This window comes from Labilibaculum antarcticum (genome assembly GCF_002356295.1).
GTDB lineage: Bacteria > Bacteroidota > Bacteroidia > Bacteroidales > Marinifilaceae > Labilibaculum > Labilibaculum antarcticum.
Genome location: NZ_AP018042.1, coordinates 2,768,230 through 2,883,572, shown reverse-complemented (window position 1 = coordinate 2,883,572; position 115,343 = coordinate 2,768,230). Strand labels below are relative to the sequence as shown.

Below are 115,343 nucleotides of genomic sequence, written 5' to 3'. Positions count from 1 at the left end.
ATTGTCTCCTCACACACTTTAAACTTATCAGCCCAAAAACCTTCAGTCCATTGGCAATCACCTATATTGATACTCTTAAAATTTACATTCGGACTTGTTGAATTATTTATGATTCCATGATCCTGTGAAAAGGAAGAATTCATTAATAAAACACCTATTACCAATAACATTAATCTTTTCATCTGATATTAATTTATTGAAATTTATTAATTGCATCCTAAAATAAAAAAATCAGCATCCCACGTCATAGTTTCCTATTTGCATGAGACGCTGATTCATTCTAGCCTGTTTTGATTGAAACTATTCTATTGCTTTCAACCATAAGGGTTAAACGCAATATGATTATTAAATTTTTACTATTTCCAGATTATTGGCATAAACACGGTCATCTCACCTTGTCCTCGATTACTCCAAGCGTAATTAGGAATTAACTGAGCTTTGATTGTTTCAAACTCAGGTTTTTTAACTGCCTTATACATGCTCTCCTCGTTGTTATTTTTACGAATAAGCAGTTCTGTTTGAATGGTTGTTACTCCACCCAAAAGATCGTTTTTAAATTCGGCCTTATAAGGAGCTTTATTATTAAGATATACGTCAACAATTTTAGTGCCTGCAGGTAAATCGGCAGACTCAACACAATATACAATTGGACCACGCTTAATAGCTACCTGATTACGAACTTCTTCAATGCGAGTATGACCTTCAACAAATGTTATTTCCATCGGCATATTTAAAGTAATTACATCGCCTTTTTTCCATTTACGATTTACGACTGCAAATTTTCCAACTTTAGCATCAACACCAGTTGCTTCTCCATTTACCATTATTGTTGAACCTTTTGCCCAATTAGGAATTCGAAGCATTACATCAAAAGCATCTTTTTTACACTTCTCGATGGTAATATTCACAAGTCCTTCCCATGGATATTGAGTTACTTGAGACAATTCAATTTTTGAACCGTCTAATAAGCTTGTAGATAATTTGTTTCCACCGAATAGATTAACTGCAATTCCGTTTTCCGATTTACTATAAGCCCATCCTGATAATTTACAAACAGTACGAACCAAGTTTGGAGGACAACAAAAACACTCCAAATAAGGCTGGCGCTCAGGATATTCCGTATTCATTTTCTCATAATCTCTTGCTCCATCAATAACTCGTAGAGGATTTGCATAGTAATAATCTTTACCTTCAATGCTAATTCCTGAAAGACCACTATTAAACTCAACCAATTCCATTATATCGGCATATTTTGATTCTCCATGAATACCCAACATGCGGTAACTGAACATGGCATTACAAATATTTGCACAAGTTTCGTTGTATGCAGTCATGTTTGGCATCATATAAGAATCGATAAAGCCTTCTTCAATCATTTGACGATTTGTAGATGCACCATAGTGAGTTTGACCAACAGCACCAGTTACGTACATTTTTTGATCTGTAACATTTTCCCACAAACGATCCAAAGCATCAACTAAAGCAGTTTCCCCTGTTTCAGAATAAACATCGGCAGCACCAGCATAGTAATACAAAGCAAGTACAGCATGTCCTACAGCCTCATCAGCCTCGCGTAAAGGAATAAATTCCTGTACCATATCTCCAATTGGATAACCTTCGGTTGCGGGTGTTTCTTCCACCTTATATTTACCGCGATTGTTAATAAACTTCTCGGCTAATTTAAGATACTTCTTATCCCCAACGGTACGGTATAATTCAACCAATCCCATAATTTGAGTCTGGTTAAAACCAAAACGACCATATTTTTTATCCTCAGGCATAAATATAGTATACAACAAATCAGCATGCTTAATAGCTATATCTAAAAAGTTTCTTTGGCCAGTAATTCTATAATGAATACAAGCACTGGTTAATAAGTGACCTGTATTATACATTTCATGATATTTACGATTCTCATAACGATCCACCTTAGGATTTAATTGAATCTGAGTTTGTAAGTAACCATCCTCTTGCTGAGCTTCACCAATAATTTTAATGTAAGCATCTAACTCCTTTAGGTATTTTTCATCTTTCGTTTGAGAATACACATAGGAAACCGCCTCCATATACTTATAGAAGTCTCCATCGTGCCAGCGCATTCCTTTATGCTCACCATGCTTATGACCAGCAGTAATTTTAAAGTTATTTAATGCATGACCCGTATCTCCACACAATACTTCTCCCATATATGGAACCATACTTTCTTTAGCAACATTAAACTTTTCAGCCCAAAAACCATCGGTCCAAATACAATCTCCCATGTCAACACTTTTCAGTTTTACATACGGGCTTTTCGCATTATTAATAATTCCGTGTTCCTGTGCGTTGCTTGAAAATAAAAACGTTACACCACAAGCGATTAATAGTAGTCTCTTTATCATGATTATTTAACTTTTCTATATTTATCCATTCTGTCAATATCTACATTTTCGAATTTACGATCCAACAACCAACGAGGGCGCTCTAAAGTAGATTCCCACTCGAATATCATCTTATACATTTCACGTACTTTGTCAGGATATTTTGCGGCCAAATCGTTTTGCTCCGACTCATCTTTAATGATATTATATAACTCTGCAGGACGGTCAGGAAATCTCAATAATTTCCAATCTCCCAAACGTACAGAAGCTCGGCAATCTTTTTTCCAAAATAAAACATTATGAGGTCTACTTGTGTTTTCATTCTGAATAAAAGGCAGTAAATCAACTCCATCAACATTTTCCAATGCTTTAGAATCGCCTCCTGCAGCAGCTACAAAAGTAGGCAACAGATCCATCGTACTCACAGGATAATCATATTCCGTATTTTCTTTAATTTTTCCTGGCCATCGCATTATATAAGGAACTCTCACACCACCTTCTAGGTGATTCGATTTTGTTCCTGCTAAGGGAAGATTAATTGAAGCATTTTTATCGGTTGGTCCCCCATTATCGTTTGTAAAAACCACAATTGTGTTTTCATCCAAGCCAAGTTCTTTTAATTTATCAAGAATCAATCCGCAAGCACGATCCAATGCCAAAGTCATACCAGCAACCTGCTGTCTTTTTCCAGATAATTGTGGAAACTTTGCCATATCCTTTTCCTCAGCTTCCATAGGAGTGTGTACCGCATTAAACGACACAAAAGCAAAAAATGGTTTATCTTGATTCCTTTCAATAAAATCAACTGCTTCTTCACCAAGTCTATCGGTTAAATATCTTTCTGGCTCGGCATACTCTTCAAAATTACGTTCCAAGCGATTTTCACGTGGCACATTCAGAACATTTGGATATTCATAGTAGCTACGTGCTCCACCACGAAATCCATAAAACTCATCAAATCCACGTTTGCTTGGGTGGTAACAATCAGCACCTCCCAAATGCCATTTTCCAAAAATTGCTGTAGTATAACCCAACGCCTTTAAATGATCTCCAATAGTTACCTGATCGAGTGGCAAACCCATATTCTCTCCATCTAAAGCAGAATTACTACTCATGAATGTAGGTACATTGTTCTCTTCAAAACCAAAACTTTCTTGATAGCGCCCAGTCATAAGTCCTGCTCGCGAAGGACCACAAACTGATGCAGACACATATCCTTGTGTAAATTTCACACCTTCACTGGCTAATTTATCCAGATTTGGCGTGTGCATTACCTTACTTCCCTGAAATCCAAAATCAGCATAACCCGCATCATCAGAAAAAAGAAGCACTATATTGGGTTTCTTTTGTGCGAATACAAGTTGCTGAAAAAGCAGAACTGTAATAAGTAGTACTTTATATTTCATCTCAATTATAGTATAAGTTTCAACATATGAGAATTCGTCTTTTCTGTTCAAACAAAAATTCTTTCCCTTTTACAATTTATTCTTACTAACAAAGAAAATCAAATTAGAATGAACTAGCTTGGTGAAATTTACCTCGTGATTACATTATTTTACCCCTTGGTAATATTTTATGACTTGAACTCTCTTTTACCGATTTCATCATCTAATTTCTAGATTCGAAAATAGATGAACCAAAAAAAATACCGGAAGTTTCCTTCCGGTATTCACACTAATCTCACTATAACTAATCTAATACTAACTTAAATTTTATTGTATTAATATCCATCATTTTGCAATAATGCAGGAGCCTTTTCAATTTCTGTAGAAGGAATTGGTAAATAGTACTCTCTTTCGAACCAAGGTCTTGTAACAACAGTGTTTTCCGTGAAAGATAAAGATCCATCAGTTGCCATTGTCCAAGTCAATCCTTTTATATCAAAACCCAAATGAGCTTCATTCATCCATCTTCTCTCATCAAAGAAATTATGACCTTCAAAACAAAGTTCAACACGTCTTTCTCTTTTGATTGCTTCCAAAAGATCTTCTCCTGTAGCAGTAATAGCTGGCTGAAGTGCTCTTGATGAAATTTTAGAAACAAAATCTCTGGCAACACTCTCTGCACCCAAGTGATATTGAGCTTCAGCGTAATTCAAATAAACTTCAGATAATCGATACAAAATATAAGGACGTTGAGAAGAAATATCGGTTAACCCTCCCAGACTTTCATCCTGAAATTTTCTGATATTATAACCCGTTTTGGAAGAATGTCCAGTATTTCCTAATCCTTCAGGAGAATCCAACCCATTTGGTGTTTCTACACTAGGTGTTTCAGCAAGATAATATTGAACATCTCTACCTCGAAACATTGCACCATTGAAGTTTAAATCTGCATAATATCTCATCTCTCTACCTGTATTTGGATTCGCGGGATCAAAAGTTACTTCATCCGTTGTGGTTCCATCCGCCATATTAAATTGCAATGTGAAATTATGTGTTGGTGAAGATAATGCCCAACCCCCGTAACCACTTGGAGACATAGTCTGATCAGGTAGCGAGTTCACATCCGTTCCGAAATCATAATAAACAGAACCGTAAGGTCTTGCAAACAAAATATCCTCATTAGGAGACAAAAATAATTCCTGATAAGCTTTTGCATCGGCTACAGAAATAAGATCTCTCGCTCCCACTAAATCAATAACTGCTTTTGCAGCATCAGAAGCATCTTGCCATTTTGATGCTTTAGTATAATCATATAAGGGTCCGTTTGGAACAGTAGCAGGATCGTGAAGCTTACTTGCCGCATACAATAATGTACGCGATTTAACAGCTAAAGCCGCTAATTTAGTTACTCTACCAAATTCACTATCAGGACGTGTTAATGGAAGAATTGCAGCCGCCTCATCTAACTCTTTTACAATGAAGTCAACACATTCCTCGTAAGAATTTCTTTCCAAATTAAAATTATCCTCAAGACCAAGTGCTCCCTCCATAATTGGAACACCCCCATAAAAGCGGATCAATTTAGAATATAAATTGGCTCTTAAAAATTTCATCTCAGCCTTAAGTATATTCACCTTATCCGGATCAACTTTCATCGCTTCACTATCATCAACACGATCCAAAAATTCATTGGTTAAACGCACGTAATCCCAATATTGCGACCATTTCTGAGCAAAAACGCCAACATTATTAGCTATCCAACCAGCTCTTGCTCTGAATAAATCAAGATCTTTGAAGTTAAATTTTGCCTCAAAAGAAGCTCCCTCAATATTAAATCGACGTGACCACCATTGATCTCGATTCAAGCCCCACCCTTCAGTGCTATTGTATGATGTAAAAACCAATTTTTCCAATTGACTCGGATCGCTGTAAATTAAATCCTCAGCGAAAGCATCTTTTGCTTCGGTATCCAACACATCTTCACAACCAAATGTTGCAAAAAGTGCAAATACAATAAGTATATATTTAAAATTTTTCATCTCTCTATTTTTTATATTGAATATATCATCCTCTAATTAAACGGAGTATTTTTTAACTTTTAATTAAAAATTAAGATTAAACCCGAAAGTATAAGACTTTAGAGATGGATAAGTACTTCCTCTAAAATTATTGTAACCACTAGCCTCAGGATCTAAACCTAAATCATAAACATCAGAGAACATTGTTAATAAATTAAATCCTCGAGCAAATACCTTTAGAGTTCCAAACTTAATTTGGCCTTTTGAGAAAGTATATCCTAATTCAACTTCTTTTAATCTTACGAAAGAAGCATCGTGCAACCACAAGTCAGCTCCTTCAAAATTAGCAGCATTACCACTTTGATTTCCACTAAATGAATCGTCCTGCTTAAAAGCTCTTGGATATCTTGAATCACGATTATCCGGAGTCCATCTTTGATTAAACACATAGTCTGGTTTGGAACCTGATTGGTCAAAGAATACTAACATTTTAGCTTTAGCTTGTCCTTGAAATAAAAAGCTTGCATCAAAGTTTTTGTAGCTTACTCCTCCATGAATACCAAATTGAATTTCCGGAACATTAGAGTCATAAGAACGAACTCTATCCTTTGAATCAATTTTCCCGTCTTCGTTTGTATCTAAATAGATTGGATCACCTTCACCTGAACCTGCTTTTTTCACTGCCGTTGCATCAACTTGAGCTTGATCCCTGAAGATCCCTGAAGTAGGATAAATTACATATGAATCCATTGAGTGTCCTTCTCTCTTCATATAATCTTCGACATCAGCAGCCTCATCCATATAAACTACTTCGTTTTTAGCTTGAGTAAAGTTGAAACCAAAATTATAATCTACCTCTCCTATTTTATCTTTCCAGTTCAATTCAAATTCCCATCCGAAGTTATCTACTTTACCTAAATTCTCCTGTGGCAAAGTTAGACCGGCAACATCAGGAATTGAAGCATTTCGTGTAATTAAGATATCTTCTCTTTTCTGATAGAAATAGTTAACATCTCCCGATAATTTATAATCAAATAAACTGAAACTTAAGCCAATATTTTTCATATCAGCCTTTTCCCATGTAATATCGGGATTAGGAACATTACTACTGTTGTAAGAGTTGTACTGTACTCCGGGTGTTCCGAAAATATAAGAATTTGGTTGAGCCCAGTTAGTTCCTCCATAATCGTATTTTGTCAAGTATTGGAATCCTGCGATACGGTCGTTACCCATTTGCGCCCAAGAACTTCTCAATTTTAAGGCATTTAACCATGAAATATCCTCCATGAATGACTCCTTATCTAGTGCCCATGCTACAGCAAGTCCGGGGAAAGTACCAAATTTTTTCTCTCCAAAATTACTTGAACCGTCGTGACGAAGCGTAAAGTCAACAAAGTATTTTTTCTGATAATCGTAAGAAAAAGATCCAAAATAATTTACTCTTCCCCATTCTTGTGAATTACCCGAAGCTTGTTGTCCTGCATCACTACCTGCAAATAATTCAGGATGATCCTTGCTTGGAAAATCTTTTTTCTCAGCCCAAAACGAACGTTGCTGTGATGAAAAATATTCATAACCTGCGAAGGCACTAATGTTATGATCTTCGCCTAAAGTTTTAGAATAGTGAATCGTTGAATTCAACATCAACTCATCATATTTCCAAAAACTCTCGCGCAAAATAATCTTATTGCCACTTTGAGAGAATCCAGCTGTCTCTACATACTCATTTGTTCCTTCCTGAAACTGATAAACAGACCAAGGAGTATACCATGATTTTATATCATTACTCTGTTTTCTGTAGCCTGCAAAACCTTTAATTTTCAGACCAGGAGTTAGCATATCCAACTTCCAGTCAAAAGATAATTTACCGCGTAAATCATTATCCTGTTGCTTAACAAAACCAGACTCAGCACTTGACATTACATAAGGATTGGCACCATTCTCACCACCCCATCCAGGAAGACCATTAGGATAAATCCCAACTTCAGTTGGTTCATTTGTGTAAATGTGCTTATAAATAAAACCATCATCTACACCAGGTTCTTTTCTATTACCAAATTGTCCAGATAAATCAAGACCCAAAGTAAAAGTCTCATGTAGTTTCATGTCGATGTTTGAACGAACTTGATATTGCTTAAATTTCAAAGATCCCGATTCAAACATTCCTTTTTGATCCATATAATCACCACTAACAAAGTAATTAACCTTATCACTACCCCCAGAAATTGAAAGAGAGGTTCTTGTTTCCGGTGCAGAATCTGCAAAAGTTAAATCTCCCCAATCTGTACTTGGATAGTTAGGATCATTACCAGCAGCATACTTATCAATCTGTTCCTGAGTATAAGGAAGTGCAGTTCCTTCTCTTGTTGCTATTTCATTATTATAAATAGCATATTGCTCTGAAGACATTAAGTCTGGCTTCGCAGAAAAGGAAGAAAAGTTAATCGAACTAGATAAACTAATTTTTGCTTTACCTGCTTTTCCTCTTTTAGTTGTAATTAAAATTACCCCATTAGCCGCACGTGCACCGTAAATAGCAGCCGCTCCATCCTTCAAAACATTTAATGACTCAATATCCTGAGGAGCCAAATTTGAAAAACTACTGGCAGTAATACCATCAATTAAAATTAATGGTGAATTATTCCCTAAAGTTGATTTACCTCTAATTAAAAGAGTCATATCACTATCTCCAGGATATCCTCCTCTATCGGAAACAATTAAACCAGTAACCTTACCTGCTAAAGATTTAGCTAAATCCTTATTGGAAGTTTTAGATAGTTCCTCAGCTTCGATAGTACTAATAGAACCAGTAAGTTCACCTTTTTTTCTTGTGGTATAACCAATTGCAACTACTTCGTCCAAACCAATTGTATCTTCTTCCAATACAATTTCCAAAGTAGTTTGGTTAGCAAACACAATTTCTTGCGTTTTCATACCCACAAAAGAGATTACCAAAACATCCCCTTCGGTAACGCCTAACAATTCAAAAAAGCCATCAATATTTGTAATTGTACCATTGGTGGTACCTTTCACAAAAACACTAACACCAGGCAAAGTAAATCCAGTATTGTCTTTAATAATACCACTAACACTTCCTTGATCTGTAACATTTTCTATAGCTTCATCATCCAATTCGGTTGACATAGCCGTATTTAGAGAATTTGAATTTACAGCCACAACTTGCATTGCACTAAGCAAGAAGCTAAATACTGTAAACGCCATAATCCTAAAAATTTGCTGTAAATTTTTCGGTTTTTTCATAAGTTTTTCATCTTGAGGTGAATAAAAACGATTAGTTGATTTTTGACATTAGATATCACCAAGACAGCTGAAAGCCTTTCTTGACGCATAATTTATTACTAGAGTTATATATTATCATAAATTCGAAATGCGATTAAATTTTATATCGTTTGCATTGGATGCATATGCCAATAGAATTTCTGATCAGATTCCTTAAAAAATATTTATTGATTTAACTGAATTAATTAACACTATGTACCTCCATATCGACATCAGTAGGAGTTACCAAATCATATATCAATAATCTATTTCAACATGTAATTTCAAATAGATCTAAACAGAATAATATTTATATCCTATTTTATCACGTACTCTATAAGGATAATATCCTACTAGTTCCAAAAGGTGGATACAAACACCCAGAATACCTAAGTAACTACACCTTACTTATTTATTGTAAATAAACTGAAAAAAAAGGAGGTCTGACTGGTTAAAATTACCCTGTTTTTGCATTATTTTACCCCGCTTTTTATTTGAGGGTAAATAAGGGTAAGAGAGGGGTAAAAAAGAGCTGAACCAGAAGTGAATGTTAAATAGCGTTACGGTAACTATTAGGAGTATTGCCCATTATCTCTTTAAACTGGCGGTTAAAATTGGTAATTGAATTATAACCTACCATATAACAAACTTCGGATACCGATATATCTTCCTGTACTAAAATACGTGAAGCATTACGAATACGAATTTCATTTAGAAATTGGGTGAAAGATTTATTGGTCATCTTTTTAAAAAACCTACAAAACGAATTTGTAGTCATACAAGCAATGTCTGCAACATCATTCAAACTGATATCACTGGCGTAATTATCAGAAACGAATTTTATAACGGTATCCAAACGATCCGAACTATCTGTAGTATATTGACGCATATCTGAAGATGACAAAATCTTTTTATCATCGGTATTCGATAAACGACACAATATGTCTAAAAGTTTAATTAATTGTTGAGCAGGTGACAAGTCTATAATCTGAATCAATTCGTTGTGCAGAGCTTTACTAATCTTATTTCCAAAACTCACTCCAAATTTCGACTGTTCAAATAAATTATTTATATCAGTAAATTCGGCCAGATTAAAAGTTCCCTCACCAATAAAATCTTTCGAAAATTTAATAATAATAGTCTTCACCTTATTAGTGTCGTCCTCCTTATAGTAAGAGGCATCATTTCGCCATAAGTGTGGCAAATAGGGGCTAACTAATACTAATTCACCAGGGTGGAATTGGGAAACACTATCGCCAACAAAACGAATACCATTACTTTTTGATATATACAATAACTCATACTGATCATGATAATGCCAAGATGAATCCAGACATGGAATTTCCTTTTTAGTAATGATTACTCTATCATTTAAGGAACTGTCAGTATTTTTTAATATCAACTTCATGAAATCAATAATCTATAAAATAGACACATATTAGTTCTGACTATCAAAATACTATTGGCTTAGTATTTATTAACACAATATAGCTAAAATTCCCATAACCGGATTATAATTTCAGCTTGTAAATCATCAATAATACATAAAATAGAACAGTCCAATGGCTTATTTAAACCTATGGACTGCTCAAAACTGAAATGAAATATCAACGGTATTACTCTTTTATTTCCATGAATTCGATAGGGGATCCATTATGCACAATAAATGCAACTCGTACCCCTTCTCCCGGAGAAAAAGTGTCAACTAAAACCTCTTTACCTTTCAATGCATCTTCAATATTATCAACCAAATAAGCCACATGTGCTACATTTTGGAACATTGCAGGCATCGGACTATCAGCATCACATTTTACCCATTCAACACCAAACTCATCTTTACTAAAATCTGTAAAATGGATTTTACCTGCTTCGTAAAAGCCATCCCAATTTTTCTCTTCTGTAGTTGGTATTCCTATGTGACTAAATTTATATTTCATAGTGCTATTTTGTATTATTTTTAGATTTAATTATTTAAAGGTGCGATTGTAAACTCGAAGCTGTATTTACCTGATTTAAGAATATATTGAGGTAATGTTTGAGATAATGTTCCCCCCAAACCAGCTTGAGCAAAATCAATATTTAATGTATAAAACCCTTGAGACTTTAAATCATAAGGATGTTTTGCATCACCAAGATTTTGGCTAGAATAAGGCCAAACCGAAAATCCGAAATGTGGTTTACCTACAATCTTAATTCCTGATTTCTTATTTTCAGTCATCAATTTCACCCATCGAGTTTCTGTTCTGTTCCCATTTTCCTGAGGCTTTTCATATGAATAAAACAGATCATCGGTTTTAAGGCTATACTCATCGACTTCCGCACTCTGCTTTCGATCACTGTAATTTTCAAAAGGTCCATTCCCATAGTACGTGGTATTGTTAAAAGTACCCGAAACGCCCATTGTCATCCCAAATCTTATCATATTTGGAAGATTTTCATCAGCATCCATTTCCAATTTCACATCAATTTTCCCGTCATTAAAAATTGTGTAGCTAGTTACCAATTCGATTTTATCTTCGAAACTTTGTTTCACTGTCAGTTTTACCATTTTACTATCCGTAGAAGTAACAGTCACTCCATTTGTTTTCAAGTTTTCAACTAAGTCTTTCCATGGTTTCATTGATCTATGGAATTCCTTACTGCTTGCGCCTCTGGTATCATTATCGATAGCCGGACGCCAAAAGTTTGGTTGTAAAGCAGATTTCAATTGCTCAAGCCCATTTATATTGTAGGAAATTAATTGTCCGTTTACTTTCGAAACAGCAACAGAAAAATCTTTACCCTTTATTGTAATTTCGGTATCAGACTCATTCGCTGTAATTTTTTCCTTAGACTGTGAAGCTGAAACTTGAAAAGGCTCTCTTTTTTTAAGAAGCATTTGGCCTTTGGCCACTTCAAAACCTTTCTCACACCACAAACGGTCGGTTTTTTCATGCAAGCTTAAACGCAACCAATAATCTGAATCTTTAGTAAAGGCCACTTTCTTAAATGGAACAGTTACCATAGCCGAATTTCCAGCAGCAATATCTTGATTTAGTAAGATTCCTGCTTGCAATTGTTTCCCATTTTCAGACAATATCCAACGCACCTCATATTTGTTAAGATTCGTAAAGGCAAAACGATTGATAATTCTTACTTGCGTATTCTCCAAATTGGCAGCCTCGAAAACAACGGGTTGAAAAATATACTTACATTCCCAAGCGTGTGGATTTGGGGTTCGATCTGATGCAAAAACTCCATTCAAACAAAAGTTTTCATCGTTAGGAATATCTCCAAAATCACCACCATAGGCGTAAAATTTCTGTCCGCTTTCGTTCGTTTTTTCCAATCCCTGATCGATCATATCCCAAATAAAACCCCCAATAAGGTTAGGACGAGCACGTATCTCATCCCAATAATCAACTAATCCGCCAATAGAGTTACCCATTGCATGAAGATACTCGCACATAATAATTGGTCGTGTAATATGAGCACTGTTTGACATATTCACTAACTGACTCAAATCTGGATACATACGGCTAACAACGTCGACATAATCGGGATCATCCGGATTAGACTTCGTTGGACCTCCTAATGCTTTACTGCCTGCATCTCCCTCTTGATAGTGAGAATCTGTTGGATCACCCTGAGCTCCTTCATAATGAATAAATCGTGATGGATCGTAATCTTTAACCCAAGTCGATGAGGCTGCAAATGCGGGTCCGGTACCGGCCTCATTTCCCAGCGACCATGAAATAATACACGCCTCGTTTTTATCGCGTTCTACCATCCTTATAGTTCGACTTAAAATAGCAGCAGGCCAAGTTGGACTTTGAGGTATAAAACTGCCCAAATGATGACATTCGATATTTGCTTCAGCCATTACATACAATCCATACTCATTACAAAGCTCTAAAAAGTAAGGGTCATTTGGATAATGCGATGTACGTACAGCATTAAAATTAAACTGTTTCAACAATTCAACATCTTTTCTAATTTCTTCGCGAGTTAATGCTTTTCCGTTAAGCGGACTATGATCGTGTCGGTTAACTCCCATTATTTCAATAGACCTTCCGTTTATTAAAAGTTCATTCTTTTTACTGAATTCAACTTTTCGGAAACCAACGCTCTGACTACGAGCTTCAACCAATTCTCCTTTAGGATTTACGACACTAAAAACCAGCTTGTATAAATAAGGGGTTTCCGCTGTCCATTTTTGAGGGCATCGAATATTTGCCTCCATCATTGCCCATTTGGTGATGTCTCTTTGTGGCCATCTTTCATTATATATTGCTTTTACAGATGTAGAAAGAGCTTCACTTAAAACCACATTATTTTCTGCATCAAAAAGCTGAGCTGTAATTTTCCAACCTTCTAGATTCGATTCATTCTCTTTTACCCAAACACGTGGGCGAATTTCCAATTTGGCATCCTGCAGATTTGCATCAAATTTTGTTCTAACGTAAAAGTCGTTCAATGCAATTTTAGGTTGCGCCATTAGCAATACTTCACGATGAATACCGCTTAAACGCCACATGTCCTGATCTTCCAAATAACTTCCATCGCTCCAGCGAAATACTTGTAATGCTATTCGGTTTTTACCTGCTTGAATATATTTTGTAATATCGAACTCGGCAGCTAAACGACTTCCTTGACTGTATCCAACTTTTTCTCCATTAACCCATAAATAAAAAGCCGACGATACTCCACCAAAGTGCAGAATTATCGATTGATCTTTCCAATCGGAAGGCACTTCGAAATCTCTAAAGTAGCTACCTACCGGATTGTCTCTGTAAATTTTAGGTGGTCGGGGTGGTTGTGGTCCTTTCCAATCATAAGTTAAAGTTGTGTCTAAAATATTAGGCGTAAAAGGATAAATAATATTTGAATAGATGGGTTGACCATAGCCTTTTAATTCCCAATTAGATGGAACATCAATATCATTCCAATTATTACCTGCAAAATCCTTAGCCATAAAATCCATTGGTCGATCTTCTGATTTCCCAACAAAATTAAATTTCCAAATTCCATTTAAGGATTTTATTCTGGCATTTCCTCTATCCCCAAGCAATGCATCTTCCGCACTTTTAAATGAATAACTAGGAACACGAGCATTCATTTTATTTTTCTCAAACATCATCTCGTTTTCCCAATCGTTTTGGGCGGATGCTATTTGAACGCTAGCAAATAATGCTAAACCAAGAATTGAAAGTATCTTTTTCATTTATATCTTTTTTAGAATCCCTTATTCAAAAATAAATTTACTCAACAGCAAATGTTTCATTAAATCTAGGCATTTTATTCTCTTTCCAATCTATACCTGTCTGCTCATCATGCCACCAACGAGGTTGAATATGAGTTTGACTCCACTTTTCCGCTTCCGAAATTAATTCCTTAAGTATTTCTGGATGTTCAGCACTTTTATCAAATTTTTCTGCCATGTCCTTATCAACATCATATAATTTCCAAGGCTCATTATTAAGTCGTAAAGCTTTCCATTGATCACGACGAGCTCCAACATCAGTAAAACCAGTTCGATGTCGCAAGCAGTAAATCATATCCCCTTTATGAGCATCTTTTCCTGAAATAAAATCGCTCCAGATATTTTTACCATCCAGAATTTTCCCTTCAGGCATTTTAGCACCTCCTAATTGTGTGAAAGTTGGGTAAAAATCAAGCGCTGAAACCGGATGATTAAAATGTTCCCCTGCAGGAACTTTATTTGGCCAATGAAAAAACATGGGTACACGATAACCGCCTTCACAAGCACTGCCTTTGCCTTCTCGTAATGGATAATTCGTTGCTCCTTTACTTAATTTACCTCCGTTATCACTTAAGAAAACAATTAGAGTATTATCAAATTGACCATTAGCTTTCAAACTTTCTATTATTTCTTCAACACCACGATCAACAGCATAAACCATAGCAGCATAGGTTCTTCTATGTTCATCTTTAATCTGTGAAAACTTCTCTAAATCTTCTTTTTTAGCCTGAAGAGGTACATGAGGAGCATTATAGGCAAGGTAAAGGAAAAATGGCTTCTCTTTTTTCGATGCATCATCTACAAACCTAACAGCTTCCCGCGAAAAGGCATCTGTTAAATATTCTGTTTCTCTAACTGATTTTCCATTGTGTTCCAAAGGAAGCAGGTATTCAAATATCACTTTTTTCCCAGCTTTTTTCTGTTTTTCGTATTTCTCACGATATTCATCAGGAAAATATTCATGTCCTCCACCTAAAAAGCCAAAAAACTCATCAAATCCTCGTTTATTAGGATGATATTTTGGCACAGAACCTAAATGCCACTTCCCAATTGCTCCGGTATAATATCCTGATTCCTGTAATGTTTTACTAATAAAAGTTTCTTCAACAGGAACACCCTTTCCGATCGTTTCGCTGTTAGGAGGCAGGTTAAATTGTACTCCCATTGTGTGTGGATAACGCCCAGTCATGATACTTGCACGGCTCGGGCCACAAAAAGGGTGAGTTACGTAACCAGCAGAAAAAATGGTTCCACTTTCCGCCAAACCATCTAAAGCAGGAGTTGGGATATCTTTAGCTCCATTAAATCCAACATCAGAATAACCCAGATCATCACACAGTATAACAAGGATATTAGGACGTGAATCTTTTGCTTTCTTCTCTGCTGTTCCAGCGCAACTTACTGAAACGAACAAAAGACCTAAAAAGGCCATTTTACTGATGTTCAATAACGAAATCATATTTTTCATATACTTTAAAGGAAAAATCATCTTTACAAACGATTGAATTTACAAAGAGACAAATAGTTAGTATTCTCTATTGAAAACATCCATAAATGGCTAAAATAAGACACCTAATTTATGGAGTATATAGTCATTTGGGAAATGGAAGGTTTCCCAAATGGCTATTAATGAACTTTTTAAACCTTCCGGTTTAAATTGGTTGTTATTATCTTACAACTCTTCCTGAGCCAGAACCTCCCATTAAGGATTCGACTTCTGATCGGGATGAATAATTAAAATCTCCATTAATTGAGTGACACAAACATGATGCTGCAACAGCAAATCGTATTGTTTTTTCAGGATCAGATAAATCCGGAGTATTTAAAGCATAAACCAAAGATGCACCAAAAGAATCACCACCTCCTACACGATCAATAATAGACTTAATTTCATAAGGAGTATACTTCCCATCAGTAAGCGGTGCAAAATATGATTTCATAGTAGCTGCATCGTATAACATAGCTCCCCAATTATTGTGTGTAGCCGAAATACTTTCCCGTAAAGTAATTGCAACTTTCTTCACATTTGGGAATTGTCTTACAATCTCTTTTGCTACATCTGTATATTTTTCTACATCCAGCTTACCTCCTTCGATATCTGTATTTCCTGCAGAAATCCCCAACACATCATGAGCATCTTCTTCATTTGCAATCACAACATCAACAAACGGAAGTATTGCACGCATGGTTTTTTGAGCAAGATCAGAAGCTGAAGTTCCAGATTGCCATTGCCAAAGTTTCTTTCTGAAGTTTAAATCACAAGAAACAGACAAACCTTTTTCCTTCGCTGTGCGAACAGCAATTTCAGTAGCATTTGCAGCGATTTCGGATAAGGATGGAGTAATACCGGTTGTATGCAGCCATTGAGCATCTGCAAATAATCTACGCCAATCATATTCTTCACCATGTGTTAATGATATCGCCGAATAATCTCTGTCATACATTACCCGACTTGGTCTTTGATTGGCTCCACGCTCAACAAAATACAAACCAAATCGCCCCTGATTCACTCTCTTAATTCCCGAAACATCTACATCAATCCCTTTCAAAACAGATAAACATGCATCAGTCATTTCATTATCAGGCAGTGCTGTTACAAATTTCACTTTCCCTCCCAACATAGCAATCGATGCAGCAACATTAGCTTCTGCACCGGCAAAAGTCATGTCAAGTTTCCCTGGCATACTTTGTTGAAAACGTTGGAAATTTTCCGGGCAAATTCGCCCCATTATCTCACCGAATGTTATAATTGTTTTCATCTTTATTATATTTGACTCACAACTTTACGGTTCTATTAGTAATAGAACAAAGCCTGAAATATTCTTACTATTTTCTAATCTTGGTAATCAACGCTCTAATTTCTCTTGCATTGGCTGTAATTGTATCCCAATCCTCAGCTTGAATTAGAGGGCGTTTAGCTACCCAAGAACCTCCAATTGCAGTAATTAACGAAGACTCCAAATAAGAAGGAGCATTATGAATATTGCATCCTCCTAAAGGAATAAATGTTAAACCTAAGTATTGGTAAGGTGCAACCATATTGGTCAAATGCTCCATTCCTCCTGATGTTTCAGCAGGAAAATACTTAAGCACTCTACAGCCCTGTTCCACTGCTATCTCAATATCCGATGGGGTCATAATTCCAGGAGCAAATGATAAGCCTTGCTTATAAGCCTCTGCAATAACTTTCGGATTACAACCTGGGGCCACTGCAAAATCAGCACCCAAATCAGCTACAGCCTTTACTTGATCTACAGTTAACACGGTACCAAATCCTAAATTAATTTCAGGAACCTCCTTTTTTATGAGGCGAGCAGCTTCCATAGCAACTGGAGTACGAAGCGTCAATTCGATTGCATCAATTCCTCCTTTAAGAAGAGCTTGAGCTACAGGAACAGCATGTTTCAACTCATCTATAACCAGAACGGCAATAATACCGCAATCGTCTATCTTTCTAATTATATCAGGCGACATAGCCCGTTGTGCAATAGGTTGCATATTTTATTTTTAAATTTTATTCGAAGAAACTTACAATGCAATTGTTATTCTTTTCTTCACTAAATAGTCATTCAAAGCGAGGTATGAACAGTCATGTCCGATACCACTTTCTTTAATTCCTCCATGAGGTAAATAAATTGCATATTTCACACCATTTACCTGCACTTCACCAAAATCAAGTTCTTCAGAAAAACGTCTGATTTCCTTTTCGTTATTAGAGAACACATAAGAAACCAAACCGTACACAGTATCGTTACCCAATTCGATTGCTTCTTCATTTGTTGAGAATTTCATGATTGCAGCAACTGGCCCAAAAATCTCTTCTTTAAAACAACGCATTTCTGTTGTGAGTCCAGTTATGATAGTCGGCTCGATAAAGTTTCCTACTTTTTTATCTTTCGGAATTCCACCACCCAACACAAGAGTAGCTCCACTCGCCACATCATCTTCAACCATTTTGAGAATTCGCTCTCTGTCTTTCAGAGTAACCAAAGGTCCCATATCTGGTTTTTCATCAAAGCCAAAACCAACTTTTACCTTTTTTGCTTTAGCGATAAACATTTCAAGAAATTCATCATATACCTTTTCATGAATTAAGAATCGGTTAACGGCTACACAAATCTGTCCACAATTACCATATTTCAATGCAATCCCGATATTAGTTGCAGTCTCTAAGTCTGCATCTTCACAAACAATAAAAGGAGCATTCCCTCCCAATTCCATACTAACATGCTTTACAGATGTAGCAGAATCAGCCATAACTTGTCGACCAGATTCAGAAGAACCAATCATAGTTAACACTTTTGGAATTTTACTTGTAGTCATTGTGTAGGCAACTTCACTAACAGGACCGCTGATAAAATTAATTACACCAGCAGGGAAATTCATATTGTAAAGAATCTCTCCTAACACATAAGATGATAATGAAGTTAAGCCAGAAGGCTTAATAATTATAGAACATCCCGCAGCCAAGGCTGGACCAATTTTGAATCCAACATTTAAAAGAGGAAAATTCCAAGCAAGATAAGCTACTGCTACACCTGCAGGTCGATTAACTATCTTATGACGATGTGTATTCTCAAGATCAGGAATAATTTCATCATGCATATTACGCATTGCACCTGGATAAAATTCAAGAGCATTCACTATAGACTCAATATCTTCCCAAGCTGCGTCGTAGGATTTTCCCATTTCCATTACAACGGCTTTGCGCAAAAGATCATCATTCTTCAATACTTCCTCACGCAATTTCATCATCCATACCGTTCTCTCCTTAAGAGACAGCTTCGACCAGTATTTAAACCCTTTCTGAGCCTCATCCAATGCCAATTCAGCATCTTCTTTCCCAGCCCAGGCAAGAGTTCCAACCACTTCTTCTGTTGCAGGACAAATTACATCCTTTTTAGCTCCGGAAATTGAGTCACGAAGCTCACCACCTATGTATAGTTTCTTATATCCAAAGTTCATATCTAATTTTTTAAAGTATATTTATGCACCGCATCTTCATTCAATTCAAAACCTAATCCAGGCTTGTCACTAATTACAATCTTACCGTCTTTCATTACCATGTCAGTACTAGTAAGCTCTTCTCTTAAAGCATTCTCGGTTCTGTCATATTCCAACAAACAATTTGGCGTTCTAAGCCGTCCTGGCAACACATCCAAATTACTTACAAAATGTAAAGCCGCTGATATGGCTATACCAGTTCCCCAAGTGTGTGGAATCAGTTCTACACCATAAACAGATGCGAGCACAGCAATTCTTTTAGCCTCGGTCAATCCTCCTGATGCACAAATATCCGGTTGCACAATGTCTACACAATTTGATTTCAATAAAGTCTGAAAACCAAAACGAAGATATTCACACTCGCCACCTGAAATTGGAATAGTAGTTTTTGTTCTCAATTCAGCATATTGAGCATAATTTTCTGGAGATATTGGTTCTTCAAACCATGATATATCATATTTCTCCACAGCATTTGCCAACTGAATTGCTTCTCTTAAGTTGTAAGCATGATTAGAGTCAATTGCGAGCTTAATATTTGGGCCAATAGCTTCACGAACTCTTCTAACATACTCAATATCCTCTTCTATGCTAAGACCAACTTTCATTTTCATGATTTTAAATCCCATGTCGACATATTGTTTGGCCTCATTAACAAGCTTATCGCCTAAATTATCGCAATGCGTATAATACATACCCGTTGCATAAGGCGTAATAAAATCCCTTTTTTTTCCACCCAATAATAAGTGAACAGGCAGTTCCATTATCTTACCTTTTAAGTCCCACAAAGCCACATCAATAGCACTAATGGAAGCAACCAGAACACCTCTTCTTGCAAAATCTAATGTTCGGCGATACATTGTACTCCAGATGGTTTCTGTCTCCAAAGGATTTTGCCCAATTAAAAACGGTGTTAGGAGTTCTATTCCAGCCTTGATAACACCGGCAGGTCCATAACCTTCACCCCAACCAACATGACCTGTATCACTTGTAACTTTCACTATACAAATACGCCTTTCAGCATACTCCCACTGCGAAAAGTAAAAACTTTCATCTAATTTATCCGAAAGTACAAAACTCTCTATTGACTTTATTTTCATACCCAAATCTTTATCAAGAATAACAACTTACTTCCTTTACACAACACCATTGGAATACCCTAAAACTACGGTAGCAACGATAAGGACAAACAAACCTCCAAGTAATATTGCAAAAGGCTTTTTCGCCCCATCCCACTCTTTATTTAGATAAGCCCAAACATTACTCACAACAAGTGAAACTCCCAGCAAGATTGGCCATCCAATTATAGGTCCCATTTCGCCCATCAATGTCGCTCCTTGTCCGTAAACACCCAATGCTCCGAACCACAACAAGCCAGCTCCAATTGCCCAAGCATAAGCTTTTCCGGAATTTGGAACAGAGAAAGAATCCCATGTTTTATTTTTGAAAAGTAGAAATAGCGCATATCCTGCATTCATCACATACGCACCAAGAAGAACAACAACCCAAATAGCCAAACTACTATTTCTTGCAATTGCGCCTGCTGCCTCAGCAACCTTACCAACCGGCTGAGCATTAACAAAACCGACATTCAGCAAAGCTGATAAAACACCACTAACGAGAGCAATAATTAATCCCACCTTTAGGTTTACGGCACCTCCATTTTCTTTTTGAGCTACATTATCGCGCTTTATTCCCGCAAATGCGGTAATAGCAACACCAACTAACATTAATGCAACACCTGCCATAACATATGGAAATGCAGGCAAATCAACAGCTCCATCTAATTGAAAGAATGGTATTAAACTACCAACAGCCGAGCAAACACCCATTACAATCCCGTACGTTAGTGAGATTCCAATATATGGAATACTCTTCCCAAACATTATTCCTCCAATTCCCCACAAAAATCCAAACAACATGCCGATCCAAATAGCTTCAGAAGGAGCGTCTGCAATAACCCCAAACAAGTCGGGCACTACTAATAAAGCCCAGGCAATTGGGATAATTAACATTGCTACTGTAGCATGAACTAGCCACCACGCTTCCCATTTTAAAGGAGCCATGAATTTCATGCCAAGGCCAAATGATCCCTGAAAGAGACTGGCGAATAATACCAAAACGAAGGGTATAAATACGAATTCCATAATATATACTTTTTATTTATAACAAAGAAAGAGAAATGTACTGGGATGATATTCTTGAAATTTACCATGTGCTTACATTATTTTACCCCGTTTAAATTTTGGAGAATCATTTGTAACACTCCTACTATACCCAACTAGGTAAAGGGTAGATACTATCAACAAGAAAACAAGCAAGAGTCAATTCTCCCTAAATTACAATAATCATCAAACTATATTAGAGGATAACTTATCGTATCCTCCTCATATTCTTCCTCGACCTGTATCGCACAGATAACAGAATCATATTTTTCAGAAACAGTAATCATACTAATCCGGTATTTCAAGCTCCACTACACTTATTGCAAGGGAAAATAAGGCACAAAAAAAAGGAGTCCAAATGGACTCCTTTTTAATATGTATAAACTTGGAATATTATTCCGCTGTTTCACGTGTAGAATAGTTCAGTTTTAACGAACTAGCTTTTCTAAGCTCCTGCTTAATATCGATAATAATACCCATTTTGGTATATTGATCAACCTTAAGAGAGGTAGTCAACTTGTTTCGCAATTCCTCTTTTCTCGCTTCTCTTTCCGTAGAAATGAAAGCTTGAATTTCATCAACCGAAGCAAACTGATCGTTCAATTGAATTTGAGGCTCTGTACCCATAGTTTTTGCAAACTGTCTCATTGGAACACCTACATAGATATTACTTACAAGATCCTTTTTTTCCAATTTAACAATTTCTTTTGCCGTTGGAACCATAACATCAACATTCAGCTCCACTTCACGCATAGTTGTACTAACCATGAAGAAAAATAAAAGCATGAATACGATATCAGGAAGAGATGCTGTCGAAATTTCTGGAAGTTCCTTAGAACCTCCTTTTTTAAATTTTCCCATTACTTGTTCCCTCCTATATTTTTAGGTTCAGCTTCAGAAATCTGCATAGGAACGTAATCTCTCACAGCATCCTGCTGCTCTTGGTCCAAATCTGCATATTTCATGTTCCACTTTTGCATTGCCTTCTCATCTTTTAATTCACGAGAAGCAGCAGCAAGTTCGTCCTGTACTTTAATGTACATTTCGTAACTAGTTCCGCGATCATTTTGCAGTGAAACTAATCCTTTAGAAACCAATACATCTCCAAAAAATGGAATTACAGTAACTTTTTTCTCTGGTAAATTTTTATTATTTAATGGGTTCAAGATAAATTCTTTAGTTTTCTCACGCAATTGTGAAATGTCAAGAATCTCTCCATTAACCAATAAGTCATCGTTGCGGTTAACCAAAATAGCTAAAACATTACGTTGTTTAACTTTTGGTGCTTCATCTGGTAACTGTTCTGGAATTGGAGGTAACTTTTTATAGATACCTGTATCAATGTCCATTGTAGTTGAAACCAGAAAGAAAATTAACAACAAGAATGCAATATCGGCCATCGAACTCGAATTAATTGCTGGTGTTTTTTTCCTTGCCATAATAAAGTTATTACGATCTGAACAAAGTTCAGATCAAATTCTTAACGTACTGTTCTTAAAACTTCAGTTACCACAATCGAAAGAACTGTTCCTACACCTAAAATATACATGGTGTACAATACAGTATCTGCAAATTGTAATGCTCCAGGAGTGTTATCATCACCAGTATAACCAGGAAGATCTAACAAAGTTCCGTCTGATAATGAATAAGCAAGAAGGACAATTAAACCCAATCCAACTAATCCAGCCAAACCTTTAACAGCTCCTTTTGGGTTAGATACTAACTGAATAATAGGGAAAAGAAGTGACAATCCAGCACAAACATATAACAAAGCATTCGCCCAATATATTAAAACATCAGTATAAACTGGGGTATCATATGCCTGATCTGGCACATCTCCGCCTAAGTAAAACATGGCAACAAAAATAGCTGTTAGACCAATCATTACATAGGTAAGAATATTTAAATATTTACTCAATGTATTTGACATAGTCTACAATTATTTTTTTAAGTTGTATTTCACTAGGATATCAAGAAGAGTGATAGAAGCATCTTCCATATTATTTACAATACTATCAATTTTTGCAGTACAGTAGTTATAAAATACCTGAAGGATCATAGCAACGATCAAACCAGATACAGTTGTAATCAAAGCAACTTTAATACCACCCGCTACAGCTGCTGGAGAAATAGTACCCATAGACTGGATAGAATCGAAAGCATCGATCATACCAATTACAGTTCCCATAAATCCTAACATAGGAGCAAGACCAATCATCAAACCAATCCAAGAAAGACCTTTTTCTAAAAGACCCATTTGAACAGATCCGTAAGAAATAACTGATTTCTCAACTACTTCAATACCTTCATCGATACGATCAAGCCCTTGGTAGAAAATACTGGCAATTGGACCACGAGTATTTCGACAAACTTCTTTTGCTGCCTCAACACCACCGTTATTCAACGCATCCTCAAGATTTTCGAATAATTTCTTAGTATTAGTTGTAGACATATTTAAGTAAATGATTCTTTCAATAGAAAGAGCCAAACCTAAAATAAGTGCTAACAATACAAAACTCATAAACATTGCACCACCTTGGATGAACTGCTTTTTTACAACTTTATGGAAAGAAGTACTTTCAATTACTTCCTCTTCCATTACTGGAGTTGCCTCTGTTACAACTTCTTCAGCAACCTCTTCTGCAACTTGCGTTGTATCTACGGTAGCTTGTTCTGCGGTCTCATCCTGAGCAAATACGTTTGTTGACGCTCCTAAGCTTAGCATCCCGATAACTGCTATAAATGCAAATAACTTTTTCATAGTCTGTTTTTCAAATTTTAATTAACGAAATTATTTTTACAAAATTAAACGATTGCGATCTCTAAATCAACTAATTACTTAGTTAAATATTATTTTCAATAAATAAAGTCTTTCCACACCTGTTTTCCATGTTGATCATGAATTAAATCTTATGTAATGCAGAAGGCACTAAACAGTGCACCAAATTACAAAAAAAATGTGAAAAACAAATAAACTATTGGCTTAATTCGCCTTTCAAAGATTTATTTAAAAGGAATTTGATTTGTTCTGTATTTAGGTTTTTCCCCAGCACATACATAAGTTTGGTAACTGCGGCCTCTGTAGTCATATCCCTTCCACTAACTACGCCAGCTCGTAATAACTCAATACTAGTTTCATACAAACCCATTTCAACACTGCCTGCAGCGCATTGGGTAATATTATATACTATTATTCCTTTTTCAATAGCCGCTTTTATAGAATCAATGAACCACTTCTCTGTTGGTGCATTTCCTGCACCGTAGGTTTCCATTATTACTGCTTTCAATCCTTTGCTATTTAAAATAGAATCAATCACAGTTTTATTAATACCAGGAAATATCTTTAAAATAGCAATATTATAATCCAAAGATGTTGATATCTCTAATTCTGCAGGTTGACTGGGGTAATGAATTGCTGAATAATTATAATTGATATGAATACCAATCTTCGCCAAATCAGGATAATTATATGAATAGAATGCATTAAAATGCTCCGCATTGTGCTTTGTGGTTCTATTTCCACGGAAAAGCCTATTCTCGAATACAACACAAACCTCAGGCACCATCGCTTGTCCGTTTTGATAAGCTGCCGCAATTTCAATAGCTGTAATCAGATTCTCTTTACCATCGGTTCGTAATGTACCAATTGGCAATTGAGATCCGGTGAGAATAACAGGCTTTTGTAAATTATCCAACATGAAGCTCAAAGCTGAAGCTGTGTAAGACATGGTATCTGTACCATGCAATACAACAAAACCATCAAATTTTTTATAATTATCCTTAATTATCTCAACGATTTTTATCCAAACTTCAGGGTTCAAATTTGAAGAGTCAATCAGCGGATCAAAAGCTATCGATTCCAAATTGAATCCAAACTCCTTCAATTCAGGAACTTGTTTTAGGATATGAGCAAAATCAAATGGTTTTAACGAACCAGTTTCAGGATCGTTCACCATACCAATTGTTCCTCCGGTATATATAATCAAAATAGAAGTTTGCTTCTTTCCCATTTCAGATCCTCTCAATTAAATGTTGAATAATTTTTCAGCGTTAGCGGTTGTTTTTTTGGCGACTTCACTAAGACTTACTTGGTAAATTTCCGCTAATTTATTGGCTATATGAATTAAATAAGAACTCTCGTTTCTTTTTCCCCTCTTTGGTACCGGTGCTAAATAAGGTGCATCAGTTTCCAAAACCAATTTATCCAAGCTTATCGTTTCGATTGTTTTATCAAGTCCGGCATTCTTAAATGTCACAATCCCATTAATGCCTAAAAGAAATCCTAAATCAATTGCTTTATTAGCTTGCTCTACATTTCCTGTAAAGCTATGAAATACACCTTTCAGATTACGACTTCGATAGGCTTCCAGAATTTCAAAAATTTCATTAAAAGAATCTCTGGCATGAATTACAATTGGAAGTTCTTTTTCAAGAGCCCAATTAATTTGAGTATCAAAAACAATTTGCTGTTCCTTAATAAATGTTTTGTCCCAATACAAATCAATTCCAATCTCTCCAACAGCACAATACTTGTTTTTTGCAAGCCATTCTTTACAATTCTCCAATTCCTCCTGATAGTTTTCCTTAACTGAAGTTGGATGAAGTCCCATCATTGGCACACACATCTCAGGAAAAGCTTGAACTAAACGATTCATTTTTGGAATAGATTCCGAATCAATGTTTGGAAGAAGAATTTTTTGAATATTTACATTCTTACAATTTGAGATAATTTCTTCAATATCATCTTTAAATTCATCTGAATATATATGGGAATGAGTATCAATCAATTTCATAATTCTCTACTTTTCTGCAAACATATATAAACAGTGAACACCTGCCAAAATAATAGTGAGTAAATATCAATTAAAAAAAGCCGGCTTAGCCGGCTTTTTATATATCAGGCAATGTGATTTTTATACGCAACCTTGTGCGAGCATTGCTTCGGCAATTTTTACAAAACCACCAATATTAGCACCTTTAATGTAGTTGATGTGTCCATTTTCAGTACCGAATTTAACACAAGTGTCATGAATATCTTTCATGATACGCCCTAACTTCTCATCGACCTCTTCGGTAGACCAATTAAAACGCATAGAGTTTTGTGACATTTCTAATCCAGAAACAGCAACTCCACCTGCATTCGCAGCTTTACCAGGAGCGAACACTGCATTAACTACAAGGTAGTTGCAAGCATCAGCAGTACAGCCCATGTTTGATGTTTCAACAACATACTTACATCCGTTGCTAATCAACAACTCAGCATCTTCCAAATTCAATTCATTTTGAATTGCACAAGGGAATGCAAGATCCACTTTTGCTTCCCAAGGTTTCTTACCTGGGAAAAATACTGCACCAAATTTATCTGCATAAGGAGCAACAACATCGTTGTTCGAAGCACGAAGATCCAACAAGTAATCGATCTTCTCTGCATTTAATCCTTCTTTATCGTACACATATCCATCAGGACCAGAGATAGTAACAACTTTAGCACCTAACTCTACTAATTTAAGAGCAGCACCCCAAGTTACATTACCGAATCCAGAAAGAGCAACAGTTTTTCCTTTAAGGCTTTCGTTGTTTTCAGCCAACATATGTTGAGCGAAATAAACAGCACCAAAACCAGTTGCTTCAGGACGAATTAATGATCCACCAAACTCAAGACCTTTACCAGTCAATACACCAACAAATTCATTACGAATTCTCTTGTACTGTCCGAATAAATATCCAATCTCGCGACCACCCACTCCGATATCACCAGCTGGGACATCAGTATTAGGACCAATGTGTCTACAAAGCTCAGTCATGAAACTTTGACAGAAACGCATAATTTCATTGTCAGATCTTCCTTTAGCGTTGAAATCGGAACCTCCTTTACCACCACCCATTGGCAATGTGGTTAACGAGTTTTTGAAAGTTTGTTCAAATCCTAAAAATTTCAATGCACTTAGAGTAACCGACGGGTGAAAACGTAATCCACCTTTATAGGGTCCAATTGCACTATTGAATTCAACACGGTATCCGCGATTGATTTCAACTTCACCATTATCATTGATCCATGGTACGCGAAACATAATTGTACGTTCCGGCTCACACATTTTATCAAGAATCTTAGCAGCTTTGTACTTAGGATTTGCATCATAAGTATCCCAAACTGTTTCGACTACTTCTTGAACTGCCTGATGAAATTCTACTTCTCCAGGAGTTTTGGCCTTAAGGCCTTCCATGAATTCATTAATCTTTGCTTCCATGCCAAACTATGTTATGAAATTAAATTAGATTGTGTTGTTTAAATATATTAGTTCTTGGTTCAAAAGTATATATTTTTTCATAATCACAAATTAAATTCGTAATTTTTCTTACAACGTTTTCGTAAATCACTAAACACTGAATACCAATACATTGCGGACGTTTAATTTCTGCTTTACAACATTAATTATAAAATAGTGACAAAATTCATGTATTCAAACTGTATATTTTACCCGGAAGTGATTTTATTACGCCATTAAATTCCAGTTTCAGGAGTAAACTTGACACTTTACTCATCGGAAATGAAGTTTTAAAACTAATCCTATCAATGGCCACACTCCCTGCCTCTTTAAGTATCTGAACCAATGCCTCCTCGTCGGGCGAAAGCTCTACAAATAATTTTGTCTGTACATTTTTCGGCTTCTCACTCTGATTTTCCCATCCTAATATATATTCCAAATCGGAAATACTCTCGATAAGATGAGCTTGATTGGTTTTTATTAATTTATTACAGCCGATAGAACTTTTATCCGAGGTCCGTCCTGGAAATGCAAACACATCTCTATTGTACGAATTCGCAATATCGGCAGTCACCAAAGAACCACCTTTTGCCGCCGACTCAATAACAATAGTAGCATCTGCCATCCCGGCAATGATTCTATTTCTACGAACAAAATTTTTAGGATCAAATTTACTTTTGGATGTAAATTCACTGATTAATGCACCCTGATTTATTATCTCCTCAGCATATCTTTTATGTTGTGAGGGGTACATCGTATGCAAACCATGACCGATTGCTGCAACAGTTTTCAATTGGTTACGCAAAGCTGCTTTGTGTGCACAGATATCAACACCATATGCAAGGCCACTTATAATTAAAGGCTTACTTTCTTTTTCGGATAGATCTTGAATCAACTTATTACAAATCTCCCGGCCGTAATCACTGGCATTTCGAGTCCCTACAATACTAATCGCACGTTCTACATTAAAATCAGTATTCCCTTTATAATAAAGTGTGCATGGTGAATCGGCACAATTCAATAGTCTTTGCGGATAATCTTTCTCCAAATAAAAACTAACTTTAATATGATTATCAGATATAAACTTCAGCTCTTCCTCAGCCAATTGAATCGATGACTCTCTATCCAATTTATCGATAAAAGATTTTCCAATTCCAGGTATTTTAAGCAAATTTTGCTTTTTTTCTTTAAACAGCCCCTCAACACTGCCAGTATAAGCAATTACTTTTTTAGTATTAACCGGGCCTATCCCATCTAAAAAACTTATTGCAATTTTATAAATATCCTCCATACATTCATCCAATTAAATAAACAGAGTCTAATTTACAAAATATTTATAAGGCAAAGGTCGTTCCTATCGTAAAAAACCCTGCATTTCCCCAACCTAGTTCTGCAAAAATTCCAAATTGATTTGAAAAATGATAGCGGGTTCCCAATACTACACCTAAATCAAACAATAGCCTATTTCTGGTATCATTACTGATATATTGAATATTACCGGCGTCCAGCTGAGAAAACGAACTCGTTCTATTTTCCAAAGAGAGCCCTGTTTTTAGGCTCGCATACATTTCAATACCATTATCGGTAGCAATATTCATTTCGGAAAGCCAAGCATTCAATTCATAAGTTAGTACCGTTCCAAATCGATAGTAGTTATATTTCACCTCATCCAAATTAAACTCATGTTTTTGTCCTGCATAGCCAACATAGGCACCGATGCTTAAATCAGGCTTCCAATTTTTCTCCAGCTGAATAATAAAGGAAGGAGAAATGGACTCATTTGTTCCTGTAAAGTTATGATCAAACTTCCCATATGTTCCTAAAGGGATTCCAACATTAAGTCTTAGATCATTTTCCTGAGCCAATAAAGTAGTTGGTAATACAAGCACCATAAGCAATAGCGCTAACTGAGTTTTAATTTTTCTAATCATGTTTTATATAATATTCAATAAAGGATTTATACCTGTTCATTTTTGAAACAATCTCTGGACATACAATTAATTGCATTCACGCCCACTTATTTACCGAAACATCTCCAATCCATTGCAATTTCAAAATGATATTACAGAAAAGATAACGCCCCGCTGGATATTTTAGTGCATTTCTGTGAGTGTAAATTTTATTATTTGTTAGTGGTGCTTTTTTGCAGAGAATTAATCATTTTAGCCCGACTTGATTTTGAAAGAGAAGAAATGCTCACCGATGGATATTTCGCTAATCCTCTATCTGTTTGCTGGTACAGCGTAAGCTCTGGCCTTAATCCAAACAACTTTTGATTCAAATCGAAATGTGATAACGATTTTTTAGGAATTTCAATAGATTTGAATTTATGATGAAAAGGATGTAATGGATAATATCTCAAAATTATTTTCTCTTCCGATTCCTGGTAGATGATATAATTTAAGTTGAGTAACAAGCTTATTGCAATGATGGAAAAAACGAAAACACTGATTGCCCCAAAAATTGGATAAATCGGTTCTACCTTCAAATAAATTAAAATAATGCTTACCGCCAGATATAAAAATATTAGGACATAATAGAAAAGCTTAATCCAGGCTGCGCGATTTTGATTGTTTATTGTCATTTTTCCTATCAAATTGAGTTTTATCAAAGGTAAAAACTAAAGTGGAGCTTAACAATGAAAATTCCTTGATCTCAAAAATACTTTCCTCTTTCAAATGATAATTATAGTTTTTGCTAATATATAATGAATATTTACTCAGACTTTTTTATTTTTACCCGGAATTATCCCACACTATATCAAGTTAGTAATTGTAGAATAATTAAGTGAGGAGGGGGTGAATGGTCCATTTCTTCTGGGTTTTAGCGTCTAAAAGACTCAAGAACAGAATGAAACTGGTTGTTTTCGTACTCCTGGTTTGGAAAAAAAAGATAAAATGGAAGTAAGACTTCAAGAAGCAAAAGATTCGATAAGAGACGTAATTGATTTCCCAAAAAAAGGAATCGTATTTAAGGATATCACAACAATGTTGAAAGATGCCAAGCATTTAGAAACTTTAGTTGACACTCTTTACAATCAATATAAAGACAAAGGAATTACCAAAGTAGTAGGCTTGGAAAGTCGCGGGTTTATTTTAGGTACCGTATTGGCTTATCGTTTAGGTGTTGGATTTGTTCCGGTAAGAAAACCAGGTAAATTACCATCGCCAACATATTCAGAGAAATACTCTTTGGAGTATGGAGAAGATGAAATTTTCATTCACCAAGATGCCTTAGATTCTGATGATGTAGTTTTACTGCACGATGATTTATTGGCAACAGGAGGAACAGCGAAAGCATCTATCGATTTATTGAATCGATTTAATTTGAAAAATGTTTTTGTGAACTTTTTAATAGAACTTGACTTTTTAAAAGGTCGCGACAAATTGGCTACTCAATACGAGGTTGATTCTGTTTTCCACTTTTAAATAAAGCATAAAATTATCATTCAGGTCATCTTACCCCAAATGGTTTTGATGACCTGATTTGCGCTATCCCGGTATTTTTCACAGACAAAACTGAGTTCGATGCAATACTCCATTTCGAAAAAAAATAATTTACTGGAAGGAAGAATTGTTCTTCCCGCCTCTAAAAGCATTTCAAACAGAGTTCAAATTATTAATGCTTTGAGCTACAATTTTGAACCCATTAAAAATCTTTCGGATTGCGATGATTCAATGGCAATGCATAGCATTCTTAATTCCAATACCAATAATTTTGATGTTGGACATGCTGGAACTACCATGCGCTTTTTAACTGCATACCTCTCTAAAATTGTTGGTGAATGGATAGTAACCGGTTCGCCCAGAATGCAGGAAAGACCCATTGGTGTTTTGGTTGATGCGCTAAACTCAATTGGAGCTCAAATTACCTATTTGGAAAAAGATGGTTATCCTCCGCTTAAAATTTTTGGATCGAACCTTACCGGCGAAGAAGTTGAACTAAAAGGCAACACCAGCTCTCAGTACATTACCGCTTTGCTTTTAATTGCACCTACTCTTGAAAAAGGATTACGAATTAAGCTTACCGGAAAAATTGTTTCGCGTTCCTATATCGAAATGACTCTTAATATTATGGAGGAGTTCGGTATTAAATCGGAATTTAAAGGACAAGAAATTTTTGTGGACAATCAGGCTTATCAACGAATTCCTTATATGGTTGAGGGCGATTGGTCGGGCGCATCGTATTGGTTTTCTTTTATGGCTTTGGCCGATGAAGGAAAACTGTACTTAGATGGTGTGAAAAGACACAGTTTTCAGGGAGATTCCGGTTTGATTCCGGTTTTTGAGAAATTAGGTGTGAAAACACAATTCTCGAAACGAGGAATGTTCATTGAGAAAATGGCAACCAACTGCACAAAACTGAAATTTGATTTTAATCAGATGCCCGATTTGGCTCAAACATTTGCCGTTTGTGCCTGTTTAAAAGACATTCCTTTCCATTTTACAGGTTTAGAGACTTTGAAAATTAAGGAAACCGACCGTATTTTTGCTCTGATTACCGAATTGGGAAAATTAGGTTATGTACTAAACGAACCAGCCGAGGGAGAATTAGCTTGGGAAGGTGAGCGAAAAGCCGAAGAGGAAAACATTGTAATTGATACTTACCACGATCATAGAATGGCCTTAGCATTTGCGCCAATCGCATTAGCACGACCCAATGTTGTAATCGATTCGCCTGATGTGGTGAAAAAATCGTATCCTAATTTTTGGGAACAGCTAAAAGAATTGGGTTTTGACGTGAAGGAATAAATCCAAAGTGATAATATTAAAAAACCCGTTAGAGTCAAATCTAGCGGGTTTTCTTTTTTTTTTATAAACTCCAGTCTTTTAAATTGATCTTAGTACTTTCACAAAACACATTGAGAGCATCACTTAAAGTGAGACCCTCAAAATTCATTTCGTCCACCCGCATTCAAACAAATCTGTCTAACAGGAGGATCACAGATCCTCAACCCGAAACCTGTAGATTACAAATCTACAGGAGCCTCAAGTTACAGTCAGAACAACAAACATGTAATTTTGAGCAGGACAAACAACAGGAACTTGGTGCTCTCACTTGCAGTGAGGGTACCAATTATAAAACACATTGAGAGCCTCACTTAAAGTGAGACCCTCAAAATTCATTTAGTACCCCGATAAGGGATTTTAAATCGCCTACATTCAAACAAATCCGGCTAACAGGAGGATCACAGATCCTCAACCCAATACCTACATATTACAAATCTACAGGAGCCTCAAGTTACAGTCAGAACAACAAACATGTAATTTTGAGCAGAACAAACAACAGGAACCTGGTGCTCTCACTTGCAGTGAGGGTACCAATTATAAAACACAAATTGAGCTTGCTGCTCTCACAAAACACATTGAGAGCCTCACCCAAAGTGAGCCCCTTAAATTTAGGCATGCGTGAAGGATTGCAGTGGAAACCCCGCAGTTAGGGTTGGTTTTGTGCGTTGGCACGAGGAGTTGGAACGAAAAGCCTGACCCGAAGAACTGAGGGACACGCCCTAAAATAAGTAAGAATGGGAAATGCGCAATTACTAATTGAGCTCCTGCTTTTGAACCACGCAAGTAGAAAATAAAGAAGGAGAAACTCCCCAAAGCTTCTCCCTTACTTAACTTACAATAAAATGTATCTGATCTAAAATTATTGTCTTATTGCTGTCTCCAAACCAATTTTAATCATGGTATGCAGAGTTGTTTGGCGCTCTTCGGCACTTGTTGCTTCGCCGGTTAGGATATGATCGCTAACGGTAAGAATAGCCAAAGCTTTTGCTTTGTTTCGAGCTGCGATTGTGTACAAAGCAGTTGCTTCCATCTCAACAGCCAAAACGCCATAATCGGCCCAAATTTTAAATGGCTCTGGATTATTTTCTAAATCGTGGTAAAAAATATCGGAAGACAATGTACTGCCCACTCTAATATTTACGCCTTGCTCGGTGGCCGCCTTGTGGGCATCGCTTAACATTCCAAAATCGGCACATGGAGAATAATCCATGCCTCGAAACAAATTTTTATTGATTCCGGAATCGGTACAGGATGTCATCGCCAAAATTACGTCGCGAACGTGTACATCTTCATTAAAAGAACCACATGTTCCGATACGAATCAGGTTTTTCACACCATATTGTGTAATCAACTCATGAGCATAAATTGAAATTGATGGTATGCCCATTCCTGTTCCTTGCACCGAAATGCGCTTGCCTTTATAGGTTCCGGTGAAACCAAGCATGTTTCTTACTTTATTGTAACAAACAACATCTTCTAAAAAATTATCAGCAATGTATTTTGCTCTTAATGGATCTCCAGGTAAAAGGATAGTTTCAGCAATATCGCCCATTTTGGCTTCATTGTGTGCACTCATGATATATAGATTTAAGATTTACAAAGACAAGATAATAGATTTCTGCTAAGGATGGTAAAAACCTCGCACAGAAATAGCATTAAATACTATTTACACTTAAAAAAGAAGATGGATTACAAATTGGTTGGATGGTAATTAGCGAGTTATAGTGGTATAAAGTAGAATTATTGCAACAATACTTTAGAAATCACTTTGCGCTTACAGTTGCCAAAACTACTAATTTTATCTGATATTAAACCTATTCATGATTATTTTCAACAAAATTGCTGCATCTGAAACCATCATGTACTGTATGCTAATTCATTAACAGCCACTCATACATAACTAAACTCCGTTAATTATGTACTTTATTTTTATAGAGACATTCTTTTACGAGCGAAAAAATCGCGAATTAAACCGGCACTTTCCTCCTCCATAAGACCCGAAACCACTTCCGTTTTAGGATGCAACAGACTTGGTGAAAATCGGGTATAACCTCTTTTATCATCGCTGGCACCGTACACAATTTTTGAGATTTGCGACCAAGCCAATGCTCCTGCACACATATTACAGGGTTCTAGGGTTACATATAAGGTACAATCTATTAAATACTTTCCTCCCAGGAAATTGGCAGCAGCTGTAATGGCCTGCATTTCGGCATGTGCAGTCACATCATTCAATCGTTCGGTAAGATTATGCGATCGTGCAATTATTCGATTATTGCACACGACAATGGCTCCCACCGGAATCTCATCAGCCTCAAAAGCTTTGTGCGCTTCCTCCATTGCCTGCTTCATAAAATATTCGTCGGAAAATGGAGATGTAATTGACTCTTCGTTCATATTAGTTAAGTATATGAGATGTGAGATTTTAGATGTGAGAAAGAATACTTTATCCGTAACTACTGCAGACGGTTCATATTGTAATTGTTCACAAAAGCATAATTGCTAAGTAGTTGTTTACATGCAACTTAAAACGCAATGTGATTTCTTACAGCTAAAATCTAACAATCTATTAATAAAAGCGTATTCAATTTCGCAAATTGTTAGTAATTTCGCAAAGTTAACAAAACCAATAACAAAGAACGATGTTGATATCAGAAAGCCGTTGGTGATTCGCCTTCGCGATTGATATTAATAATTGTTCGGCAATAAAATTAGAATCTAACGAAACAAACCTAAATAATAGGGATCAGCTAATGGCTAATAACTAATAGCTTGTTAAATAATTAAATGGTATAAGATGTACAGGACTCATACTTGTGGAGAATTAAGAATTCAGAACGTAAACGATACAGTAACGCTTAGTGGTTGGGTGCAAAAAGCTCGTAACCTTGGGGGAATGACCTTTGTTGATCTTCGTGATCGATATGGTATTACTCAGTTTGTTTTCGACATGGAAAGCAATGCAGAACTTTGCGAAATGGCTAGAAAGCTTGGTCGTGAGTTCGTTGTAGCAATTACTGGAAAAGTAGCTGAAAGACAAAGTAAAAACGATAAAATACCTACAGGTGAGGTTGAAATTATCGCTGATAATGTAAATATCCTTAGTAAATCAGCAATTCCTCCATTTACCATTGAAGACAAAACCGATGGTGGTGATGAATTGAGAATGAAGTATCGTTACCTTGATTTACGTCGTGCTTGTGTTCGTGAGAATTTAGTATTGCGTCACAAAATGGGTATGGAGGTTCGAAACTATTTGGATCAGTTGAATTTTATTGAAACAGAAACTCCTGTTTTAATTAAATCGACTCCAGAAGGTGCTCGTGATTTTATTGTTCCTTCGAGAATGAATCAGGGTGAGTTTTATGCATTGCCTCAATCGCCACAGGTATTCAAACAATTGTTGATGATTGCGGGATTTGACCGTTACTATCAGATTGTAAAATGTTTTCGTGATGAAGATTTACGTGCCGATCGTCAGCCTGAATTTACTCAGATTGATTGCGAAATGTCATTTGTTGAGCAAGATGATATTCTAGATACTTTTGAAGGATTGACCAAGCATTTATTCAAGAAATTGAAAAATGCGGATATGGATTTTCAATTCCCAAGATTGGATTATGCTGATGCCATGGAATTTTATGGTAACGATAAACCGGATATCCGTTTTGATATGAAGATTGTTGACCTAAGCGTAGTTGCTAAGGGAAGTGACTTTAAAGTTTTTGATGAAGCTGAATACATCGGAGCCATTTGTGCTACCGGATGTGCTACCTATACTCGTAAACAACTGGATGCTCTTACTGATTTTGTGAAGAAAGCACAAATTGGAGCCAAAGGCATGGTTTACTTGAGATACAACGAAGATGGTTCTTTTAAATCATCGGTTGATAAGTTTTACGGTGCGGAACAATTACAGAAGTGGGCGGAAGCTTGTAAGGCTAAACCAGGCGATTTAATTTTGATTTTGGTTGGCGAAAAAGCCAAAACCTTACCTCAATTGAGCGAATTACGTTTAGAGATGGGTAATCAGCTAGGCTTGCGCGATAAGACTGTTTACGCTCCTCTTTGGGTTGTTGACTTCCCTCTTTTAGAGTGGGATGAAGATTCAAAACGTTTCCATGCCATGCACCATCCATTTACTTCACCTAAACAAGAAGATTTCCACCTATTGGAAACTGATCCGGGTAAAGTTCGTGCCAATGCTTACGATTTGGTAATTAATGGTGTTGAAATTGGCGGAGGTTCTATTCGTATTCACGATACCGATCTTCAAGCTCAAATGTTCAAGCATCTTGGTTTTACCGATGAAGAAGCACAAGCGCAGTTTGGTTTCTTAATGAATGCATTTAAATATGGTGCACCACCACACGGCGGAATCGCTTTTGGATTTGACCGTTTGGCATCTATGTTTGCAGGTATCGAATCGATTAGAGACGTTATTGCATTCCCGAAAAACAATTCGGGTCGTGATGTGATGATTGATTCTCCATCGCCAATTGCCGAAGCACAAATGATTGAATTGGGTCTTGACTACAGAAAGAAGTCGAAGTAAAGATCTTTAAAATATTAGTACGAACCCCGATCAAATGATCGGGGTTTTTTTGTGTCTTTTTCTCTTTTCCAACAATTGAATTCAACTTTCCATGATTGCTTGCCGCAATTTTTAAAACTAAAACTCCAATCATTCAAGTACATTCACTCACTTTACAGAACAAAAAAAGCTGTCCGAAATAATCGAACAGCTTTATATATCTATTACTCTAACAAGAACTTCGTTCTCGGTCAGGTGATCTTAATCAAGTTTCAAAACTGCAAGGAAAGCTTTTTGAGGAACTTCCACGTTACCGATTTGCTTCATCTTTTTCTTTCCCTTCTTTTGCTTCTCTAAAAGCTTACGCTTACGCGAGATATCACCACCATAACACTTCGCGGTAACATCTTTACGAACAGCTTTAACTGTTTCACGGGAAATAATTTTGGCTCCAATTGCTCCCTGAATGGCAATATCAAATTGCTGACGGGGAATTAATTCCTTCAATTTCTCACACATGCGTCGGCCAAATGTCTGGGCATTATCTGCGTGAATTAAAGTAGACAAAGCATCAACTCCATCTCCATTTAAAAGAATATCCAACTTCACCAAGTTGGCAGGTCTAACATCAATTAAAAAATAATCGAAAGAAGCATATCCTTTTGAAATACTTTTAAGTTTATCGTAAAAATCGAATACAATCTCTCCCAATGGCATCTCGTAAGTTAATTCTACACGATCACTGGTTAGGTATTGCTGATTGGTCATCATTCCTCGTTTGCTCATGCAAAGATTCATGATTGACCCGGTATATTCCGACTTGGTAATAATTTGTGCTCTAATAAATGGCTCCTCGATAAAATCCAAAGAATTCGGATCTGGCATTTCCGAAGGATTGTGCATTTCGAATTTGTCGCCTTTCTTGGTGTGAGCAATGTACGAAACGTTGGGAACCGTAGTAATTACATTCATATCGAACTCACGATCCAAACGCTCCTGAATAATTTCCATGTGCAGCAGGCCCAAAAATCCGCAACGGAAACCAAAACCAAGTGCCATTGATGATTCCGGCTCAAAAGTAAGAGAAGCATCATTCAACTTCAACTTTTCCATTGATGCACGCAAATCTTCGAAATCTTCCGATTCAATCGGATAAACCCCTGCAAACACCATCGGTTTCACTTCAGCAAAACCAACAATTCCCTTGGCACACGGATTATCTCTGTGTGTTACCGTATCTCCCACTTTTACTTCGGTTGAAGTTTTAATCCCGGAAATAATATAGCCTACATCTCCTGTACTAAGAGATTTCCTTGGTTCTTGAGTTAATCTCAGCACACCAATTTCATCTGCCTGATATTCCTTGCCAGTATTTACGAACTTAACCGCATCTCCTTTTTTTATTTCCCCATTCATCACACGGATATAGGCAACAATACCTCTAAAAGAATTAAATTCTGAATCGAAGATAAGAGCTTGCAAAGGAGCTTTAGGATCACCGGTAGGTGCAGGCACACGTGCCACAATGGCCTCCAAAATTTCAGGGACTCCCTCGCCGGTTTTTCCACTTGCCGAAAGAATATCATCAATATCACAACCTATCAAATCCACAATCTGATCTTTTACATCTTCAGGATTTGCATTGGGCAAATCTATTTTATTTAGAATCGGAATGATCTCCAAATCGTTCTCAATGGCCAAATACAAATTGGAAATGGTTTGAGCCTGAATTCCCTGAGTTGCATCAACAATCAACAGAGCACCTTCGCAGGCGGCAATCGAGCGTGAAACTTCGTACGAAAAATCAACATGACCGGGAGTATCAATTAAATTCAATACGTATTTCTCACCATCCTGCTCATAATCCATCTGTATGGCATGACTCTTAATGGTGATACCACGTTCGCGTTCCAAATCCATACTATCCAAAATCTGAGCTTGTTTCTCACGATCGGTAATGGTGTTGGTCACATCCAGTAAACGGTCGGCCAAAGTACTTTTCCCATGGTCGATATGAGCTATGATACAAAAATTACGTATGTTCTTCATCAGTTAACTTCTTTTGTTATTTATGAGTTATAAACCAGAAATTATGAGTCAGAATCGAAATTTTATAAGAATTCAGACCTCTTAACTAATAATTCATAATTCGGTTCTGCAAAAGTCTTCCCTGTTTAATCCATTGAAAAACCGTTGTATTTCAATTTATTCACACGACCAAACAGGCCCTTTCGCATCAACTGACAAAGATATTCAAATCCTTGGAATAAATAAGAATTTGGGTTTAAAGAAAGAAGTCTTATTTTTCCTTTATCGAACCGCACAAATAAGACAAGATTTTCCTTGTCTTTTATATAGCAGAAATATGGGGGGAATACATTTTTAACTTTCGATACCTTGCAGTCGATACCGATTCACTTTATCGTTCAAAACTAAAGTCAATTTGTTGTGAAACGGGACCTATTTTTGATTATTACCTTTATGCCCCTGCTAGCGCGAGCTTGCAACTCGTGTTCTACGAAGTAGTTAAAACTCTACAATATTTCAACCGAAATCAGTCCTACTTCTCCTGCATAATTTTTTGCACTACTCTATTTGTAATGATGCAACTCAGAATAACTTTGCAAGTAAGAGAACCGAATGTAATAAGAATTTGTATAACTGAGATTATTATGTCTTGCTAATTGCCACAAGTTGCAGACTTGGGGGAGGTGAGGCGTTACTTGTAAGCACTCCTTTTTGTTCCTCCCCCCACTTTTTCTCTTGTTATTCCCGGTTTATCAGTTTTCGACATCAGTTTTGGGATTACCGGTGCCGCACAATTGCAAACTTTCGCCGGAAAACCTCAGACTTGTGGCGGAACACTTCAGACTTATGCCGGAAAACCTCAGACTTGTGGCGGAACACTTCAGACTTGTGCCGGAAAACCTCAGACTTGTACCAACAAAATATAGGCTTGTTTGGGAACAATTCAAATTTAAAAACAGATTATAGAATACTGAATTTTCATCTTGATAAGCACCACAAATCACAGACTTGCGGGAGCGGGGGGAAAGAGAATTTCCTTTTTTAACCTACCCCTGCTAGCGCGAGCTTGTAGCTCGTGTTCTGCGAAGTAGTTAAAACGCTACAATATTTCAACCGAAATCTGTCCTACTTCTCCTGCATCATTTTCTGCACTACTATATTTCCAGTGATGTGCCTCTTCTACAAAACCAGCTTCTACAGGATTATTATGAATGTAATCTAATTTTTGAGAGATTACTTTATTGCTGCACAATTCAATTGGCTTGTTGTATTGTTGCCAAAATTGTCGATTTTTCACATTACTATTCATTTTCCCTGCACGTTCCATCATCCAAAGCATCCATCCTTTTCTGCTTTCTTGTGGATTTTCTTCAATCAAGCTTTGAATTTGTTTTGATGAATAGGTTTTAAACTCTTTTATAATTTTACCCGGATCGGAATTTTGATCATTAAATATCAAATGTATATGACTAGGCATAATGCAGTAAGCATATATAAGCATTCCTTTGTTCGTGCAACAATACTCTAAACTCTTAGCAACAGCAGCAAAATATTTCTCACGAACAAAAACGTCAATCCAATATACTGTTACAAAGCTAATGAAGTACAGACCTTCCTTATTCTGAATTGAAAATCGACGAAGTCAAACTTATATTTTCGGCTCAAAATATTGTAATTAACACCATTTGACAAACAGATTTATACACTGATATAATACCCATTCAAATTAAGCAATATTCAATAAAATTTCTAGTTGATTATTATGCCATTGCAAAAAATACTCATATTGCCATAGGTAGGCTATAATTCTACTTTCGTAGAACACGAGCTACAAGCTCGCGCTAGCGGGGGAAACTGCACCATAGAGCTTATATTTGAGATTAAAGAGCAAACCTGATTCCTACTTTCAGATAAAAATCATCAGTATCGAAACTGGTTAAGTAGTTACGCATGCTTTAAGGAAATATTTTAAAAACTCTATCACGAAACTAATCTTTATTAAGATCATAACTTTCTAATTACAATTAAATTAAGTAGGAAAAAACTACGATATCCATTAATATTTAGAGGTGGAAATCGAAAGCCGATATTATCAGCAGTAATAAAATCAGATTTAAATATTTAACTAAATATCAACACATTAAAAATAAATCATTTTTCCGGTAGGGTGATTTTCCAGTTTGTCGGTTCAGAAGTAAGCGAGCTCATAAAACTTAAATGTAAAATCATAAAAAAATTAGAATCATGAAAAAGTTTTCTTTTTTACTAGTAGTAAGTTTAGCAGTTGTATTTTTCTCTTGTGATAAAAGCGAGGATGTAATTGATGTATTGAACGAAGATCAGGTTGAATTGAACAACACGGTTAAGACTGTTGTTGCTTCTGAAGAATTAACCGAAGATGTTATGCTATCGGTTGATTATGAAACTGATTTATTCTCATTTGCACAAGCTGACTTTGACGAAGCTACAACATCTACAAAATGTGCAGTCACTGAGCGTTACTGTCAATTCCTGAACCTTTGGAAGCGATACAAAACCGACCAATTGCCTGATGTATCCATCGAATTTGGTGAAGTAAGTCGTTTCCCAATGACAATTACTATTAATTATGGCGATTCTACTGTTCTTAACAACGGTCGTGTTATTAGTGGTACTATTATTATTGAGCTAACTGCAGCTCCCTGTGCAGATGGTGCCGTTCGTGAAATTACTCTCGACTTAGTAATTGATGGTATTGCTATTGATGGATGGAAACGTATTGAATATACCGGTGAAAAAGGGGTATCAAAAATGTTTGCAAGCACAAGTGAATTAACCTTCACCTTTCCTGATGAAACTACTCTTTTCCGTTCGGAAGATAGAACCAAAGAATGGGTATCAGGATTGGATACAAAGTGGGATGTTAGCGATGATATGATCGAAATTAGAGGTTCTGTTACTTGCGTAGATTCAGAGCAAAATGAATATTCGAAAACAATTGATGCAGAGAATCCATTGGTGAGAATTGGTACTTGCAGAGTAATTGTAAGTGGATTGGTCATCTTTACTCAAAACCAAATTGAATTTGCAAGACTTGATTATGGTGACGGAGAATGTGATAACATTGCAACTTACACATACGTTAATGATGCCGGCGAAACGGTAACAGAAGAAATAGAAATTGGAATACACCTAAGACTTAGGGACAAATAGTAGATTTGAATCAACAAAAATTGAAACTGGTGCAGAGTATTGCTTGAATCCTCTGCACCAAATTCACCGAAAAAGTTTATTTTTACTCTAAACCAATCCCCTAGCCTTGACACAGGAAGAATTTAAACTATTGTTTGACAACCATTTCGATTCAATCAGGAACTATATTTACTATCGTTCCCGTGATGAAGAACTGGCCACTGATATTGCACAAGATAGTTTCATGAAATTGTGGGAGAAAAATTTAGATTTCGACGAGAAACCTTTACGATCATTACTCTACAAAATTGCAGGCGATCTTTTTATCAGCAAATACAGAAGAGAAAAAGTAGCCCAAAAATACTTAGTGAAATTAGAACCTGCTGTTGACAATCACACACCTGAAGATCAACTAGCTTACAAAGAACTAAAAACAAAATATGAAACGGCCCTGGAAGAACTCTCAGAAAAACAAAGAACTGTTTTTTTAATGAGCAGAATGGAAGGCTTAAAATACCAGGAAATTGCCGATCGATTAGAACTCAGCGTAAAAGCTGTTGAAAAAAGAATGTCATACGCACTTTCATATTTAAGAAATGCATTAGGAAGATAAATGAACAACAACAACCAACATAACGACCTCAACCCGGATATGGATTTTCTAAATTCACTTCCGAAAATCGAAGTCACTTATTCAAAATCCAAAGAGGATGTATGGAAAGAGCTTTCGAAGAAAACCTCTGCTCCAACTGCTCCTACTAAAGTGGTGAGATTGCAATGGGTAAAATATGCAGCAGCTGCCTGCATTCTAATTCTGTTGGGATTCACTGGTTTTATAAATCTTTACACAAAAACTATTCATTGTCCAAAAGGGGAACATGTAAGCATCAACTTACCTGATCAATCAATAGTTGATTTAAACGCAAACTCAAGCATATCTTATAAACCATACTGGTGGAAATTTTCGAGAAAAGTGAAATTTGAAGGAGAAGCATTCTTTAAAATTACAAAAGGGAGCAAATTCGAAATAAGCTCGAACTACGGCAAGACCTGTGTTTTAGGGACTAGTTTTAATATTTATGCAAGAGGAAATCAGTACAAGGTAACCTGTTACACCGGTAAAGTGAAGGTTGTTTCGACCCTAACTTCAGACAAAATTCTTTTACTGCCTAACGATCATGCTTTTGTTACCAAGAATGGAAAAATAGAGCTCAAGAAATGTGAAAATACTGAGGACAAAATATCTTGGCGTAATAATTTATTTCTGTTTACTAAAACACCTTTACCACTTGTTTTTGAGGAAATTGAACTACAATACAATATTAATATTGTAGAAAAGGGTAAATTTGATTTAATTTATACTGGGAAGTTTCATAAAGAGAAATCTGTAGAGATGACATTGCATACTGTTTGCATGCCACTCGGATTAAAATTTGTAAAAGGTCCCAATAACAATTACATCATAACCCCTAATGCCCAATAAGTGAAACGACTCATCATCTTACTACTGTTAGGATTGGTTTTTTCAAATATTTCTGCTCAAAAAATTAAAGTTCTTGCACAAAAAAAGGCTTTGAGCGAAGTATTGATTGATCTAAGGGATAAGTATGATTTTCAACTTTCTTTTAACAATGATCTACTTGCCAACTATACGGTAAGTATAGACAAGTCTTTTTCTTCAAAAGATAAAACAATAGACTTTCTTCTGCGAAAGCTTCCTCTTAATTATCAAAAATCGAATGAGGTATTTTTAATTTACCCTGAAGAGAAAATTACTCAATATCGTATTTTCGGACAAATTCTCGATATAGAAAGCTTGGAGCCTCTTCCTTTTTCTCATCTAACCATTAACGATTCACCCATGGCTACCGATGAACGGGGAAATTTTTCATTTACTTCGGAAACAGACAGTACATTTCGAATTTTAGCTTCCTATTTAGGGTACTTTATTCACGACACACTTGTGAATCAAGGTCCAAACCAAAACATTTTACTTACCGCAGCGAGTACCGATTTACCCGAAATTACAGTTACAGATAAAATTGTTCAGACATTTATTAAAATGGGCAATCAGGCAGGAAACTTAAAATTAAACCATAAAATAGCAGGTTTTCTTCCAACCAATAACGACAATTCTGTTTTTGAATTGCTTCGATTACAACCAGGAATTCTAGCTGCGGGAGAACAAAAAAACGACCTGATTATTTGGGGATCGTACGAAGGCGAAAGTCAGGTATTATTCGATAACATAACCCTTTGGGGACTAAAAAATGTTTATGAAGATATTGGTGCGGTTAATCCTTTGGTTGTAAAAAATATTGAGGTTTTAAAAGGTGGTTTCGATGCACGCTACGGCGATCGGGTTGGTGGAATTGTGCACATTACCGGCAAAAACGGCAGCCGCCTTAAACCTACTCTAAATCTAACCTTAAATAATATCACGGCAAGTGGTTCCTACGAACAACCTATCGGAAAACGGTCATCTGTACTGTTGGCTTTTCGGCAAACCTATTACAACCTTTTTAAAGATGAACGGATAAAGTATGCTGCATCAAACGCAAATCTTCAGGGACAAGGCTTAGGACAAGCCTTACTATCGGGAAATAATGCTTCCTCTTTCGGTGATTTAGATGTAGCTCCGGATTATAAATTTCATGATATCAACTTTAAATTTACAAGCAATTGGGAGAACGGAGATAATTTGTCACTAAGCCTGATGACCGGAGAAGATCGGTATTCGTACGATATCACAACAGAATCGTATACAAATGCGAAAAAACACAAATTTGAAGGCAATAATCAATTTGGAGGTTCCATTAACTACGGAAAAGTATGGAGAAATGGAAATACCAGCTCGCTATCTGTTTCCCGATCTGAGTTAGATACCAAAACCAGCGATGTGGTGTCTATAACCAGAATTAATACCAACGAAGAATTTTTCAGAAGAGATGACAAATCCAAAAACAGCATTTTAGAATACAGAGCAACACTTAAAAATTCATTTGTTTTTGCTGAAGATCAAAATTTCGAGACCGGAATTAATTACATCAACAATGAAGTCAATTTAATGGAAGACTCACTAGATATCAATATCCTGCATATAAAATCAAGAGCAGACAGAATTGGCGGCTATTTTCAAAACAATTTAAATATCAGTAATGGCATTTCCATAAAAGCCGGATTCCTTGCCAATTATCCAATCAATATCAATAAAGTTTACTGGGAACCACGAATTTCTCTTAGTCTGAAACTTTCTGAAAACATTAACATAAATGGCGCATGGGGTTTGTACAAACAATTTATAACCAAAAGTTCCGTGATAAGTGAAAATGGTGATTTTCGATACATCTGGGTGGGTGCCGATGAAAAAGACATTCCGGTATTGGAATCGGTTCATCATGTTGCAGGAGGATCCTACAACAACAATGGATTCACGTTTAGTGTTGAAGGCTATTACAAAAAAACCGACGGGCATACACGATATTACAAATATCGAAACGAAGGAAATATATCTTTGGGAAAAAGTAAAAGTTATGGCTTAGATATTTTTGCAAAAAAAGACATTGGTGATCATACCTTATGGGTTTCATACACACTCAGCAAAACTCTCGAGAATTTTGATTATTTCAATACTAACGAATATAGAAGAGCGTTGCACGATCAGCGTCATGAAATAAAAACAGCGGGATTATTATCTCTTACCCCATTTTATATCTCTGCTAGTTATATATATGGTTCAGGCTTTCCAATTTATTCCAGCCAAAATAAAATTGTAGCAGAACCAGATTATACAAGACTCGATGCAGCACTTATTTACAAGTTCAATCCTAAAAAGACAAAATGTGAAGTTGGTGTGTTATTTCATAATATTCTTGACCGTAACAACATCACTTACGAATCTTACGAGAAAATACCTTTAGATCAAATCAATTCAATCAGTATCTATACCGAAACAGTACCAACTTCGATCCGTTTGTATTTTAAAATCACAATTTAGAAGGACACAATTTCTCAATACATCCCATAAAAAAACCGGAGAGGAAGAATCCTGTCCGGTTATCACAACTAAATATTAAAACATAATCAAAAAGATGGTCTAAATAATAACAAGAAGAATCTAAGAGATCCGATTAAGTATGAAATGTTTCTCAAAAAAAGTATAATCACACCTAACTTACTTTTAAACTACTAATTCTAACGGATTGGATCATTCGTAAATATTTACTAACAAGCCAAAAAGAAATCGTTCATTTCCTTACAAAACCATCACAACTTAGTATTCTTCATGTTTGGTTAATAGTTAGATCATTAATAACACAAGGGGGATAGTGTCACTAACTCTCTAAAAAATTGCAATTGAATTAACAACTACAAATGGTTTTTCAAAGTACGTTGTCACCAGAAACTTCCTCAAAACTACTTTTCAAGGTCGTTAAACGTTTCTGATAAATTGGAGCTTTTGTTGCACTCATTGCAACAGAGTTTAACTTACCGGATATTTCATTTTTAAATGCTTCCAATTCTTCAACCGAAACCATTTCTTTAATAGATTCAACCAATTTAGTCAAATTCATTACACCTGCAAATTTATCAACAATCACATTTCCAATTTCAATAGCCTGATTTCGGCTAAGATCTTTGTTAATTTGATCGACTCCAATACATTCAAGAGCTTGATTTAATCCGATAACTGTTTCTAGTTTCTCAGATTTTGTTAATTTTGATAACAGATTTGTTGTATTCATATTCCGTTTCAAGATTATTTTATTGAATCATTCTCCTGATTTGATGATTCAAATGTAACTCATAAATTGAGTTTACGAAAATCGTTTTTTGACACAAACTACGAAGTTCAAGCAAAATGAAAACTAAAACCGATACTGTTTACCAAGTAGTTAACTCACACATCCTGTACAATGCCTAAGCAACAAATAGACCCTCTGTTTCAATTGATTAAATCGATTTCGAAATCTGAAAAGCGAAATTTTAAGTTGTATGCGAATAGAATTAGCAGCGAAAAGGAAACTAAATTCTTACAACTCTTCGATGTTTTGGACAAAATGGATGAATACCATGAGGCCATTATTTTAAAAAAAGCAAAAGATATTAAACAATCTCAGCTTCCGAATTTAAAAGCCCACTTGTACAAGCAATTACTTACAAGTTTAAGATTAACTCAGATCAATCATGATATCAGCATCAGTATTCGTGAGCAAATTGATCATGCGAAAGTCCTGTATAACAAAGGATTGTATCAGCAAAGCTTAAGAATACTTGATAAAACAAAAGCATTGGCTTGGAAAAACAAGAAGAATATTCTGATATTTGAAATCGTACAATTCGAGAAGTTAATAGAATCACAATACGTTACTAAAAGTATTGAAAACAGAGCTGAGGAAATTACCAAGGAAGCAACCGAAATAAGTAAGATAATGGATGGGGTGGTATTTTTCTCGAACATGTCGATTCGACTTTATGGTTTATATCTTAAAGTAGGATATGTGCGAAATGAGAAAGATCTATTGATGGTGAAAGAATTTTTCAACACCAATCTGTATCCATATGATATTCAAACTTTAAGTTTCTTCGAAAAATTGTACCTGTTTCAATCCTACGTTTGGTACTATTTGATCGTTCAGGATTTCTTAATGTGCTACAAGTATGCACAAAAATGGGTTGACCTCTTCCAAACCAATCCAGAAATGATTCACATCCATACTGATTTGTATCTGAAAGGACTTAACAACGTATTGGTAGCTCTGTTCTATACGAATCATGTAACTAAATTTAAAACGAATCTGCACTTATTGCGAAAATTGGAGAATGAAGAGCAATTCAATCACAATTCGAATTTAAATATACTTTTACATATGTTTCTGTACATGCATAGAATAAACAGGCATTTTATGGATGGAACATTTAATAAAGGAATACATTTAATTCCAAAGATTGAAAGTTTTCTTGAAGAGAATAAATTTGGAATGGACAATCACCGCGCTTTGGTTTTCTACTATAAAATTGCTTGTTTGTACTTCGGCAATGGTCAATACAAGGAGGCAATTAAATATTTGAATCGGATTTCCGACGTAAGAGACACCACGCTTCGTGGTGACATTCACTGCTTTGGCAGAATACTAAATCTGATTAGCCACTACGAGTTGGAGAATACAGAACTCTTGGAATACCAAATTCGGTCGACCTATCGCTTTCTGGCTAAAATGGAAGATTTACAGGAAGTGCAAAAATACATCCTCCGTTTCCTAAGAAAACTAAGCTCGATTAGTCCGGATCAATTAAAAGATGAATTGAAAAAATCGAGAGTTGATTTGCAAAAATGGGTTAATGATCCATTTGAAAAGAGAGCATTTCTATATCTGGATATTATTTCATGGCTGGATTCAAAAATTGAAAATCGACCAGTACAAGAAGTCATTATGGAAAAAATTGAAAAGAGTAAAAGATAAGTAGATCATACGATCCCCTTTTTTCTATTTTTTTTTAAAACGGATAACTCTTGTTGAAAAAAATCCCTCGGATCAACAAGCTTCCCGTCTCTTTTAAGCTCAAAAGGTAAATGAGGACCGGTAGCCCTCCCTAATGCCTCTATCGTTCCGGCAAGATCTCTTTTCAATATCTTCTTACCTTCTTTCTCTAAGTAAGAATCAGTTTCTAAATACTAAAATTGTAAAAATTAAAAAAGGCGGCCACTTGGCCGCCTTTTTAAAAATATGATATGATTATTTTACATCATTCCAGGCATTCCTCCGCCCATTCCGCCACCCATTGGCATAGCAGGAGCTTCTTCCTTAATATCAATTAAAACACATTCGGTAGTTAAGAACATTCCAGCAATTGAAGCTGCATTTTCAAGAGCTACACGAGCAACTTTAGCAGGATCAATTACACCTGTTTCGAATAAATTCTGATATTCTCCAACACGAGCATTGTAACCGAAATCGCCTTTGCCGGCTCTCACCTTATCAACCACTACAGCACCTTCGCCACCAGCATTAAGAACAATCTGACGCAATGGCTCTTCAATGGCACGCTTTATAATTTCGATACCTGTTGTTTCGTCTTCGTTATCACCTTTAAGGTTTTCCAAAGCAGAAATTGCTCGAATGTACGCTACACCACCTCCAGGAACAATTCCTTCTTCAACAGCCGCACGAGTAGCACTCAATGCATCGTCTACACGATCTTTTTTCTCTTTCATCTCAACTTCAGAAGCAGCACCAACATAAAGTACAGCTACACCACCAGCCAATTTGGCTAATCTTTCCTGAAGTTTTTCTTTGTCGTAATCAGAAGTTGAATTCTCGATTAAAGTTTTGATTTGAGAAACACGGCCAAGGATACCCTCTTTTTCTCCATTACCATTTACAATAGTTGTAGTTTCTTTATCAATGGTAATTTTTTCTGATTGACCAAGCATCTCTATAGTTACTTGATCCAATTTCATTCCCTTTTCTTCAGAAATAACAACCCCGCCAGTAAGAATCGCAATATCTTCCAACATTTCTTTTCTTCTGTCACCAAAGCCCGGAGCTTTAACAGCCGCAACTTTTAATGAACCTCTTAAACGATTCACAACCAAAGTAGCTAATGCTTCGCCATCTATGTCTTCAGCAATAATCATCAGCGGACGACCTGTCTGAGCAACTGGTTCAAGAACCGGCATCAAATCTTTCATTGTAGAAATTTTCTTATCGTACAATAAGATATATGGATTCTCAAGATCAGCTTCCATTTTTTCAGGATCAGTAATGAAATACGGAGAGATGTATCCTCTGTCAAACTGCATCCCTTCAACCACTTTCACGTAAGTTTCTGTTCCTTTTGCTTCTTCGACCGTAATAACACCTTCTTTTTTCACTTTTTCCATCGCCTGAGCAATCAGTGCACCAATAGTCTCATCATTATTTGCAGCGATTTTAGCAACTTGCTTAATCTTATCGAAGTTATCCCCAACAGCCTGAGCTTGCTCTCTAATGTTAGCAACAACAGCGGCAACAGCAATATCAATACCGCGTTTTAAATCCATTGGATTAGCACCTGCAGTTACATTTTTCAATCCAACATTTACGATAGATTGTGCTAAAACAGTAGCAGTGGTAGTTCCGTCACCAGCATCATCACCAGTTTTCGAAGCCACTTCCTTAACCATCTGAGCTCCCATATTTGCTCCGGAATCAGCCAATTCGATTTCCTTTGCAACAGTAACACCATCTTTAGTAATCTGAGGAGCACCAAACTTGCGATCAATAACAACATTTCTACCACTAGGTCCTAAAGTTACTTTTACTGCATTTGCCAACTCATCAACACCTTTTTTTAAAAGGTCACGAGCTTCTATATTAAATTTTATTTCTTTAGCCATATCTTACTTAATTTTGAAATTTCGTGTAGTTAATTATGCAATATACAAAACATCTAACTGAGACATTAAAAGATAATCATCCCCATCAATCACCAATTCTGTTCCTGAATATTTGCCATAAAAAACCGTATCACCGATTTTTAATTCCATGGGCTCATCTTTTTTATCAGAACCCACCAATACAACTTTACCTTGCATTGGTTTCTCTTTTGCAGCATCCGGAATAATGATACCACTTGCAGTTTTTTCTTCAGCTTCTATAGCTTCAACCAAAATTTTACCAGCAAGAATTCTACCTTTTAAGTCTGCCATTTTCAAAATATTTAAAGTTATTAATTTACAAAGTACCATTTCTTATCTTCACAATCCATGCCAAAGGGAATTCATTGACATTATTTCCGAGATCCGACTCAATTTTCAAATTATCAATAAAAAATGAATAACACAGTTGGCAATATCTCATTAAAGACTACATAAATACACTAACGAATAGATAGATGACCACATACAAAAAAATGTCAGTATGATATGACATACTGACATTTTTTTTATATCAAAGATATTTTTCTTTTCTTATTTTGCTGTATCCTTTTCTGTAGAAGGAGCTTCTGTTGGGAAAGCAGGAACCTCAGGAGCCGTTTCAGTTTCCTGCAACTGCTGCTCAATTTGTGATTTCTGACCTTCTACTTCACCACGATTAATAGTCCCTGCTGCTGCAAGACATAGAAATAATAAACTTCCTGCTAAAAACCAAGTTGCTTTCTCAAGAAAATCAGTTGTTTTCTTAACTCCCATGATTTGGTTCGAGGATGAAAAATTAGACGCTAATCCACCTCCTTTTGAGTTCTGCACTAATACAATTAACACTAAAAGCGCACAAACAATAAGGGTCAATACAATTACAAAGGTATACATACTTATCTATTTACTGTTTTTTAATTTTTTTATTCTTTCAATCTGACCCGCAAAGTAAAGGTTTTTTTCGGGATTTTTCAACACTAATTTGTCATAAACCGCAATCGCTTTATCAAATAGTTTCTGTTTCACGTATATAGTGGCCAAAGTTTCACTAATAAAGCCATCTTTATCCTCTAAACTCCCCAATGAAATATCTTCTTGTTTCTCAACAACTTTAATACTTCTATTGATTCTTGGTTCATTTTGAATGAAATTATCAATAAGATTATTTCCTTTTTTCACTTTTCCCTTTTCAGGATTCAAATTATCATCTATTTCCTCAGACTTAGTATTCGTATCAACTACAGTCATCCAATCAGTAAAAGTATGATTTTCCCTTTTGTCTGATAACTCTTCCTCTTTTTTAGGTTCATCTGTCAAAGTGTACAAATTGCCTCCAAAACCTATATGATAAACTTCCGTTGCTGCTACCAACAATTCTGAGTCGCTCAATGCCTCTTTAATTTCCTCTTGCTCTGCAGACTCCTCTTTCTTATCTTCAGCATCTGCAAACTCTAGTATTTCATCATTCGCGGCTTGTACAACCTCAAGTTTATCAGTACTTCTATCTTCCTGAGAAAAATCCGAATTTACAAGTTCTGACTCATCAAATAAATCAATCAATTCATCTGATTCTGCATGTGCTATTTCAGACACAAGCTGTTTTTCCTCTGCAGGAAGGTCAGTAATTTTCTCTACTTCTTTTACTTGAACATCATCTAGTTTCTCCTGTAAAACCGACTCTGGCTTTTCCGATACAGCAACTATCTTTTCTGAGCTTTCCGATCTGGATTGAATCTTAATCTGATCTTGTATCAATAAAAATAAATGACGCCGATCTGGAATGTACAAAGCCGAATTTCTCAATTCTTCCTTAAACCGAATACTCTGATTATCATGCAAGTTTTTTAACAAGAGCAAATGAGCTGTCTGGAAATAAGGATATTGGTCAATCAGGCTTTTTAATTCCCGATGACTGTCTCGATCCATTTTACCAGAATTTCTTATCCAATCTTGTAATAAACTTCCATCCATTTTTTACCAGTTTACAACGGCTGCGTTATATATATCATCAATAATGTCTTCTAAAATTTCTTCCACCAAACCTTCTTCCACATCACTCAACTGCTGGGTACTATCAAAATCTCTAAAAGCTGTAAAACTCTTGTCAAAATCATTATCCGGTTCTAATTCATTTATAAACCGTACTTTTATTGTTACTGTTAAGCGATTGGTTGCAGATATATCATTTGCAGTAACATCCAAAGCTTGGGTTCTATATCCGGTTATTTCACCCTCAAAGTTCAAATGACCTTCTCCATCCACTATCTCATCCAAGGCAGTTTGCCCACGAAATTTCTCTTTTAGTGCTTCTGTAAACTGATTACTCAAATTGGGATTAACCAAAAGTGCCCTATTAGGGAAAAATTGAACGGAAAAAGTTTTCACATCATCTGAAAGTGTTCCTCCTGTAAATGAATAGGAAACCTTACATGCCGTTACCACAAAGGTTACGCAAAAACTTAAAAACAAGACTTTAATTAAATTCATATATTGAGAATAAAAATAACAATAAATTGTGAATATTAGTTGATATCGTATTCTTTGATTTTACGATACAAAGTACGCTCGGATATTCCTAAATCCTGTGCTGCATACTTACGCTTTCCATTGTGCTTATCCAAGGCCTTCCGGATCAATTCAACCTCCTTATCTTCAAGTGATAAAGATTCTTCTACAAATTCCTCAGTATCTTGAATTTTCGAATCTTTAGGAGAAGAAACATTGGGAGTTGCTTGCGGTGAAGCTTGATGGTGAAAAACATCCATTTCCTGATCCTCATATAATTTCCGAATCAGCTTCGCATTATCCTTTTGTAAAGAAGATGAGTCACCACTGGTTTGCATGAGCTCAAACACCAATTTTTTCAAATCAGTCATGTCCCGTTTCATATCAAAAAGAACCTTATATAGAATTTCCCGTTCCGATGAAAATGCCTGATCCTTTTTAGAGGTATCTGTATAAATAGCTGGCAGCATCTGCTCATCATTCAGAGGAAGATATCCCTTAAGTATATCAGCTCCAATTTGCCTTTCTTTTTCAATAATGGAAACCTGCTCTGTTATATTTTTTAACTGTCGAATATTCCCTGGCCAACGGTAAGATCTAAGGAGCTGTTGAGCACCAGAATCAAGTCGTAAAGGTGGCATTCTATATTTCTCAGCAAAATCCTGTGCAAATTTTCTAAAGAGCAAATAAATATCCTCTTGTCGTTCCCGTAAAGGAGGCATGGTAATGGGTACAGTATTCAAACGGTAATACAAATCCTCACGAAACCTACCTTCTTTTACCGCTTTTGGTATTTTTATATTTGTTGCCGCAACGACTCTAACATCCGATTTTAAAACCTTTGATGAACCAACCTTAATAAATTCTCCGGTTTCTAAAACACGTAACAATCTAACTTGCGTTGATAAGGGGAGTTCTCCTACCTCGTCCAAAAAAATAGTTCCGTTATTAGCAACCTCAAAATATCCTTTTCGATCGGACAAAGCTCCTGTGAATGCACCTTTTTCGTGCCCAAATAATTCCGAATCAATTGTTCCTTCAGGAATAGCACCGCAATTCACAGCAATATAAGGAGAATGTTTTCTTGAACTAAACTGGTGTATTATTTGGGGAAAGACTTCTTTTCCTGTCCCACTCTCTCCAGATATTAAAACCGATAAATCAGTAGGAGCGACTTGAATAGCAATATCAAGTGATCTATTTAAAGAATATGTATTCCCGATAATCGAAAAACGATGCTTTACTGTTTGTATATCCATCAAAAAAAAATCTAATTTGCTTGTTACCTAAGTGCAAAACATGAAATTTTATCATGCTACCTGACAAAATTACTACTTTTTAGATTTAGTAGGCTATTCTGCCTAATTATTATCATTAAAGATTGTTAATTTTAAGTATCCTTTCAATAAAAATTCCGTAAAAACCCAAGTAAGTGTACAGTTTTAAAACATAAAGACCGATGTCAATCAATCTCAAAAACCTCAAAGAATCAAATGAATTCTTAAATATTTTATTCGATAATATTACATCAGCCTTATTTATTTTGGATAAGAATGCGCGTGTTGAGAATATGAATGAATCTTTTTCACTGCTCTTTCAAAAACGGGAAGAAACCATTATTGGAAATTTATGCGGCAATGCTTTAGGTTGTAAGTTCGCCGTTGAAGAAAATGCATTGTGCGGAGAAACTTCTCATTGCCTAAATTGCATCCTCAAAAAAGACATTTTACAAACCATGTCTGAAAAAGTCCCTACTAACAAAAGAAAACTATCCAGAGATTTCTATTCTGACATACAAAAACAAACCAAACATTTTTTGTATTCAACAAGGTATATTCAATACTATGGCAAAGAGTACATTTTAGTAATTGTTGATGATCATACTGAATTGGAATCACATAAGAAAAAGCTTGAAGAGCAAAACAATACACTACAGATTCTTAACGAACAAAAATCAAAATTTTTAGGAATTGCGGCTCACGATCTTAGAAATCCGATTGGAGCTATTCAGTCCTTTTCTACTTTAATTCTAGATTCTTATAATGATTTCTCTGATGACGATAAAATTGAATTTCTACAATTAATTAAAGATAGTAGTCAATTTTCATTAAATCTAATTAATGAATTATTAGATATTTCAAAAATTGAATTGGGAAAACTTGAATTGGATAAACAGGAGCAAGACATTAAAACCCTTGTAATAAATACAATAAAAATCAACCAGATATTCGCGAAGAAAAAGAATATTAAAATCAATTTCCGTTCAAATGATGCTATAGGTTTAATTTCCATTGATAAAAATAAGATAGAGCAAGTTTTGCACAATCTATTAAGCAACGCAATTAAATATTCCAATCCTCAAACGACAGTTTCTGTAAGCATTATTAAAAATATGTCCACTATAAAAATTTCGGTGAGTGATGAAGGCGTAGGCATTCCGGAAGAAGAAGTGAAAAAATTATTTACAGAATTTGGAACAACCAGTGCTAAAACAACAGCAAACGAAACCAGTACTGGTTTAGGATTAGCCATAGCTAAGAAAATTGTGACTTGTCATGGTGGTGAAATAATCGCGACTAGCAAATTGGGAGAAGGTTCTGAATTTTTGTTTACTTTGCCTTTAAATTAATAAGCGCAAAAGAAAACAAAAATGAAATTCTTAGGAGTTATACCAGCACGATACGCATCCACAAGGTTCCCAGGTAAACCTTTAGCCGATATTAACGGCAAACCAATGATTCAAAAAGTATACGAACAAGCTCTTAAAGCGCTTGAGCATGTTTATGTAGCCACCGATGATAAAAGGATTGAAGAAGCTGTAAAAAGCTTCGGAGGAAAGGTAATCATGACCTCTCCAAATCATCAAAGTGGTACCGATCGTATTGCTGAAGCTGCTAAATTGATCACTCAAAAATTAACGATTGATTTCGATGTGGTGATTAATATTCAAGGTGATGAGCCTTTTATTCAACCAGAACAAATTAATTCATTAAAATCGTGTTTTAACAATCCATCTACAGAAATTGCCACATTAATAAAGAAAATTACCAATTCTGATGAGATTTTTGATCCCAATAAAGTAAAGGTAGTAACCGCTAAAGATAATCGCGCCTTGTATTTCAGCCGGTCACCAATTCCTTTTGTACGAGCTGAAAATCAGGAGAAGTGGATAAATAAAAACTCATTCTTTAAACATATTGGAATGTATGCCTATCGATTCGATACTTTAATGAGGATCACTCAACTAGAGCAAGGTGATTTAGAATTATCAGAATCTTTAGAACAATTGCGTTGGCTCGAGAATGGGTACTGGATACAAACCGAAATAACAGAACATGAATCAATAGGTATAGACACTCCTGAAGATTTAATGAGAGTAAAGGAAATGGGACTTTTATAGTCCTTTTTTATGCTTTAACTTTTCCTTAAGACTTATTAAGGAGACATTAACTAACTACAAACCTTGCTCTTTGTATATTTGAATTGTATCTTCAGATAGCAATAGAAACAATTCAGTGAGCAGAAAAATAATCACCAGTTTAATAATCCGAATGTCAATTTCATTGATTGGAATTATTGGCGTTCAAATTCTATGGATTAAAAACGCTATTCAAATTAAGAAGCAGTCTTTCGACTCAAATTTCAATAAAGTCTTACACAAGATTGTTACGAATCTTGAAAAAGAAGAGTCTGTTTTTCTAATCGATGAAGGTCTTTATTCAATTGATAGTACAAAATTAGGGAATATTGAAATTCATGAGATCAAGGAATTTATTGATAAAAAAATCATCATATTCAAATTAAGACCACCAAAAAACTAACTGGAAATCAACATTCTGTAATTAATTCAGATACACAAGTTATTGTATCTGGTACTAACGCAAAAACTCAAAGAATTAAATTTTGGCATCCCCAAAACAAGCTTGACTCTTCAATTAATGTTGACATACAGGTTACTACCAACGATACAATAATCAGATCCCGAAAAAAATAAAAACAAATTGAAGATGTTTTTGAAAAGGTTACCTATGAATTCAAAAGATATAACCATCATGGATCGTATTAATGAGAAGGACTTGCCCAACGAAATTAATACAGATTTCAACTATGCCATCGTGGATGATAAAAACGAATAAAGCTGTCATATCATCGGACTCCAACTTAAATTTCCAATTAATACTCTTTCACACGCTTGCTAAATATACACCCATTAAATATTACAAGATCTTAATGCACGACTCACTCATTATTAAGAATTGCGTCATTATCCTAAGACACTTTAGTGCACAAAAAAAGAGTCTTACTCCTAGTTGGAATAAGACTCTTTAAAAGTTGGCGTCGACCTACTCTCCCACCAGTCGGCAGTACCATCGGCGCAATCGGGCTTAACTTCTCTGTTCGGAATGGGAAGAGGTGGAACCCCGATGCAATAGACACCTAAAATCATTAATCTATATTGGACCATAGCCCTCAAGATAATATCATAGACATATCGAAAAATTAAAGCAAAAATAACATTGAAAAGATTCAATGATGAACCCCGCACTCAGAAGTATTAGGGTAATTAGTATTGCTCGGCTTTGGTGTCACCACCTTTACACCTGCAACCTATCAACGTCGTAGTCTCCAACGACCCTTAAAGGAAATCTCATCTTGAGGTAGGCTTCGTGCTTAGATGCTTTCAGCACTTATCCCTTCCGAACGTAGCTACTCTGCAATGCAGCTGGCGCCACAACAGATGCACTAGAGGTTCGTCCAACCCGGTCCTCTCGTACTAGAGTCAGATCCTCTCAAATTTCCAACGCCCACAACAGATAGGGACCGAACTGTCTCACGACGTTCTGAACCCAGCTCGCGTGCCACTTTAATGGGCGAACAGCCCAACCCTTGGGACCTTCTCCAGCCCCAGGATGTGACGAGCCGACATCGAGGTGCCAAACCGCTCCGTCGATATGAGCTCTTGGGAGCGATCAGCCTGTTATCCCCGGCGTACCTTTTATCCTTTGAGCGATGGCCCTTCCATACGGAACCACCGGATCACTATGCTCTACTTTCGTACCTGATCGACTTGTCTGTCTCACAGTCAAGCACCCTTGTGCCATTGCACTCTACACACGATTACCAAACGTGTTGAGGGTACCTTTAGAAGCCTCCGTTACTCTTTTGGAGGCGACCACCCCAGTCAAACTACCCACCACACACTGTCCGTCGTTAGACGTTAGACTCCAGATAAGCAAAGGGACGTATTTCAAGGTTGACTCCACAACCCCTAGCGAGGCCGCTTCGTAGTCTCCGTCCTATCCTACACATTACTTACCCAAAATCAATGTGAAGCTGCAGTAAAGGTGCACGGGGTCTTTCCGTCCCGTTGCGGGTAATCGGCATCTTCACCGATACTACAATTTCACCGAGCTCATGGCTGAGACAGTGCCCAGATCGTTACACCATTCGTGCAGGTCGGAACTTACCCGACAAGGAATTTCGCTACCTTAGGACCGTTATAGTTACGGCCGCCGTTTACTGGGGCTTCATTTCAATGCTTCGCCGAAACTAACATCTCCACTTAACCTTCCAGCACCGGGCAGGTGTCAGGCCTTATACTTCAACTTTCGTTTTTGCAAAGCCATGTGTTTTTGATAAACAGTCGCCTGGGCCATTTCACTGCGGCTCTCATCGCTGAGAGCGTCCTTTCTCCCGAAGTTACAGGACTATTTTGCCGAGTTCCTTAGCCATGAATCACTCGAGCGCCTTAGTATACTCTACTTGACTACCTGTGTCGGTTTGAGGTACGAGCAGCACCAACCTGAAGCTTAGAGGTTTTTCTTGGAAGTAAAATTAGGCACACTATCTGCGCTGCCGTAGCATTGCAGTACTATCGACTTTCAGCTCAAGATGCGGATTTGCCTACATCTCTCATCACGTACGGTCTTCAACGAACTATTCCGTCAGTTCGCGGTGCTTTCATCTCTTCGTCACCCCATCGCAGTTGGCGCCGGTACAGGAATATTAACCTGTTGTCCATCGAGTTCGCCCTTCGGCTACCCCTTAGGTCCCGACTAACCCTGATCCGATTAGCGTTGATCAGGAAACCTTAGTCTATTGGCGTGCGGGTTTCTCACCCGCATTATCGTTACTTATGCCTACATTTGCTTTTCTAGAAGCTCCACAATGCATTACCACACTGCTTCTGCGCCGCTAGAATGCTCCCCTACCAGTTAGAATAAATTCTAAATCCATAGCTTCGGTAGTATGTTTTATGCCCGATTATCATCCATGCAAGATCGCTCGACTAGTGAGCTGTTACGCACTCTTTAAATGAATGGCTGCTTCCAAGCCAACATCCTAGCTGTCAATGCAATCTCACCTCGTTAGTTCAACTTAACATACATTTGGGGACCTTAGCTGATGGTCTGGGTTCTTTCCCTCTCGTCCATGGACCTTAGCACCCATGGGCTCACTGCCAGATATAAGTTATAGCATTCGGAGTTTGTCTGGATTTGATAGGCGGTGAAGCCCTCGCATCCAATCAGTAGCTCTACCTCTATAACTCTCGACTCTGACGCTGCACCTAAATGCATTTCGGGGAGTACGAGCTATTTCTCAGTTTGATTGGCCTTTCACCCCTACCCACAGTTCATCCCAAGACTTTTCAACGTCAACGGGTTGGGCCCTCCACTCTGGATTAACAGAGCTTCAGCCTGACCATGGGTAGATCACCAAGTTTCGCGTCTACCCCCACTAACTTTACGCCCTATTCAGACTCGCTTTCGCTTCGACTACGCACCTGAAGTGCTTAATCTCGCTAGTGAGGAGTAACTCGTAGGCTCATTATGCAAAAGGCACGCCGTCACACCCTAAAGTGCTCCGACCGCTTGTAAGCGTATGGTTTCAGGTACTATTTCACTCCTCTATTCGAGGTGCTTTTCACCTTTCCCTCACGGTACTTGTTCACTATCGGTCTCTCAGGAGTATTTAGCCTTACCGGATGGTCCCGGCAGATTCACACAGAATTTCTCGTGTTCCGCGCTACTCAGGATACTGCTAGATTCATTTTGCTTTCGTGTACGGGATTATCACCCTCTGTGATTTGTCTTTCCAAACAATTCCACTTCACGCCACTTCTCATATCGCAGTCCTACAACCCCTACATTGCCGAAACAATATAGGTTTGGGCTGATCCCCGTTCGATCGCCACTACTAGGGGAATCACTTTTGTTTTCTTCTCCTCCGGGTACTTAGATGTTTCAGTTCTCCGGGTTTGCTTCCCTTGCGGGATATCTATAAATAGATGGGTTGCCCCATTCGGAAATTCACGGGTCAAAGGTTATTTGCACCTCTCCATGACTTATCGCAGCTTATCACGTCCTTCATCGCCTCTGAGAGCCAAGGCATCCGCCATACGCTCTTAATTACTTCTTATTGTGTTAACAAAAATAAATCTCGTTACCGAAATTCATCTATGTCTCTTTACTTGTTACTTCTACTTTAATTTTGTTTCAATATGTCAAAGAACTTTAAATACACCATAGTATTTGTGTGGAGAATATCGGAGTCGAACCGATGACCTCCTGCGTGCAAGGCAGGCGCTCTAGCCAACTGAGCTAATCCCCCATATCGTTTCACTTCAATTAATAATGAATAATTAACAATTAATAATAAAATATTACCAATTATTAATTTATAATTACCAATTAAATAGTAGTCCTGCGCAGATTTGAACTGCGGACCCCTACATTATCAGTGTAGTGCTCTAACCAACTGAGCTACAGGACTAAATACCTATCAGCTTAGCGGTGAAAACACCCTAACGCTATGGGTTATGGTATAAATAAATTAATGAAAACAGTCAGTTAGGAAATACAGATAAAACCATTATCTGAATTACAATATCTATATACAATACTTCCAATCTCTAGAAAGGAGGTGTTCCAGCCACACCTTCCGGTACGGCTACCTTGTTACGACTTAGCCCCAGTTACCAATTTTACCCTAGGACGCTCCTTGCGGTTACGTACTTCAGGTCCCCTCGGCTTCCATGGCTTGACGGGCGGTGTGTACAAGGCCCGGGAACGTATTCACCGTAGCGTTGCTGATCTACGATTACTAGCGAATCCAACTTCACGGAGTCGAGTTGCAGACTCCGATCCGAACTGAGACCAGCTTTAGAGATTAGCATCCAGTCACCTGGTAGCAGCCCTTTGTACTGGCCATTGTAACACGTGTGTAGCCCTGGACGTAAGGGCCGTGCTGATTTGACGTCATCCCCACCTTCCTCTCACCTTACGGTGGCAGTCTCGCTAGAGTCCTCAGCTTAACCTGTTAGCAACTAACGATAGGGGTTGCGCTCGTTATGGGACTTAACCCGACACCTCACGGCACGAGCTGACGACAACCATGCAGCACCTTGTAAATTGCTCCGAAGAGAAGACCTATTTCTAAGCCGGTCAATCTACATTTAAGTCCAGGTAAGGTTCCTCGCGTATCATCGAATTAAACCACATGTTCCTCCGCTTGTGCGGGCCCCCGTCAATTCCTTTGAGTTTCATTCTTGCGAACGTACTCCCCAGGTGGATTACTTAATGCTTTCGCTCAGTCACGCACGGTGTATTGTGCACAACGAGTAATCATCGTTTACGGCGTGGACTACCAGGGTATCTAATCCTGTTCGCTCCCCACGCTTTCGTCCATCAGCGTCAATGTTAGTTTAGTGAGCTGCCTTCGCAATCGGTGTTCTACGTTATATCTATGCATTTCACCGCTACATAACGTATTCCGCCCACCTCAACTAAATTCAAGACTTTCAGTATCAATGGCAGTTCCAGAGTTGAGCTCTGGGATTTCACCACTGACTTAAAAGCCCGCCTACGGACCCTTTAAACCCAATAAATCCGGATAACGCTTGGATCCTCCGTATTACCGCGGCTGCTGGCACGGAGTTAGCCGATCCTTATTCTTACAGTACCTTCAGTTCACTACACGTAGCAAAGTTTATTCCTGTAAAAAAGCAGTTTACAACCCATAGGGCCGTCATCCTGCACGCGACATGGCTGGTTCAGGCTTGCGCCCATTGACCAATATTCCTCACTGCTGCCTCCCGTAGGAGTCTGGTCCGTGTCTCAGTACCAGTGTGGGGGACTATCCTCTCAGACCCCCTAAGCATCATAGTCTTGGTGAGCCGTTACCTCACCAACAAACTAATGCTACGCATGCCCATCTTTTACCTCCGAAGATTTAATATTTAAACCATGCGATTCAAATATATTATGCGGTATTAATCCAAATTTCTTTGGGCTATTCCCCAGTAAAAGGTAGGTTGCATACGCGTTACTCACCCGTGCGCCGGTCTCTAAGTAGCAAGCTACTTATACCCCTCGACTTGCATGTGTTAGGCCTGTCGCTAGCGTTCATCCTGAGCCAGGATCAAACTCTTCGTTGTAAAAAAACTTTTATTATAATTCTGCTCATGGATGTATTGAAGTTATCGTAATTTTTATTGACAAGGTTTTATTCTTGTATTTACCTAACTTGTTGTTTTCAATATTTTCAAAGAACTTGGGCGATCACTTTCTGCCGAAACATAGGCGATCTGTTCTAAATAATCTTCTTATAAAAGACAGTCGTTACTGTCTCCAAAAGCGAGTGCAAATATAGACAATTAAATTCTACAACTGCAAATCTTTTTTTACTTTTATTTTCAAGCTAATTTCACTCTCAAACCCTTTGTTTCCTAGTGGCTCAGTGAGTTCGTTAACTCTTAAAGCGGGTGCAAAGATAATCGATTTAAATCAACATATCCTAATCCCAAAGCAAAAAAATTTCAAAAAAAATAAAATTGGAAGTTTAGTAGGTGTATACAATCATAAAAAGATTCCTACGACCACCCTACCACTGCCTATAAAATACTACTAAACAACCATTTTATAAATCCACTCTCCGTTGAAAGTGGATGCAAATATACTAGAAGAACGTCCACACTTCCAAACGTTTTGTAAAAAAAAATAAAACAAAAAGTCAAAACGCTGATTTACAGCAATAAAAAAAATCACAACAAGCTTATGATTTCATTTTATAATATCAGCAATGCAAAAATACTCTTATATACCCTTTATTAATAGTTGCTTTAAATTGAAAACTTGCTCCTTATTTCCAAGAACAAATAGATGAAAACATTTATCTAGAACTATTTCAGGAGATGGATTATACACATACGACCCACCTTCATCTTTCAAGCCTATTATATTAGCCCCTGATTTATCTCTTACATTTAACTCACGAATGGATTTACCAACAAAGCAATTCGCTAGGCTTTTACAACTAACTTCTTCTAATTTGACTCCCTTTGTAGATTGGAGTAAAATATTATCCAAAAATTCAACAATATCCGGTTGCGCAACTAGTTTTGCCATTTGCTGACCTCCTAACCGATCGGGCATAATTACATTATTAGCCCCTGCTCTTTTTAATTTATTATCGGATTGACTCATCTCTGATCGAGAAATAATCTTAATTGTCGAATTCATTTCTCGAGCAGTAAGCACAACATATACATTCTCCGCATCATTTGGGATAGCAGTTATCAATGCTTTTGCAGAGGATATATTCGCCATATTCAACACGTCCTCTTGAGTCGCATCACCCTGTACAAACAAAAGTTCAGGAATCAAACGAATTCTATCGATAGAGCTTTCTACAGAATCAACAACAACAACTTTCTCTCCATGTGCAATTAATTCAATGCACGCCTGCTTCCCATTTCTTCCAAAACCACAGACAATAACGTGTCCACTTAACTTTTCTATACTTCTCACAATCCTATAGTCTTTTAAATTTCTACGAAAAACTCCATCTAATATAAATCGCGTTACTGCGGAAGCTAAATAACCAAATATTCCAAAACTGACAAAAATTAGAAATATCGTAAAAAGCTTCCCGGCATCTGTCATTGGATGCACTTCGGTAAATCCGACCGTTGTGATTGTAATCACAGTCATATACAAGGCATCAATAAAAGAGTAGGCATTATTCAAAAACATGTAGCCAACTGTACCAAGCATGATTGCCAATATAAGAAATGACATTGCGATACTTAATGTACGCATGTTTTCCTCCCAAATTTTCTGTTTATTCATTCCTGCAATATTAAAATCTAATATAATCATTAAAGCCTTACATACACGAAGGAGCCATCATATTTTCACAAAGATAAATCAGCACTAACACTACGTATAATTCTATTTCCAAATTCACACTTCAAACAATTAGACGAATCGCAATAATTTGATTTTAACTGAAGTAAAGCTTGAGAATGATAAGCTGATTTCACATCAACACCACACTCTTTCCATTTTTTGGTTATTGAATTTTTCTCAGCCGGTAATTCCTCCAGCATATCACATGCCCGATCCTTCCATTTCTGAGAATCATTCATTCTTCCATAAAGAAACAGAACAGGCACCACACAGTTAATAATCAAACCGTCAATACTACTTTGCCCAAAAACTTTTAACTTTTCATTCGTTTCCAATCCAAATTGATAATGAGTTGTCCAATAGTCAGACGCCTGACAATTCAATAAATTCGTAACTTCCGCAATTGAATCAGCACTAAGAATTTGTGAAAATAAAGACTGAGAATTATGCACCAAGGAGGCAAATTGCGCAATTCGTATTGTTGGAAAATTTGATGGCCGTAAGCGCAACCACTTCCATCGTCCAGGAGTCAATGGTTTCAATTGATATTTATTAGCCAAGAATTCATATTCAAGTTTCAACCCGTCGAGATACTCATCCTCACAATTAAACTTTTCAAATAATCCGGACTGACCAAACAACAATGCTTCCAACTGATGAAGAGAATTCTTTTGTCGGGCCAAAAACTTCATCGGAATGGATCTGGCTAATTGTTGAAAGGGATCTGCATTCACTTTCATTCCAAAATATCGTGCTAACACCTGATAAAATGTTTCCTCCCAAGAATTGTTGTTTTGCTCTAAAATATCTTTTATTTCATTCGACTTTCGTTCCAAACGTTCTAAAAGCATCCTGTCTAACCAATTTCGGACGAAAAAACTTTGGATTGTGCTAATTTCATCAAAGCAGGGAATCCACTTTACGGATGACATCAGGTTCCTATAATTATCGAGTAAGCCAGGAGTGAAGCTCATTTCTAAACAAGGAATCGCCCGTTCATTTTCCAAGACAACAGATGAATCGTCCTCCAAAACAACATGCAATATTACATTATCATACGCTGAATCCTCATCATGAGAATGAGAATACCAGAGTGAAGATTTCAGATGAATTTCAACATTTCCTGCCCAGAGCACATTATCAATCTTAATTCTTGCATCAAAAAAATCGGGTCCGGCATCGAAATTTTGCTTTCCAACATCAAGAATATCAATTGCATTTCCTTTTGTAGAGAAAAGGTTTGCTTTAGAAAACAGATTCTGTTTCCAGATGAACTGCAAGAAATCTTCATTCATAGAATCAATTTTATATCATCAGAAATCGAATTTAGTAAATAATCCTATGTTTATCAATAAAAAAAGGCGGTAAATCATTGATTACCGCCATCTACAATATTCATTTTGAATCTATATCAAAGATTTCTCTTTTAATAGTTGTTCCATTTCTTCTTGCAATTTTTTAGATTCCTCCTTAGCTACCTCTGCAAATTTTTCAGAAGAATCAGCAAATATAATTCCTCGCGAAGAATTAACTAATAGTCCGCAAGCACTATTCATTCCATATTTTGCAACCTCTTGCAAGCTTCCGCCCTGAGCACCGACACCTGGCACCAATAAGAAATGATCTGGAGCAATTTTTCGAATATCTCCTAACATTTCAGCTTTAGTCGCTCCAACCACATACATCATATTTTCTTTTGTACCCCATTCCTGAGATTTTTCAAGAACCCTTTCAAACAATCTCTGATTGTTCTGCTCGAAAAACTGCAAATCGAAAGCTCCTTTATTAGATGTTAATGCCAAAAGAATTACCCATTTATTATCGTACTCGAGAAATGGAGTAACTGAATCTTCGCCCATATAAGGAGCCACCGTAATTGAGTCGAAAGGCATATTTTCCAGAAAAGCACTTGCATACATCTTAGAAGTATTCCCAATATCACCTCTTTTTGCATCAGCAATCAAAAATACCTCGGGATATTTCTCTTTGATATAATTCGCTGTCTTCTCAAGACTAATCCATCCTTTAGCCCCCAAACATTCATAAAATGCAATATTGGGCTTGTAAGCTACCGTAAATTCTGCGGTAGCATCAACAATTGCTTTATTAAATTCAAAAACAGGATCTTCAGTTTTCAAAAGATGAGAAGGGATTTTCTTCACATCACTATCCAAACCCACACAAAGGAAACTCTTCTTTTTCTTAATTTGCTCGAATAATGCTTGATAGTTCATTTTAGGTTGTTTACCGGTTATTACAAAAATGGCAGTGGAGAAACCACTGCCAAAATATTATTACAAACCACTTTCTTTAAGTCGTTCTGAATTTTCTTCAATTTGAAGTTTGTCAATTACTTCCTGAATATCGCCATCCATAGTCGCAGACAGATTATACATGGTGAAATTAATACGATGATCAGTCACCCTTCCTTGCGGAAAATTGTATGTGCGAATTTTTGCTGATCTATCTCCGGTCGAAACCATTGTTTTACGCTTGGATGAAATCACATCCAAATATTTCTGATGTTCCAATGCATAAATACGAGAACGTAATTCGATCATTGCTTTGGCTAAATTTTTAATCTGCGATTTCTGATCCTGACATGTAACGACAATACCTGTTGGATTGTGAGTTAAACGAATAGCAGAATAGGTTGTATTCACCGACTGTCCTCCAGGACCCGACGAACAATAGGTATCTTTACGAATATCACTATCCTTCACATCGATATCAAACTCTTCCGCTTCAGGAAGAACAGCAACCGAAGCGGCACTGGTATGAACACGACCTTGTGTTTCTGTTTGTGGAACCCTTTGCACACGATGCACGCCCGATTCATATTTTAAAATCCCGTAAACACCGTTTCCTGTTACGTTCATTACAATCTCCTTATATCCACCCGAAGTACCTTCGCTAAAACTTGAAATTGAAACCTTCCAACCTTTAGTCTCGCAAAACTTCGTGTACATTCTGGCTAATTCGCCAGCAAAAATACTAGCTTCATCACCACCGGCACCGGCGCGAACTTCAAGAATTGCATTTTTAGAATCTTCCGGATCAGCAGGTATCAGAAGTAATTTTATTTCTTCTTCCAACTCTGGAATTCTTATTTCTAATTCTTCCAATTCCATTTTTGCCATCTCGCGTAACTCCTCATCCGACTCGTTACTTAAAATTTCCTTCGATTCAGCAATTGTATCTAATGCACTTCGGAATTCCTTAGCCGCTTCAGAAACAGCTTCTAATTCCTTATATTCTTTACTAAGCTTTATGTACCTTTTCATATCGCCCATCACCTCTGGATCGGTAATCAATTGACCAACCTCCTTGAAACGGATTAAGACACCTTCTAATTTATCAAGTAACAAATTACTGCTCATGTTCTTTATTCTAAATTTTGGACAAAATTAGAAAAATAAAACCATTTTAAATAAGGCTTTCTCTATTTAGATCCTAAAATTAAAAAAAACTCCTAATTAAAGCCATTCCATGGACTTCAACCCAATATTTTCACTCAATACATTACACCTTCTACTCTTTTTAAATTTTTATTTAATAAAATAAATTTTAAATTTAGGATTATAGAATCTCTATTGCGGTAAAAAAACAAATTCAATTCATTCGTAATTATCACAGCCTAAACCCAACAAACTATGAATTATTTAAAGACAATCACCTTCACACTCCTCCTTTTTATTTTAACAACCAGTAACTCCCGGGCAGAAAACAAAAAAATAAAATTTGGAAAAGTGTCTAAGGAAGAACTGGAAATGAAAGTTTACGACCAAGACACCAGTGCTGTTGCAGTTATACTATATGACAGTGGAGCATCTTTTTTCGAAACAGAATACATAAACGATAACAGTAATTTTATTTGCAAGTTTGAACGTCATGTGAGAATAAAAATACTAAAACCTGAAGGTTTTGATTTTGCAACATTTAAAATCCCATTGTACCATGACAGTGATGGAGAAGAAAAGATAGGCGCACTAAAAGCAAAAACGTACAATTTAGATGGAAAAATCGTTACAGATAAGCTGGAGAAGAATTCTATTTTCGATGAAGAGACCTCTCCCAATTGGAAAAGAGTAAAATTCACTATGCCAAATTTAAAAATAGGTTCTGTAATAGAAATTAAGTATCAAATTTCATCACCATTCTATCACAATTTTAGAGCTTGGCAATTTCAATACAGCATTCCTGTTATCTATTCGGAATACCGCACACAAATCCCAAGTTATTTCAACTATCAAAAAACAACAAAAGGATATTACCCAATAACAAGAAGAGACGATGGAGGCAGAAGAGAAAATTTTCTTATAAAGTACCGGGAAATGGATCAACAATCGGGAAGTGCAAAAATGATTGAACATCAATATACACTGACACCAACTTCACAGGTCTATATTTACTTAGCCGAAAACATCCCATCTTTTAAAACAGAATCCCATATGCTGGCTAAGGAAAATTACCTTACCATGATTGAATTTGAATTACAATCGTATCAATTTGATGGAGGAGCATTCCACAGTTACACCTCCGAATGGAAGGATGTTAAGAAAAAACTAAATGAATCATACGATTTCGGTTCCGCCTTAAAAAAAGATGGATTTATTAAGGATATTCTACCCGATATAATTAAAGATGTAAAAAGTGAGGAAGAAAAAACAGCTTTAATTTTTCAGGCAGTACAGAATAACATCAAATGGAATGAAAAAAAACGCCTGTTTTGCGACAAAAGTTTAAAAAATGTATGGAAAGAAAAATCTGGGAATACAGCTGAAGTAAATTTATTACTAGTAGCCATATTGCGAAATGCTGGAATCGAGGCAAACCCTGTTGTGTTAAGTACCAGACAAAATGGAATTATCCATCCATCACATCCTACCATAACACAAATGAACTATGTTATTGCTTGTGCACAAATTGAAGGCCAAAATTATTTAATGGATGCAACAGATCCTTATTGTCCAATTGGTATTCTGCCATTTTGCTGTTTGAATAACAAGGGTCGATTAATCACCGAGACTAACTCCGAATGGATAGACCTTGATCCTGGCAAAGGATCAAAAATTTCTATTATGTCGAACCTTTGTTTAACTGAAGGAGGTACACTTAAAGGAAAAGTAACCGAAGCTTTTTATGACTATGAAGGAATAGACATCAGAAAAAAGATTTCAAATAACACAGAAGGGTATACCGAAAAACTTGAATCTGATTATGAGGATTGGAATATTTCGGAAATAGAATACAAAAATCTGGATGATAGAAATAAACCATTGCAAATAAAGTACTCAACAGAAATTGAAAATATTGCCAATATGGAAGGTGAAAGAATCTATTTTAATCCAATTTTAAAATACAAAACATCCGAGAACCCTTTTAAATTGGAACAAAGAGAATATCCTGTTAATTTTGGACACCCTATACAGGAAAATTACATACTGATTCTTGAACTTCCAACCAACTACACTCTTGAAGAACAACCAAAATCTGAACTTATTAAACTCCCGGAAAATGGTGGAACATACACTTACAGGGTTAGCAAAACAGCTAACAAGATAATGATCCAGTACAAATTAAATATTAGTAAATCACAATATCTACCTTCAGAATATGAATATTTGAAAGAATTCTACAACCAAATTATTACCAAGGAAAACCAAGTTTTGGTGTTTAAAAAAATCGAACCGACTGCAATAAAATAAATCCAAATAAATTCCAACACAAAAGATTGCTTAAAGTACTAAGCAATCTTTTTTTATTGTCAATCACTTTTATATACAGGATTGATTTAAAATAAGAAATAACTCTAAACTTTATCGATATTGAATGTAAAAATTGATAAATTAGCTTAGCTCTTAAATATTCAAATCGATTACAAGGTGATTTTTAAAAAGATTTGGATAGTGGAAGGTTTTAATAGCCAAGTAATAGATTTTGTTTTTTTTAATTAAGCTAATCGCTAAAAAAATCAGCGTATGGTGAAAGTAAGAATTCCTCGAAATGAAGACCGATTATTAGGTCTGTTGGTAAAAATTAACGAAAGACATGAAACTCAAAAAAAGAAGAGTTTATTAAATGGTGCTGTAAACATGGATCGGCTAGTCTTGAAACTTAACAACATTCAATCTCTCAAGGAGATCAAACTAAACGGAGATCCCCCTTTACCTGACACGAAGCAAGAAAAAGCAAGTGATTTGAAATTCATATCGAATGAAATTCGATCTATTCGGAATTTATTAGTAAGAATTTATCCGGATGAGCCAAACATCCTGAAAGAATGGGGATTTGAACCAAAAGATTAAAAAACAAAGAAGGCCAACTTTCATAATCAGTTGGCCTTCTTTGTTTTTGTTTTGATCTCTTAATACTCAAACTCTCCAAATTCACTTTTTATTGTCAATTTTTTACCTTCGTTTGGCTCACAACGGCCAATTATTTGAGCATCTACATTAAATTCTTTTGAGATAGAAATAATTTCTTCAGCAATTTCCTGCGGAACATACAATTCAAATCGGTGCCCCATATTAAACACCTTGTACATTTCATCCCAAGATGTTCCACTTTGTTCTTTTATCAGTTTAAACAAAGGAGGAACTGAAAACATATTGTCTTTTACGATATGAATATTGTCAACGAAGTTAAGCACTTTCGTCTGAGCTCCACCCGAACAATGAATCATTCCATGAATTTGAGATCTGAATTGATCCAAGATCTTTTTAATAATCGGAGCGTAGGTTCTTGTTGGTGAAAGTACCAATTTACCAGCGTCAATATCAACACCTTCAACTTTATCTGTTAATTTACAATTACCCGAATAAACTAATTCCTCAGGGACTGCACTGTCAAAGCTTTCCGGATATTTTCCGGCTAGATATTTTGAAAAAACGTCGTGACGGGCAGAAGTTAATCCATTCGATCCCATTCCTCCGTTGTATTCAGTTTCGTAAGTAGCAATTCCTGATGAAGACAAACCAACGATTACATCGCCAGCCTGAATTTTCTCATTAGTAATTACATCTTCCCGCTTCATGCGACAAGCAACTGTTGAATCAACAATAATGGTTCTAACTAAATCTCCCACATCAGCAGTTTCACCACCAGTAGAATGAATATTAACTCCCATTTTACTGTACTCAGCTAGTAATTCTTCAGTTCCATTTATAATTTGAGAAAGAACTTCACCTGGAATCAGGTTCTTATTTCTTCCAATAGTTGATGACAAAAGAATATTATCGACCGCTCCTACACAAAGTAAATCATCCAAATTCATGATTAATGCGTCCTGAGCAATTCCTTTCCATACAGATATATCACCCGTTTCTTTCCAATACATATAGGCAAGAGATGATTTTGTACCCGCCCCATCGGCATGCATAATATTGCAATAGTCGGCATCACCTGTTAGGTAATCTGGTACGACTTTACAAAATGCATTTGGATACAATCCTTTATCCAAATTTTTAATTGCACTATGCACATCCTCCTTCGATGCTGACACTCCTCTTAGATTATATCTTTCGTCTTTCCTCATGGTTGTTTAGATAAAAGGTAAAAGCAACAAGCTAAAAGAACAAAGCATTTAAATTTTAAGATTCAAATATCAAGAACTTAAAACACATCTACTTCCTCCTTACTTACTCATTTACTTCTTCAATTTTTTTGCTTCGGCAAAGGTAATCTTTTTCCCTTTATTGTATGCGATCACAAATGCATTAATTCCAGTTTTACCAATCTTACTTGCCTCAGCCCTTGCTGCCTCTAGGTCATCGAATATTCCTGTAGTGTATCTTACTGTTGAGGAATCTACATTTCCTCTGAAAACAACTTTGTATTTTTGAAGTATTGGCGGAATCGTATTTTTATTAAATGCTCCTATCTGAATGGTATAAAAAACACCTTTAATTTCTGATAAATCTTTTATTAGTGTACTTCCAATCTGACTAAAATCGGAACCTGGCTTTACTTTGGAATTTGGTCCAGGCTCATAATCTGTTGATAAAACTCTAAAATCGGTTCTTCGATTCAATTGATTAGCCTCTTCCTTCTCTTTTTCTCTCAGTTTACTGATAAAAGATTCGCTTACCACATCGCCCTCAGTTAAAAATCCGTACTCTTTAGCTTTATCTGCATTAGCAGTCAATGGTTTAGATTCACCGTAACCATGAGCTATTAATCGATCCCAATATATTCCTTTTTCGATCAGGTAATCAACAACCGACTGAGCTCTTTTCTGAGAAATATCACGGTTTGTAGACTCGCTTCCAACATAATCGGTATGCGATCCCAGTTCAATAGTAATTTTTGGATTATCATTTAATGTCTCCACCAGAACATCCAATGCCGTTTTTGACTCATCTCTCAATTCCCAAGATCCAAAATCATAAAGTATATTTGGTAATTCAATTGGCTTTTCGATTGGTTTTAATCCAATTGTCGATTTAAAATTGCGACTAAGATCTATCCCGACAGTACTTAACAGCTCTTTCCCGTTTAAATATCCTTCCGCCGAAACCATTACAATATATTCCAGTTCTGGATCAAGATCTATATTAAATTGTCCTTCCACATTAGACCTACTATCTGTTTGCTCACCATTCGAAGAAACAATATGAATTTCTGCTTTAGAGACAACTTCATTCGTTTCAGAATTCACTACTTTCCCTGATAATGAAAATTGTAACGGCACATACTTGAACCCATAAATATCATCGTTCCCTCTCTTTCTCGAAGAGGTGAACATTCCTTTTTCCTCATCTGATCTAAAAACAAGTGCAAAATCATCTGCTGTAGAATTAATCGGGTATTTCATGTTTTCAACCCGCCATACACCCGTTTCTTCCCGCTTAGCGCGATAAATATCCAAACCACCCATTCCTTCTTTACGATCGGATGCAAAATACAAATCGCCATTACTTTTAATAAATGGAAACAATTCATCATCAGGGGTATTAATTGGGCGACCTAAATTTTGTGGTTCGCTCCAACTACTTCCACTTTTCTTAGCCATCCAAATATCATTTCCACCATAACCTCCTGGCATATCCGACACAAAATACAAGATGGTACCATCGGCTGAAATGGATGGATGCCCAACCGATAAACTATCCGGAACCAAGTCAAGTTGGGCAACACGTCCCCAACCATCTTCTTGTCTTTGCACAACAAATATCTTCGTTCCCTGATTTTCTTTGGTTACTTTTCGGGAAGAAGTAAAATACAACACATCTGCTTCGGGAGAAAAACATGCAGCACCTTCGTTCCAATCAGTATTAATGGTATCTCCAACTCCACGTGCCTTACTCCACTGATAAGTATCTACAGTTACTTTTCGTGATGTTGCTTTTCTTCCTTTCCTCTTTCTACTTTTCCGAATCACTTCATTGGAATAATGAGATTCAAAAATATTAGAGTGAAAATCTCCGGTAACACCATCTTTTTTAGGCTTATCATTCAATTTTCTAGTTGATGAAAAAAAGACAACATTCGTATCCTTCCCCATGTAAATCGGGCAAAAATCGCTACTCGAAGAATTAAAATCACTTAATATCTCAACTTTATATCTTCCAGGATATTCTTCCCATTCACTAATTCTTTTTAGAATTTCAGAAGGATCATTATCTGCCTTTGCTTCTGGCTTAAGATCCAGATACTCCCAGAAATTTTCCTCCGCATCTTCTATTTTTCCATTTTTCACTTCGGCATATGCCAGATTCAAAACGGCATTTGAAAATGTATCCCGATTTAAGATGGCTTTACGATACCATGACGAAGCTCTACGTGCCTCATTTACCTGATCGTAACAAGAAGCTGCCTTGAAGGCAATATCAGCCTTAGCTTCTCTATCCTTGGACTTTTTATAAGCCTTTTCGTACAAGCCTTGCGCATTGTAGTAGCGTCCGGACTTCACCATTTTATCGCCACGATTAATATAGGATTGTGCAGAACAGGAAACAAATATGCTAAGAATAATTAAGATACAGATATTAGAAAAGAGCTTCATCAGTTGAGTTTAAAATTCATTTTTTGAACTAACAAGGTATAAAAATAATTATTTTATTCTAGAGGTCCATAGATTGTTATGAGAGATAATTTATTCTTATATCAAACAGAAAAGGATGTTCAAATAAATGAACATCCTTTTACAATTTTTATTGTTGTCTCGATTAGTTATTAAATAACAATTCGCGATATTTTGGCAAAGGCCACATTTCATTATCAACGACCAACTCCAACTTATCGATGTGCTGACGAATATCGTCAAGATATGGACGAACTTTTTCATCGTAAGCCTTAGCCATTTCAATTCCTTCTTCCAACACATTACAAGCCTTACGTGCTTCAATCATTGCTTTTACTTTCGCTTTAATTGAACTAATATGACCAGAAATTTCTTTAATCAACTCAAGACGTGCAGAAGATAATTCTTCATACTCGCTGTTGGAGAATAGATTTTTTAATCCCTGAACATTCTGAATCAGCTTAGTTTGATAAGCAACAGCCGTTGGTACAATGTGGTTAATCGCTAGATCTCCAAGAACACGAGCTTCAATCTGAATTTTCTTAGTAAATTTCTCCAATTCTACTTCAACACGAGCTTCCAATTCTACTTCTGTCATCACTCCAGTTCCAACTAAAGATTTTTTAGAAGTAGGAGCAAGGTACTGAGATAAAGACTCAGGAACACTCATTATATTTGAAAGACCTCTCTTTTTAGCCTCTTCTACCCATTCCTGCGAATAACCATCACCATTAAAACGGATAGCCTTACACTCAATGATCATCTTCTTAAGAACTTGGAAAATCGCCTCATCCTTCTTGATGTCCTGTTCAATCAAAGTATCAACAGCTATTTTAAATTCTTTTAACTCAACAGCAACTGAGGCACTTAAAGCAGTCATTGCGGCAGCGTTATTCACTGAAGATCCAACAGCACGGAACTCAAAACGATTACCGGTAAATGCAAATGGAGAAGTACGGTTACGATCGGTATTATCTAATATAATCTCAGGAATTCTACCAATACCTAATTTTAATGCAGTCTTTTCATCTGGCGTCATTTTCCTTTCGCCAACTTCTTCAACAATTCTATCTAACATTCTTGAAACTTCATCGCCAAGAAAAACAGAAATGATTGAAGGAGGCGCCTCGTTTGCACCTAAACGGTGACTGTTCGAAGCTGTAAGAATTGATGCACGCAACAAATCCTGATTCTTAAATACAGCCATCAATGTATTTACCACAAAGGTAAGGAATTGGATATTGGCTTTAGGATTTTTACCTGGAGCCAGAAGAACGACACCTGTATCTGTTCCTAGAGACCAGTTATTGTGTTTCCCTGATCCATTAATTCCAGCGAAAGGTTTTTCGTGAAAAAGAACATGGAATTTATGACGACGCGCAACTCTTTTCATCACATCCATCAACAATTGATTGTGATCATTTGCAAGGTTAGCCTCTTCGTAAATAGGAGCTAATTCGAACTGACTTGGAGCCACCTCGTTGTGACGAGTTTTCGCAGGAATTCCTAATTTATGACATTCAACTTCCAATTCCATCATGAAAGCAGTAACACGATCAGGAATAGATCCAAAATAGTGATCGTCCAATTGCTGATCTTTAGAAGATGAGTGTCCCATTAAGGTACGACCCGTTAGCACAAGATCTGGACGAGCTTGATACAAAGCTTCATCAATAAGGAAATACTCTTGTTCCCATCCTAGGTTAGTATGAACCTTAGTTACATTTTTATCGAAATACTGACAAACACCAACAGCAGCTTCATCAACAGCAGTCAGGGCTTTTAACAAGGGAGCCTTGTAATCAAGAGCTTCTCCTGTGTAAGCAATAAATATAGTAGGAATACAAAGTGTTGTACCAACAATAAAGGCCGGAGACGATACATCCCAAGCGGTATAACCACGAGCTTCAAATGTTTGACGAATTCCCCCTGAAGGAAATGAAGACGCATCTGGCTCTTGCTGAGCCAATAATTTACCTGAAAAATTTTCAATAATATGACCGCCATCACCATAATCGATAAAACCATCATGTTTTTCTGCAGTACCATCTGTTAATGGCTGAAACCAGTGAGTATAATGAGTTGCACCTTTTTCCATCGACCAAGCTTTCATCCCAGCAGCAATATTATCAGCCATTTTTGGATCTACAGACAAACCTTTCTTATTAGCAGTCGTTACAGCACGAAAAGCATCTTTAGAAAGGTACTTTCTCATGGACTCTGCATTAAACACTAGATCACCGTAATAATCAGTCACCTTATTTGAAGGGAAAACAACAGGAATAGCTTCCCTTTTAAGTAACTCCCCTAACGCTTTAAATCTAATCGTGGCCATAAAAACAAAAATTTTAGTTATTGATATCTTAATCCGTATTGAAAAAAGGGGTACTCAGCAAAAAATGTATTCAATTTTCACTCAATACCCCCTTTAGCAATAGTACAAATGTGAATAAAAAAAATCACTTTAGCAATTCCACAAGTGAAAATAAACACACCAAGCTAAATAAAAAACGATAAAAACAGGACGACAGCCCCTTGTTTTTATCGTTTGCGCTTAAAATTTTAGCTTTTTCAAAAAAAATCCAATTTTTTATATCTTTGATGGAATTTTTGGCGATTTTTTCAGAATAACATCTCTAATATCCTTTTTTGAGCTTATCAATTCATAAAAATCTAGTACATATTCAGTTAAACCAGTTTTATTCTCCTCATTTAGATATTCGCATTGGGAAATCAATTTCAGAAATGATTCCTTTAATTCATTAAAAGCAGAAAAAGCAGTTTCCAACTCCTCATCTCTCCACTTGTATCCTTTATATTTTCGTTTGTACTTTGCATCAGGTGCTATTTGAGGATCCAAGGTGAAATAAGCTTGATTGATAATTCCTGACCAATCAAAATCGAAAGGAACTGCAACCGGAATACTATGTTCATCCATCGATAAAATATCAATATTGTGCAGTCGACTAACATCCCAGTCGGAATTTCCAATCATCAACTGAAACAAAGACAGCATTACCATATTTTTTCGAAGCATATTGTATTGCTTCAAATTTTTATAATGCAGTATTACTTTTCCGTTTCGGGAAGCAAGGTCATTTTTATCCTCAAGAAAGAAACCAAATTTCTTAAGAGAATCGTTTGTGAGCGCATCAATAAATAAAACACGAGACAAACGAACTCTGAAACTATGGTCATCTATCAAATTATACATCTTGTAAATAAGATATTCCTTTATTGTATTCTGTTCAAATCCATCATCCCTGGATTGACAATGACTCACGTACTTTAATTTGCTTTGTCCCTCGAACTCGGTTCCGGTTACTTCTTCGGTAGGAATCTTAAAACGCAATGGAGGAAAATCACAGTTTTGTTTTCGTCTTCGAAAATTCCCCCGGGTCATTACTTCGACATCCAGATTACTTTCGGATTCCTTATTATTTCCAAGAAGACGAAACTGACATTTATGATACTTCCGATCCTCTCCAATATCATTTAATAAATTGGATAAATTAGTTTTTAATTCAATTTCAAGGAGTTTATCATTTTTGAACAACGGTAAGCGCAACAAGCTATCTCTCTCTTTTCTTGATATTGCAACAACAGAAACAGATTGAACAAGAAGGAATGAGATTAAAAAGACTCTAATAACAAAGTCCATTTTAAAATTATTCTCGTACACAAACAAGTTCGATATATTCATTGTATTGTTTATAATGGACCATTATTCAATTAACTCTTTACTTCCATCGATAAAACAGCGGTAAAATCTCCCCTCCTCAACTAATAATACCTGTGGTTTAATTTCGGAATATCCCATGGGAACATTTATAGCACCCACTTTGCCTTCATGCAAAAAACGTATGGACTCCACCTCTGTATGCCCGAAAAAAATTCGGTTTGTATTGTAGTAAGACAACACCTTATTCAATTCCTCCGTATTTATGATTGAATAACTTCTTGATTTCATTAAATAACCTCGATACCACAACGGATTTTCAGGAAAGTATACGGCTTTCATCAACTCCTCATGTGTCATCTCATTGTCTTTATTTAAGCTTTTTCTTATGTCATCATTTATCTGTTCAATACTAAGTCCCCGATCAACTAAATCCGGAGACAAACCACCGTGAACAAATAGCATATCGTTAATTTTCACGACAGAATTCAATGATCTCAACCATTTACCCAATTCCGTGTTTTCGGCAAAAAACCTAGGGTAATTCATCATTAATCTTTGACACATGTTCTTATACTTAGGGGCAATGTATCGAGAATCGTTCATCAAAACCATTACTTCATGATTCCCTAGCAATAAATGCAGTTTCCCTTTATTTTCATTGGCCTGCCGCTGTAATTTCTTTATTAAATACAGACTTTCAGTCACCTTATCACCTCGATCAAAAATATCCCCTATAAAAACCAGATGTCCATCGCCCCATTTCCAATCCAAATTTTCATCAATAACCCCTGAATTTTGAAGCAATTCAACCAGAACATCGTATTCTCCATGTACATCACCAATCGCTAACAGCTTATTTACACCTGAGTATTCAGCACTTTGCACTGGATATTTCCCTTTTCGAAGCCAATATCGATTTGAATCTCCTTTTTGCCCCTTAACCAAAACAGAATCTCCCTTAACCTTTATTTTCTTTTCCCGAATATCAATTGTATTCCCTTCTTTTTCATGATTAATATACCATGACTTTACGATTGTAGAATCGAGCCAAAAAAAATGCGGACCATCAGCATAATCATCTAAATTTATCTCCTTTACATTCCCATTAAATACCTTATCGTATGATGAAAAAGCCCCGGAACCTAATTCCTCCTTCTTTTCTTGCGCACTTGCATTCAAAGACCATAAGTTAATTGCGGCTAAGAAGATTATAATTTTATAATTCCGAATTGGTTGATACATATCATTAGGAGTTTTGTGTTCAAATTAAATACCAAAATCACTATCTCTCTTAAATTCAAAAACTAAACCAAAACTCTCAAAAAGAAAAAGATTTTATTGTTCGTTATTAATACAGAGAGTGTTCGATTGTGAACTATGATGGTTTTAGATGAAGATAGTAAAAAAAAAACATAGCTTTTACCCTATAAAAAAACAGGGATTCCGAAGAACCCCTGTTGCGCGGCTACTTCATAGTACCTGAATTAATATCCTGGATTTTAGCAGGCAATGGCCAATTTCGCTGGTGCTATTCGAAACAATCTACCATTTTGCCCAAAATCAAACAGAGCATTTTTTATTTTGTTCTGACACCATCTCAGATCGCTAATGGGAGGGTAATTGTTGCCGGAGAATTCAAAGAAAATAAAATTTCAACCAGATGTTTTGAAGAAAAATTTCGTTCTCATTCAAGCTAACCAAGCCTCTGTACCCATGGTTTATTCATTTGTACCCGCCGTTTGTCCATTTGTACCCACTGTTTGATCACTTGTACCCACTGAACGATCATTTGTACCCACCGTTTGATCACTTGTACCCACTGAACGATCATTTGTACCCGCCGTTCCTCGTTCTTTGAGAACTGATCGGCGTAAATATAAATCCAGTTCGGTTCCGCTTAATAAAAAATATACTCTTATTAAATAGTTCTTTCAAATTTATAATCAAGTTATAGCCTGACATGGTGGATTTGTTTTGAAGTAGAGTAAGAGTATGACCAGTCTGAGATTTTAAGCAGGCTTTTGATCGTAAATTGTATAAGTATTTATCCAGAAAACAAATGTGATCCGGAGACAGTAAAAAAATGACATAGCTTTTACTCATAAAAAAAACAGGGATTCCGAAGAACCCCTGTTACACTACTACTACATAGTACCTGAATTAATATCCAGGATTTTGCTCGATTTCACCTGTGGTTCTATCAATTTCAGCCTGCGGCACAGGCCAATATTTATGCGCTTCCGAATAAAACGGCAAGATATTAGCCCTATTCGTGCGAAGTAATTCGTGGTAACGATCATTTTCCCCTGCCAATTCGAGACGACGCTCGGCATAAATTGCATCTAGTAATGCAGTTCCTGAAGTTGTAAGAGCTGTCAAACCTGCGCGATCCCGAACAAGATTCAATGCTATCCGTGCATTACCTTCGTCGGTAGTTCTGTAACATGCTTCAGAGTAAGTCAAAAGAACTTCAGCATATCTCATAATACGAGTATTATTTGCATTATTACGAATCTCAGGAGATCGATCAGCTGGTCCTACATAAATTTTCTGCTGATAATAACCCGTTCTGTTGAAGGTCAACTTAGCCTTCCATTGATCTAAAGAATCATTAGCGACTTGAGAATCGGTTTGTAAATTATACCAATCCCAAACACCTTGAGAAATTTCATTGGCATAAACCTCATCCGTTGTAAGTAGGGTGGCCGCCTTACGAATAACATCCCCAGCAGCATCATAAGCATCAGCCAAATCCTGTGTAGGCTGGTTAATCCCGTAACCGTAAGTAATATTCCTTGGAATTTGGAACAAAGTTTGGAAGTTCCCATTATTTGTAGTTGCTCCGGCCTCTGTTAACGATTCAATAAAATCAATTTCAAATAAAGATTCAATTCCATTTTCTCCATCAAAAGAAAAAACATGAGCATAATCAGGATCCAGCTGATATTCATTAGAATCCATCACTTTCTTAGCCCAAATTTTTGCATCCGCAAAATTTTCAGCATAAAGATTAACCTTAGCTAAAAATCCTTGTGCAAAACCTTTGGTTACCCGTCCTAAATCACTAGCACTATATGCACTTTTAACAGGCAAATTTGGTTCTGCAGCTTCCAATTCGGAAATAATAAATGCATAGACATCCGCGGTCTCGGATTGTCCAATTTTCTCTCCCGCAGTTTTAATCAAATGGTCTAATATTGGAATTCGTCCAAAAGCACGAACCAATTCGAAATGATAAAAAGCTCTTAAAACCTTCGCTTCTGAAATTAAACGATTTTTGAAAGCCACTGATTCAAACAATTCATCAGCCATTCCCTCAATCCCTACGATTGCCTGGCTCGATTTATTAATTCCACGGTAACATAAATCCCATTTATATCGAACCTGAAACATGTCGGCAGTTCCATTAAACGTTTTTAATGGTTCAAACCCAGCATTGTCACCATCGCTTCCGCTGTAGATTGCATTGTCACTCATGGTTTCACCAAAAGCCCAAAAAAACCATCCAAAACGATAATCTTTTATATCGGAATAAGCAGCAGTCAATGAAGACACTGCTTTGTCCTGACTATTAAAATATACGTCAGAGGTTTCCTGTCCCAATTTATCTTGATCAAGAAAATCATCGCTACAATTGGTCAAGACTAAACTTGCAGTCAAAACCAAAAGCAATTTGCTAATTGATTTAATATATATTTTCATTCTTTTCATGTTTTAGTAGATTTAGAATCCAAGTTTTACACCCACAACATAAGTTTTCGCCTGAGGGTAAGTTCCAATATCAACACCACGGCTTAAATAATTAGTAGAAGATACCTGCCCTATCTCAGGATCAGCACCAGAATAGTCAGTAACAGTCCATAAGTTTTGACCAGAGAAATACAATTTAGCCGAATTTAACTTTAACCTATTCAACATACGTTTTGGGAAATTGTATGCCACCATAAGATTTTTCAAGCGCATGTATGATCCATCCTCCACAAAACGATCAGAAGTACGATTTGTGTCATTCCTGTCGTAACCAGTAAGCCTTGGCATATTGGTATTTGTATTCGTTGGAGTCCAGGAATTCAACATATCCTTATGCTTGTTTGTTTCATCAAACTTATAAAGGTGAGTTTTCATCGCATTGAAAATCTCATTTCCTTTAGATCCTTGAATGAAAGCACTAATTTCCCAATTTTTATACTGAGCTCCTAAATTAATACCGTAAGTATAATCAGGATCAGGACTTCCAAGTTTGGTTCTATCATCGCCGTCCACAACACCATCACCAGTTACATCTACAAACTTCATATCACCAGGCTGAAGACCTGAGTTGTCGGAACCTTGTTGAATTGCGTACTCATCAATTTCAGATTGTAACTGGAACACGCCATCGGTTTTATATCCATAGAAGTATCCAATAGATTCCCCTTCCTCGGTTCTTGTAGCACTTCCCAAGTAGTAATTTCCTCCGGTAATTGGCTGTCCGGAACCAAGACTTTTCATCTCATTTTTATAAGTTGATACATTTAATCCGATGTTGTAACTGAAATCTTTTCCAACCTGATCTCTCCAACTTAAGGAAACTTCAATTCCTTTATTATTTGCCTCTCCAACATTAACAACTGGTCCTGATTCATATCCATAATAGTAAGGAATTGGTACAGAAAGCAACATGTCTTTTGTATCCTTATTAAACCAATCAAAGGAAACTTCCATTCGAGCATCAAACAAAGCTGCATCAACACCAAGATTTAAAGATTCAACAGTTTCCCATTGAATATTGCGATCTTTCATCGATGTTACAACGTAACCCTGATTTACAGCCTCATCATTGCCCAAAATATAACGATACTGAGCACTACCATTCATGGTTGTTTGGTACGGGTAAGTTCCAATATTCTGGTTTCCAATCTGTCCCCAACCTCCGCGAAGTTTTAAGATAGAAAGCCAATCAATTTCTTTCATGAAATTTTCTTCGGAAAGCTTCCATCCCAAGGCTACTGAAGGAAAATATCCCCAACGATTACCATCAGCAAACCTGGAAGATCCATCGGAGCGGAAGTTAACAGTCATCAGATATTTGTTGTCGTAAGAATAGTTAATACGCCCCAAATAAGACATTAATGTGTACTCCGAAGCAGAACCAGCTGCAAGATCTCCATCAGCTGCTCCATCCAAAAACCAAAGTGTTTCATCTTCATTAGGAACATTAGTTTTGCTACCCGACATCCATTCGTCACGGCTTTTCTCCTTGGTAAAACCTACCAAAGCACCAATACTATGTTTCCCTATCGTTTTGTTGTAGGCTAAAGTATTTTCCCAAGTCTGATACACAGAACGCTTATAACCTCTATAAACCTTACTTATTCCATTACTTTGATTTGTATTCACACTGTAAACCGGATCAAAATCATAAGTGTCAGTTACACTTCTGTTCAAACCATAACTGGTTTTAAATTTTAAATCTTTAATGATTTCCAACTCAGCAAAAACATTCCCTAATAAACGGAATTGTTCAGTTCTGTAATTATCGTATTCAATTTGAGCAACAGGATTTGGATAATCCGTAAATTTAGAATAATCATATTTTCCATCAGCCTTATTAATCCATACTGGAATAACAGGCTCTAATTTGATAGCTGTATTAATAACACCTGTATGGTAACTACCTTCTAAAATTGAACTCCTCTTATTACTTTGAATATTGATATTGGTTCCAATTTTCAAATATTCTTTGGCTTGATATTCTGTTTTCAATCGAGTATTAATTCTTTCGTAATCAGAACCTATTACAGTACCTTCTTCGTCATAATACCCAACACCCACGATATAGGTTAATTTATCAGAACCTCCGGAAACATTAATATTATAATCCTGAACCGTAGCCGAACGAGTAATTTCATCAAACCAATCAGTATTTACACTTTTATCAACCTGAGATAAATCAAGTGGAGAAGTTCTGGTTTTATTCATTTCCTCCTGAATGGAATACCATTCAGAACCTGAAGTTGTTTCCCAATTGTTAAGAACCTCTTTTACGCCGTAGTAAGCATCAACCGAAATTCTTGGGGCCGAATTCACTTTTCCGCTTTTTGTACTCACCAAAACAACTCCGTTTGCCCCACGAGAACCATAAATAGCAGATGAAGAAGCATCCTTCAAAACTTCAATAGATGCAATATCATTCGGATTAAGAAAATCAATATCTGATGTTGGTATTCCATCAACAACATATAATGGCTCTGCATTATTTACAGATCCAATACCACGAACACGGATAGAAGTTGATCCCCCTGGAGATCCACTGTTTGAAATTACCTGTACCCCGGCAATTCTACCCTTTAATGCATCACTCACCGTATTAATAGGCTGAGACTCTAGATCTTCGAAATCTACAGATGCTACTGCACCCGTTATATCACTTTTTCTCTGAACACCGTAACCCACAACCACAATTTCGTCCATTGCGAAATTATCAGATTCCAGTGCCACATTTAATTCTGTTTGAGCACCAACTGTGGCCTCAAATGATTTCATTCCAATGTAAGAAAATACCAAAATGGTATTCGTTCCAATTTTAATTTCGTATTTCCCATCAAAATCGGTAGTTGTTCCGTTGGTTGTACCTTTTACGACAACCGAAACTCCCGGGATAGTCAACCCGTCTTCTGCACCGGTAACCACACCTTTAACCAGCAAATCCTGTGCCCAGGATACCTGCCAGCCAAGAAGCATGATTAGCGTAAAGCATGCAATTTTTCTCATAGTGTTAAATTTAGATTAGCAAAAAATAATTAAAAATTACTTATATTTTCGTGACTCCAATTCCCGGACGGTCGGGCAAAATTACTTTCCCGTCGAGAACCTGAATTCCTTTAAAAGGATCATTTGATATTAATAAATTCCCATCCAAATCAGCCCAATCCACCATAGGCGACAGTTGGGCTGCCGCACTAACACCGCAAGACGTTTCCGTCATGCATCCTATCATCACTTTCATGTCCAATGAACGGGCTACATTCATCATTTTATGAGCTTCGCGCATTCCTGTGCACTTCATCAATTTAATATTGATACCAGAATATACACCCTGCAATTTTGCTACATCATCCAATCGCTGAATAGCTTCATCTGCAATTGTTGGCAAAGGGCTGTGCTGTGTCAACCATGCCATATCATCCAGATTGTGTTTATCCATTGGCTGCTCAACAAAAACGACTCCCTGTTCTTTTAACCAATGAATTTTATCTAAGGCCTCATGCTTGTCTTTCCATCCTTGATTCACATCAACACACAAAGGCACATCTGTAATTTTGCGAATTGTATTAATCATCTCCTCATCGGTACCTCTCCCAATTTTCACTTTTAACATTTTATAAGGAGAAGCTTCCTTCACTTTTTCAATTACCACATCAGGTTTATCCATTCCTATGGTAAAGGTTGTTACCGGAGTATCCTCCTTATTGTAACCCCATATTTTAAACCAGGGCTTCTCCAATAATTTCCCGATTAAATCGTGCAATGCAATATCAATTGAGGCCTTTGCCGCACAATTTCCATCAGCAACAGCATCCACATAGCTTAGTATTTCACTCAAGCGGAACGGATCGGAGAACTGTTTTAAATTCAAACTGTTTAAAAATTTAGTCGCAGTTTGGTGTGATTCGCCCAAATAAGGAGGCATTGAAGCTTCACCATAACCAACAACTCCTTCCCACTCAATTTTCGTAAGCATAACCGGAGTGGTTGTTCTGGAAAAAGATGCAATGGTAAACACGTGCTTCAGCTGCAACTCATATGGCTCAAAGCTAAGTTTTAGCCCTTTGCCAAAATAACTTGATTTTCCAGTTCCAGTTCCAGTTCCGCCACAAGAATTCATGGCTGGAAGCAAAAATGCAGCTCCAGCTAATAAACCGGTGTTTCCTAAAAATTTTCTTCTGTCTATTGTCATTTTTTTTGCTCTCTTAATACCATGGGTGCTCAGAAACCCGCACAATACCGGACTCTCCTATTCTACTTAAAACCCGTCGGCCACCCAACCAGGTGATCGACCTGTAATTATTATAATTTTCAGCTTCAGGATCAAAACTATTTATTCTAACTCTGCCTGAAGAATGAATATATTCTCCATGATTCATATACATTCCTACATGAGTAACTTTCATTGGCTTCTCATCTGTCTTTGCTCTTCCGAAAAAAACCAAATCTCCCTCTGCTAATTCCGAAAACCCATGCCCGGGAGAAATGGTATCTCCATGAAGAAACTGTAATGATGCATCACGGGCTAAAATAATCCCGTTTATAAAGTAAACTGATTTAACAAATCCACTGCAATCAACCCCTTTAACAGAAGTTCCGCCCCACAAATAAGGCCGTCCGATAAATTGCTTTGCCGTTTTGGTTAAAAGAGCAATATCTTCTAACTCCCGATTTTTCCAATCAGAAAACACTTCACAGTTTGATTTTTCAACTTGTATTCTTCTTCCATCGGGCAATGCCAAATCATAGCTGTCTTTATTCTCTTTCTCAACCTCAAGGATTGAACCAGCGACCAAATCGGTCACCACCTCATTTTGTCCCGGATCTTTTACTACTTCGAAATCAGGAATAAAAATTATTCTTTTTGAATTCCTCCACTGCTCCATCTCGCCTTCTGTTTTTTGAGCGATTGCAGCTCTATCAACCCAAGCAATATATCGATCAGGAGTTTGTATTTGATACCAACCATCCTCTTCCTTTAATAACCTGACCGGTGTTCCCATTATTGATTGAGAAACAAGCTCTGCCGAATGCTTTGGATAGGCTCTTAAGTTCACAACACTTAAATTGATTACCCCCCAATTCTTATCCCCTAATTTTTTCTCGGGAAGTAAAACCAAGCTATCTACCAAATGAACTTTCAAAACTTCCAAAGCTGAGAACAAGGCTAACTTTGCCTCCGACAGAGATGTCTCACCACTAACTACTAATCCGTTGTCCTTACTAATAGAAAAAGCAGGATCAAAAATTGCCTCTCTACCATCCGGTGCAATCTGCAACTTTACAGTTTGAGAAATTTGGCTTGCTTGTTGCAACAAGTCTGAGTTGTTACTACAAGCAAAACCAATAAAAATAATAACTAACCAAATTTTATTTCTCATCTCAACACTAATTGGTATTACATCTTACATGATTCCAAATTTAAACACATCCATTGATTTCCTGTAACGGCTCAATATGTTTAAAAGCACATACTTATCATACAAGTGAATATATTTTAATTCAATGAATAGCCATCTATTTATTTGCCCGCTTTTATCCAATTGCTGGCGGCACTTTCAAAATGACCTCTATCAACTGATTTAACTAAGTAAAACATCATTTTTCCTTGTATTGGCATTTCTAATTCCAAAGAAGTTGTAATACAAAATACTTTATCGTTTTTAAATGATTTTCCAGACGACTGATATACTACATAGTAAATAGCTCCTTCAACAGCATTCCAAGTCAGTGCATCTTCCTTTATTTGCAATTCTACTGCTTCCAACCTGGCTTTTTGATAGTTACTGTTCTCCAAATTAAGAGCAGGAATCTGATACACCTCTGTTTGTAAGGCTTCATTAATTCCTAATCGGTTTTCGGTGAAATTCTTCGAACAAAAAAACATGCTCCCATTTAATCCATTCAAACGACGATTCATTTTTATTTGTCGGATGATTTGATCTGTACTTTGCCAAGCCTTACTTTTAGAAGCAGAGTCCAAGCGGTAAGCTCCATGCCCTATATAACACGGCTTACCAAAAGAATTTTTTCGCCACCACTTGGCAAGAATTCGATAATTCGCCACCTTTTTTCCAATGTGCCAATAAATTTGAGGTGTCACATAATCAATCCAGTCGTTTTTTAACCACAACAAAACATCAGCATACAAGTCGTCATAATTCGTTTGACCAGCCTTGGTTCTAGATCCGGATTTATCCATATCCTTATTGCGCCAAACTCCAAAAGGAGATATTCCAAAAGGCATCCATGGCTTAATTGATTTAATTGTATCGTTAATTTGTCTGATCACCTGATTCACATTATCTCTTCGCCAATCATCAATTCGATCCGGATAAAAGTCACCTCCATTTTGCACAAAACTTAACGAATCAGGAAATGGCTTTCCTGCAATTTTGTAGGGGTAGAAATAATCGTCGAAGTGAATTGCATCCACATCGTATCGTCGAACTACATCTCCTACAATTTTAGATACGTAAGCTCTGGTTTCGGGCAAGCCGGGATTAAAATACTTGTGTTTCCCGTATTTTAGAAACCAATCAGGATGTTGATTTGTTATGTGTTCAGGATCTGTTTTTGCATTCTCATACAGAAATACCGCCCGGTAAGGATTCATCCAGGCATGAAGTTCCATCGCTCTTTTATGGCATTCCTCGATTACGAATTTCAGTGGATCGTAAAATGGATCTGGAGCAATTCCCTGCTCACCACTCAACCATTGTGACCAAGGCTCGTAGAGTGATTGATAAAAAGCATCGGTAGCTGGTCGAATCTGAAATACAATGGTATTCATTCCGTTCTTTTTGTGCTGATCCAAAAGAGTGATCATTTCTTTCTTTTGCTCATCAACAGAAAGTCCTGTTTTCGATGGCCAATCAATATTAGCAACTGTAGCTACCCAAACCGCACGCATCTCTCTTTTCGGCGATTTGTTTTTAGCCATTGCACCAAAGGCAATCAACAACAATAACAATCCTATAAATCCTTTTTTACTCATTTCTAATTGTATGTTACTCTCATTTTATAAGTCCAATCACCAAAATAAATGTTCCCAGCTTTCCACTCCAATTCACCTCTTTTAAAATTGACAGGTTCATCTCTTTCGGATACAGCATCCAAAAGCTTCTCCTCAATAAATTGACTGGCGATAGTAATTTCACCCATCTCAATTAAAAAGGCTAAATTTGCTGCGCTTACATCAGACAGCTTGCAACCTATGAAAAGAAAGCAAAAAATAATGACTAGAACATTTCATCATTTAAAAATATTCTTTAAGTTGTCATACATGTTACAAAAATATAAAATTTATTAGTTTTGCAATGGAATAAACAAGAAAACAAGAGTCTAAATTGCAAAAACTTAAAAAATAGTCATCATGATTAATAACAATGCATTACGTATTCCTTTGAGAGCAGTCTATTTCCTTCTATTAGTTTGCTTGCAAGTATTATTTTTACAAAAACCAATTCTTGCTCAAAAAGTAGATACAGGCATAGATGTACTACAAAAAACCAACTATGCAATTCTTAAAGGAAAAAAGATTGGAATCATCACCAATCCTACGGGAGTAAACAAGGATCTAGAGTCGACTATTGATCTGCTTCACTCTTGCAACGAAATAGAGGTGAAAGTTCTTTTCAGCCCTGAACATGGAATACGGGGAGATCATGCCGCCGGGGAGAAAGTAGCAAGCTACACCGACAAGAAAACAGGTATTCTAGTCTATTCTTTGTATGGCAAGCAACAAAAACCAAATGCCAAAATGCTAAAAGGTTTGGATGCTATTATTTATGACATTCAGGATATTGGTGTACGATCCTATACCTACATCAGCAGCATGGGATTGCTAATGGAAGCTTGCGCCGAAAATGATGTCGAATTTATCGTACTCGACCGACCAAATCCTTTTGGAGGAAATAAGATAGAAGGCTGTTTAGTTGAGCCGAAGCAAATATCTTTTGTGAGTCAGTTTCCGATACCCTATGTATACGGACTAACTTGTGGCGAACTGGCTAAATACTTGAATGAAGAAGGCTTATTAAAGGAAAGCAAGAAATGTAAATTGCAAGTAATCGCAATGGATGGATGGAATCGAAGCATGACTTTTCGGGAAACTGGATTGGCTTGGGTGCCAACTTCTCCGCACATTCCTAATTCGATGAGTGCAATTTACTATGCGGCATCGGGCATACTTGGCGAATTGTATACTATTTCGATTGGTGTTGGTTACACTCAGCCATTCGAATTATTTGGTGCCGAATGGATCGATGCTGATGATTTAGCAGAAAATTTAAATGATTTGGACATTCCTGGCGTTCTATTTAGACCTGTACACTACAAACCCTACTATTCCGTTGGCAAAGACATTATGCTGCATGGAGTTCAATTGCATTTTACGGCCATTCAAAAAGCACCTGTTTCCCTCATTCAATTCTATGTAATGCAGGAATGTCACAAATTGTATCCTGATAAAAATCCATTTGAGATGTGTGAAGCCTCACGACTAAGCATGTTTGATAAAGTATGCGGAAGCAAGGAAATCAGAATGAGATTTACAGAAGATTTTCTGGTAAATGACATTGAGGAACTTTGGTCTTCGCAGACAGAATCATTTAAAGAAAAATCAAAAAAACACTACTTGTATAAGTAAAAAGTATGAACTATAAATTCAAATCATAATTTCCCCGCCACTTCCGAAGTTAAAATTCTTAAAATGATTACATTTGCAACGTAAATTCCTTGAATCTTAAAATCAATATAAACTTCAAAATAGAAGCTCTCTTTTAAATATCTATACTACTTAACTACAAAACACATTTACCTGCAGTTAAACATATAGTAACAGATTACTATCAGGCAGATCAACAGAAACAGGAATTCGGAGTACTCAATTATCAAATTAGAATCATTTTAAAACAAATATTATGGTTTTATCCGAAAAAGATAAGATTAATGAGCTGTGTGAAATCCTGCTCGAAGTTGGAGCCTTACTTATGGAGACCGGAGCAAATACATTTAGAATTCGGGTTACTGTAATGCGAATAGCCTCGGCCTATGGATACCATGCCGAATTATTAATTACCCATCGTGCATTAATGTTGACCATAAACAACGAAGAGTCGAATCAATTCTTTAGCCGACTGATGCAAACATCGACTCATCGTGTCAATTTCAAAATTGTGAGCGGACTCAGCAGAATGAGCTGGCACATTATAGAGGAAAAATGGGATTTGGAAATGGTTCGTAATGAAATAGACCGACTGAAGTCTGTATCTCATTATCCCCGAATCGTAACACTACTGATGGTAGCTTTGGCAGGCGCCTCCTTTTGTCGCCTTTTTGGTGGTGAAGCCATCGAAATGATCGTTGCATTTGTGGCAAGCTTTATTGGCTTATATGTAAGACAGGAAGCCGTAAAAAGAGAGTTCAATCCCTATTTATGCATTTTCTCAGCCGCGTTTGTGTCATCTCTTATTTCGGGAGCTACAGTTTACCTGCATATTGGCAACAACCCCGAATATGCTTTTGCCACCTCTGTTTTATATTTAATTCCTGGAATTCCATTAATTAATTCTCTACTGGATCTTCTGGACGGAAATATTTTAAACGGTGTGGTGAGAGGAATAAATGGATTAACCATTGCCCTATCGATTGCCTTAGGCTTATTGGGAGCAATACTAATTTATAACATTTAAAATATGGAGTGGATTCATTTATATGAAACCTGGATTTGGCTGGGCTTTGCAGCTACTGGTTTCGCAGTACTCTTTAATGTTCCTCCCCGAACATTATGGGTGATATTTATTATGGGTGCTCTGGGTGGAACACTAAAGCTAATCTGTTTAAAGTTGGGAATAAACATCATTCTTAGCTCTTTTATGGGCGCCATACTCATTGGATTTTTAAGCGTTGTAGCAGCTCACCTTAGACATTCGCCTCCCTTCATTTTTGCAATTCCTGCAGTTATCCCAATGGTCCCCGGTGCATTTACGTACCGCATGATGTTGGTAATTATCCGTTTAACGGGAGAAAATGATCACACCATTTTTCTTCAATTGCTACAGGAAACATTTGATAACGGATTAAAAGCCTTTTTTGTTTTAACAGCACTTTCGCTGGGTGTTGCTGCCCCCATGTTACTTAGCCGTAACAAATCAACAAAAGAAATTAAACCGAGTAAATTTCTAACTAAAATATTTGGATCAAAAAAAGCTTCGGATTAAATCCGAAGCTTTTCTTTTATATTTTAATAAAAATCTTCCGTCGGTAGAGAAATAGCACGATAAGCCAATAGACCATTATATGAGCCAGAGCAAAAAATAACGACCCGTTCATATCTCCTGCCCAGGATGCAAATGCATTTTTATACAACCAGGCGTATCCGGTCATTGAATTTCCAGCCTGATCTGAAAAGTGAACCAAATAAATAATCACTCTTACCCAAACTCCTGAAAGAACATAAATGAATAGAGGATTCATTCCGAAAACCAGAAAAGGATGAGCCCATTTCTTGTACTCCAAAATATCGATCAGGTAAATCATTACAGCTAAAACCAAAAGGGCTAAACCTGCGGTGTAAACCACATAAGAACTAGACCAGATTGGTTTATTAATAGGAAATCCCAAATTCCAAATCAAGCCAACAATCACACCTAAAGAACCAAACATCAATAACTTTAGAACCAACTTCTTTCGCTCGGTGGACGCGATTAAAAATCCAGAAAGATATCCAAGAATCACCGTTGCAATTGCAGGAAGAGTACTAAACAATCCTTCCGGATCAAAAGTTACTCCAAAGCCCTTGTACATATGACTTGCACCAAGAATCATGGCATCGAAGGCCATTGTCGGATTTCCTTCTAAACTATATGGATCATCACCGCCAAGGAAAAAAACCAATCCCCAATATGCCAAAAGGATTACGGCTGAGGCATACACCAATCGAATTTTACTCAGCGACAAACAAAGCAAACTTCCTATTCCATAAGCCAAGGCAATTCGCTGCAAAACGCCCATTATCCGAAAATCTTCCAATTTAATCTGAACAAATGGAAACGCATTTAACAACAAACCAATCCCGAAAATGATTACGGTTCGCTTCAGAATCTTCTTTCCTGCCTCGGGGCTTAATTTATGATCGAATTTTCCGAAAGCAAACCACATGGCAACGCCAACAGCAAATAGAAAGAAAGGAAACACCAGATCGGTCGGCGTACAACCATGCCACTTGGAATGGAGCAATGGAGCGTAAACATGCCCCCAACTACCCGGAGTATTCACAGTAATCATGGCAGCAATCGTCAATCCCCGAAAGGCATCCAAAGCCATTAAACGTTCTGTTTTTTTCATTATCTAGATTTTAGATCAACATTGTCCTATTTATTTTTTGTATTGGGCTATCCGCCCAAACCCGACTTCATTTTTTGTCTTAATACAAAAAACGGAAGCAAAAAAAATCAAGGCTACATTTAAAAAAGCTTTCTTATTTACCTCAAGCTTAAGTGCGGCCGGGTGATCTTCGAACAACCCCGATAGCTATCGGGGCTCAGCTTCCCGGTCTTACTAAATCTTAGAGGCAAAACAAAAACTCTTTAAAATAGATGCCAATCAACATGTAATTTAAATAATCCCCTTTAAAGAAATCACGCACATAATACCATCTAAATGAATAAAGTAAAAGCTATTCCACAAAACGTTTAGGACGCAATTGATTTTAGATGAGATTTTGAGACTGCAGGCAATTCTGCCATATTCTATAACCAGCTTCATTTAAATGCAAACCGTCGTTCGTATAATCATGTATCAGTTGGTTGGTATAGGTTGAAAAAGCCGTATACAAATCCACGAAAGTGATCTTCTCTTTCTCACACAAATCTCTCAGATGATAGTTAAGCTCAAAAATTTTAGTTCCATTAAAATTGGCACTTTCAAGCATCGTATCATTAATAGGCAAAAGACTTTGAACAATCAATTCAATGTCCTTATGCTCCTTCATTATTGAAAATAATTTTTGATGATTTTTAAGGACCTTCTCATAACCCAAGCCCTCGCCCAGATCGTTAATGCCCATCATCAGAAAAATCTTTTTAGGTTCCCAAAACAGAACCTCATCCAATCGAAAAAGGATTTCATCAGACCGCTCTCCGGATATTCCGAAATTGGCCGTTTCGTAAGCAGGGAAAAATTCATCCCAACTTCCTCCCTCGGTTAAGCTATCTCCCAAAAATGCAATTCTATTTTTCATCTGCTTATAATTTTTATTCAGTTGCCAGATGGAACTTACCACCCGCAAATAATCATCCCTGTTTGTGAGTTAATAATTATTTACTCGTGGACGTTTCATTGATTCCTTTTTTAATACCAAATTTAGGATCTACATGAATCAATTTCACCATAATAAAACTTGGGATGGTACATATTATTACCCAAACGAAGAAGTGCTGATAGCCCAATAATTCTTGCAACCAACCGGAAATCATTCCTGGCAACATCATTCCCAAAGCCATTAACCCCGTACAGAATGCAAAATGAGCCGTTTTGTGTTTTCCTTCGGAGACATAAATCTGATAAAGCATATAGGCCGTGAAACCGAAACCATAGCCAAATTGCTCTACTGCCACCGAGGCACAAATTAAAAAGAAAGATTCGGGCAATGCATAGGAAAGGTATACATATACCAGATTTGGTAAGTTAATGGCGATAACCATCGGCCACAGCCAATGTTTCAATCCGTTTTTAGAAGCTAAAAATCCACCCAACAAACCTCCTAAGGTCAGAAAAAGAATTCCTATGGTTCCATAAACTAATCCAACATCGCTTGTAGTTAGTCCTAATCCACCAACCTCTTTAGGATCGAGAAGAAAAGGAGATGCCATTTTCACCAATTGAGATTCGCCCAAACGATACACCAAAAGCAATCCTACTATTTTCCAAATATCCTTTTTCATGAAAAAAGTAAGAAAGGTTTCTCCAAAATCAGCAAACACTCCGGAAAAACTTTTCACTTCGCGATCTTCGTCTTCTTGAGGATATGGAAGAGCAAATTTGTGATAAACGCCAAACAGCAAAAACCCTGCTGCCAAAATATAAAATGTTAGCGACCATGCCAATGGAATGTTATTTTCGGTATTCCCGAACAGCTTAGTCGTCTCGAAATATCCTGCCAGGATAATCAAAAGTCCTTGCCCGGTAATCATGGCTAATCGATAGAAAGTACTCCTGATTCCAATAAAGTATGCCTGCTTATTTGTATCTAAGCCATACATATAAAATCCATCAGCAGCTATATCGTGAGTTGCCGAACTAAAAGCCAGCAACCACAAAAAAGCCAATGTAGATTGAAAAAAGAATGTTGTAGGAACAGTAAATGCAACACCCGCCAAACCAGCACCAATCAACAATTGCATACTAACAATCCACCAGCGTTTACTTTTTACGATGTCCACAATCGGACTCCAAAAAGGCTTAATCACCCAAGGCAAATACAACCAGGAAGTATACAAAGCAATATCTGTATTCGAAATACCGAGCTTTTTGTACATGATCACGGCAACGGTCATCACCACAACGTAAGGAATCCCTTCAGCAAAATAAAGTGATGGAATCCATGCCCATGGTGAGCGAGTTTTTGTTTTTGACATTCTTTTTCAGTTTAGATTATAGATATGAGAATTGAGATATTAGACTATTTACAGCTTTCAAATCTCTCTTCTTGCATCTCAGATCTGTCGTTAATATCTTTTTTCCAATTCTGCTCCACGGAAATAATGCAGTAAAATTTCATCGTATTTATATCCTTTTGCGCCCATTACTGCTGCACCAATTTGGCAAAGTCCAACACCATGTCCCCAGCCGGCACCTATCAGAATAAATTTAGCCGGAATACCATTTTCTTCACCTACTCTTTCAACAACAAATTCGGAGCTATATAAATGTGATTCAGAAAGTACTTTACGGATTTCCAGTTCTTTTCCAATCACCAAACTGCGTTTTTTACCCACAATTTTCAATTTGATTAAACGACCAGACTCTCCTCTTTCAACAGGAATTAAATTCAGAATTTGCCCAAATTCTTTTCCTGTTTTTCGTTCTATCAATTCTGAAATCTCTCCTTGTGTATAAGATACTTCCCAACGGTAAAAATCCATGGTCTCCTGATCGTAATCATTCAAAACTTGTGAGAGAATTTCTTTATCGGTGGTATTGCAAAATGCTTCAGGTGAAGTACGGATCCATTTTTCGGCCACGTCCTCATCTTTCAGATTTAGATCATATCCTGCCGGTGCTTTGGGATTATCGATAACCGCCTGCAGGTATTTGTGATTTTCGGGTTCCCATACATTTTCGAAGGTCTCGGCAACTCCGCCGCAACACTTCGAGAAACGGGCATCGCAAACTTTGCCTTCGCTTGTTAGCACCAATCCGCGAGTGGCATCAATTGCATCGACTACCAGTTTGGTCGATTGTTTGGTAATGCCTTGATAACGCTGACAATGATCATCGGCACAAACATCAAAATTTACATGATCTTCGCGATCGTACCAACGAATATATTGCTCATCGGTTTCAACAATACTCTGATAATTGGATTCTGATTTTTGCAATTCAGCCCCTTTTATCACCTGCGCGATTAGCCAGGAACGGGAAATAATTGCATGAGCTTTCAACAGTTCCATGCTGCTGGTGGCACTCATTTCAGATGATATCACACTGATCAAATAATCTTCCAAAGAAAGAACATTCATCGCAGTCAATTTTTCATCTTCGCAAATAAAGTGCAGAGCACCTTTGAAGCGCTGATCTTCTTTTCGTTCCCAATGAAATTTGATACCAATGGTTACATCGAAAAGATCGAAAGATCCTTCTTCGTAGAATTTAGGATAGAAAACCAGTTCTTCATTTACAAGACCGTCAAAAGCTATCTTATCATTGACATAGCTGGCGCTTTGCTTTCCTGTATATTCTTTTCCATTTTGCTGGAGTATGTAAATTCCATTTAGTGTAAATGAAATTTTAGGCTCGTACATGATACCTACCCGTAATTGTGGTTCGTTCATTTTATAATTTTTAGATGTGAGACATGAGATTTTCTCAAAACATCATCCCTCTAATCTTATTTTTTCTAATTTTAGTAAGCCAGCTTCTTCTCATATCTCCAGAATACTCTTTCGACAACTGCTCCTGCATGGTGAGAATAAAAATCGATTGGTCCTACCCATGGAATTATTGCTGTTTTGTAGCCCAGATTTTTCAAATCTTCCAGACAGCGATACAACAACACTTTTCCCATTCCTTTCCCGCGCAAATCGGGATGTGTTCCCATAGGACCAAACCATGGCAATCCTTTATTATTTGCGCTATGTGCCGAGAATGCTTTTATTTTTCCATTCAACTTAGCAACATGAATCGCAACAGGATTCAATTTGTAGGCCATTTTCAATTCAAATTGCCACAATTTCCATTCCTCAGCCACAAAATCCATCAATTCATCCTTGTCTTCTATTGTTGCACGACAAACTTCAATATCATCCGATTTTAAAGCCATTATTTTCTTTTCATCAATCCATTCCCGAACCAATAAATTGACTACAAGATTGGACGTATCCATAAATCGATTGAATCCCATTCGCATGGCAAAACAAAGTGCCGGGGTGTATCTTGGATCAATTCCCGGCATAAAATAATTCATTGGAACATCACCTAAACGCATCACATCTACCTTTTGAGAGCGCAATTCTTTTTCGAGCAACTCATACATGCTCTTGGCAATTCCTTTTCTTCGATGAGATTCTTCTACGGCCATCAGTTTTACGTAGCCATAGTTTACTCCCCGAATATCCATTCGGATGGTTCCCATCAAAAATCCCACAATAGCAGTTCCTTCCACGGCAACCCAAATAATATCAGGATCGAAAAAAGGATCTTCGTAGATTTTCTCATGGAGTAGCTCTTTGGTAAGAGAATCGAACTTGTAAGTGTTTTGACACAAAGCCAAAACTTCATCAAAATCCTTGTCGTGATATTGTCGTATGGTATTGGTCATGTTTCTTTTAATTACTTAGAGTTTGATTTGAAAAAGAGCTATTTACAATTGTAGTCCCTCACCTTACCTTCCTATTCCCTTGAATTACATTTGCAATCCCTCGACTTACATTCGTGCTCCCTTCTACTACATTAACAGCCCCTCAGCTTACATTCCTGCTCCCTTCTGTTACATTAACAGTCCCTCGCCTTACATTTCAATTCCCCGTTCGAAAAAGCAACGTTTCAGATTACATTATCTTTAACCGAAGCACATAGTTTCTTAAAAAACTCATCGTCAACACTTACTTGCTTGAAAATATCAATAATATCCTCGGATGTAATTTTCTCAAAATCCTCGCGACGAGGAGTGATAAACACACCTCCAAAATCGACTGATGCAGGACTTATCAGCAATTGATCATCGCCTTCGGCAAAATATTGCGATGGACGATGCAGTTTTCGTGGAAACAAATGCATGATATACTTTCCCTCTACAAAAGAGCAAATGGCATTCAGCATAGGTTCCTTTTCCTCGGGCTGCATATTTGCAAAAATCTTATAGAAAACAGAAACGGCTTTCTCCATTTCTTTTTCACTTGCTGACTCTATGGAAATCATTTTCCTAAGATAATTTGGGAAAGATCTCATCTCAAATTGATCTGAATTGCTTAAAAGTTCCGATTGCAAATTTTTCAAAACGGCATATTCCGTTTCTACAGGCATAAAATCTTTGTTGCCTGCCTGAAAATGCATGTGATCGGGAGCTGATGCGCCACACTTTGGTCCGTTATAAAATAAAGTATATCCTTGCATGTTTTTAGCCAAAGACAACATTCCTGACACATTCTCCACAAAGCTCTGATCGACATGATCGATTTTTGGAATGGTAAAATGTTGTGGAATGATTGGAAACGGATTTACCAAAATCACAAAATCATTGCCTTGAGCGATACCACCTTGTTCTTTAGGAAGTTTATCGAGACACAAAAAGCAAGCCCGATTTTCGATGCTCTTTTGATCTACTTTCGCTGCAGATGATCTGATTCTTTCAGGATTAAACTGAACTTTGATCTTGAAATTACCGAATTGAAATTCTTTCTCTTCCACTTTTTCCAATCCCTTGTAATTTCCTGTTGCCAAAGGCCAATTTTTAAGCTGATCGTTCAGAAAATCACCTAATATCTGTGTGGAAGATTTCTCCTCCAATAAATTCTCTAATTTATTTATGCTGTTTACATTCATTCTTTTCCAATATCAAACAAAAAAATCTTTACTCCTTTTCTAATTCTACCAATACTAACGCTGACAGGTCTTCGACTCTGTCAGGTTATTTTAATCGGGCAACCATGATGCCTGATTGAAATTTGTTATTCAAAAGCATATCAGCCAAAGGAATATCTGAAATCATCACTTTTTTAGCCTTGCTTGAAGCATTCATCAAGTGCAATCTGTCGTTCACATGAATTGCAATACCAACATGAGATATGTCCAATCCTTCTATTTTGGTAGTAATGGCTATTAAATCCCCATTTTGAATTTGATCCTCAAGCTGTTGGATTTTTGTTTCCGGGATATAGAACAATTCTCTTTTATTGATTTCATTTTCGGTATTCCGGATCTCTTTTACCAATGAAGTATCCGCTTTTAAAGCAGGATAGGAATCGACATGCGTACTCATAAAATTGATTGCTTTGTTGTACTTTTCGCCACCAATTTCGGCTGTCATATTTTTTACAATTCCCTTCTTTTCATTTTCATAAATCCAATCGGAAAAATAATGCAATCGCGAAGAATAATCAGTCAATTTGCCATTTCGGTACCGCAGATTTTCAAGTTCATTCAAAAAATCATCAGTCGTAAGCGAATCGTTGGATAGTGCTTTTGATAAAGCGACTACATTCTCCAAATAAGTAGTACAATCCAACTCCCGAAAATTAACAACCAGCTGTTCTTTCTCATTCCCATCCAAAGTGCCACCAACATAGGCTGTTTGCATAAACATTTTTGCCACTTCAACTACCCGATCGTCCAATGACAATGAATCGATGGACATCGATCCTGCAATTTCCCGAATGGAATTAAAGATTGCCTGATCTGTAGAATCTAAAAGTTGAACAGATTCCTTCACCTCTTGTTGGGATTTCTTTCCCTGGCAAGAGCTTAACGAAATCAGCAACACCACTAAAATTTGAAAAACTTGCTTCATATGATTATTTTTCATCAATTTTCTCACAAAAATAACGCTTGTATTCCTTTTTTTTCTCTGTGAATCTCTGTGCTCCCGGTGGTTAAACTATTTTTTACCACGGAGATCACAGAGTCTAAATCATGTGCTTTAATCTACTTTTTGCACAACAATTTTCTAGCTTTCAATTCGATGGTACGAATACGATCTTTGTAGGTATTGTGCGTATTCATCTTTTCAATATCCAAAGAAGCATCAGAATTATCATCCCAACGACGACACATATAAATTGAATCGTAAATTCTGCCAATCTGGTAATTACGCGAAATGGCTAATCCCAAAGCGTAATCTTCACCGTAATTTACATTAGGAATCGGATTCTTGCGCAATACCGGAGTATAGAATGCACGAGGAGCTCCCAATCCATTAATACGAAGCGCATTATTTCTTCCGTTTTCCGGTGTCCACTCTTTGTGATCGATGATTCCAGGAGGAATTTCTTCCAATGCGAAGTTCACCATCTGATAAGTTCCCACAACCATAGCACAGTTCTGACTGTAAAATGCATCAACTACTTTCTGCACAGTGCTTTCACCGGCATACAAGTCATCGCTATCCAACTGAATGGCAAATTTACCGCAAGACTCATGAGCTACCGCCTCATTCCAACAGCCACCAATTCCCAAATCTTTTCGTTCCGGAATAATGTGAATGATACGATTGTCTATAGCTGCATATTTCTGAATAATTTCAGTCGTTCCATCCGTAGAGTAATTATCCACGATAATTAAATTGAAATCAACATCTGCTTTTTGAGCCAAGACAGATTTAATTGCATCCTCGATAGTTTTTACACGATCACGAACCGGAATTATGACAGAAGCTTCCACTTTAAAATCACCCTCATCAAATGCAACATTGTCAAAATTTGGTGCTAAAAAAGCTCCAATTCTCTTCAAATGTTCGGTGCAGGCAATCTCCATTTCAATTTGTACTGCGCGATTCTTAGGATCAACGTAATCGAAAATTTTATCTCCAGATTTTCTTGTATCCAATTCTTCTTCGGTGTACAATACTTCCGGAATTCTCATGAATTCAGAACGGGCAGATACTGCCAAACGCAATTCATACAATCCTGCATGACGAAAAGAAGTATCGACATCCTTCACGGCTTCTTTTAACACTTTGGCATCATAAAAAAGAACCGATCCAAAATTAAAATCATCCCTCAAACTTCCTTCCTGATAATCGATTACCGGGCAATTTTCAACCACGCCATCTTTTATCGCACGATAATTTGAATACACCAAACCACTATTCGTATCCTTGGCTACCTTCAGAAACCGATCCAAAGCCAATTGTCCCAAAGTTAAGGCACTTGTTTTTGTGTAGATAAAAACATATTCAGAATCTGTTTTCTCAGCAATTGCATGAATCGTTTTTCCGTGCGTTAGTGATTCCAATGTTAAAACATTAATACCTTCAGCCTCTAATTCTTCATCGCCACCTACCACATAAATCGCAGCTACCAAATCTGATTTTATCAGCTCATTAATTGTTATTTCGGTCTCTTCCTTTGTTCCAAAAGGAATAAAACATGTCACCTTTTCGTTCATAGTAATTATTGTATTTTTATTATTTTTCTTACTGATTAAAAAATTGGAGCATCTGTTTCATCAATTCATTTCGATGCTCTTTCGTTTCCAGTGTTTCAAATGGGAATCCTAAAATTACAGATTGATAGTTTCCATCATACAATACACCGGCACTTTTATTATTTCCTGAATAACGAAGAAGAACTTTCGCGTCTTCCCCTTTAGGTTCAATCGCGTCGGGTGCTTCTACCTTATATATATCAGGTGAATATCCTGTTTCAAATTGATATTCTCCTGTAAAATTATTTCTCACATCGTTTGTATGCGATACCCTCCCCAATTTGCTTGCATGATTGGTTCTGAACTGATAATGCAATTCATCCTCGGCAAAAGATTTTGCCAAAGTATCGCCACACAATTCCAAATCTGTACCCACATAAGCTCCCGTCACTATCAAATTTGCATTTTCGCAGCTAATGTATTTTCTGATTGCCTCTCTCATTTGGGGCGTGAAGATTGTAAAATCTTTATTCTCTTTGCCGTAAATTCTCTTTGTCGTTTTTTCCTCTCCAAAAATCAAATCCAACACAGAATAATCCTGCGCCTTCCAATTCAATTCTTCGAAAGCCTCATCACTCATCGACACAAATCCAAAACCATTATCGCGCACCGCCTGTCCGTGTACAAAAGGATAATCGAAACTATTGCCCGGAATTATTCTTTCTTCCTGATCGGCATATGAGCTTCCATGACCCGAAGCGTCATCATCCAACCATTTCGACTTTCGATCGAAATCGTACTGATCACCCACATAGGCAATGTTTCTTTTGTAAGCTACACCCTCATCTTCCGAACTTACAAAACCGGCCAATTTGCCATCATCAAAACCCTGAGGAGCCGATACGCGATCAAATCCATTTACAATTAAAACAGGTTTTTTTCCATTTTCAGATTTGCAATAGGCTAGAATTTCTGAATCGAAACTTTCTCCGCCTTTATTCAAAGCCGTTACTTTAAAACTGTAAATCACACCCGGTTTGCAATTCGCAATATTATATTCCGAATTAGTAACAATCGTTCCCTCATCAAATCCTTCCTCTTCAATTCTTGTGTACACTTTATAAAAATCAGGCATTGCAGTAGGCTCCAATTGATCTGCTACTGGTTTCCATGAAAGAACAATTCCTTTTTCGGTTTCCCTGATTTGAATGTGATCAACAGGCAAAGGCTGAACCACATAATCTCGTCCATCCTGCGATGATAAGAATTTTAGAATTCCTTTGTAATAGGCTCTGCTGATATCGAATTTAAACTTCGGATCCATTCCCTGATACATATCGGCAAAATTATGATGCGATAACAATTCAGACAGCATGGTAGGTACTTTGGTACGATAAGCCTCAGAATATTGCTTGTTCCACATTCCTCTTCGTGTCCATTTTGGCTCATACTTTTTACGAATGTCTCCCACAACCTGCGACTGAATAATATCCGTTAAATCGCGGCTTGCCCATTTCGACTGTCCGTTTGGAAAATAATCCTCATCTCTGGTGGTGGAATAAATTGCCAAACTTCCAATGATAGAATCATTCGGTGTAAATCCGGCATCGGTATGAAATGCCAAGGCCATATCAATTGGAATACCCAAACCCTCTGCATCAACATTTTTAGTTGGTCCTGCGGGTGCTCCTATCAAATAGTCTACCCACTCTCCGCGACTCATGTAATCATCTTTGTAATCCGTTTTGCCAATTTCTTTTTTCCGAAACTTAGCCGCCTCTTTTCCGCGATTGCTATAATCTGCCTCGTAATCTTTATTAATGCTGTACACCAATGAATCTGGCATACCTGCATACTGAAGATAGTAACGTGCGGCCTCCTGATATCTTGGTCGATTACTTGTATATTTTTGCCAAACACAAGAGTCCATTTTAAAACCGAACTCTGTTCTTTGCTTCTTCAACACCTCCAATTCTTCCGGATTCCCTCGGGCAATATTCCCCATTCCTCCGCCAAACCGAATGGCATCCGCCGAAATCCACTTTCCAGTCTCATTACTCTGGTTAGTCAATTCAACCATTCCCTTCTCGGGATTTTTCCCTTTATCAAAAAGAAAAGTTCCCAAATAAATCCAGGTTTTACCTCCCATGCTCTGATTCACTAAAAACTCAGCTTTTCCTCCTGCATGATATACGGTGTAGTGTGCATCATTCACATTATCATCATCAACCGAATAGGAAACAGATACTGCATATTCTCCCTTTTCAGGAAAACAGGGAAGGTATTCCACTTTCGAAGATTCGGTAACACTAGCCTCTGTCTGATAACTCCTTCCCAAATCAAATGGATTTTCGCCTTCAATATAAAAAGGGTATTTATTTGCAAAGCCTAATTGAGAATTCAATTCCCAAACAGAATCATTTACAAGACATTCCGATCCTTCCGAAGACCATTCGGCATCTACAATCACCTCATTTTTCTGCACATCTCTTTCACGTGGGAACAATACATTAGCACCAGCATTTTCGAGCATTGGCGCAATATATGGAACTACAAATTCCATGGTCCACAGATCTTCCACCGTTGTGTAAACTCTTGCCCGTTGCCATTCCCATCTGTCCAGTGTATTTTCATAATACCAGCCATGAGAGTGCCAAAGGGCAATGTGTTTGTTTTTTAATCCCTGTATTGGGTCATTCCCATTATTAATTCTTTGTACCAATGGATGGGTGACTTCCGAGTTCTTATTCAAACGATTTGAATCCAAAACAATACTTCCATTTCGATAGAAATTAGGAATCAAATCACTAATTTCCTGTCCCATACTTTCCATTCGAATGGAATAATCCCGAAATCTCCGCCCCAATTCTTCCTTAAAATTTTTCTTATACCTCAGCACAGATTCCGGACGAAACGGGATATATGAAAACACCGGATTCATATACAATGTAATTTCTTCTTGCCCTGAATCTATTTGCAAACTATCGTAGCGAAATGTGTAAACAAAGTCCTTTGAAGCTTGCTCAACAAAAATTTGTGCTGCCTTGTCGGCTTTTCGCTTTAATCTGTCTGATTTATTAGCGGCTATCAAATTAAAATTTGAGAACAACAATACAGAGATTACAAAAAGTGCTCTAAAAAAACGGATATGTAGAAAAAATCCAGACATGGAAATTATTGTTTTTACAGTTAAAATGAACCAGTTAAAGAGAAGTCCGAATTCAAGCTTTTGAATTCGGAATTCCCAGATAAATCTAAACAATAAACCTGACAAAAGCTTCAATTGCCTCGTATTCCGCCAAGCCTAATTTGTTAAATAAATCGGCTGTAGCCCTATTCCTTTCTTCTGATCTTTGCCAGAATAATCTCGAATCATTCCCCAAAAATGGAGCACTCTCCATTTGCGATTGATGACGCAGTATTGCATTTCGTTTGTGTTGCAATTCCTCAGGGCTAACAGGCACCGCCATTTGAATTTCATCCAAGTCCCATTCCTGCCATGCACCACGATACAACCACACATAGCAATCTTTCATCCATTCCTCATCCTTCACAATTTTCAGCGCCTGATAAATCCCTTCCCAACATACGCGATGCGTTCCATGAGGGTCGGACCAATCACCTGCAGCAAATATCTGATGTGGTTGTATTTTTCGAAGCAAATTCACAAGAATCCGAACATCTTCTTCACCCAGTGGATTTTTCTTAACAGCACCCGTTTCATAAAAAGGGAGGTCCAAAAAGTGAAGGTTCTTTGATCGAACGCCAACAAATCGACAAGCGGCTTTTGCCTCTCCTCTTCTGATTAAGGCTTTCATATTGCGTACTTCAACTGTATCTATTCCACCCGGTTTTTTATTTTCCAACAAAAACTTTTGAATATCGTCGATTACACATTGAAGATTTCCCTCGTTGGTATCATGAGTTCGTGAAAAACTTTTCACAAAAGAAAGATATCTCACCGCCTCATCATCAGCAACTGCAATATTTCCTGATGTTTGATAGCCGATATGAACTTCATGATTCTGATCCACCAATCGTTTCAAAGTTCCCCCCATGGAAATCACATCATCATCAGGGTGAGGACTAAAAACCAAAACTTTTTTAATGGCAGGCTCTGCCCTTTCAGGACGATGAGAATCATCAGCATTAGGCTTACCGCCCGGCCAACCAGTAATGGTATGTTGCAAATCATTAAATACCTTAATATTAACCTCGTAAGCAGAACCATACAAAGCAAGCAATTCGCTTAAGCCATTGTCATTATAATCGCGGTTGGTCAGCTTCAATATTGGTTTTTGCAATTTATTACACAACCAAACAGCAGCTTTTCGAATCCAATAACGATCCCACTCAACACTGCCAACCAACCAAGGATTCTTCACTCTGGACAATTCGCTTGAAGCCGGTACATCCAAAACGAACTTCACATTGGGATGTCGTTGTAAATAGCTAGCTGGCACCGCATCGCATTGACTTTCTTCCAATGCCTTTTTAACAATGGTTGCTTTTCCATCACCCCAAGCCATCAAAATAACCCGTCTGGCTTTAAATATGGTTCCAACACCCATTGTTATGGCCGCTTTAGGCACATTACCTAATCCATTAAAATCTTTGGCTGCATCTCGTCTGGTCAATGAATCGAGCATAATCAACCGGGTTATTGAATCTAATTGTGAACCAGGTTCATTAAACCCAATATGACCCGTACGACCAATTCCAAGTATTTGAAAATCCAATCCCCCAAAAGAATCAATCAGCTTTTCATATTCTTTGCAGTATCCGGTAATTGTAACCTTGCTCACCTCACCATCAGGTACATATATTTGATTTTTAGGAATATCAATATGATTAAAGAGAACATCGTTCATGTAATGATTGTAGCTTTGTGCGCTCAATTTCAACATGGGATAATACTCATCCAAATTAAAAGTAATCACATTTCGGAATGATAAATCTTCCTCCTTATGCAGACGAATCAATTCGGAATACACCCCCAACGGAGTTGCACCAGTAGCCAATCCTAAAACACACTTTTCGCCAAGCTTTTGTTTTTGCTTAATTTCATTTGCAATTTCACCAGCGACCCACTTGGCCGCTTTTTCTGCAGTCGAAAAAATATCTGCCCGCATTTTCTCATACCGGGTTTTCACAGTTCTGTCGAACTCATCTGAAGGTTGGTAATACAACTTGGCTTCATCAAGTTCTTCTCTAAATTGTAGTATCTGATTCTCCATTTTGCTATCTCCTGATTTAAATTACTTTCGGATCAAAAATAGAACAGAAAATCATACTTTCCAAAAATTGGTCATACATGTTGCGTAATACTTTTCACAAATGTTTAATTTTTATATATTTGTAGCGTGAAATTAAATTCACCTATACAATAAGGATGTTAGGGAATACAGCAGGAATGAAAATGAAAGATTACAAATTCGATATTAATTAAATTATTTGTAAATTCATTCTAAATTAACACTCATCATACATGTTATAAAAAGAGAACTATGATATTAATTGCAGAAAGCGGTTCAACCAAAACTGATTGGGTTCTGCTTGGAAGTAAAGGCGTAACTAAACATCAGCAGACTTTAGGCATCAATCCATACCATCAAAATACGAGTTCAATAATTAATATCATTAGCTCACTTGATGACTTTGGCTCGGTTACTAAAATCTTTTTTTATGGTGCCGGCTGTGCTGTTGATGAAAAAAAGCAGATCATTAAAGATTCCTTACTTAAAATATTCCCAGATGCCGATTGTGAAATAAACAGCGACGTTTTAGCTGCCGCCCGATCGGTTTGCGGAAGAGAAAAAGGTATTGCATGTATTATTGGGACAGGATCTAACTCTTGTTTATACGATGGAGAAAACATTGAACACAATGTTCCGCCATTGGGATATATTTTAGGAGACGAAGGAAGCGGAGCCGTATTGGGTAAAAAATTAATAGCTGATATACTGAAAGATCTTGCTCCCAAGGAAATAAAAAGTGCATTCTATGAAAAATACAAGTTGGAATACGCTGATATTATAAACAAAGTATACAAAGAGGAAGCTCCAAGTCGCTTTCTTGCTCAGTTTACAGTTTTTCTTTCTGAGAATATTCACTCTCCATATGTATCACAACTTGTAAAAAAGAGTTTTAGTGAATTTTTTGAACGCAATATAAAACAATACGATAATCACATCAGCCTGCCAATTCATTTTATAGGAAGTATTGCATTTTACTTTAAAAATGAATTGCAAATGGTTGCAAAAGAGACAGGCTTAAGCTTGGGTAAAATCCAGCAAAGCCCATTAGAAGGATTGATCCAATACCATCTTGGTGAATAAAAATAAAAAAATGAACAAAGAAAGTAATCAGAAAACTTCAATCAACATAACAGAATCCTCTTCTAACTTTTCCAATTTGGAAAAGATGTCGGTTACAGAACTATTAAGCGGAATTAATCAGGAAGATGGACAAGTACATTTAGCAGTAAATCGTGCTATTCCTGAAATTGAGAAATTCGTAAGCTTACTTATTGATCGCGTTAAAGCCGGAGGCAGATTATTTTATATTGGTGCTGGTACAAGTGGACGACTTGGAGTATTGGATGCTTCGGAATTACCTCCAACTTTTGGAGTTCCCGGAAATATTGTAATTGGATTGATTGCCGGAGGAGAAAAAGCCTTGAGAAACGCAGTTGAATCGGCCGAAGATGACTGGGATAAAGCATGGGAAGAAATACAGGAACATGGCTTTAATCAAAATGATACAGTATTAGGAATTGCTGCTTCAGGCACAACTCCTTATGTAATAGGCGGTGTGAAAAAAGCTCGTGAAAATGGTCTGCTTACAGCATGTATTACTTGTAATCCTGAGGCACCAGTTTCCAAAGAAGCTGAAATTGTAATGGAAGCAATTGTTGGGCCCGAGTTTGTTACGGGAAGCACCAGACTAAAAGCTGGAACTGCTCAGAAAATGATTCTCAACATGATCACCACCAGCTTAATGATTAAATTGGGGCGAGTAAAAGGGAACAAAATGGTGAACATGCAATTAACCAACAAAAAATTGATTGAACGTGGAACCCAAATGATTATGGAAGAGTTGAACCTGGACAAGGAGACAGCAAAAAACTTACTTATAAAACATGGCTCAGTAAAAAAAGCCATTGAAGCTTACAAATAGGTATTAATTTTAGAACAATAAAAAACGGAGATTGAATCATCAATCTCCGTTTTTTATTGAAAAAAAGCGCTTATTTTTTCAAATACTGCTTATAAATCTCAAGAGTCCTATTTATTTGCTCAACCATTGCTTTAAAAGCCAAATCAGCATCCTTGTCTCGGATTGCTTCAAAAATGGTGCGATGAGCTTTGATCGTAAAAGCTTTCTCTCCATCCACATTCGCATAAATCAAATTACGCATACGAGGTAACAGAGAATAGACTGGTTCCATGGTGATAATAACAATAGGATTACCAGTAGCTTTAGCTACATTCAAATGAAATTTATTAATGATATCTGCTTCCAATTGCGTATTGTCAGGATCGCAATCCTCCAAATCTGTGATGCTCTTTTTAAGTAGTTCCAAATCCTTATCAGTTCGGTTATTCGCTGCCATACGAGCTATTTCTGGCTCGAAAACACGTCTCACTTCAATAATTTGAGGAATTAAATTGCTATCAAAACTTAGATCATAATACAGATTTAAGGAATCAATGGCATCTTTTATTTTCAATTCACTAACGAACATGCCACTTCCCTTTTTGATTTCAACCAAACCCCGGGCACTTAATCTACGCAAAGCTTCACGCAAAGCAGTTCGACTTACGGCAAACATCTCGCACAATTCCCGCTCCGATGGAAGTTTTGCTCCAACCAACAATTTCTTCTGGCGAATGGCCTCTTCTATTCGGCGCTCAATCTTCTGACTAAGAGTTTGAGCCGATCCTATTTTTCCAAAAATCTCATCCATGACAATAATTTTACTCAACTTGTATGATCTATTCCGATTTATCCGGCAATAAGCTTGATTCCCGTCAGAAATCCACACAATTGAACCTAAGTACAAACATAATCAGAAAATTGCCGAATTTCAAGGTTTCGTCTTTATTTTAAACGATTCCGAAGTATCAATGAAATAAAATAATAATTATAGAATTGAAAAATCGTCAATTGTAGAAAAACTCAAGTAAAATTCAAAGTGATCATACCAAAATATATTTGAGCCTAAAAAAAAGGATATTCCTAGCCAGAATACCCTTTTCATTATATTTGAATTGTAAATTATTACTTCTTCAATTCGGCAAAATATTTATAGAACAATGGAATTGTATTGATTCCATTAAATAACTGTTCCAATGGAAAATTCTCATTTGGAGAGTGAATCGCATCACTTTCCAATCCGAATCCCATTAATACAGATTTAGTTCCCAAAATTTCTTCAAAATCTGAAATGATTGGAATACTTCCACCACTACGAACAGGTACAGGAGCTTTTCCATAAACCTCAGTATACGCTTTCTCAGCGGCAACATAAGCAGGGAAATCAATCGGACAAACATATCCTTGACCACCATGCAATGGAGTAACCACTACTTTTACACAGTCAGGAGCAATTGCTTCGAAATGTTCTTTGAATAAAACTGAAATCTTTTCCCAGTTTTGATTTGGAACCAAACGAGTAGAAATTTTAGCGGTTGCTTTTGAAGGAAGAACTGTTTTAGCACCTTCGCCAATGTATCCACCCCAAATTCCACAAACATCGAAAGAAGGACGAATTCCTGTGTGCTCAGAAGGAGTATATCCTTTTTCGCCAGCTAATTCTTTTACATCAATCGCTTTTTTGTATTCCTCAACATTGAATGGAGCTTTAGCCATCATTGCTCTTTCTTCCTTGGTTACCTCAATTACATCATCGTAAAATCCAGGAATGGTAATATGACCATTATCATCAACCATTTGAGTAATCATTTTAGCCAACACATTGATTGGATTTGCCACAGCTCCACCAAATAATCCTGAATGAAGATCACGATTAGGGCCAGTCACTTCAACTTCCCAATACATCAATCCACGTAATCCGGTAGTAATAGACGGTATGTCCGGAGCAATCATTCCGGTATCAGAAACCAAAATCACATCCGCTTGCAACATTTCTTTGTGTTCTTCACAAAATTTTGGAAGATTAGGCGATCCAACTTCTTCTTCACCTTCAATCATGAACTTCACATTACACGGAAGACAATCATTCTTCACCATATATTCGAAAGCCTTAGCATGCATAAATGACTGACCTTTATCATCATCAGCACCACGAGCCCAAATCTTACCATCTTTAATTACTGGCTCAAAAGGATCTGTATCCCAAAGAGCAACAGGATCAACCGGCATTACATCCATATGACCGTAAACCATTACTGTTGGCAATTTTGGATCGATAATTTTCTCTCCGTAGGTAACCGGATTTCCTTCTGTTTCCAGAATTACGGCTTTATCAACACCAGCATTCAACATCAACTGCTTCCAGTATTCTGCAGCTTTGTACATTTCTGGTTTATTTGCTTCAATCGAGCTAATTGATGGAATACGAATTAGACCAAACAATTCCTCTAAAAATCTCTCTTTGTTCTCTTCAATATATGCTTTAATGTTATTCATGATAATGTGTTTATAAGAATTAAGTATTTTGAAAGGTAAATATACAATAGATGATGAGACTTTAATTAGTAGAATCGAGAATTATTTCCAAATGTCGCACAAGTAGATCACAAAAAAAAGCAGCAACTCTTATGAGCCGCTGCTTGTATATTTTAATTCCAGGAATAGTACCTATCTATCTTTTCTTCATAATTTCATCAATATGCTCTGCTGCATACGTCAACTCCTCGTACCAATCCTTACCGTATTTTCTAATTAACGGCTCTTTTAGGAAAACATAAACAGGGGTTCCATTTTTAAATCCTAACTCTCTTGCTGCTTTACAAATATCCCACTTGTTATAATTCACGGCATCAAATTCAGCAAACTTATCAATTCGGATAGGATATAAAGAGCATGAAATTGGTTTGTGATACTTTATTTTACCATCCAAATAAGCCTTTTCGATACCACACAAAGCCAATCCGTTTTCAAAAACCGTATAAACACATTCTTTATCATTGATGATAGGAGTTACCAAATCGCCATCAGAATCAATCATCGAAGTACCTTGTTTCTCAATCTCCTCTATCCCTTTTTCTGTAAGATATTCCTTAATAACCGGATAAATCTCTTCGAGAATAGCTTTTTCATCATCATCTAAAGGTGCACCGGAATCTCCCTCAATACAACACGCCCCTTTGCATTTGCCAAAATCACAAATGAATTTCTTCTCAATCACATCGAGGCTTACTATGGCTTTTCCTATTTGTAACACTATACTTAACTTTTTAAATTTTTACTTTCGTGGATTTTAGAAAAAAAAATCCGTACTATCGGCAAAGATAGTACGGAAACTTATATTTTCAGTTACAATCTTTTATTTTATCAAAGATTTACCGGTCATGTCTTCTGGTTTCTCAATTCCCATGATATCCAATAAAGTTGGAGATACATCAGCTAAAATACCATTTTCAATTCCTTTAGAACTATCAGTTACCCAAATGCATGGAACCGGGTTCAAAGAGTGAGCAGTATTTGGAGAACCATCTGCATTTACAGCAAAATCAGCATTTCCGTGATCCGCAATAATGATTACATCATAACCATTAGCTTTTGCAGCTTCAACAACCTGCTCGGCACATTTATCAACAGCCTGAACTGCTTTCGAAATTGCTTCATAAACTCCAGTATGTCCTACCATATCGCCATTAGCGAAATTCAAACAAACAAAATCTGCCGATTGAGCATTTAGCTCAGCAGTAATCATATCAGCTACAGCAGGAGCAGACATTTCTGGTTGTAAATCGTAAGTAGCTACCTTTGGAGATGGAACCATCAACCTTCTTTCACCTTCGAATTCAGCTTCTCTACCACCCGAGAAAAAGAAAGTTACGTGAGCATACTTTTCAGTTTCAGCAATACGAATTTGCTTTCTCCCTGCTTTAGCAACAACCTCACCCATTGTGTTTTTAACATTATCCTTATTGTAGATTATGTTCACACCTTTAAAGTTCGCATTGTAGCAAGTCATGGTGTACCATTCTACATCAATAGTATGCATTCCGAACTCCCTCTTGTCTTCCTGTGTAAACACAGTTGTCAATTGACGCAAACGGTCGGTACGAAAGTTGAAACAGATAACCACATCACCTTTTTCAATTGTAGCAAGAGGAGCTCCTGCCTCATCAACCATTACGATTGGCTTGATAAATTCATCAGTTACACCTGCTGCATACGATTCTTCCATTGCAGTAACAGCACTAGTCGCAGATACACCTTCACCTTTTGTATATAAATCGTAAGCAAGTTTAACGCGCTCCCAATTGCTATCTCTGTCCATACCATAGTAACGGCCAATAAGAGATGCAAATTTCGCAGAACCCGTAGTTTCAATTGCTTCAACAAATTCTTTAACGAATCCTAATCCTGATTTTGGATCTGTATCACGTCCATCGGTTAATCCATGTACAAATACATCTTTCAATCCAAAAGCTTGCGCAGCATCACAAAGAGCGATTGCATGAGCACTTAATGCATGAACACCACCATTACCAATCAAACCAATCAAGTGAACTTTTTTACCATTCTCTTTGGCATGAGTAAAAGCTTTAACTACCTGCTCATTTGCTTTAATTGTACCTTCTTCAACAGCAATATTGATTTTCACCAAATCCTGGTAAACAACACGACCAGCACCAATATTTAAATGACCTACTTCTGAGTTACCCATTTGTCCATCAGGCAAACCAACAAACCTACCTGCAGCCTGCAACTGAGAATTAGGATATTTTGCCAATAAGCTATCCATGTACGGAGTCGCTACTGAAGAAATTACATCTGATTTTGATTTATCACCGATCCCCCATCCGTCAAGGATCATCAACAAAGCTTTTTTATTATTTGTCATTTTGAAGTATTTTATATCTTAAATTCTTTATTACTCGTCTAAGTCTTGCAAAAATATCGTATTAATTCAAATAAAAAAATTAGTTAGAGACTTGAATTTCTTTATTTTAGAGCGAAAACGTTTGTTTTTTGCAATTTATTCAAACTTTAACGTTTAGAATGGATTCCTAGATTCATAAGCACAAAAAAAGCCGATCACATGATCGGCTTTTTCGTGGTACCACCTGGCCCCGAAAGCTTTCGGGGCGAACACAGGGAATTACTTGTATTTCTCTAACAAACGAAAAGAAATATCTTCGTAAAGTGTTAGATTTCCGACATACTTCTTACTTTTCATTTGCTTGATATGTTTCTCAATTCTCCTAGCTTGAGCTATAGATTCGCATTCTAAACGATAAAATAATGTCCAATCTTTATAATTTGAAGTGAAAGAATTTTCAAACACACCTTCCTCATGAAGAGTCAAGCGATTTGTTAAATCTTTTGTGTAGCCTATATAATAGCAGTTTGCGGATATACTGTGCAATATGTAGATTTCAATTTTCATAAAATAAAAAGTCTTAACATCCGCCTCTATTTTTGTAATACTGCCCGGCCACATAGCTTTCGGGACAAACCAGATACTTTTCCTTAAATTCAATATAAACAAAAAAGAGAGAAAAACATTACATACTTCTCTCTTTAGGTGGTACGCCCCTAAAGCTTTCAGGGCAAACTTGTGACAAAATCTGGTATAAATTTTTAGCACAAAAAAAGCCGATCGTATGATCGGCTTTTTCGTGGTACCACCTGGCGCCGAAAGCTTTCGGGGCGAACCAGGGCACTACCCATATTTCTCTAACAAACCAATAGAAATATCTTCGCAAATAAGTAGATTTTCAACGTACTTCTTACTCTTCATTTGCTTAATATGCTTCTCAATGCTCCTTGCTTGAGCTATAGATTCACATTCTAAACGATAAAACAATTTCCAATCTTTATAATTTGAAGTGAAAGAATTTTCAAACACACCTTCCTCATGAAGAGTCAAGCGATTTGTTAAATCTTTTGTGTAGCCTATATAATAGCAGTTTGCGGATACACTGTGCAATATGTAGATTTCAATTTTCACAAAATAAAAAGTCTTAACATCCGCCTCTATTTTTGTAATACTGCCCCGGCCACATAGCTTTTGGGACAAACCAGATACTTTTCCTTAAATTCAATATAAACAAAAAAGAGAGAAAAACATTACGTATTTCTCTCTTTAGGTGGTACCACCTAGCCCCTAAAGCTTTCGGGGCAAACATGTAACAAACTCTGGTATTAATTTTTAGCACAAAAAAAGCCGATCGTATGATCGGCTTTTTCGTGGTACCACCTGGAATCGAACCAGGGACACATGGATTTTCAGTCCATTGCTCTACCAACTGAGCTATGGTACCCTTTATTTGGTGCTACAAATGTAAAGAAAATTTGTACTTCACAAAACAAACTCAGCCACAAGTAGTATAAATAGTAAATATAGAACATCAATACAATTCAGTATCAATTTTTTCGCGACACTATTTAGATTGATTCCATCTGTCGTTTTGATGAAAATTGAACAATAGATGCAAGTTTTACTCGTTAAAATGACAAACAGGTATGATTTTTGTTAATTCAAAAATGTCTTTTTTAGAATGAACCATAACATCAAACTCATTAAATCTCACTAAATGAAATTTTCAAT

Annotated in this window: 85 protein-coding genes, 3 tRNA genes and 3 rRNA genes (2 of these 91 only partly in view); 19 read left to right on the top strand and 72 right to left on the bottom strand. The window is 36.8% G+C overall.

Annotated elements, in window-relative coordinates:
- The 24 genes from ALGA_RS11370 to ALGA_RS11255 form a co-directional block, all read right to left on the bottom strand.
- Window positions 1-182 carry the beginning of a glycoside hydrolase family 127 protein gene (locus ALGA_RS11370; protein WP_096429412.1) on the bottom strand. It extends 1,834 nt beyond the left edge of the window, so only the first 182 of its 2,016 coding nucleotides appear in the window; its start codon is at window positions 180-182; its stop codon lies off the left edge, out of view.
- Window positions 183-356: 174 nt separating this feature from the next.
- A complete protein-coding gene (locus ALGA_RS11365) occupies window positions 357-2,381 on the bottom strand; it encodes a glycoside hydrolase family 127 protein (RefSeq protein WP_096429411.1) in 2,025 nt (674 codons plus the stop codon).
- Between the two features lie 2 nt (window positions 2,382-2,383).
- On the bottom strand, window positions 2,384-3,766 hold the full coding sequence (locus tag ALGA_RS11360) for a sulfatase (RefSeq protein WP_096429410.1): 1,383 nt from the start codon (window positions 3,764-3,766) through the stop codon (window positions 2,384-2,386).
- Between the two features lie 314 nt (window positions 3,767-4,080).
- Window positions 4,081-5,784, bottom strand: coding sequence for a RagB/SusD family nutrient uptake outer membrane protein (locus tag ALGA_RS11355; protein ID WP_096429409.1), 1,704 nt, complete (start codon window positions 5,782-5,784; stop codon window positions 4,081-4,083).
- Between the two features lie 63 nt (window positions 5,785-5,847).
- Window positions 5,848-8,985 (bottom strand): SusC/RagA family TonB-linked outer membrane protein, encoded by a 3,138-nt coding sequence (locus ALGA_RS11350; protein ID WP_096433594.1) that lies wholly within the window; start codon window positions 8,983-8,985, stop codon window positions 5,848-5,850.
- Window positions 8,986-9,592: 607 nt separating this feature from the next.
- The gene (locus ALGA_RS11345) at window positions 9,593-10,450 is read right to left on the bottom strand and encodes an AraC family transcriptional regulator (RefSeq protein WP_096429408.1); all 858 of its coding nucleotides are present in this window, start codon (window positions 10,448-10,450) and stop codon (window positions 9,593-9,595) included.
- 208 nt (window positions 10,451-10,658) lie between these two features.
- On the bottom strand, window positions 10,659-10,979 hold the full coding sequence (locus tag ALGA_RS11340) for a VOC family protein (protein WP_096429407.1): 321 nt from the start codon (window positions 10,977-10,979) through the stop codon (window positions 10,659-10,661).
- A gap of 26 nt (window positions 10,980-11,005) precedes the next feature.
- Window positions 11,006-14,245 carry a glycoside hydrolase family 2 TIM barrel-domain containing protein gene (locus tag ALGA_RS11335; RefSeq protein WP_096429406.1) on the bottom strand — a complete coding sequence of 1,080 codons (3,240 nt, stop codon included), beginning with the start codon at window positions 14,243-14,245 and terminating at the stop codon, window positions 11,006-11,008.
- Between the two features lie 37 nt (window positions 14,246-14,282).
- Window positions 14,283-15,752, bottom strand: a complete 1,470-nt coding sequence (locus tag ALGA_RS11330) for a sulfatase family protein (RefSeq protein WP_197705550.1) — start codon at window positions 15,750-15,752, stop codon at window positions 14,283-14,285.
- 199 nt (window positions 15,753-15,951) lie between these two features.
- Entirely contained in the window at window positions 15,952-17,043 is a 1,092-nt protein-coding gene (locus ALGA_RS11325) for a sugar kinase (RefSeq protein ID WP_096429405.1), read from the bottom strand.
- 67 nt (window positions 17,044-17,110) lie between these two features.
- On the bottom strand, window positions 17,111-17,782 hold the full coding sequence (locus tag ALGA_RS11320) for a bifunctional 4-hydroxy-2-oxoglutarate aldolase/2-dehydro-3-deoxy-phosphogluconate aldolase (RefSeq protein ID WP_197705549.1): 672 nt from the start codon (window positions 17,780-17,782) through the stop codon (window positions 17,111-17,113).
- 30 nt (window positions 17,783-17,812) lie between these two features.
- Window positions 17,813-19,249: an NAD-dependent succinate-semialdehyde dehydrogenase gene (locus tag ALGA_RS11315; protein WP_096429404.1), complete on the bottom strand. Its 1,437-nt coding sequence runs from the start codon at window positions 19,247-19,249 to the stop codon at window positions 17,813-17,815.
- 2 nt (window positions 19,250-19,251) lie between these two features.
- Entirely contained in the window at window positions 19,252-20,385 is a 1,134-nt protein-coding gene (locus tag ALGA_RS11310) for a mandelate racemase/muconate lactonizing enzyme family protein (RefSeq protein WP_096429403.1), read from the bottom strand.
- 36 nt (window positions 20,386-20,421) lie between these two features.
- Complete coding sequence (locus ALGA_RS11305; protein ID WP_096429402.1) at window positions 20,422-21,432, bottom strand: L-rhamnose/proton symporter RhaT; 1,011 nt, start codon at window positions 21,430-21,432, stop codon at window positions 20,422-20,424.
- Between the two features lie 411 nt (window positions 21,433-21,843).
- A complete protein-coding gene (locus ALGA_RS11300; protein ID WP_096429401.1) occupies window positions 21,844-22,311 on the bottom strand; it encodes an ExbD/TolR family protein in 468 nt (155 codons plus the stop codon).
- The gene (locus ALGA_RS11295; protein WP_096429400.1) at window positions 22,311-22,889 is read right to left on the bottom strand and encodes an ExbD/TolR family protein; all 579 of its coding nucleotides are present in this window, start codon (window positions 22,887-22,889) and stop codon (window positions 22,311-22,313) included. The genes ALGA_RS11300 and ALGA_RS11295 overlap by 1 nt, the downstream gene beginning before the upstream one ends.
- 41 nt (window positions 22,890-22,930) lie before the next feature.
- Window positions 22,931-23,380 carry a hypothetical protein gene (locus tag ALGA_RS11290; protein WP_096429399.1) on the bottom strand — a complete coding sequence of 150 codons (450 nt, stop codon included), beginning with the start codon at window positions 23,378-23,380 and terminating at the stop codon, window positions 22,931-22,933.
- Window positions 23,381-23,389: 9 nt separating this feature from the next.
- A complete protein-coding gene (locus ALGA_RS11285) occupies window positions 23,390-24,211 on the bottom strand; it encodes a MotA/TolQ/ExbB proton channel family protein (RefSeq protein ID WP_096429398.1) in 822 nt (273 codons plus the stop codon).
- A gap of 214 nt (window positions 24,212-24,425) precedes the next feature.
- Window positions 24,426-25,460 (bottom strand): asparaginase, encoded by a 1,035-nt coding sequence (locus ALGA_RS11280; protein ID WP_096429397.1) that lies wholly within the window; start codon window positions 25,458-25,460, stop codon window positions 24,426-24,428.
- A 15-nt stretch (window positions 25,461-25,475) separates the two neighbouring features.
- Window positions 25,476-26,243, bottom strand: coding sequence for a TatD family hydrolase (locus ALGA_RS11275; protein ID WP_096429396.1), 768 nt, complete (start codon window positions 26,241-26,243; stop codon window positions 25,476-25,478).
- A 120-nt stretch (window positions 26,244-26,363) separates the two neighbouring features.
- The gene (gene gdhA, locus ALGA_RS11270; RefSeq protein ID WP_096429395.1) at window positions 26,364-27,698 is read right to left on the bottom strand and encodes an NADP-specific glutamate dehydrogenase; all 1,335 of its coding nucleotides are present in this window, start codon (window positions 27,696-27,698) and stop codon (window positions 26,364-26,366) included.
- A 205-nt stretch (window positions 27,699-27,903) separates the two neighbouring features.
- A complete protein-coding gene (dprA, locus tag ALGA_RS11265) occupies window positions 27,904-29,007 on the bottom strand; it encodes a DNA-processing protein DprA (protein ID WP_096429394.1) in 1,104 nt (367 codons plus the stop codon).
- A 43-nt stretch (window positions 29,008-29,050) separates the two neighbouring features.
- On the bottom strand, window positions 29,051-29,647 hold the full coding sequence (locus ALGA_RS11260; protein WP_096429393.1) for an outer membrane beta-barrel protein: 597 nt from the start codon (window positions 29,645-29,647) through the stop codon (window positions 29,051-29,053).
- A gap of 191 nt (window positions 29,648-29,838) precedes the next feature.
- Entirely contained in the window at window positions 29,839-30,300 is a 462-nt protein-coding gene (locus ALGA_RS11255) for a hypothetical protein (protein ID WP_096429392.1), read from the bottom strand.
- A gap of 313 nt (window positions 30,301-30,613) precedes the next feature.
- On the opposite strand from ALGA_RS11255, the gene ALGA_RS11250 reads away from it, so the two are divergent.
- Together ALGA_RS11250 and ALGA_RS11245 are read left to right on the top strand one after the other, a co-directional pair.
- Window positions 30,614-31,144, top strand: a complete 531-nt coding sequence (locus ALGA_RS11250; RefSeq protein WP_096433588.1) for an adenine phosphoribosyltransferase — start codon at window positions 30,614-30,616, stop codon at window positions 31,142-31,144.
- A 99-nt stretch (window positions 31,145-31,243) separates the two neighbouring features.
- Window positions 31,244-32,467: a 3-phosphoshikimate 1-carboxyvinyltransferase gene (locus ALGA_RS11245; protein WP_096429391.1), complete on the top strand. Its 1,224-nt coding sequence runs from the start codon at window positions 31,244-31,246 to the stop codon at window positions 32,465-32,467.
- 898 nt (window positions 32,468-33,365) lie between these two features.
- Here ALGA_RS11245 and deoD read toward each other — a convergent pair.
- Entirely contained in the window at window positions 33,366-34,082 is a 717-nt protein-coding gene (gene deoD, locus ALGA_RS11240; RefSeq protein WP_096429390.1) for a purine-nucleoside phosphorylase, read from the bottom strand.
- 353 nt (window positions 34,083-34,435) lie between these two features.
- Window positions 34,436-34,903 carry a nucleoside deaminase gene (locus ALGA_RS11235; protein WP_096429389.1) on the bottom strand — a complete coding sequence of 156 codons (468 nt, stop codon included), beginning with the start codon at window positions 34,901-34,903 and terminating at the stop codon, window positions 34,436-34,438.
- 400 nt (window positions 34,904-35,303) lie between these two features.
- On the opposite strand from ALGA_RS11235, the gene aspS reads away from it, so the two are divergent.
- Window positions 35,304-37,061 carry an aspartate--tRNA ligase gene (gene aspS / locus ALGA_RS11230; RefSeq protein ID WP_096429388.1) on the top strand — a complete coding sequence of 586 codons (1,758 nt, stop codon included), beginning with the start codon at window positions 35,304-35,306 and terminating at the stop codon, window positions 37,059-37,061.
- A gap of 240 nt (window positions 37,062-37,301) precedes the next feature.
- On the opposite strand, the gene lepA is transcribed toward aspS, so the two are convergent.
- Window positions 37,302-39,089: a translation elongation factor 4 gene (gene lepA / locus ALGA_RS11225; RefSeq protein WP_096429387.1), complete on the bottom strand. Its 1,788-nt coding sequence runs from the start codon at window positions 39,087-39,089 to the stop codon at window positions 37,302-37,304.
- A 1,078-nt stretch (window positions 39,090-40,167) separates the two neighbouring features.
- Complete coding sequence (locus tag ALGA_RS11220; RefSeq protein WP_096429386.1) at window positions 40,168-40,695, bottom strand: REP-associated tyrosine transposase; 528 nt, start codon at window positions 40,693-40,695, stop codon at window positions 40,168-40,170.
- Window positions 40,696-41,312: 617 nt separating this feature from the next.
- Between ALGA_RS11220 and ALGA_RS11215 the strand changes: the two genes are divergently transcribed.
- From ALGA_RS11215 to ALGA_RS11200, 4 genes are all read left to right on the top strand, one after another.
- Window positions 41,313-42,260, top strand: coding sequence for a hypothetical protein (locus tag ALGA_RS11215; RefSeq protein WP_096429385.1), 948 nt, complete (start codon window positions 41,313-41,315; stop codon window positions 42,258-42,260).
- Window positions 42,261-42,366: 106 nt separating this feature from the next.
- Window positions 42,367-42,852: an RNA polymerase sigma factor gene (locus ALGA_RS11210; protein ID WP_096429384.1), complete on the top strand. Its 486-nt coding sequence runs from the start codon at window positions 42,367-42,369 to the stop codon at window positions 42,850-42,852.
- Complete coding sequence (locus ALGA_RS11205; RefSeq protein WP_096429383.1) at window positions 42,853-43,722, top strand: FecR family protein; 870 nt, start codon at window positions 42,853-42,855, stop codon at window positions 43,720-43,722.
- On the top strand, window positions 43,723-46,236 hold the full coding sequence (locus ALGA_RS11200) for a TonB-dependent receptor (RefSeq protein ID WP_096429382.1): 2,514 nt from the start codon (window positions 43,723-43,725) through the stop codon (window positions 46,234-46,236).
- Between the two features lie 385 nt (window positions 46,237-46,621).
- Here ALGA_RS11200 and ALGA_RS11195 read toward each other — a convergent pair whose 3' ends face one another.
- Window positions 46,622-46,984, bottom strand: coding sequence for a hypothetical protein (locus ALGA_RS11195; protein ID WP_096429381.1), 363 nt, complete (start codon window positions 46,982-46,984; stop codon window positions 46,622-46,624).
- A 171-nt stretch (window positions 46,985-47,155) separates the two neighbouring features.
- On the opposite strand from ALGA_RS11195, the gene ALGA_RS11190 reads away from it, so the two are divergent.
- Window positions 47,156-48,703 (top strand): hypothetical protein, encoded by a 1,548-nt coding sequence (locus ALGA_RS11190; protein ID WP_096429380.1) that lies wholly within the window; start codon window positions 47,156-47,158, stop codon window positions 48,701-48,703.
- A 278-nt stretch (window positions 48,704-48,981) separates the two neighbouring features.
- On the opposite strand, the gene groL is transcribed toward ALGA_RS11190, so the two are convergent.
- The 6 genes from groL to ALGA_RS11160 all read right to left on the bottom strand — a co-directional run bounded on the left by groL (window position 48,982) and on the right by ALGA_RS11160 (window position 54,407).
- Window positions 48,982-50,619, bottom strand: a complete 1,638-nt coding sequence (groL, locus tag ALGA_RS11185; protein ID WP_096429379.1) for a chaperonin GroEL — start codon at window positions 50,617-50,619, stop codon at window positions 48,982-48,984.
- Between the two features lie 33 nt (window positions 50,620-50,652).
- Complete coding sequence (locus ALGA_RS11180; protein WP_096429378.1) at window positions 50,653-50,931, bottom strand: co-chaperone GroES; 279 nt, start codon at window positions 50,929-50,931, stop codon at window positions 50,653-50,655.
- Window positions 50,932-51,192: 261 nt separating this feature from the next.
- Window positions 51,193-51,534, bottom strand: a complete 342-nt coding sequence (secG, locus tag ALGA_RS11175; protein ID WP_096429377.1) for a preprotein translocase subunit SecG — start codon at window positions 51,532-51,534, stop codon at window positions 51,193-51,195.
- A 6-nt stretch (window positions 51,535-51,540) separates the two neighbouring features.
- Entirely contained in the window at window positions 51,541-52,611 is a 1,071-nt protein-coding gene (locus tag ALGA_RS11170; RefSeq protein ID WP_096429376.1) for a hypothetical protein, read from the bottom strand.
- A 3-nt stretch (window positions 52,612-52,614) separates the two neighbouring features.
- Complete coding sequence (locus ALGA_RS11165) at window positions 52,615-53,127, bottom strand: LptE family protein (protein WP_096429375.1); 513 nt, start codon at window positions 53,125-53,127, stop codon at window positions 52,615-52,617.
- Between the two features lie 35 nt (window positions 53,128-53,162).
- Window positions 53,163-54,407, bottom strand: a complete 1,245-nt coding sequence (locus ALGA_RS11160) for a sigma-54 interaction domain-containing protein (RefSeq protein WP_096429374.1) — start codon at window positions 54,405-54,407, stop codon at window positions 53,163-53,165.
- Between the two features lie 197 nt (window positions 54,408-54,604).
- On the opposite strand from ALGA_RS11160, the gene ALGA_RS11155 reads away from it, so the two are divergent.
- The 3 genes from ALGA_RS11155 to ALGA_RS11145 all read left to right on the top strand — a co-directional run bounded on the left by ALGA_RS11155 (window position 54,605) and on the right by ALGA_RS11145 (window position 56,966).
- A complete protein-coding gene (locus ALGA_RS11155) occupies window positions 54,605-55,774 on the top strand; it encodes a sensor histidine kinase (protein WP_096429373.1) in 1,170 nt (389 codons plus the stop codon).
- Between the two features lie 21 nt (window positions 55,775-55,795).
- Window positions 55,796-56,545: a 3-deoxy-manno-octulosonate cytidylyltransferase gene (gene kdsB, locus ALGA_RS11150; protein ID WP_096429372.1), complete on the top strand. Its 750-nt coding sequence runs from the start codon at window positions 55,796-55,798 to the stop codon at window positions 56,543-56,545.
- A gap of 151 nt (window positions 56,546-56,696) precedes the next feature.
- Window positions 56,697-56,966: a hypothetical protein gene (locus ALGA_RS11145; protein WP_096429371.1), complete on the top strand. Its 270-nt coding sequence runs from the start codon at window positions 56,697-56,699 to the stop codon at window positions 56,964-56,966.
- Between the two features lie 509 nt (window positions 56,967-57,475).
- Here ALGA_RS11145 and rrf read toward each other — a convergent pair.
- From rrf to prfA, 9 genes are all read right to left on the bottom strand, one after another.
- Window positions 57,476-57,586: ribosomal RNA gene (gene rrf, locus ALGA_RS11140) — 5S ribosomal RNA — on the bottom strand.
- A 103-nt stretch (window positions 57,587-57,689) separates the two neighbouring features.
- Window positions 57,690-60,564: ribosomal RNA gene (locus ALGA_RS11135) — 23S ribosomal RNA — on the bottom strand.
- A gap of 118 nt (window positions 60,565-60,682) precedes the next feature.
- Window positions 60,683-60,756: transfer RNA gene (locus tag ALGA_RS11130), tRNA-Ala, on the bottom strand.
- An 88-nt stretch (window positions 60,757-60,844) separates the two neighbouring features.
- Window positions 60,845-60,918 (bottom strand) — tRNA-Ile (locus tag ALGA_RS11125).
- Window positions 60,919-61,061: 143 nt separating this feature from the next.
- Window positions 61,062-62,581: ribosomal RNA gene (locus tag ALGA_RS11120) — 16S ribosomal RNA — on the bottom strand.
- The 16S, 23S and 5S rRNA genes sit together here with 2 tRNA genes alongside, the layout of an rRNA operon.
- A 658-nt stretch (window positions 62,582-63,239) precedes the next feature.
- Window positions 63,240-64,274 carry a potassium channel family protein gene (locus ALGA_RS11115; protein ID WP_162845433.1) on the bottom strand — a complete coding sequence of 345 codons (1,035 nt, stop codon included), beginning with the start codon at window positions 64,272-64,274 and terminating at the stop codon, window positions 63,240-63,242.
- A gap of 65 nt (window positions 64,275-64,339) precedes the next feature.
- Complete coding sequence (locus tag ALGA_RS11110; protein WP_096429369.1) at window positions 64,340-65,629, bottom strand: DUF2851 family protein; 1,290 nt, start codon at window positions 65,627-65,629, stop codon at window positions 64,340-64,342.
- A 111-nt stretch (window positions 65,630-65,740) separates the two neighbouring features.
- Complete coding sequence (gene pyrF, locus ALGA_RS11105; protein ID WP_096429368.1) at window positions 65,741-66,568, bottom strand: orotidine-5'-phosphate decarboxylase; 828 nt, start codon at window positions 66,566-66,568, stop codon at window positions 65,741-65,743.
- A gap of 60 nt (window positions 66,569-66,628) precedes the next feature.
- On the bottom strand, window positions 66,629-67,714 hold the full coding sequence (gene prfA / locus ALGA_RS11100) for a peptide chain release factor 1 (RefSeq protein WP_096429367.1): 1,086 nt from the start codon (window positions 67,712-67,714) through the stop codon (window positions 66,629-66,631).
- Between the two features lie 273 nt (window positions 67,715-67,987).
- On the opposite strand from prfA, the gene ALGA_RS11095 reads away from it, so the two are divergent.
- Window positions 67,988-70,042 (top strand): DUF3857 domain-containing protein, encoded by a 2,055-nt coding sequence (locus ALGA_RS11095; RefSeq protein ID WP_096429366.1) that lies wholly within the window; start codon window positions 67,988-67,990, stop codon window positions 70,040-70,042.
- Between the two features lie 273 nt (window positions 70,043-70,315).
- On the top strand, window positions 70,316-70,642 hold the full coding sequence (locus tag ALGA_RS11090; protein WP_096429365.1) for a hypothetical protein: 327 nt from the start codon (window positions 70,316-70,318) through the stop codon (window positions 70,640-70,642).
- A 59-nt stretch (window positions 70,643-70,701) separates the two neighbouring features.
- Here the strand turns inward: ALGA_RS11090 and ALGA_RS11085 are convergent, their stop codons facing one another.
- The 11 genes from ALGA_RS11085 to ALGA_RS22960 form a co-directional block, all read right to left on the bottom strand.
- Entirely contained in the window at window positions 70,702-71,871 is a 1,170-nt protein-coding gene (locus ALGA_RS11085; RefSeq protein WP_096429364.1) for an AIR synthase related protein, read from the bottom strand.
- Window positions 71,872-71,982: 111 nt separating this feature from the next.
- Window positions 71,983-74,340 carry a PorE family type IX secretion system protein gene (porE, locus tag ALGA_RS11080; protein ID WP_096429363.1) on the bottom strand — a complete coding sequence of 786 codons (2,358 nt, stop codon included), beginning with the start codon at window positions 74,338-74,340 and terminating at the stop codon, window positions 71,983-71,985.
- A gap of 163 nt (window positions 74,341-74,503) precedes the next feature.
- A complete protein-coding gene (locus ALGA_RS11075) occupies window positions 74,504-76,693 on the bottom strand; it encodes a glutamine synthetase III family protein (protein WP_096429362.1) in 2,190 nt (729 codons plus the stop codon).
- 255 nt (window positions 76,694-76,948) lie between these two features.
- Entirely contained in the window at window positions 76,949-78,061 is a 1,113-nt protein-coding gene (locus ALGA_RS11070; RefSeq protein WP_096429361.1) for a hypothetical protein, read from the bottom strand.
- 21 nt (window positions 78,062-78,082) lie between these two features.
- Entirely contained in the window at window positions 78,083-79,282 is a 1,200-nt protein-coding gene (locus tag ALGA_RS11065; protein ID WP_096429360.1) for a metallophosphoesterase, read from the bottom strand.
- A 918-nt stretch (window positions 79,283-80,200) separates the two neighbouring features.
- On the bottom strand, window positions 80,201-81,742 hold the full coding sequence (locus ALGA_RS11055) for a RagB/SusD family nutrient uptake outer membrane protein (protein WP_096433586.1): 1,542 nt from the start codon (window positions 81,740-81,742) through the stop codon (window positions 80,201-80,203).
- A 21-nt stretch (window positions 81,743-81,763) separates the two neighbouring features.
- Window positions 81,764-84,793, bottom strand: coding sequence for a SusC/RagA family TonB-linked outer membrane protein (locus tag ALGA_RS11050; RefSeq protein WP_096429358.1), 3,030 nt, complete (start codon window positions 84,791-84,793; stop codon window positions 81,764-81,766).
- A gap of 40 nt (window positions 84,794-84,833) precedes the next feature.
- A complete protein-coding gene (locus tag ALGA_RS11045) occupies window positions 84,834-85,979 on the bottom strand; it encodes a dipeptide epimerase (protein ID WP_096429357.1) in 1,146 nt (381 codons plus the stop codon).
- 13 nt (window positions 85,980-85,992) lie between these two features.
- The gene (locus ALGA_RS11040; RefSeq protein WP_096429356.1) at window positions 85,993-87,168 is read right to left on the bottom strand and encodes a C40 family peptidase; all 1,176 of its coding nucleotides are present in this window, start codon (window positions 87,166-87,168) and stop codon (window positions 85,993-85,995) included.
- A 140-nt stretch (window positions 87,169-87,308) separates the two neighbouring features.
- The gene (locus ALGA_RS11035; protein ID WP_096429355.1) at window positions 87,309-88,784 is read right to left on the bottom strand and encodes a glycoside hydrolase family 10 protein; all 1,476 of its coding nucleotides are present in this window, start codon (window positions 88,782-88,784) and stop codon (window positions 87,309-87,311) included.
- A gap of 2 nt (window positions 88,785-88,786) precedes the next feature.
- Window positions 88,787-88,951 carry a hypothetical protein gene (locus ALGA_RS22960; protein ID WP_153244847.1) on the bottom strand — a complete coding sequence of 55 codons (165 nt, stop codon included), beginning with the start codon at window positions 88,949-88,951 and terminating at the stop codon, window positions 88,787-88,789.
- A gap of 211 nt (window positions 88,952-89,162) precedes the next feature.
- Here ALGA_RS22960 and ALGA_RS11030 point away from each other — a divergent pair, with 211 nt between their 5' ends.
- The 3 genes from ALGA_RS11030 to ALGA_RS11020 all read left to right on the top strand — a co-directional run bounded on the left by ALGA_RS11030 (window position 89,163) and on the right by ALGA_RS11020 (window position 92,010).
- Window positions 89,163-90,437, top strand: a complete 1,275-nt coding sequence (locus tag ALGA_RS11030) for an exo-beta-N-acetylmuramidase NamZ family protein (RefSeq protein ID WP_096429354.1) — start codon at window positions 89,163-89,165, stop codon at window positions 90,435-90,437.
- Window positions 90,438-90,711: 274 nt separating this feature from the next.
- A complete protein-coding gene (locus ALGA_RS11025) occupies window positions 90,712-91,482 on the top strand; it encodes a threonine/serine exporter family protein (RefSeq protein WP_096429353.1) in 771 nt (256 codons plus the stop codon).
- Window positions 91,483-91,485: 3 nt separating this feature from the next.
- Window positions 91,486-92,010, top strand: a complete 525-nt coding sequence (locus ALGA_RS11020; RefSeq protein WP_096429352.1) for a threonine/serine exporter family protein — start codon at window positions 91,486-91,488, stop codon at window positions 92,008-92,010.
- 16 nt (window positions 92,011-92,026) lie between these two features.
- Here ALGA_RS11020 and ALGA_RS11015 read toward each other — a convergent pair whose 3' ends face one another.
- The 10 genes from ALGA_RS11015 to nagB all read right to left on the bottom strand — a co-directional run bounded on the left by ALGA_RS11015 (window position 92,027) and on the right by nagB (window position 106,827).
- The gene (locus tag ALGA_RS11015; RefSeq protein ID WP_096429351.1) at window positions 92,027-93,136 is read right to left on the bottom strand and encodes an acyltransferase family protein; all 1,110 of its coding nucleotides are present in this window, start codon (window positions 93,134-93,136) and stop codon (window positions 92,027-92,029) included.
- Window positions 93,137-93,500: 364 nt separating this feature from the next.
- Complete coding sequence (locus tag ALGA_RS11010) at window positions 93,501-94,031, bottom strand: GDSL-type esterase/lipase family protein (protein ID WP_096429350.1); 531 nt, start codon at window positions 94,029-94,031, stop codon at window positions 93,501-93,503.
- 76 nt (window positions 94,032-94,107) lie between these two features.
- Window positions 94,108-95,427, bottom strand: a complete 1,320-nt coding sequence (locus ALGA_RS11005) for an MFS transporter (RefSeq protein WP_096429349.1) — start codon at window positions 95,425-95,427, stop codon at window positions 94,108-94,110.
- A 90-nt stretch (window positions 95,428-95,517) separates the two neighbouring features.
- Window positions 95,518-96,843, bottom strand: coding sequence for a SpoIID/LytB domain-containing protein (locus tag ALGA_RS11000; RefSeq protein ID WP_096429348.1), 1,326 nt, complete (start codon window positions 96,841-96,843; stop codon window positions 95,518-95,520).
- A gap of 71 nt (window positions 96,844-96,914) precedes the next feature.
- The gene (locus ALGA_RS10995; protein ID WP_096429347.1) at window positions 96,915-97,829 is read right to left on the bottom strand and encodes a GNAT family N-acetyltransferase; all 915 of its coding nucleotides are present in this window, start codon (window positions 97,827-97,829) and stop codon (window positions 96,915-96,917) included.
- Window positions 97,830-98,053: 224 nt separating this feature from the next.
- Window positions 98,054-99,052, bottom strand: a complete 999-nt coding sequence (locus tag ALGA_RS10990) for a DUF4922 domain-containing protein (protein ID WP_096429346.1) — start codon at window positions 99,050-99,052, stop codon at window positions 98,054-98,056.
- An 85-nt stretch (window positions 99,053-99,137) separates the two neighbouring features.
- Entirely contained in the window at window positions 99,138-100,016 is an 879-nt protein-coding gene (locus ALGA_RS10985) for an N-acetylmuramoyl-L-alanine amidase-like domain-containing protein (protein WP_162845432.1), read from the bottom strand.
- Window positions 100,017-100,150: 134 nt separating this feature from the next.
- Entirely contained in the window at window positions 100,151-101,611 is a 1,461-nt protein-coding gene (locus ALGA_RS10980) for a glycosyltransferase family 2 protein (protein ID WP_096429344.1), read from the bottom strand.
- 28 nt (window positions 101,612-101,639) lie between these two features.
- Window positions 101,640-104,759, bottom strand: a complete 3,120-nt coding sequence (locus ALGA_RS10975; protein ID WP_145957616.1) for a golvesin C-terminal-like domain-containing protein — start codon at window positions 104,757-104,759, stop codon at window positions 101,640-101,642.
- 85 nt (window positions 104,760-104,844) lie between these two features.
- Window positions 104,845-106,827 (bottom strand): glucosamine-6-phosphate deaminase, encoded by a 1,983-nt coding sequence (nagB, locus tag ALGA_RS10970; RefSeq protein ID WP_096429342.1) that lies wholly within the window; start codon window positions 106,825-106,827, stop codon window positions 104,845-104,847.
- A gap of 270 nt (window positions 106,828-107,097) precedes the next feature.
- Between nagB and ALGA_RS10965 the strand changes: the two genes are divergently transcribed.
- Together ALGA_RS10965 and murQ are read left to right on the top strand one after the other, a co-directional pair.
- Window positions 107,098-107,928 carry an ATPase gene (locus ALGA_RS10965; RefSeq protein ID WP_096429341.1) on the top strand — a complete coding sequence of 277 codons (831 nt, stop codon included), beginning with the start codon at window positions 107,098-107,100 and terminating at the stop codon, window positions 107,926-107,928.
- A 10-nt stretch (window positions 107,929-107,938) separates the two neighbouring features.
- Window positions 107,939-108,769, top strand: coding sequence for an N-acetylmuramic acid 6-phosphate etherase (gene murQ, locus ALGA_RS10960; RefSeq protein ID WP_096429340.1), 831 nt, complete (start codon window positions 107,939-107,941; stop codon window positions 108,767-108,769).
- A gap of 70 nt (window positions 108,770-108,839) precedes the next feature.
- Here the strand turns inward: murQ and ALGA_RS10955 are convergent, their stop codons facing one another.
- From ALGA_RS10955 to ALGA_RS10925, 7 genes are all read right to left on the bottom strand, one after another.
- Complete coding sequence (locus tag ALGA_RS10955) at window positions 108,840-109,559, bottom strand: FadR/GntR family transcriptional regulator (RefSeq protein ID WP_096429339.1); 720 nt, start codon at window positions 109,557-109,559, stop codon at window positions 108,840-108,842.
- 314 nt (window positions 109,560-109,873) lie between these two features.
- The gene (locus ALGA_RS10950) at window positions 109,874-111,244 is read right to left on the bottom strand and encodes a dipeptidase (RefSeq protein WP_096429338.1); all 1,371 of its coding nucleotides are present in this window, start codon (window positions 111,242-111,244) and stop codon (window positions 109,874-109,876) included.
- Between the two features lie 175 nt (window positions 111,245-111,419).
- Complete coding sequence (locus tag ALGA_RS10945; protein ID WP_096429337.1) at window positions 111,420-112,001, bottom strand: DUF3109 family protein; 582 nt, start codon at window positions 111,999-112,001, stop codon at window positions 111,420-111,422.
- Between the two features lie 102 nt (window positions 112,002-112,103).
- Window positions 112,104-113,633, bottom strand: coding sequence for a 2,3-bisphosphoglycerate-independent phosphoglycerate mutase (gene gpmI, locus ALGA_RS10940; protein WP_096429336.1), 1,530 nt, complete (start codon window positions 113,631-113,633; stop codon window positions 112,104-112,106).
- A gap of 258 nt (window positions 113,634-113,891) precedes the next feature.
- Window positions 113,892-114,179 (bottom strand): GIY-YIG nuclease family protein, encoded by a 288-nt coding sequence (locus ALGA_RS10935; RefSeq protein WP_096433584.1) that lies wholly within the window; start codon window positions 114,177-114,179, stop codon window positions 113,892-113,894.
- Window positions 114,180-114,455: 276 nt separating this feature from the next.
- Window positions 114,456-114,743 carry a GIY-YIG nuclease family protein gene (locus ALGA_RS10930; RefSeq protein WP_197705742.1) on the bottom strand — a complete coding sequence of 96 codons (288 nt, stop codon included), beginning with the start codon at window positions 114,741-114,743 and terminating at the stop codon, window positions 114,456-114,458.
- Between the two features lie 240 nt (window positions 114,744-114,983).
- Window positions 114,984-115,056: transfer RNA gene (locus tag ALGA_RS10925), tRNA-Phe, on the bottom strand.
- A gap of 273 nt (window positions 115,057-115,329) precedes the next feature.
- On the opposite strand from ALGA_RS10925, the gene ALGA_RS10920 reads away from it, so the two are divergent.
- Window positions 115,330-115,343, top strand: the start of a protein-coding gene (locus tag ALGA_RS10920; protein ID WP_096429335.1) for a S41 family peptidase. Its footprint extends 1,276 nt past the window's final position; 14 of the gene's 1,290 nt are visible here — the first part of the coding sequence; its start codon is at window positions 115,330-115,332; its stop codon lies off the right edge, out of view.

What these genes read in the sequence shown, in the direction of transcription:
- ALGA_RS11365 (WP_096429411.1), bottom strand. Translation starts at nt 2,381, where the DNA reads ATGATAAAGAGACTACTATTAATCGCTTGTGGTGTAACGTTTTTATTT.
- ALGA_RS11360 (WP_096429410.1), bottom strand. Translation starts at nt 3,766, where the DNA reads ATGAAATATAAAGTACTACTTATTACAGTTCTGCTTTTTCAGCAACTT.
- ALGA_RS11355 (WP_096429409.1), bottom strand. Translation starts at nt 5,784, where the DNA reads ATGAAAAATTTTAAATATATACTTATTGTATTTGCACTTTTTGCAACA.
- ALGA_RS11350 (WP_096433594.1), bottom strand. Translation starts at nt 8,985, where the DNA reads ATGGCGTTTACAGTATTTAGCTTCTTGCTTAGTGCAATGCAAGTTGTG.
- ALGA_RS11345 (WP_096429408.1), bottom strand. Translation starts at nt 10,450, where the DNA reads ATGAAGTTGATATTAAAAAATACTGACAGTTCCTTAAATGATAGAGTA.
- ALGA_RS11340 (WP_096429407.1), bottom strand. Translation starts at nt 10,979, where the DNA reads ATGAAATATAAATTTAGTCACATAGGAATACCAACTACAGAAGAGAAA.
- ALGA_RS11335 (WP_096429406.1), bottom strand. Translation starts at nt 14,245, where the DNA reads ATGAAAAAGATACTTTCAATTCTTGGTTTAGCATTATTTGCTAGCGTT.
- ALGA_RS11330 (WP_197705550.1), bottom strand. Translation starts at nt 15,752, where the DNA reads ATGAAAAATATGATTTCGTTATTGAACATCAGTAAAATGGCCTTTTTA.
- ALGA_RS11325 (WP_096429405.1), bottom strand. Translation starts at nt 17,043, where the DNA reads ATGAAAACAATTATAACATTCGGTGAGATAATGGGGCGAATTTGCCCG.
- ALGA_RS11320 (WP_197705549.1), bottom strand. Translation starts at nt 17,782, where the DNA reads ATGCAACCTATTGCACAACGGGCTATGTCGCCTGATATAATTAGAAAG.
- ALGA_RS11315 (WP_096429404.1), bottom strand. Translation starts at nt 19,249, where the DNA reads ATGAACTTTGGATATAAGAAACTATACATAGGTGGTGAGCTTCGTGAC.
- ALGA_RS11310 (WP_096429403.1), bottom strand. Translation starts at nt 20,385, where the DNA reads ATGAAAATAAAGTCAATAGAGAGTTTTGTACTTTCGGATAAATTAGAT.
- ALGA_RS11305 (WP_096429402.1), bottom strand. Translation starts at nt 21,432, where the DNA reads ATGGAATTCGTATTTATACCCTTCGTTTTGGTATTATTCGCCAGTCTC.
- ALGA_RS11300 (WP_096429401.1), bottom strand. Translation starts at nt 22,311, where the DNA reads ATGGGAAAATTTAAAAAAGGAGGTTCTAAGGAACTTCCAGAAATTTCG.
- ALGA_RS11295 (WP_096429400.1), bottom strand. Translation starts at nt 22,889, where the DNA reads ATGGCAAGGAAAAAAACACCAGCAATTAATTCGAGTTCGATGGCCGAT.
- ALGA_RS11290 (WP_096429399.1), bottom strand. Translation starts at nt 23,380, where the DNA reads ATGTCAAATACATTGAGTAAATATTTAAATATTCTTACCTATGTAATG.
- ALGA_RS11285 (WP_096429398.1), bottom strand. Translation starts at nt 24,211, where the DNA reads ATGAAAAAGTTATTTGCATTTATAGCAGTTATCGGGATGCTAAGCTTA.
- ALGA_RS11280 (WP_096429397.1), bottom strand. Translation starts at nt 25,460, where the DNA reads ATGGGAAAGAAGCAAACTTCTATTTTGATTATATATACCGGAGGAACA.
- ALGA_RS11275 (WP_096429396.1), bottom strand. Translation starts at nt 26,243, where the DNA reads ATGAAATTGATTGATACTCATTCCCATATATATTCAGATGAATTTAAA.
- gdhA (WP_096429395.1), bottom strand. Translation starts at nt 27,698, where the DNA reads ATGGAAGCAAAGATTAATGAATTCATGGAAGGCCTTAAGGCCAAAACT.
- dprA (WP_096429394.1), bottom strand. Translation starts at nt 29,007, where the DNA reads ATGGAGGATATTTATAAAATTGCAATAAGTTTTTTAGATGGGATAGGC.
- ALGA_RS11260 (WP_096429393.1), bottom strand. Translation starts at nt 29,647, where the DNA reads ATGATTAGAAAAATTAAAACTCAGTTAGCGCTATTGCTTATGGTGCTT.
- ALGA_RS11255 (WP_096429392.1), bottom strand. Translation starts at nt 30,300, where the DNA reads ATGACAATAAACAATCAAAATCGCGCAGCCTGGATTAAGCTTTTCTAT.
- ALGA_RS11250 (WP_096433588.1), top strand. Translation starts at nt 30,614, where the DNA reads ATGGAAGTAAGACTTCAAGAAGCAAAAGATTCGATAAGAGACGTAATT.
- ALGA_RS11245 (WP_096429391.1), top strand. Translation starts at nt 31,244, where the DNA reads ATGCAATACTCCATTTCGAAAAAAAATAATTTACTGGAAGGAAGAATT.
- deoD (WP_096429390.1), bottom strand. Translation starts at nt 34,082, where the DNA reads ATGAGTGCACACAATGAAGCCAAAATGGGCGATATTGCTGAAACTATC.
- ALGA_RS11235 (WP_096429389.1), bottom strand. Translation starts at nt 34,903, where the DNA reads ATGAACGAAGAGTCAATTACATCTCCATTTTCCGACGAATATTTTATG.
- aspS (WP_096429388.1), top strand. Translation starts at nt 35,304, where the DNA reads ATGTACAGGACTCATACTTGTGGAGAATTAAGAATTCAGAACGTAAAC.
- lepA (WP_096429387.1), bottom strand. Translation starts at nt 39,089, where the DNA reads ATGAAGAACATACGTAATTTTTGTATCATAGCTCATATCGACCATGGG.
- ALGA_RS11215 (WP_096429385.1), top strand. Translation starts at nt 41,313, where the DNA reads ATGAAAAAGTTTTCTTTTTTACTAGTAGTAAGTTTAGCAGTTGTATTT.
- ALGA_RS11205 (WP_096429383.1), top strand. Translation starts at nt 42,853, where the DNA reads ATGAACAACAACAACCAACATAACGACCTCAACCCGGATATGGATTTT.
- ALGA_RS11195 (WP_096429381.1), bottom strand. Translation starts at nt 46,984, where the DNA reads ATGAATACAACAAATCTGTTATCAAAATTAACAAAATCTGAGAAACTA.
- ALGA_RS11190 (WP_096429380.1), top strand. Translation starts at nt 47,156, where the DNA reads ATGCCTAAGCAACAAATAGACCCTCTGTTTCAATTGATTAAATCGATT.
- groL (WP_096429379.1), bottom strand. Translation starts at nt 50,619, where the DNA reads ATGGCTAAAGAAATAAAATTTAATATAGAAGCTCGTGACCTTTTAAAA.
- ALGA_RS11180 (WP_096429378.1), bottom strand. Translation starts at nt 50,931, where the DNA reads ATGGCAGACTTAAAAGGTAGAATTCTTGCTGGTAAAATTTTGGTTGAA.
- secG (WP_096429377.1), bottom strand. Translation starts at nt 51,534, where the DNA reads ATGTATACCTTTGTAATTGTATTGACCCTTATTGTTTGTGCGCTTTTA.
- ALGA_RS11170 (WP_096429376.1), bottom strand. Translation starts at nt 52,611, where the DNA reads ATGGATGGAAGTTTATTACAAGATTGGATAAGAAATTCTGGTAAAATG.
- ALGA_RS11165 (WP_096429375.1), bottom strand. Translation starts at nt 53,127, where the DNA reads ATGAATTTAATTAAAGTCTTGTTTTTAAGTTTTTGCGTAACCTTTGTG.
- ALGA_RS11155 (WP_096429373.1), top strand. Translation starts at nt 54,605, where the DNA reads ATGTCAATCAATCTCAAAAACCTCAAAGAATCAAATGAATTCTTAAAT.
- kdsB (WP_096429372.1), top strand. Translation starts at nt 55,796, where the DNA reads ATGAAATTCTTAGGAGTTATACCAGCACGATACGCATCCACAAGGTTC.
- ALGA_RS11145 (WP_096429371.1), top strand. Translation starts at nt 56,697, where the DNA reads ATGTCAATTTCATTGATTGGAATTATTGGCGTTCAAATTCTATGGATT.
- ALGA_RS11115 (WP_162845433.1), bottom strand. Translation starts at nt 64,274, where the DNA reads ATGAATAAACAGAAAATTTGGGAGGAAAACATGCGTACATTAAGTATC.
- ALGA_RS11110 (WP_096429369.1), bottom strand. Translation starts at nt 65,629, where the DNA reads ATGAATGAAGATTTCTTGCAGTTCATCTGGAAACAGAATCTGTTTTCT.
- pyrF (WP_096429368.1), bottom strand. Translation starts at nt 66,568, where the DNA reads ATGAACTATCAAGCATTATTCGAGCAAATTAAGAAAAAGAAGAGTTTC.
- prfA (WP_096429367.1), bottom strand. Translation starts at nt 67,714, where the DNA reads ATGAGCAGTAATTTGTTACTTGATAAATTAGAAGGTGTCTTAATCCGT.
- ALGA_RS11095 (WP_096429366.1), top strand. Translation starts at nt 67,988, where the DNA reads ATGAATTATTTAAAGACAATCACCTTCACACTCCTCCTTTTTATTTTA.
- ALGA_RS11090 (WP_096429365.1), top strand. Translation starts at nt 70,316, where the DNA reads ATGGTGAAAGTAAGAATTCCTCGAAATGAAGACCGATTATTAGGTCTG.
- ALGA_RS11085 (WP_096429364.1), bottom strand. Translation starts at nt 71,871, where the DNA reads ATGAGGAAAGACGAAAGATATAATCTAAGAGGAGTGTCAGCATCGAAG.
- porE (WP_096429363.1), bottom strand. Translation starts at nt 74,340, where the DNA reads ATGAAGCTCTTTTCTAATATCTGTATCTTAATTATTCTTAGCATATTT.
- ALGA_RS11075 (WP_096429362.1), bottom strand. Translation starts at nt 76,693, where the DNA reads ATGGCCACGATTAGATTTAAAGCGTTAGGGGAGTTACTTAAAAGGGAA.
- ALGA_RS11070 (WP_096429361.1), bottom strand. Translation starts at nt 78,061, where the DNA reads ATGAATATATCGAACTTGTTTGTGTACGAGAATAATTTTAAAATGGAC.
- ALGA_RS11065 (WP_096429360.1), bottom strand. Translation starts at nt 79,282, where the DNA reads ATGTATCAACCAATTCGGAATTATAAAATTATAATCTTCTTAGCCGCA.
- ALGA_RS11055 (WP_096433586.1), bottom strand. Translation starts at nt 81,742, where the DNA reads ATGAAAATATATATTAAATCAATTAGCAAATTGCTTTTGGTTTTGACT.
- ALGA_RS11050 (WP_096429358.1), bottom strand. Translation starts at nt 84,793, where the DNA reads ATGAGAAAAATTGCATGCTTTACGCTAATCATGCTTCTTGGCTGGCAG.
- ALGA_RS11045 (WP_096429357.1), bottom strand. Translation starts at nt 85,979, where the DNA reads ATGACAATAGACAGAAGAAAATTTTTAGGAAACACCGGTTTATTAGCT.
- ALGA_RS11040 (WP_096429356.1), bottom strand. Translation starts at nt 87,168, where the DNA reads ATGAGAAATAAAATTTGGTTAGTTATTATTTTTATTGGTTTTGCTTGT.
- ALGA_RS11035 (WP_096429355.1), bottom strand. Translation starts at nt 88,784, where the DNA reads ATGAGTAAAAAAGGATTTATAGGATTGTTATTGTTGTTGATTGCCTTT.
- ALGA_RS22960 (WP_153244847.1), bottom strand. Translation starts at nt 88,951, where the DNA reads ATGGGTGAAATTACTATCGCCAGTCAATTTATTGAGGAGAAGCTTTTG.
- ALGA_RS11030 (WP_096429354.1), top strand. Translation starts at nt 89,163, where the DNA reads ATGATTAATAACAATGCATTACGTATTCCTTTGAGAGCAGTCTATTTC.
- ALGA_RS11025 (WP_096429353.1), top strand. Translation starts at nt 90,712, where the DNA reads ATGGTTTTATCCGAAAAAGATAAGATTAATGAGCTGTGTGAAATCCTG.
- ALGA_RS11020 (WP_096429352.1), top strand. Translation starts at nt 91,486, where the DNA reads ATGGAGTGGATTCATTTATATGAAACCTGGATTTGGCTGGGCTTTGCA.
- ALGA_RS11015 (WP_096429351.1), bottom strand. Translation starts at nt 93,136, where the DNA reads ATGAAAAAAACAGAACGTTTAATGGCTTTGGATGCCTTTCGGGGATTG.
- ALGA_RS11010 (WP_096429350.1), bottom strand. Translation starts at nt 94,031, where the DNA reads ATGAAAAATAGAATTGCATTTTTGGGAGATAGCTTAACCGAGGGAGGA.
- ALGA_RS11005 (WP_096429349.1), bottom strand. Translation starts at nt 95,427, where the DNA reads ATGTCAAAAACAAAAACTCGCTCACCATGGGCATGGATTCCATCACTT.
- ALGA_RS11000 (WP_096429348.1), bottom strand. Translation starts at nt 96,843, where the DNA reads ATGAACGAACCACAATTACGGGTAGGTATCATGTACGAGCCTAAAATT.
- ALGA_RS10995 (WP_096429347.1), bottom strand. Translation starts at nt 97,829, where the DNA reads ATGACCAATACCATACGACAATATCACGACAAGGATTTTGATGAAGTT.
- ALGA_RS10990 (WP_096429346.1), bottom strand. Translation starts at nt 99,052, where the DNA reads ATGAATGTAAACAGCATAAATAAATTAGAGAATTTATTGGAGGAGAAA.
- ALGA_RS10985 (WP_162845432.1), bottom strand. Translation starts at nt 100,016, where the DNA reads ATGAAGCAAGTTTTTCAAATTTTAGTGGTGTTGCTGATTTCGTTAAGC.
- ALGA_RS10980 (WP_096429344.1), bottom strand. Translation starts at nt 101,611, where the DNA reads ATGAACGAAAAGGTGACATGTTTTATTCCTTTTGGAACAAAGGAAGAG.
- ALGA_RS10975 (WP_145957616.1), bottom strand. Translation starts at nt 104,759, where the DNA reads ATGTCTGGATTTTTTCTACATATCCGTTTTTTTAGAGCACTTTTTGTA.
- nagB (WP_096429342.1), bottom strand. Translation starts at nt 106,827, where the DNA reads ATGGAGAATCAGATACTACAATTTAGAGAAGAACTTGATGAAGCCAAG.
- ALGA_RS10965 (WP_096429341.1), top strand. Translation starts at nt 107,098, where the DNA reads ATGATATTAATTGCAGAAAGCGGTTCAACCAAAACTGATTGGGTTCTG.
- murQ (WP_096429340.1), top strand. Translation starts at nt 107,939, where the DNA reads ATGAACAAAGAAAGTAATCAGAAAACTTCAATCAACATAACAGAATCC.
- ALGA_RS10955 (WP_096429339.1), bottom strand. Translation starts at nt 109,559, where the DNA reads ATGGATGAGATTTTTGGAAAAATAGGATCGGCTCAAACTCTTAGTCAG.
- ALGA_RS10950 (WP_096429338.1), bottom strand. Translation starts at nt 111,244, where the DNA reads ATGAATAACATTAAAGCATATATTGAAGAGAACAAAGAGAGATTTTTA.
- gpmI (WP_096429336.1), bottom strand. Translation starts at nt 113,633, where the DNA reads ATGACAAATAATAAAAAAGCTTTGTTGATGATCCTTGACGGATGGGGG.
- ALGA_RS10935 (WP_096433584.1), bottom strand. Translation starts at nt 114,179, where the DNA reads ATGAAAATTGAAATCTACATATTGCACAGTATATCCGCAAACTGCTAT.